The sequence below is a fragment of the Candidatus Aalborgicola defluviihabitans genome, assembly GCF_016705985.1.
GTDB classification, from domain to species: Bacteria; Pseudomonadota; Gammaproteobacteria; order Burkholderiales; family Burkholderiaceae_C; genus Allorhodoferax; species Allorhodoferax defluviihabitans.
In genome coordinates, this window is sequence record NZ_JADJKN010000006.1 from 458,153 (window position 1) to 543,724 (window position 85,572).

84 protein-coding genes and 5 pseudogenes (1 of these 89 running past the window's edge) are annotated in these 85,572 nt (G+C 57.9%); 45 read left to right on the forward strand and 44 right to left on the reverse strand.

Annotation, left to right across the window (positions count from 1 at the left end; genetic code table 11):
* The 18 genes from era to IPI80_RS09905 form a co-directional block, all read right to left on the reverse strand.
* On the reverse strand, positions 1 to 789 hold the 5' portion of the coding sequence (era, locus tag IPI80_RS09820; protein ID WP_413859738.1) for a GTPase Era. The gene continues 138 nt to the left of window position 1, outside the view; the window shows 789 of its 927 coding nt (coding positions 1-789); it begins with the start codon at positions 787 to 789; its stop codon lies off the left edge, out of view.
* A gap of 122 nt (positions 790 to 911) precedes the next feature.
* Positions 912 to 1,598 (reverse strand): ribonuclease III, encoded by a 687-nt coding sequence (rnc, locus tag IPI80_RS09825; protein WP_413859553.1) that lies wholly within the window; start codon positions 1,596 to 1,598, stop codon positions 912 to 914.
* A 1-nt stretch (position 1,599) separates the two neighbouring features.
* Complete coding sequence (locus IPI80_RS09830; RefSeq protein ID WP_413859555.1) at positions 1,600 to 1,956, reverse strand: DUF4845 domain-containing protein; 357 nt, start codon at positions 1,954 to 1,956, stop codon at positions 1,600 to 1,602.
* A 16-nt stretch (positions 1,957 to 1,972) separates the two neighbouring features.
* The gene (gene lepB, locus IPI80_RS09835) at positions 1,973 to 2,938 is read right to left on the reverse strand and encodes a signal peptidase I (RefSeq protein ID WP_413859557.1); all 966 of its coding nucleotides are present in this window, start codon (positions 2,936 to 2,938) and stop codon (positions 1,973 to 1,975) included.
* Positions 2,938 to 4,749: a translation elongation factor 4 gene (lepA, locus tag IPI80_RS09840; protein WP_413859559.1), complete on the reverse strand. Its 1,812-nt coding sequence runs from the start codon at positions 4,747 to 4,749 to the stop codon at positions 2,938 to 2,940. Before lepA ends, lepB begins: the two co-directional genes overlap by 1 nt.
* A gap of 485 nt (positions 4,750 to 5,234) precedes the next feature.
* Entirely contained in the window at positions 5,235 to 6,713 is a 1,479-nt protein-coding gene (locus IPI80_RS09845) for a DegQ family serine endoprotease (RefSeq protein ID WP_413859561.1), read from the reverse strand.
* Between the two features lie 71 nt (positions 6,714 to 6,784).
* The gene (locus IPI80_RS09850; RefSeq protein ID WP_413859563.1) at positions 6,785 to 7,789 is read right to left on the reverse strand and encodes a MucB/RseB C-terminal domain-containing protein; all 1,005 of its coding nucleotides are present in this window, start codon (positions 7,787 to 7,789) and stop codon (positions 6,785 to 6,787) included.
* Positions 7,789 to 8,418, reverse strand: coding sequence for a sigma-E factor negative regulatory protein (locus IPI80_RS09855; RefSeq protein ID WP_413859565.1), 630 nt, complete (start codon positions 8,416 to 8,418; stop codon positions 7,789 to 7,791). The genes IPI80_RS09850 and IPI80_RS09855 overlap by 1 nt, the downstream gene beginning before the upstream one ends.
* A gap of 9 nt (positions 8,419 to 8,427) precedes the next feature.
* Positions 8,428 to 9,051, reverse strand: a complete 624-nt coding sequence (rpoE, locus tag IPI80_RS09860; protein ID WP_413859567.1) for an RNA polymerase sigma factor RpoE — start codon at positions 9,049 to 9,051, stop codon at positions 8,428 to 8,430.
* Positions 9,048 to 9,521 (reverse strand): hypothetical protein, encoded by a 474-nt coding sequence (locus tag IPI80_RS09865; protein ID WP_413859569.1) that lies wholly within the window; start codon positions 9,519 to 9,521, stop codon positions 9,048 to 9,050. Before IPI80_RS09865 ends, rpoE begins: the two co-directional genes overlap by 4 nt.
* 26 nt (positions 9,522 to 9,547) lie before the next feature.
* Complete coding sequence (gene fabF, locus IPI80_RS09870; protein WP_413859571.1) at positions 9,548 to 10,792, reverse strand: beta-ketoacyl-ACP synthase II; 1,245 nt, start codon at positions 10,790 to 10,792, stop codon at positions 9,548 to 9,550.
* Positions 10,793 to 10,927: 135 nt separating this feature from the next.
* The gene (gene acpP / locus IPI80_RS09875; RefSeq protein ID WP_209396939.1) at positions 10,928 to 11,167 is read right to left on the reverse strand and encodes an acyl carrier protein; all 240 of its coding nucleotides are present in this window, start codon (positions 11,165 to 11,167) and stop codon (positions 10,928 to 10,930) included.
* A 104-nt stretch (positions 11,168 to 11,271) separates the two neighbouring features.
* Complete coding sequence (fabG, locus tag IPI80_RS09880; protein WP_413859574.1) at positions 11,272 to 12,018, reverse strand: 3-oxoacyl-ACP reductase FabG; 747 nt, start codon at positions 12,016 to 12,018, stop codon at positions 11,272 to 11,274.
* A complete protein-coding gene (gene fabD, locus IPI80_RS09885) occupies positions 12,015 to 12,965 on the reverse strand; it encodes an ACP S-malonyltransferase (protein WP_413859576.1) in 951 nt (316 codons plus the stop codon). Before fabD ends, fabG begins: the two co-directional genes overlap by 4 nt.
* Before the next feature lie 53 nt (positions 12,966 to 13,018).
* Positions 13,019 to 13,996 carry a beta-ketoacyl-ACP synthase III gene (locus tag IPI80_RS09890; protein ID WP_413859578.1) on the reverse strand — a complete coding sequence of 326 codons (978 nt, stop codon included), beginning with the start codon at positions 13,994 to 13,996 and terminating at the stop codon, positions 13,019 to 13,021.
* 13 nt (positions 13,997 to 14,009) lie between these two features.
* Positions 14,010 to 15,059, reverse strand: a complete 1,050-nt coding sequence (gene plsX / locus IPI80_RS09895; protein WP_413859580.1) for a phosphate acyltransferase PlsX — start codon at positions 15,057 to 15,059, stop codon at positions 14,010 to 14,012.
* Positions 15,060 to 15,170: 111 nt separating this feature from the next.
* Positions 15,171 to 15,353 carry a 50S ribosomal protein L32 gene (gene rpmF / locus IPI80_RS09900; RefSeq protein WP_105259923.1) on the reverse strand — a complete coding sequence of 61 codons (183 nt, stop codon included), beginning with the start codon at positions 15,351 to 15,353 and terminating at the stop codon, positions 15,171 to 15,173.
* Positions 15,354 to 15,466: 113 nt separating this feature from the next.
* A complete protein-coding gene (locus tag IPI80_RS09905; protein ID WP_413859583.1) occupies positions 15,467 to 16,006 on the reverse strand; it encodes a YceD family protein in 540 nt (179 codons plus the stop codon).
* Between the two features lie 25 nt (positions 16,007 to 16,031).
* Here IPI80_RS09905 and IPI80_RS09910 point away from each other — a divergent pair, with 25 nt between their 5' ends.
* Positions 16,032 to 16,634, forward strand: coding sequence for a Maf family nucleotide pyrophosphatase (locus IPI80_RS09910; protein WP_413859585.1), 603 nt, complete (start codon positions 16,032 to 16,034; stop codon positions 16,632 to 16,634).
* A complete protein-coding gene (locus IPI80_RS09915) occupies positions 16,631 to 17,413 on the forward strand; it encodes an SAM-dependent methyltransferase (RefSeq protein WP_413859587.1) in 783 nt (260 codons plus the stop codon). Before IPI80_RS09910 ends, IPI80_RS09915 begins: the two co-directional genes overlap by 4 nt.
* A gap of 18 nt (positions 17,414 to 17,431) precedes the next feature.
* Here the strand turns inward: IPI80_RS09915 and IPI80_RS09920 are convergent, their stop codons facing one another.
* The 4 genes from IPI80_RS09920 to IPI80_RS09935 are packed head-to-tail and all read right to left on the reverse strand — an operon-like array spanning position 17,432 to position 20,662.
* On the reverse strand, positions 17,432 to 18,466 hold the full coding sequence (locus IPI80_RS09920; protein WP_413859589.1) for a S49 family peptidase: 1,035 nt from the start codon (positions 18,464 to 18,466) through the stop codon (positions 17,432 to 17,434).
* 1 nt (position 18,467) lies between these two features.
* Positions 18,468 to 18,845, reverse strand: coding sequence for a Rieske (2Fe-2S) protein (locus IPI80_RS09925; RefSeq protein WP_413859591.1), 378 nt, complete (start codon positions 18,843 to 18,845; stop codon positions 18,468 to 18,470).
* 42 nt (positions 18,846 to 18,887) lie between these two features.
* Positions 18,888 to 19,568: an HAD family hydrolase gene (locus IPI80_RS09930; RefSeq protein WP_413859593.1), complete on the reverse strand. Its 681-nt coding sequence runs from the start codon at positions 19,566 to 19,568 to the stop codon at positions 18,888 to 18,890.
* Positions 19,569 to 19,603: 35 nt separating this feature from the next.
* Positions 19,604 to 20,662 (reverse strand): RluA family pseudouridine synthase, encoded by a 1,059-nt coding sequence (locus IPI80_RS09935; protein ID WP_413859595.1) that lies wholly within the window; start codon positions 20,660 to 20,662, stop codon positions 19,604 to 19,606.
* Between the two features lie 493 nt (positions 20,663 to 21,155).
* Here IPI80_RS09935 and IPI80_RS09940 point away from each other — a divergent pair, with 493 nt between their 5' ends.
* Entirely contained in the window at positions 21,156 to 24,170 is a 3,015-nt protein-coding gene (locus IPI80_RS09940) for an Rne/Rng family ribonuclease (RefSeq protein ID WP_413859597.1), read from the forward strand.
* Between the two features lie 382 nt (positions 24,171 to 24,552).
* On the opposite strand, the pseudogene IPI80_RS09945 reads toward IPI80_RS09940, so the two are convergent.
* From IPI80_RS09945 to hemC, 4 genes and pseudogenes are all read right to left on the reverse strand, one after another.
* A pseudogene (locus IPI80_RS09945) lies at positions 24,553 to 25,829 on the reverse strand (heme biosynthesis protein HemY).
* 2 nt (positions 25,830 to 25,831) lie between these two features.
* The gene (locus tag IPI80_RS09950) at positions 25,832 to 26,863 is read right to left on the reverse strand and encodes a uroporphyrinogen-III C-methyltransferase (protein WP_413859599.1); all 1,032 of its coding nucleotides are present in this window, start codon (positions 26,861 to 26,863) and stop codon (positions 25,832 to 25,834) included.
* Positions 26,860 to 27,663: a uroporphyrinogen-III synthase gene (locus IPI80_RS09955; RefSeq protein ID WP_413859601.1), complete on the reverse strand. Its 804-nt coding sequence runs from the start codon at positions 27,661 to 27,663 to the stop codon at positions 26,860 to 26,862. Before IPI80_RS09955 ends, IPI80_RS09950 begins: the two co-directional genes overlap by 4 nt.
* Positions 27,664 to 27,666: 3 nt before the next feature.
* Positions 27,667 to 28,593: a hydroxymethylbilane synthase gene (hemC, locus tag IPI80_RS09960; RefSeq protein WP_413859603.1), complete on the reverse strand. Its 927-nt coding sequence runs from the start codon at positions 28,591 to 28,593 to the stop codon at positions 27,667 to 27,669.
* 52 nt (positions 28,594 to 28,645) lie between these two features.
* On the opposite strand from hemC, the pseudogene ppc reads away from it, so the two are divergent.
* Positions 28,646 to 31,577, forward strand: a pseudogene (ppc, locus tag IPI80_RS09965) (phosphoenolpyruvate carboxylase).
* 207 nt (positions 31,578 to 31,784) lie between these two features.
* On the opposite strand, the gene IPI80_RS09970 reads toward ppc, so the two are convergent.
* The 3 genes from IPI80_RS09970 to IPI80_RS09980 form a co-directional block, all read right to left on the reverse strand.
* Positions 31,785 to 31,991 carry a dodecin family protein gene (locus IPI80_RS09970; protein WP_413859605.1) on the reverse strand — a complete coding sequence of 69 codons (207 nt, stop codon included), beginning with the start codon at positions 31,989 to 31,991 and terminating at the stop codon, positions 31,785 to 31,787.
* Between the two features lie 249 nt (positions 31,992 to 32,240).
* On the reverse strand, positions 32,241 to 33,008 hold the full coding sequence (locus IPI80_RS09975; protein WP_413859607.1) for a LytR/AlgR family response regulator transcription factor: 768 nt from the start codon (positions 33,006 to 33,008) through the stop codon (positions 32,241 to 32,243).
* Positions 33,005 to 34,057: a sensor histidine kinase gene (locus IPI80_RS09980; protein WP_413859609.1), complete on the reverse strand. Its 1,053-nt coding sequence runs from the start codon at positions 34,055 to 34,057 to the stop codon at positions 33,005 to 33,007. Before IPI80_RS09980 ends, IPI80_RS09975 begins: the two co-directional genes overlap by 4 nt.
* A gap of 38 nt (positions 34,058 to 34,095) precedes the next feature.
* Between IPI80_RS09980 and argH the strand changes: the two genes are divergently transcribed.
* From argH to IPI80_RS10035, 11 genes are read left to right on the forward strand one after another with little or no spacing between them, the layout of a single operon-like run.
* The gene (gene argH, locus IPI80_RS09985; RefSeq protein WP_413859611.1) at positions 34,096 to 35,553 is read left to right on the forward strand and encodes an argininosuccinate lyase; all 1,458 of its coding nucleotides are present in this window, start codon (positions 34,096 to 34,098) and stop codon (positions 35,551 to 35,553) included.
* 53 nt (positions 35,554 to 35,606) lie between these two features.
* Complete coding sequence (gene atpD, locus IPI80_RS09990) at positions 35,607 to 37,010, forward strand: F0F1 ATP synthase subunit beta (RefSeq protein ID WP_413859613.1); 1,404 nt, start codon at positions 35,607 to 35,609, stop codon at positions 37,008 to 37,010.
* A 1-nt stretch (position 37,011) separates the two neighbouring features.
* Positions 37,012 to 37,401, forward strand: a complete 390-nt coding sequence (locus tag IPI80_RS09995) for a F0F1 ATP synthase subunit epsilon (protein ID WP_413859615.1) — start codon at positions 37,012 to 37,014, stop codon at positions 37,399 to 37,401.
* Positions 37,394 to 37,735 carry an AtpZ/AtpI family protein gene (locus IPI80_RS10000; protein ID WP_413859617.1) on the forward strand — a complete coding sequence of 114 codons (342 nt, stop codon included), beginning with the start codon at positions 37,394 to 37,396 and terminating at the stop codon, positions 37,733 to 37,735. The genes IPI80_RS09995 and IPI80_RS10000 overlap by 8 nt, the downstream gene beginning before the upstream one ends.
* Positions 37,719 to 38,009, forward strand: a complete 291-nt coding sequence (locus tag IPI80_RS10005; protein WP_413859619.1) for an ATP synthase subunit I — start codon at positions 37,719 to 37,721, stop codon at positions 38,007 to 38,009. Before IPI80_RS10000 ends, IPI80_RS10005 begins: the two co-directional genes overlap by 17 nt.
* Complete coding sequence (locus tag IPI80_RS10010; protein WP_413859621.1) at positions 37,999 to 38,700, forward strand: F0F1 ATP synthase subunit A; 702 nt, start codon at positions 37,999 to 38,001, stop codon at positions 38,698 to 38,700. Before IPI80_RS10005 ends, IPI80_RS10010 begins: the two co-directional genes overlap by 11 nt.
* Positions 38,701 to 38,726: 26 nt before the next feature.
* Positions 38,727 to 39,017 (forward strand): F0F1 ATP synthase subunit C, encoded by a 291-nt coding sequence (locus tag IPI80_RS10015; RefSeq protein WP_413859623.1) that lies wholly within the window; start codon positions 38,727 to 38,729, stop codon positions 39,015 to 39,017.
* A gap of 2 nt (positions 39,018 to 39,019) precedes the next feature.
* On the forward strand, positions 39,020 to 39,760 hold the full coding sequence (locus IPI80_RS10020) for a F0F1 ATP synthase subunit delta (protein ID WP_413859625.1): 741 nt from the start codon (positions 39,020 to 39,022) through the stop codon (positions 39,758 to 39,760).
* Entirely contained in the window at positions 39,757 to 41,337 is a 1,581-nt protein-coding gene (locus IPI80_RS10025; protein WP_413859627.1) for an alternate F1F0 ATPase, F1 subunit alpha, read from the forward strand. Before IPI80_RS10020 ends, IPI80_RS10025 begins: the two co-directional genes overlap by 4 nt.
* Positions 41,334 to 42,248: a F0F1 ATP synthase subunit gamma gene (locus IPI80_RS10030; protein WP_413859629.1), complete on the forward strand. Its 915-nt coding sequence runs from the start codon at positions 41,334 to 41,336 to the stop codon at positions 42,246 to 42,248. Before IPI80_RS10025 ends, IPI80_RS10030 begins: the two co-directional genes overlap by 4 nt.
* Positions 42,245 to 43,126, forward strand: a complete 882-nt coding sequence (locus tag IPI80_RS10035) for an ADP-polyphosphate phosphotransferase (RefSeq protein ID WP_413859740.1) — start codon at positions 42,245 to 42,247, stop codon at positions 43,124 to 43,126. Before IPI80_RS10030 ends, IPI80_RS10035 begins: the two co-directional genes overlap by 4 nt.
* Positions 43,127 to 43,135: 9 nt before the next feature.
* Here IPI80_RS10035 and IPI80_RS10040 read toward each other — a convergent pair whose 3' ends face one another.
* Together IPI80_RS10040 and IPI80_RS10045 are read right to left on the reverse strand one after the other, a co-directional pair.
* Positions 43,136 to 44,200 carry an aldo/keto reductase gene (locus IPI80_RS10040; protein ID WP_413859631.1) on the reverse strand — a complete coding sequence of 355 codons (1,065 nt, stop codon included), beginning with the start codon at positions 44,198 to 44,200 and terminating at the stop codon, positions 43,136 to 43,138.
* 46 nt (positions 44,201 to 44,246) lie between these two features.
* On the reverse strand, positions 44,247 to 46,013 hold the full coding sequence (locus IPI80_RS10045; protein WP_413859742.1) for an acyl-CoA synthetase: 1,767 nt from the start codon (positions 46,011 to 46,013) through the stop codon (positions 44,247 to 44,249).
* An 80-nt stretch (positions 46,014 to 46,093) separates the two neighbouring features.
* Between IPI80_RS10045 and IPI80_RS10050 the strand changes: the two genes are divergently transcribed.
* The 15 genes from IPI80_RS10050 (at position 46,094) to IPI80_RS10120 (ending at position 61,590) form a co-directional block, all read left to right on the forward strand.
* On the forward strand, positions 46,094 to 46,996 hold the full coding sequence (locus tag IPI80_RS10050; protein ID WP_413859633.1) for an alpha/beta fold hydrolase: 903 nt from the start codon (positions 46,094 to 46,096) through the stop codon (positions 46,994 to 46,996).
* 75 nt (positions 46,997 to 47,071) lie between these two features.
* A protein-coding gene (prfB, locus tag IPI80_RS10055) for a peptide chain release factor 2 (RefSeq protein ID WP_413859635.1) occupies positions 47,072 to 48,176 on the forward strand; the annotation gives its coding sequence in 2 pieces (ribosomal slippage) (positions 47,072 to 47,152 and positions 47,154 to 48,176; 1,104 coding nt in all).
* Positions 48,177 to 48,178: 2 nt separating this feature from the next.
* Positions 48,179 to 50,875: an aminopeptidase N gene (gene pepN, locus IPI80_RS10060; RefSeq protein ID WP_413859637.1), complete on the forward strand. Its 2,697-nt coding sequence runs from the start codon at positions 48,179 to 48,181 to the stop codon at positions 50,873 to 50,875.
* Between the two features lie 102 nt (positions 50,876 to 50,977).
* On the forward strand, positions 50,978 to 51,988 hold the full coding sequence (locus IPI80_RS10065; RefSeq protein WP_413859639.1) for a class 1 fructose-bisphosphatase: 1,011 nt from the start codon (positions 50,978 to 50,980) through the stop codon (positions 51,986 to 51,988).
* Positions 51,989 to 52,240: 252 nt separating this feature from the next.
* The gene (locus IPI80_RS10070) at positions 52,241 to 53,008 is read left to right on the forward strand and encodes a tyrosine-type recombinase/integrase (protein ID WP_413859641.1); all 768 of its coding nucleotides are present in this window, start codon (positions 52,241 to 52,243) and stop codon (positions 53,006 to 53,008) included.
* Positions 53,005 to 53,361, forward strand: a complete 357-nt coding sequence (locus IPI80_RS10075; protein WP_413859643.1) for a site-specific integrase — start codon at positions 53,005 to 53,007, stop codon at positions 53,359 to 53,361. Before IPI80_RS10070 ends, IPI80_RS10075 begins: the two co-directional genes overlap by 4 nt.
* The gene (locus IPI80_RS10080; protein ID WP_413859645.1) at positions 53,345 to 54,280 is read left to right on the forward strand and encodes a hypothetical protein; all 936 of its coding nucleotides are present in this window, start codon (positions 53,345 to 53,347) and stop codon (positions 54,278 to 54,280) included. The genes IPI80_RS10075 and IPI80_RS10080 overlap by 17 nt, the downstream gene beginning before the upstream one ends.
* Before the next feature lie 8 nt (positions 54,281 to 54,288).
* Entirely contained in the window at positions 54,289 to 54,519 is a 231-nt protein-coding gene (locus IPI80_RS10085; protein WP_413859647.1) for a hypothetical protein, read from the forward strand.
* 175 nt (positions 54,520 to 54,694) lie between these two features.
* Positions 54,695 to 55,105 (forward strand): hypothetical protein, encoded by a 411-nt coding sequence (locus IPI80_RS10090; protein ID WP_413859649.1) that lies wholly within the window; start codon positions 54,695 to 54,697, stop codon positions 55,103 to 55,105.
* Between the two features lie 3 nt (positions 55,106 to 55,108).
* Positions 55,109 to 55,705, forward strand: coding sequence for a hypothetical protein (locus tag IPI80_RS10095; RefSeq protein ID WP_413859651.1), 597 nt, complete (start codon positions 55,109 to 55,111; stop codon positions 55,703 to 55,705).
* Between the two features lie 120 nt (positions 55,706 to 55,825).
* Positions 55,826 to 56,374, forward strand: coding sequence for a hypothetical protein (locus IPI80_RS10100; protein ID WP_413859653.1), 549 nt, complete (start codon positions 55,826 to 55,828; stop codon positions 56,372 to 56,374).
* 194 nt (positions 56,375 to 56,568) lie between these two features.
* Positions 56,569 to 58,887: a phage/plasmid primase, P4 family gene (locus IPI80_RS10105; protein ID WP_413859655.1), complete on the forward strand. Its 2,319-nt coding sequence runs from the start codon at positions 56,569 to 56,571 to the stop codon at positions 58,885 to 58,887.
* A gap of 270 nt (positions 58,888 to 59,157) precedes the next feature.
* Entirely contained in the window at positions 59,158 to 59,631 is a 474-nt protein-coding gene (locus IPI80_RS10110) for a hypothetical protein (protein WP_413859657.1), read from the forward strand.
* A 110-nt stretch (positions 59,632 to 59,741) separates the two neighbouring features.
* Positions 59,742 to 60,131: a tetratricopeptide repeat protein gene (locus IPI80_RS10115; protein WP_413859659.1), complete on the forward strand. Its 390-nt coding sequence runs from the start codon at positions 59,742 to 59,744 to the stop codon at positions 60,129 to 60,131.
* Between the two features lie 988 nt (positions 60,132 to 61,119).
* Positions 61,120 to 61,590 (forward strand): hypothetical protein, encoded by a 471-nt coding sequence (locus IPI80_RS10120; RefSeq protein ID WP_413859661.1) that lies wholly within the window; start codon positions 61,120 to 61,122, stop codon positions 61,588 to 61,590.
* Positions 61,591 to 62,079: 489 nt separating this feature from the next.
* Here IPI80_RS10120 and IPI80_RS10125 read toward each other — a convergent pair whose 3' ends face one another.
* The 11 genes and pseudogenes from IPI80_RS10125 to IPI80_RS10175 form a co-directional block, all read right to left on the reverse strand.
* Positions 62,080 to 62,604, reverse strand: a complete 525-nt coding sequence (locus IPI80_RS10125; protein ID WP_413859663.1) for a hypothetical protein — start codon at positions 62,602 to 62,604, stop codon at positions 62,080 to 62,082.
* 64 nt (positions 62,605 to 62,668) lie between these two features.
* Positions 62,669 to 63,052: a hypothetical protein gene (locus IPI80_RS10130; RefSeq protein WP_413859665.1), complete on the reverse strand. Its 384-nt coding sequence runs from the start codon at positions 63,050 to 63,052 to the stop codon at positions 62,669 to 62,671.
* A 27-nt stretch (positions 63,053 to 63,079) separates the two neighbouring features.
* Positions 63,080 to 66,198, reverse strand: a pseudogene (locus tag IPI80_RS10135) (efflux RND transporter permease subunit).
* A gap of 14 nt (positions 66,199 to 66,212) precedes the next feature.
* A complete protein-coding gene (locus tag IPI80_RS10140) occupies positions 66,213 to 67,334 on the reverse strand; it encodes an efflux RND transporter periplasmic adaptor subunit (RefSeq protein WP_413859667.1) in 1,122 nt (373 codons plus the stop codon).
* A complete protein-coding gene (locus tag IPI80_RS10145) occupies positions 67,331 to 67,891 on the reverse strand; it encodes a hypothetical protein (RefSeq protein ID WP_413859669.1) in 561 nt (186 codons plus the stop codon). The genes IPI80_RS10140 and IPI80_RS10145 overlap by 4 nt, the downstream gene beginning before the upstream one ends.
* Positions 67,892 to 67,935: 44 nt before the next feature.
* A complete protein-coding gene (locus IPI80_RS10150; protein WP_413859671.1) occupies positions 67,936 to 68,505 on the reverse strand; it encodes a TolC family protein in 570 nt (189 codons plus the stop codon).
* A 14-nt stretch (positions 68,506 to 68,519) separates the two neighbouring features.
* Positions 68,520 to 69,203, reverse strand: coding sequence for a TolC family protein (locus IPI80_RS10155; RefSeq protein ID WP_413859673.1), 684 nt, complete (start codon positions 69,201 to 69,203; stop codon positions 68,520 to 68,522).
* 125 nt (positions 69,204 to 69,328) lie between these two features.
* Positions 69,329 to 69,739: a cation efflux protein, CzcI family gene (gene czcI, locus IPI80_RS10160; RefSeq protein ID WP_413859675.1), complete on the reverse strand. Its 411-nt coding sequence runs from the start codon at positions 69,737 to 69,739 to the stop codon at positions 69,329 to 69,331.
* On the reverse strand, positions 69,736 to 70,482 hold the full coding sequence (locus IPI80_RS10165; RefSeq protein ID WP_413859677.1) for a transglutaminase-like domain-containing protein: 747 nt from the start codon (positions 70,480 to 70,482) through the stop codon (positions 69,736 to 69,738). The genes czcI and IPI80_RS10165 overlap by 4 nt, the downstream gene beginning before the upstream one ends.
* A gap of 4 nt (positions 70,483 to 70,486) precedes the next feature.
* Positions 70,487 to 71,977, reverse strand: a pseudogene (locus IPI80_RS10170) (heavy metal translocating P-type ATPase).
* A complete protein-coding gene (locus tag IPI80_RS10175) occupies positions 71,913 to 72,152 on the reverse strand; it encodes a hypothetical protein (RefSeq protein ID WP_413859679.1) in 240 nt (79 codons plus the stop codon). The pseudogene IPI80_RS10170 and the gene IPI80_RS10175 overlap by 65 nt, the downstream one beginning before the upstream one ends.
* Before the next feature lie 637 nt (positions 72,153 to 72,789).
* Between IPI80_RS10175 and cadR the strand changes: the two are divergent.
* The 10 genes and pseudogenes from cadR (at position 72,790) to IPI80_RS10225 (ending at position 80,069) form a co-directional block, all read left to right on the forward strand.
* A pseudogene (cadR, locus tag IPI80_RS10180) lies at positions 72,790 to 73,221 on the forward strand (Cd(II)/Pb(II)-responsive transcriptional regulator).
* A gap of 884 nt (positions 73,222 to 74,105) precedes the next feature.
* The gene (locus IPI80_RS10185; protein ID WP_413859681.1) at positions 74,106 to 74,327 is read left to right on the forward strand and encodes a hypothetical protein; all 222 of its coding nucleotides are present in this window, start codon (positions 74,106 to 74,108) and stop codon (positions 74,325 to 74,327) included.
* A gap of 51 nt (positions 74,328 to 74,378) precedes the next feature.
* Positions 74,379 to 74,678 (forward strand): BrnT family toxin, encoded by a 300-nt coding sequence (locus IPI80_RS10190; protein ID WP_413859683.1) that lies wholly within the window; start codon positions 74,379 to 74,381, stop codon positions 74,676 to 74,678.
* On the forward strand, positions 74,662 to 74,928 hold the full coding sequence (locus tag IPI80_RS10195) for a BrnA antitoxin family protein (protein ID WP_413859685.1): 267 nt from the start codon (positions 74,662 to 74,664) through the stop codon (positions 74,926 to 74,928). Before IPI80_RS10190 ends, IPI80_RS10195 begins: the two co-directional genes overlap by 17 nt.
* A 24-nt stretch (positions 74,929 to 74,952) precedes the next feature.
* A complete protein-coding gene (locus tag IPI80_RS10200; RefSeq protein WP_413859687.1) occupies positions 74,953 to 75,177 on the forward strand; it encodes a DUF2835 family protein in 225 nt (74 codons plus the stop codon).
* A gap of 467 nt (positions 75,178 to 75,644) precedes the next feature.
* Entirely contained in the window at positions 75,645 to 76,034 is a 390-nt protein-coding gene (locus IPI80_RS10205) for a helix-turn-helix transcriptional regulator (RefSeq protein WP_413859689.1), read from the forward strand.
* A 150-nt stretch (positions 76,035 to 76,184) separates the two neighbouring features.
* Positions 76,185 to 77,102, forward strand: a complete 918-nt coding sequence (locus tag IPI80_RS10210; RefSeq protein ID WP_413859691.1) for a site-specific integrase — start codon at positions 76,185 to 76,187, stop codon at positions 77,100 to 77,102.
* A 12-nt stretch (positions 77,103 to 77,114) separates the two neighbouring features.
* The gene (locus IPI80_RS10215; protein WP_413859693.1) at positions 77,115 to 77,651 is read left to right on the forward strand and encodes a hypothetical protein; all 537 of its coding nucleotides are present in this window, start codon (positions 77,115 to 77,117) and stop codon (positions 77,649 to 77,651) included.
* Complete coding sequence (locus IPI80_RS10220) at positions 77,648 to 79,261, forward strand: ATP-binding protein (RefSeq protein ID WP_413859695.1); 1,614 nt, start codon at positions 77,648 to 77,650, stop codon at positions 79,259 to 79,261. The genes IPI80_RS10215 and IPI80_RS10220 overlap by 4 nt, the downstream gene beginning before the upstream one ends.
* Before the next feature lie 88 nt (positions 79,262 to 79,349).
* Positions 79,350 to 80,069, forward strand: a complete 720-nt coding sequence (locus IPI80_RS10225; protein ID WP_413859697.1) for a DUF6946 family protein — start codon at positions 79,350 to 79,352, stop codon at positions 80,067 to 80,069.
* A gap of 221 nt (positions 80,070 to 80,290) precedes the next feature.
* Here the strand turns inward: IPI80_RS10225 and IPI80_RS10230 are convergent, their stop codons facing one another.
* Both IPI80_RS10230 and IPI80_RS10235 read right to left on the reverse strand, forming a co-directional pair.
* Positions 80,291 to 80,461 (reverse strand): hypothetical protein, encoded by a 171-nt coding sequence (locus IPI80_RS10230; RefSeq protein ID WP_413859699.1) that lies wholly within the window; start codon positions 80,459 to 80,461, stop codon positions 80,291 to 80,293.
* Entirely contained in the window at positions 80,427 to 81,563 is a 1,137-nt protein-coding gene (locus IPI80_RS10235; RefSeq protein WP_413859701.1) for a hypothetical protein, read from the reverse strand. Before IPI80_RS10235 ends, IPI80_RS10230 begins: the two co-directional genes overlap by 35 nt.
* A 283-nt stretch (positions 81,564 to 81,846) precedes the next feature.
* Between IPI80_RS10235 and IPI80_RS10240 the strand changes: the two genes are divergently transcribed.
* The 5 genes from IPI80_RS10240 to IPI80_RS10260 all read left to right on the forward strand — a co-directional run.
* Positions 81,847 to 82,212 carry an HNH endonuclease gene (locus tag IPI80_RS10240; protein ID WP_413859703.1) on the forward strand — a complete coding sequence of 122 codons (366 nt, stop codon included), beginning with the start codon at positions 81,847 to 81,849 and terminating at the stop codon, positions 82,210 to 82,212.
* 705 nt (positions 82,213 to 82,917) lie between these two features.
* Entirely contained in the window at positions 82,918 to 83,235 is a 318-nt protein-coding gene (locus IPI80_RS10245; RefSeq protein WP_413859705.1) for an ATP-binding protein, read from the forward strand.
* Between the two features lie 243 nt (positions 83,236 to 83,478).
* On the forward strand, positions 83,479 to 84,705 hold the full coding sequence (locus IPI80_RS10250; protein WP_413859707.1) for a hypothetical protein: 1,227 nt from the start codon (positions 83,479 to 83,481) through the stop codon (positions 84,703 to 84,705).
* Entirely contained in the window at positions 84,677 to 84,952 is a 276-nt protein-coding gene (locus IPI80_RS10255; protein ID WP_413859709.1) for a hypothetical protein, read from the forward strand. Before IPI80_RS10250 ends, IPI80_RS10255 begins: the two co-directional genes overlap by 29 nt.
* The coding region (locus tag IPI80_RS10260; RefSeq protein WP_413859711.1) for a hypothetical protein at positions 84,953 to 85,572 on the forward strand (620 nt) is incomplete at its 3' end.

Genomic DNA, 85,572 nt, shown 5'->3' on the forward strand with positions numbered 1-85,572 from the left:
GCGCTCGCCCTTGTCGCCAATCACCATGGCTTTGTGCGTGTCACGCTCGACCACAATGGTGGCGGCAATGCGCAGCAAGCGCTTCTGGCCTTTCTTTTGCGGCGGCTCTTCGGCAAAACTGTCGATGACCACGGTAGAGGTATAGGGCAACTCGTCACCCGTCAGGCGAAACAGTTTTTCGCGAACCAGTTCGCTGGCCAGGAATTTTTCGCTACGGTCAGTCAGTTCGTCTTCTGCATACCACCAGGCTTGCTCGGGCAGGTATTTTTCACAAATGCCCAGCAAACGCTCCACATCTTTGGCATTCGTGGCCGACATGGGCACAAACTCGGAAAAATTGTGCTTTTCCTGCATGGTTTGCAGCCAGGGAGCAATGTCACCCCGGCGGTGGATGTTGTCGAACTTGTTGGCAATCAGGAGCGTAGGAATATCCTTGCCCAGCAGGGACAGCACGCGCGCGTCCGCCGGCGTAAAACTCCCCGCCTCCACCACAAACAAAATCAAATCCACGTCCGCAACGGCGCCTTGCACCGTCTTGTTCAGCGACTTGTTCAGCGCGTTGGCGTGCAGGGTTTGGAAGCCCGGTGTATCCACAAACACAAACTGGGTGGTACCGCGCGTGTGCATGCCGGTGATGCGGTGGCGCGTGGTCTGCGCCTTGCGCGAGGTGATGCTGATTTTTTGACCTACCAGCGCGTTGAGCAGCGTCGATTTACCCACGTTGGGTTTACCCACAATGGCCACCAGACCGCACCGCTGTCCGTCCGCCTGCGCACCGGGTTGGGCCATTTTGGGCGTGCTTTTGAGCAGACCTTCGAGCATGCTGTCCAGATCGGGTTGTTGATCAATTTCAGTGCTAGCCCTCGGGGAATCTGCGTGAGGTGCTACTTTTTTTGTATTTTTTTTAGATGTCATTTGATATTTTTCGCCTTGATGGTTTGCAGCATCGCAGCGGCTGCGGCCTGTTCGCCGGAACGGCGCGAACCGCCAATACCACGCTCCGACAAGCGCAACGCGTCAATTTCACACTCCACATCGAAGCTTTGTTTGTGGGCTGCCCCAATGGTGCCCACCACTTTGTACGCCGGCAATCTCATTTTGCGCCCCTGCAGCCACTCTTGCAATTCGGTCTTGGCGTCTTTGCCAATGGCATCCATGTGGGGCGTAATCTCCACATCCTTAAACAGGCGCTGCACCAGGGCTTGTGCGGCCACAAAGCCGGCGTCCAGGTAGACCGCGCCAATGATGGCTTCCAGGGTGTCAGCCAGGATAGAGGGGCGGTTTTGCCCACCAGAGCGCACCTCACCCTCGCCCAAACGAATAACCTCGGGAAGACCCAGACCCACGGCAAGTTGGTGCAGGGTGTCTTGCTTGACCAGATTGGCCCGAACCCGGGACAAATCTCCCTCAGGCAGGGAGCCCAGCCGTGCGAACAACAAATCCGAAACCGCCAAATTGAGTACTGAATCGCCGAGAAACTCCAGGCGTTCGTAGTGGTCACTGGAAAAACTGCGATGGGTTAGCGCCTGCGTCAGCAACGCACCATTGGAAAATGCATGCTGCAGGCGTTCCTGCAACTCCACCAATCCAGCTGCCACGCTATTTGGAGCGACCGGCGTATTTCATCGTCAGCCAGGCCGGACCGGCAAGGTGGATTTCGCGCTGGTAGGCAAAACTGACAACAACCTTGTCACCTTCTTTGGTGATGACGAGGTCTTTTCCGGAAATCGAACTGATGGCATCGACCTCAGTGGCTTTGTCGAAAATCATCCTGACTTCAGGCACTGTGTTGCCATTCTGCGCCGCCTTGTCGGCTGCTTTAATAATCGTTTGATATTCCAGAAAAGTTGGAAATACCTGTGCCGCGATGATTCCGGTAATAGCAACTACCACCCCGACAAAGACCAAACCAAAGAAAGTAACGCCACGTTGCCTGGATTTGCGCTGAACTGCCATATATATCTACCCCTTTTTAGTCAAAAGATCCGATACGCTTGAGACTTCCAAAATTCATCCAGACAAAGAAGGCTTTGCCAACAATATTTTTCTCTGGTACGAAACCCCAATAACGCGAATCCAGTGAATTATCGCGGTTGTCGCCCATCATGAAATAGTGGCCCGCTGGAACCTTGCAGGTTACACCCTCCACAGAATAGGTACAACCATCTCGACCCACAAAATTGTCGGCTCCCGGAATAAAAGCAGGTCGTTCATCGTCATTGAGCAGTTTGTGCTTCTTGCCACCCAGCGTCTCTTCAAACTGCTTGAAGTAACGCATGGCGTCTTCGTCAAAAAACTCGGGTACGCTGGTGGTGACGACAGGCTCGCCATTGATGGTCAGCCGCTTGTTGAGGTAGGCCACGGTATCACCGGGTAGGCCGACAACGCGCTTGATGTAATCAAGGCTTGGCTTAGGCGGGAATCGAAAGACCATCACATCCCCGCGCTGGGGCGGTGTGCCTTCGGTGACTTTGGCATTGAGCACCGGCAGACGCAATCCGTAGGTGAATTTATTCACCAGAATCAAATCTCCTACCAACAGGGTAGGAATCATGGAGCCCGACGGAATCTTGAATGGTTCCACCACAAAAGAGCGCAGGAAAAACACAGAGATGATGACCGGGAACAGCCCGGCGGTCCAGTCCAGCCACCAGGGTTGCATGAGCAAACGGACTTTTGCATCAGTAATATCGCCATCCACTTGTTTAATACCCATTTTGTCCAGGTCTTCACGGCGCTTGGCGTCCGCTGTTTCCAGCGTCGCCACCGCCTGATGGCGTTGGGGCAGAAAGTAGAAGCGCTCGGCCACCCAATAAATGCCCGTTACCACCGTAGCCAAAAACAGCAGCAAGGCAAAGTTGCCCTCCACCATCCCAAAGTACCAGGACGCGGCATACAGGCCAAAAGCCGCCAGAATGGCCGAGGTAATTGCCTGCATCAATCTTCCACCTGCAAAATAGCGAGGAATGCCTCTTGTGGAACTTCCACTGAACCGATTTGTTTCATGCGTTTCTTGCCTGCTTTTTGTTTTTCGAGGAGTTTGCGTTTGCGCGAAATGTCGCCGCCGTAGCACTTGGCGAGCACGTTTTTTCGCAGTGCCTTGATTGTCTCACGTGCAATGATATTGGTCCCGATGGCGGCCTGGATGGCAACGTCGTACATCTGGCGCGAAATAATTTCGCGCATCTTGGCCACAACGGCGCGGCCACGGTACTGACTCTGGGTACGGTGCAGCATGATGGACAGTGCGTCCACCTTCTCGGTATTCAACAAAATATCAACTTTGACGACGTCGGCTGCGCGGTATTCCTTGAAGTCGTAATCCATCGACGCATAACCACGACTCACGCTCTTGAGCTTGTCAAAGAAGTCCAGCACGATTTCGGCCAGTGGCATCTCATAGGTCAAAACAACCTGGCGGCCCTTGTAGGCCATATTCAGTTGCACGCCACGCTTTTGGTTGGCCAAGGTCATGACCACGCCCACATATTCCTGCGGCATGTACAAGTGCATGGTCACGATGGGCTCGCGGATTTCGGCGGTCTTGCCGACATCGGGCATCTTGGAGGGGTTCTCCACCATGATGACTTCACCGTCGTTTTTCATCACTTGGTAGACCACGCTGGGCGCAGTGGTGATCAGGTCCTGATCGAACTCGCGCTCCAGGCGCTCCTGCACGATTTCCATGTGCAGCAGGCCAAGAAAGCCACATCGAAAGCCAAATCCCAGCGCTTGCGAAACTTCGGGTTCATAGTGAAGGGAGGCATCGTTGAGTTTGAGCTTTTCCAGCGCGTCACGCAGCGAGTCGTACTCGCTGGCTTCGGTCGGGTACAGTCCGGCAAATACTTGGGGCTGGATTTCTTTGAAACCGGGCAATGCCTCGGTCGCCGTAAAGGCCGCGCCACCTGTGCCGGGCTTGATCAGGGTAACCGTGTCGCCCACCTTGGCCGCCTGCAACTCCTTAATGCCGGCAATGATGTAACCCACCTCGCCCGCTTCCAGCGACTGGCGTGGCTGATTGGCGGGTGTGAACACACCCAGGCTGTCCGCGTTATAGGTAGCGCCAGAGGCCATCATCTTGATGCGCTCACCTTTACCCAGGCGACCATCGACTACGCGCACCAGCATCACTACACCAACATAGCTGTCAAACCAGCTGTCGATGATCATGGCGCGCAACGGTCCGTCCGGGTTGCCTTTGGGTGCGGGAATCTTGGCAACAACGGCTTCCAGAATGTCGTCGATGCCCAGCCCGGTCTTGGCGGAGCACTGAATGGCATCGGTGGCGTCAATGCCAATCACATCTTCAATTTCACTGCGCGCGTTGTCGGGGTCCGCATTGGGCAAGTCAATCTTGTTAAGTACCGGCAGTACTTCGACGCCCAGGTCCAGCGCGGTATAGCAGTTGGCAACCGTCTGCGCCTCGACACCTTGCGATGCATCAACCACCAGCAGTGCACCCTCGCATGCGGAGAGCGATCGACTCACTTCATACGAGAAGTCCACGTGTCCCGGTGTGTCGATAAGGTTGAGGTTGTAAACCTGCCCATCTTTAGCCTTGTATTGCAGTGCTGCGGTCTGCGCTTTGATGGTTATCCCACGCTCTTTCTCGATGTCCATCGAGTCCAAAACCTGTGCCTCCATCTCACGCGCTTCAAGCCCACCGCAACGCTGAATCAACCGATCCGCGAGTGTGGATTTACCGTGATCAATGTGCGCAATGATCGAAAAATTTCTGATGTGATTCATCAACGAAAACGTTTAAGTGGTTGAATTAAAAGAGACGGACAAGAAAAAAGGGCGCGTCGGATATTGACGCGCCCTGAACCAACAATCATTGGCAACTGCGATAGCTGGAACTTCATTGTAGGCAAAACGGTTCAAAAACAAAGCGAGAAAAATTGCACTCTGGCGTCGTTGCAACTCAGCAACAGTTATTTTATACACAGGTTATCAACATAATGTGGGATAAGCGTCTGCACAACTTGTGGGTGATCTGTGGATCAGCTGTGGGGGACTTGCGGTCATCCCATATGATGGATTTTTCTCAACCCATATGCCCATATTGGGCATTGCAGAACCCGTATTCTAACCAAATTTCCAAAAACGCCGGAAAGTTAGCGTGCGCCCACATTTTGATTCATCACGCCGTCCATAAATAAAATCTATGGACACAGAGCTTCAGACTCCCCAAAACCCGCTGGGTTTCAGGGTTGTCTTAGGAAAATACCGGTTCAGCGTGCGGGTTTGATGATGACGTATTGGGCCAGCTCGCCCCGGTGAATCAACACGAGTAGGGCCTTGGTTTTATCGTACTTTGACAGTGCAGACTCAAGCTCTTTGACGGACGCCACTTCGGTGTTGGCAAGCGCAACAATGATGTCACCTTCACGCAAACCGGCACGGGCTGCGGCATCCACAGCGCTCTCCACCCGTACGCCGCCCTTAATTTTAAGTTCCTTCTTTTGCGCATCGGTCAGGTCACTCACTGTGAGTCCTACTGTATGTCCGGCTGTGGATGGCTTGGATTTGTTCTCTTGCGTCGAGGTCTTGACCGCGGGCTTGTCCGATTCAATTTCGGCGATTGTTATGGTCAGGTCTTTGCTGGCGCCACGGCGGAAGACGGTCACCACGCTTTTGTTACCCGGCTTGGTACCGCCCACCATGCGAGGCAAATCGCTGGACTTGTCTATCGCCTTGCCATCAAAACGGGTGATGATGTCTCCGCCCTCGATACCGGCCTTCTCGGCGGGAGATCCGGCCTCTACTGCGCGCACCAAAGCGCCCGAAGGTTTACCCAGACCGATGGATTCCGCCAGGTCCTTGCTAACAGGTTCAATCGTTACACCAATACGTCCCCGCGATACACGACCAGAACTGCGCAATTGATCACTCACCCTAACCGCCTCGTCCATGGGAATTGCGAAGGAGATACCCATGAAGCCGCCCGAACGGGAGTAGATCTGGCTGTTGATGCCCACGACCTCGCCACGCATGTTGATGAGCGGGCCACCCGAATTGCCGGGATTGATTGCCACATCGGTCTGAATGAACGGGAGGTAGTCACCCGTGTCACGTTGCTTGGCGCTCACGATACCGGCCGTAACCGAGTTTTCCAAGCCAAAGGGAGAGCCGATGGCCATGACCCATTCACCCACGCGCAGCTTGCCCACATCGCCTACCTTGACGGCAGGCAGCCCGGTGGCTTCGATTTTGACTACGGCCACATCGCTGCGCTTGTCGGTGCCGATGATCTTGGCCTTGAACTCGCGCTTGTCGGTCAGGGTCACCAGTACTTCATCGGCACCATCCACCACATGGGCATTGGTCATGATGAAGCCATCGCTGGTGAGGACAAAACCGGAGCCCACACCACGCGGATGCTCTTCTTCCTGTTGCGGCTGAGGCCGATTCTGGCGAGGCGCCTGACGTGGCACGTTGGGCATGGGAATGCCAAAGCGCTTGAAAAACTCCTGCATATCTTCATCACCCGGCATGCCCTGCATGGATCGCGGGGTGGCTTTTTCCATGGTGCGGATATTGACTACCGAGGGACCCACCTGGTCAACCAGGTCGGTAAAGTCTGGTAGACCCCGCGTTGCGGAGGTCTGCGCATGGACCATCTGCAATGGCGACACCGCAACGAATGCAGTGGCGGCCATAGCGACGGCTACAAATAGATTGCGTACAGGCTTGATCATGAGAGCTGACATATTCCTTCTTCCATTGAGACAATTGGTACCGTCATTGAGTCCGTTTTTCGGACAGCGTTCCAAATAGGGACTTATTTTTTGCGTTCAAGGGCCAGAATAAAGGCCTGCAGGGTGCCCGGTGGTACTTCACCAACCGCGGTGGCCCACCATTCGTTGATGTGGCGCGTCAACGTATGGGTTGCGCCGCCCATATCGGTCACGCCTTCGCGCTGATGGCGTCGCGGATCAAACGCTTCGACAAACAAGGAAACCGTCGCCACACCATCCGAGAAAATCCATTGCATGGTGCTGGTGGTACTGCCAGCAGCACTATTGGGCACTGCAATGGGGCGCTGGTAACAGCCCATGGGCTTGAACCCAGCCACTTGTCTGTGCAAAGTCCACCCTTGCGCATCTGCACTGGTCTTTTGCAAGTCGGGCCTCAGCACCCGGTAGCCATCGGTATTGCCCATGCGGGACAGTTTGCCCACATTCACGGCGGCATCCAGCTGCAAATCGGAAAACGCGGCCTGTTCCAGGACCTTGCCATCCAAATCCAGGGTTTGCAGTTGGATGATGAGCCCGGTTCGCTTCTCGCTCCACACGCGGTATCCATAGCGCCACCGATCTACTGGCACGAGTTGGGCCACTTCGGCATCAAACCCCGCAATGCGCTCGCTACCCAGAATCTTGAGCTGGTAGTACTCGCCAATCGAGGAGTCACTGGATTGCAGCAAACTGGGAAACAACCCCAGGGACTCGCGCACCTCAGCCACCGCGATCCTGGACAACGGAAAAAATGTCACGACTTGATCGTTGCGCCGAAAAATGGCGCGTGGCGTACCACTCAGGGTTTCCACCCGTTCGAGTTGTTGCGCTCCATCGCACACATGCCAGATACGGGCGCTGGCCATCCCACCACTTGAGGACACCACAAAGGTACCGGTATAGACGCTCTGGCGCGCTGCGTGGTGAACCCGCATTAACCAGGCCTGCAAAGGGGTCTCAGTTGCCGTGACCGGCGTCACCTCACCGGCCTGCGCAGCACACAGGCCGCACACCAACACCAACAAAACGCATCGAACCCATCGCTGCATCACCGGGCGGTCCCGTCATAAGTGGCATTGCGCAGGAATCCAGCCGGCACCTGCAACGCGGAGTGCCCACCCAACTGCCGGTGTGCTGCCATTAGTTCGTCCAGACGCGGATCGCGCAGCATGGTCCCCGCAGTACTGTCTGCGGTAACCACCGGCAAATCCTGAGGCTCACTGTGAACGGCCGCCATTTGCGCATCTGCACGTTGACCCGTTTGTGTCCATAACTCCAGGCCAACAACCCCAACCAGCGCCATGCACGCTGCGGTTGCCAGCATTTTCCAACGAAACACGGAGGCATTGGCTGCTGGCCGTACCCCATCGATACCGCGCACAGGCCCAATCACCACGTCCTCAACCAAAGGTTCAATCTGTTGCCGCTGGGGCCGTTGCGGCTCTTGGACCAAACGAAGCTCAAGCTTGGCCAAAAAATTAAGATCGCGTCGACTGGGCACTAATTCGGAACTGCGCAGCACATCTCCAACAACCTGGTAGGTGTGCCAAGTCTGAATGGCCTGTGGATCCGTCAGCAAAGCTGTGAGCGCCTGCTCGCAGGCATCGCCCTGCAGATCGCCATCCGCCAAGGCGGAAATATTTTCCCAGGTGCCTATGATGGGTTTTATTTCATTCATATCGATATCTCACCAACGTTTTCCGGTCTGCTTGTCCAACAACGGTTTTACTTTTTCTGAAATAGCCTCACGTGCCCGGAAAATGCGCGAGCGCACGGTTCCAACTGGGCAATCCATGGCAGTGGCGATTTCGTCGTAGCTCAATCCCTCGATTTCCCTCAGCGTAATGGCCTGTTTCAGGTCCGCTGGCAGAGCATCCATCGCAGCATTGACGACCGCCACGATCTCCTTGGCTGCCAAGATGGATTCCGGCCCTTCATCGGTGGTTTGTTCGTTTTTCCGCCAGGAAGTTTCATCGTCGTCCACATTCGCCAAAAAACTCTCGGAAACAGTGGGGTCGTGCTTGAGTTCCAGCAAAAATTTCTTGGCGGTATTGACGGCAATCCGGTACAACCAGGTGTAGAACTGCGCATCCCCCCGAAATTGGTGCAGCGCGCGGTAGGCTCGTATAAATGTTTCCTGGGAAATGTCTTCGACCAGGTCAACATCGCGCACCATGCGGCCAATCAGGCGCTGGATGCGCCGTTGGTATTTCAGCACCAGCAGCCCGTAAGCGCGCTGGTCTCCAGCGACTGTGCGCTGTACCAGCACCAAATCGGTGTCCAGGGCAGAGGTTGGTAATTCCTGGCTCACGCGGAAACTCCCGTGTCGTGGAGCGTATCAACCGCGTCAACGCCTCGCTCTTGCCACCCGCAAACAATCGCCCTGCGCAGTGGTAGCCATTGCGTGGGCGTGTCAGGGCGTGGTTGTAGCCACAGCCAGATCGATCGTTGTCCATCTCTACGCAACACCACCACCATGACGTGTTGAAAATCCAACCGTAAGGACAGGTGGCATTCTTGCGCATCTATGAAGCCCGACCAGAGCCAGCGGTTCCCGTCCCAGCGCAACCGACCAACGGGTGAGCGCCACCAGACATACAAAGCGGCGGTGCTAGACGCAAGGGTCAAACCAAGAACGACAAAGGAGCGCCAGTCCAGCGTGGATTGATTCCAGACAATACCCAGCGATACGGCCAGGGCCAACACACTGCTCGCCACGATGCAACCCAGATGCCAGCGAGACCGGCCTACCGAAAAACTGACCGCAGGAGCCCGGTGCATGTCGTGTGACCGGAATCCCGCTGCGTTCAGACGCGCTTGAACACCAGGGAACCGTTGGTTCCACCAAAGCCAAAGTTATTCTTGACCGCTACATCAATGCGCATGTCGCGGGCTACATTGGCGCAGTAGTCCAGGTCGCACTCTGGATCCTGGTTGAAGATATTAATGGTCGGAGGACTCTTTTGGTGGTGCAATGCCAGAACGGTAAAGACCGATTCGATACCACCGGCACCACCAAGCAAATGCCCGGTCATGGACTTTGTAGAATTCACGACGATCTTCTTGGCATGGTCCCCCAACGCCGCCTTGATGGCGTTGCTCTCGTTCAGGTCACCCAAGGGGGTGGATGTACCGTGGGCATTGAGGTAGTCAACTTCATCGGTGTTGACACCTGCATTGCGTAACGCGCTCAGCATGGCGCGGCGGGGGCCGTCCATGTTTGGGGCTGTCATATGCCCAGCATCCGCACTCATGCCAAAGCCTGCCAGTTCGGCATAAATCTTGGCGCCCCGCGCAACGGCATGTTCGTATTCTTCGAGCACCACAACTCCTGCGCCTTCGCCCAGCACAAAGCCGTCGCGGTCTTTGTCCCAGGGGCGAGAAGCAGTGGTTGGGTCGTCATTGCGCGTGCTCAACGCCCGCATGGCGGCAAAACCGCCAATGCCCAGGGGTGAAACAGTAGCCTCGGAACCACCGGCGACCATAACGTCAGCATCGCCGTATTCAATCATGCGCCCAGCCTCACCAATGCAATGCAGACCGGTGGTACATGCAGTCACGATGGCAATATTGGGTCCTTTGAAGCCGAAGCGCATGGACACATGACCAGCCGTCATGTTGATGATGGTGGCCGGCACAAAAAACGGGGAAATGCGTCGCGCACCGCGGTTGGTGTACTCGGTGTGCATGTTCTCAATCAGGGGCAGGCCACCAATACCAGAGCCAATCACGCATCCAATGCGGGTAGCTTCTTCATCGCCCAAGGCGTCGCCTGTGGGCAAACCGGAATCGGCCACGGCCTGCGCGGCCGCTGCAATACCGTAATGGATGAAGGTATCCATGGTGCGTGCCTCTTTGGCACTCATATAGGTATCGAGATTGAAATTGCGAACTTCTCCGGCAATCTGGCAGGAAAAAGTCGATGCATCAAATCGACTGATCGTTCCTATGCCAGACTTGCCGGCGATGATGTTGGCCCATGCCTCGTCCACCGTGTTTCCAACGGGACTGACACAACCCAAACCAGTGACAACAACGCGACGACGAGACATAGCAATCAGTTTTCAACTTTGGTCAAAAAAAGCCGTTCAAAACGGCCATGGTTCAGACCGGCAGACCATGGGCTGTAAAGCCCGGTCTGCGACGGTCCGATCAACAACCGCGAGCGCGGCGCAGCTTTGGCCTAATCAGGCCTTCTTGTGGGTGCTGGCGTAATCAACCGCGTTTTGCACCGTGGTGATTTTTTCCGCGTCTTCATCAGGAATCTCGATCCCAAACTCGTCTTCCAGCGCCATCACCAATTCAACGGTGTCCAGAGAATCAGCGCCCAGATCGGCCACAAAGGCTTTTTCGTTGGTTACTTGAGACTCTTCCACACCGAGCTGCTCGGCAATAATTTTTTTGACGCGGACTTCGATATCACTCATGGCTTCCCTCTAAGGGTTGTAAAAGAATCCGTAATTTTACCCGGGCTTGGAGCTACAACTCTAACCGGGTCGCCGAACGGACACATCGGCTGAACTTGCAATTCTTACATGTACATGCCACCGTTGACATGCAGCTCCTGCCCGGTGACATAGCTGGCAGCGGGAGATGCCAAGTATGCAACAGCATGCGCGATGTCGCCAGGTTTGCCCAAATGGCCCAACGGAATCTGACCCAGCAATGCTTTCTGCTGGTCTTCGCCCAGGCTGGCGGTCATATCAGTTTCGATAAATCCGGGGGCAATACAGTTGACCGTGATGTTGCGCGAACCCAGCTCACGTGCCAGCGCACGGGTCATGCCTGCCACGCCGGCCTTGGCGGCGGCGTAATTGGCCTGTCCGGGGTTGCCCGAGGCGCCCACCACCGAAGTAATGTTGATGATCCGGCCGTAGCGTTGCTTCATCATGGTGCGCATCACAGCACGGCTCATGCGGAAAACACCCTTGAGGTTGGCCTCCATCACGGCATCCCATTCCTCGTCCTTCATCCGCATGGCCAGGTTGTCGCGGGTGATGCCGGCGTTGTTGACCAGCACCTGCAAGCCTCCGTACTCTTTGGCGATGGCATCGACCAGGGCTTCACCGGCTGCTGCCTGTGTAACGTCCAGTGTGCGCCCGCTACAGTCGGGATAGACCGCCAAAGCCTCGGTTATCTTGGCAGCACCCGCATCCGTGGTGGCTGTGCCAATCACTTTCAGGCCCTTGCGCGCCAACTCCAAGGCTATGGCGGCGCCAATGCCACGGGATGCACCCGTCACCAGGGCCACCTGGCCTTCAAATTTCACTTCGCTCATACCAATACACCTTTAACGTCTTGCAGTGTGGCCGGATCAAACAGGGCCAGGCCGGTCAGTTCCGGGTCAATGCGCTTGACCATACCAGCCAACACCTTGCCAGGACCACACTCCACCAGTGTATGGAGCCCACGCGCCTTGATTGCTTGCACGCACTCCACCCAGCGCACAGGACCAAATGCCTGGCGGTACAAGGCATCACGAATGCGACCGGGGTTGGTCTCCACCGCCACGTCTATATTGTTGATTAGAGGAATTTGCGGTGTGGCTAAGTCGATGCTGGCCAAACGCTCCTTGAGCTTCTCAGCAGCCGGTTGCATCAGGCGCGAATGGAACGGGGCGGACACTGGTAGTGGCAAGGCACGCTTGGCACCATTGGCCTTGAGCAACTCACAAGCCTTGTCCACGGCGGCCTTGCTACCAGCAATCACGGTTTGCGCCGGGTCATTGAAATTGACGGCTTCCACAATTTCAATGGAACCGGCACCAAACGATTGGGTTACTTCCAGGCAACCGGCCGCCACCTTGGCGGCGTCCATCCCCAAAATGGCGGCCATGGCCCCCACGCCGACCGGCACCGCTTCCTGCATAGCCTGGGCCCGCAACCGAACCAGTGGTGCGGCTTGCGCCAGCGTCAGCGAACCAGCGGCCACCAGTGCGGTGTACTCGCCCAGGGAATGGCCGGCCACTGCCGCAGGCGCCTGGCCCACTTCAGCCATCCAGACCCGGTAGGCTGCGACGCCCGCCACCAGCATGACGGGCTGGGTGTTGGTCGTCAGCGCCAGGGCTTCCTTGGGGCCTTCGTGAATCAGCTTGGCAACATCTTCGCCCAGCGCATCCGACGCCTCCTGCACGGTTTGCGCCACGACGGCATGGCCACCCCAAGCGTCCAGCATACCAACCGATTGCGAGCCCTGACCGGGAAATACAAAAGCAAACTGTTTCATAAATGACTTCTTATCAAATGAGTCGCTAGCCCTCGTCGATGCTACGTATGCAGCTACAACTTCAGGAGCACAGCACCCCAGGTAAAACCACCACCTACGCCTTCGAGTAGCAAGGTTTCACCCTTTTTGACCTGGCCACTGCGCACCGCACTGTCCAATGCGAGGGGAATCGACGCCGCCGAGGTATTGCCGTGCTCTCCCACGGTGACGACCACCTTGTCCATGGACAGCTTGAGCTTGCGTGCCGTGCTTTGCATGATGCGGATATTGGCTTGGTGGGGCACCAGCCAGTCAATATCGGCGTCAGTCAGGTTGGCCTTGTCCAACGTGGCACGGGCTGCACTTTCCAGCAGACCCACGGCCAGCTTGAATACCGCCTGGCCATCCATCTTGAGCAGGGGGTCTCCCAGAATGGCGCCGCCGGATACATGACCAGGTACGCACAAAATGCCAACGTGTTTACCGTCGGCGTGCAAATCGCTCGCCAGAATGCCGGGTTTGTCCGACGCTTCCAGGACAACGGCGCCGGCACCGTCGCCAAACAGCACGCAGGTGGTACGGTCCTTGAAATCCAGAATTCGTGAAAAAATCTCAGCACCCACCACCAGCGCGCATTGGGCAGCACCAGTCTGGATCAAGGCATCAGCTACCGTCAGCGCATAAATAAAACCGCTGCAAACAGCCTGCACGTCGAACGCTGCGCCACCATTGGCTCCCAATTTGTTCTGGAGGATGCAGGCGGTGGACGGAAACACCATATCTGGCGTGGAAGTGGCCACGATGATGAGGTCCACATCCTTGGCACTACGCCCGGCCGCTTGGAGCGCGTTCTTGGCCGCTTCTAGCGCCAGATCACTACTGAACTGGCCGTCAATCGCGAAATGCCGGGCATGAATACCGGTACGCGCCACGATCCATTCGTCAGAGGTTTCAACACCCTGGGCAGCCAGCTCCGCGACCAAATCCGCATTGGTCAGTCTGCGTGGTGGCAAGTAGCTGCCGGTACCTGTAATTCGTGAATATCGTTTCATTGTGGGTTTGTTGTCACCCGTTCAGGCTATTGCACACTTGCGGCACATTTGCAGCATTGGCCAGCAGCGGGGCTGCGTGGGCAATACGAGCCTGGACACGGTCAGCTAAGTTGTTTCGGGCTGCATCATACGCCCGGTTTAGTGCGTAGCCAAAACCCAGCTCGTCGGCCGATCCATGGCTCTTGAACACCAAGCCTCGCAATCCCAGCAGGGCCGCGCCGTTGTACCGACGGTGATCCACACGCCTCTTCAACGCATTTAGAACGGAGTAAGCAGCAATAGCCGCCATTTTGGTGAAGATATTGCGAACAAACTCGGCTTTCAGGAAGCCTAGGATCATCGCAGCCAAGCCTTCGCTGGTTTTCAAAGCAACATTGCCAACGAAACCATCGCACACCACCAGGTCCACCGTTCCCTTGAAAATATCGTTGCCTTCGACATTTCCAAAAAAATTCAGATCACCAGAATTGGCAGCAGAACGCAGCAGATCGCCTGCTTTTTTGATGGTTTCGTTGCCTTTTATGACTTCTTCACCAATATTGAGCAAACCAACCGAAGGGGATTCGATATCACTTAGAACCGACACCAAGGCCGACCCCATGACCGCAAACTGCAATAAATGCTCGGCCGTGCAATCCACATTGGCGCCCAGATCCAGCACGGTGGTGGCGCCACCCGTGGCATTGGGGATCTGACCTGCAATGGCGGGACGTTCAATGCCATCCAGAGTTTTCAACAGGTAACGGGAAATGGCCATCAATGCGCCCGTGTTCCCGGCTGACACCGCTGCCTGGGCATTGCCATCTTTGACCTGTTGAATGGCAATGCGCATGGACGAATCCTTCTTGCGGCGCAAGGCAACCTCCAGTGGATCTTCCATGGTCACCACCTCGCTGGCCGTCGTAATCCGGGCGCGGGGATGGGAAAACCCAACTAACGCTTCGGGCAGGCCAACCAATATCAAGGAGGCCTCGGGGTGCTGGTCCAGAAATTTCTTGCAGGCAGGCAGTGTGACCTGGGGGCCATGATCGCCTCCCATGCAGTCAACGGCAATTGTGATCATGGGACAGGCACCCAAAAAGAGAAGGTTATCAGACAACGGCGCAGGGCCAAAAACAACAAAAGCCCGGAGCTACAGGTCCTGTAGCGACGGGCTTTGCGGGTAAAACCGTTTTCAGGCTTCGGACTTGGTCTTGAGCACCTTGCGGCCACGGTAGAAACCGGTGGGGCTAATGTGGTGACGCAGGTGGGTTTCGCCGGTGGTGGATTCCACGGCAATGCCAGGCACAACCAAGGCATTGTGCGAGCGGTGCATACCGCGCTTGGAAGGAGACTTTTTGTTTTGTTGAACGGCCATGATCGGCTCCTGAGCAATGGTGCTGCACAGGCTGCAACACGTTAAGGTTGGTAAAAACGCGCCATATTCCACACGCGAAGCCTTTGATTATAGCCCAAAGCGGCTGCGTCGGTCTAGGGCTTGTTCCTCAGCTGCTGCAATACCGCAAACGGATTGGGCTTTTTATCCTCAGGCTCAACAAAATCAGCATCAACGGCCTGCAGCTTGACAGGCTGCGGGCAAACATCGTGCTTGGGAACCACCGGCAAAGCCATTAACAACTCGTCCTCCAACAATTCCAACAAATCGAAATCGCGGGTCAGCACCAGCACGTCTTCGTCCGCCTCCTCATCTTCCGCCTCGGCCTGTTCTTCAGTGGCGACAAAGCGGAATTCCCGCGCCACCCGCACCGGCACATTCACCGGCCCCAGGCAGCGCTGACAAATTTGCGGCAACGCTACTTCAGCCTCCAGTACCAGCCAGACCTGCTCGGCCTGGCCGCCATCGGATCGCAACTCGCCTAGGGCAGTGAATCGAACCGGCCCCGGTGCAGCGCCCTGGGCCTCTTCCTGAAGACGCTTGAATTTGACCAAATCTTCACTGCCCGATAGACGGCCCCGGTCGTGGGCAAACACTTGGAGGTTCAGGTGGTGGGCGTCGTAGTCGTGCTTCATGCGCGCAGTGTAAGAGAATCAGGCCATGCCAGACACTTCCAACCGAAAACTCATTCTCGGCTCTACGTCCGTCTACCGACGTGAATTGCTGGGACGACTAAACATCCCTTTTACCGTCGAGTCCCCGGACGTGGACGAAACACCATTGCCCGGGGAGGCCCCGGCCGCCTTAGCGTGCCGCTTGGCGTTGGCAAAAGCGCAGGCGGTGGCCGAGCGCTTTCCCGACTGCGTGGTGATTGGCTCGGACCAGGTTGCAGACCTGGACGGCCAGGCACTGGGCAAACCTGGCACGCACGAACGTGCCGTTGCCCAGTTGCGCCAGATGCGCGGCAAGACCGTAGTGTTTCAAACCGCGGTGGCAGTGGTGTGCAAAAACGGCAGTTTTTGCCAGCAAGCCCTGGCACCGGTGCGGGTTACTTTTCGTGCGCTGGATGACGCGGAAATCGAAACCTATCTGCGCCTGGAGCAGCCCTACGACTGTGCTGGCAGCGCCAAAAGCGAAGGCCTGGGCATTGGCTTGCTGCAATCAATTGAAAACGACGACCCTACCGCGCTAGTCGGTCTGCCCCTGATTCGCACCAGCCAGATGCTGCGCGCAGCGGGCATTCAATTGCTGGGCTCCACATGAACATGCCAGAAAATATGACCAAGAAGCCCGGCACCCTGTACCTGGTACCCGCACCATTGGACTTTGGCTGCGACAGCCAGGCACCTTTGGAGCGCGTCATGCCGCAAGCCACGCTGGAAGTGGCCGCCAGTTTGTCTCACTGGGTCTGCGAAAACGCCAAATCCACCCGCGCCTACCTCAAACGCATCCATGCAACGCACCCGCTGTGCGTGCCGCTGCAGGCTATGCAGCTGCAGGAGCTGCCACATGCGGTTCACAAAAAAGGGGATCACCAGGGGCAGTTTGACGCCCGGCCGCTTCTGCAGGCAGCCCTGCAAGGTGAACACATCGGCCTGGTGAGCGAGGCCGGCATGCCAGCCATTGCCGATCCTGGTTCATCTGTGGTTCGCGCGGCGCATGACTTGGGTTTACCGGTGGTGCCGTTGGTGGGACCGATCTCGCTGTTATTGGCCCTGGCGGCCAGTGGGCTCAATGGCCAGAATTTTGCCTTTGTGGGTTACCTGCCCAGCACACCGGCCGAGCGCAACCAGCGCATCCGCGAGCTGGAATCATTGGCCCTGAAGACGGGGCAAACTCAACTCTTCATTGAAACGCCCTACCGCAATACGGCCCTGCTGGATGCCCTGATGCAGACACTACAGCACAACACCCGGCTGGCGACGGCCAGTGGATTGACTCTGGATACCGCCACCTGCCACAGCGACATGGCCAAAAACTGGAAACAGTGTGGCTGGACGCTCGCCAACTCCACGCCGGCGGTGTTTGCCATCGGTCGCTAACGCCCATCCCGCGTCTCTTCAGCGCAGCGTGGGCAAGATGCGCAAGGCGCGCACACCGCCCTCACCAATGGACGCGCCAAAGCGTTTGGCCAGACGCTCGGCCAGGTTGTCTTTGCGGGTGTAATCCACCAAATCTTCGGCTTTGACCACTTCACGCGCCACATAGTCCAGATTGCCCAGTTGATCAGCCAACCCCCGGTCGATAGCCTGCTGACCGGTCCAGAACAACCCGCTGAAGGTCTCGGGTGTTTCCTTGAGGCGATCGCCCCGGCCCTTCTTCACCACGTCGATGAACTGTTGGTGAATCTGGTCCAACATGGCCTGTGCAAACACGCGCTGCTTTTCGGTTTGTGGACTGAACGGGTCCATGAAACCCTTGTTTTCGCCTGCCGTCATGAGCCGGCGCTCGACCCCGAGCTTGTCCATCAGGCCGGTGAAGCCAAAGCCGTCCATCAGCACGCCAATGCTGCCCACCACACTGGCCTTGTCGACAAAAATCTTGTCGGCACCCACGGCAATGTAATAGGCCGCCGAGGCGCAGGTCTCCTCCACCACGGCGTAAACCGGCTTGTTGTAAAGGGCCTTGAGACGGTAAATTTCGTCGTTGATGATGCCGGCCTGCACCGGGCTGCCGCCCGGGGAATTGATCAGCAACACCACGCCCTGGGCGCCCTTGTCCTCGAAGGCGCCGCGCATGGCCGACACGATCAGCTCGGCGCTGGCACCCGAACCGGAGGCAATTTCACCCTCGATCTTGACCAGCGCGGTATGCGGGGCAGACGTATCGGCCGTGCTCGCGCCGCGGTCCCAGCCCATCCACACCAGGCCAACCAGGAAAAGCAGCCAACCCAGGCGAATACCGTTGCGCCAGCGCCGCGCCTGGCGCTGCTCGGTGATGGCGGCCATTGTCAGCTTTTCCAGCATGGCGCGCTCCCAGCCTGGTGGTTGGGCAGTAGATGCTTCATTTTTGATAGCGCTCTGCTTAGATCCTGAGAGGGCTTGCGGCGAATTAGTTTCAAAGCCTTGGTTGCCGGGAAAAATCGGATCGGTCATATCAGAACTCTATGGGTTGCAGGTTTGCGCCAGTATGCCAGTGCACGACGCTGTCTTCTTCACTCATGGCAATTTTGATCAGGCCGCCACGGCACGGGCCACCGCGGCATTCGCCAGTCTGGGGGCGGTAAATTGCGCCATGGGTGGCACACATCAGGTACTGGCCCGTGCTGTCAAAGAATCGGTTGGCCTGGTAGTCCATTTCCATGGGCACGTGGGCACATTGGTTGAGGTAGCCGTAAACCGTACCGCCAAAGCGAATGGCAAAGCCACGCATGGTGCGCCCACAATACACCACGTCAAAAGGCACAGCTTCGCCACTGTCCACCAGATCAGCGGAATTGCACAACGGGATGGCTGTCGTCTCGATCGGGTTCATGCTGGTGTTGCCTCAATGGATATTTCGCTGGCTATTACGCTCTCAGGCGTTGGTGGCAAACCAGGCGTGCAACTCAGCCACCGAGCAAGCCACAAAGCGGGGGCCCAGCGCGGTAAAAGTCTGGGGTTCGTGTGCGCCGTAACTCACAGCCACACTGTGGCAGCCGGCGTTGAGCGCCATCTGCAGGTCGTGCGTGGTGTCTCCCACCATGAGCACGCGCTCGGGTGGCACGCCGAACTCCTGCATCAGCTCGCGAAGCATCAAGGGATCTGGCTTGCCTGCGGTTTCATCCGCCGTGCGCGAACCATCGAACAGGCCCTGCAACTCTACAGTGCGCAAGGCTTCGTTCAACCCTCGCCGGCTCTTGCCTGTCGCAACCGCCAGCAAATAATTGCGCGCCTTCAAATTTGCCATCAGGGGCAACACGCCTTCGAACAGGCTGATATCGTTCTGGTGTGCGGAATAATGGTATTTGTAGCGCATACCCAACTCGGGGTACTTCTCAGGGGGTACGTCAGGCGCGGCATGGGCCAGGGCCTGCATCAACCCCAGGCCAATCACGTAGGCAGCGGCCTTGTCCGTGGGCATCCGCCCGCCGACGTCCACCACTGCCAGCTGGATACATCGGGTGATGATGGCGGTGGAATCGAACAGGGTTCCATCCCAGTCGAAGGCAATCAAGTCGTATTGCCGCGAAGGCGTGGCCGGACGGGAAGCGGGCATTTTTAACAATAGAAGTTCTACAAAGTCTCAAAGCCTCAGACTGCTTGCGGCAGCACCTGAGTCAAAAAATGTGTCAGCTCGACGGGCAGTTCCGCCTTTAACTCCAGCACGTTGCCGGTTACCGGGTGCTTGCATTGCAACCGCCATGCGTGCAAAAACATGCGTTTGAGCGTAAAGGGTGTACCAACACGGGCCAAGGCCTTGTTGCACTCAAAGTCACCATATTTATCGTCCCCGGCAATAGGCATTCCTTCACTTGCCAGGTGGACACGAATTTGGTGGGTGCGCCCGGTTTTGATGGTAACTTCCAGCAACGAGTAACCTCGCCCGCCGTTGGGGGAAGCTGACGCCTCGGTGGCCGCCGGCCCACTTTGGGCCCTCATTTTGACCAGGGTCAGGGACGGCATACCATCGGGATCGTCCTTGGTTACCACCTTGACCCGGCGCTCGCCGTCAGGCAACAGGTATTTGTGCAACGGCTTGTCCAGCACCTTCTTGTTGGCCGGCCACTGGCCCAATACCAGCGCCAAGTAGGTCTTGCCGGTTTCGCGTTCGCGGAACTGGTCTTGCAGGTTTTTCAAGGCACTGCGCTTCTTGGCCACCAGCAAAATACCACTGGTTTCGCGGTCCAATCGGTGCACCAGTTCCAGAAATTTGGCTGCCGGGCGTGCCATGCGCAACTGCTCGATCACGCCAAAGCTCACGCCCGATCCACCATGTACCGCCACACCGGCCGGCTTGTTGATGGCCAGCAAACTGTCGTCTTCAAACAGAATTGCGAATTCCCGCGCCGGCGCATGGCTGGCTACCTGCTCGGCCATGGCCTGAGCCTTTTCAGTGGCCCGTTCGGACACCCGCACCGGCGGCAGGCGCACGACATCACCACCATTCAGGCGTGTTTCTGCCGAGGCACGCCCTTTGTTGACCCGCACTTCACCGCTGCGGATGATGCGGTAAACGTGGGTCTTGGGCACACCCTTGAGGTGGCGCATCAGAAAATTGTCCAGCCGCTGGCCAGCCGCATCGTCGTCGATAGTCAGTGATTTGACCTGATGCAACGGAACATGGGGATTGCCCCCTATAATGTGTTTCACTAGCGATGCGCTGTAAGTGGTTGATTTGTCTGGAGTTTAGTCCACAGTCCCAAGCAGACGCGCTGGAAGGTCGATGCCGCCGGGTTTTCCAGCTGACAAATCACACGCCAAATGCCTGTGATGGTCGTTGGACAATCCGGTAAAGACTACGAATTGAAACACTGATACGGAATACCCACAGCCCGCAGGCCCAACGCCCGCGAGCGGAATGAAACGAGATGTTTGTGCTGTTGTGCCTGATGAACCTTTGCCTGCGGGGCGTTTTCGCCCCGTTGTTTGGCATGATTCGGCCGTTAGCCCCCGTCAAACGGGCGAAGTTTGCTCTGCAATGTATAGCAATTTCGCAAACCCATCCCCTCGTCCCCATCCACGCGCCTACGCTTCGACGCATCATTTGAGTCGAAGTTCTCCGGCAATTCCACCGCGTTTCTAGTCGTCAGTTCAGGTATCAACGCCCGCTTTGGGCATGTACTACTGATGAAGGATGCAATCCATGAAACGGATGCTGATCAACGCCACGCAGGCTGAAGAACGCCGCCTGGCCATTGTCGACGGACAAAAACTCCTCGACTACGAAATCGAAATTGAAGGGCGCGAACAGCGCAAGGGCAACATCTACAAGGCCGTCGTTACCCGCGTGGAGCCGTCGCTGGAAGCCTGCTTCGTCGACTACGGTGAAGATCGCCACGGTTTCCTGCCGTTCAAGGAAATTTCCCGGATGTACTTCAAGGAGGGCGTTTCGGCTTCCCAAGCACGCATCCAGGATGCCATCCGCGAAGGCCAGGAACTGCTGGTCCAGGTCGAAAAAGAAGAACGTGGCAACAAGGGCGCAGCGCTGACCACCTTTGTGTCGCTGGCCGGCCGCTATGTGGTCTTGATGCCCAACAACCCACGGGGTGGTGGTGTGTCGCGCCGAATCGAAGGTGAAGACCGCGCCGAACTCAAAGAAAACATGGACCAGTTGGAATACCCCAACGGCATGTCCATCATTGCACGCACGGCCGGCATCGGCCGTAGCGCCCCAGAACTGCAGTGGGATCTGAACTACCTCTTGAAGCTCTGGTCCGCCATTGACGGCGCAGCCAAGGGCGGCAAGGGCGCCTACCTGATTTACCAAGAGTCTTCTCTGGTGATCCGCGCCATCCGTGACTACTTCAACCACGACATCGGCGACATCCTGATCGATACCGACGACGTGTACGAACAGGCCCAACAGTTCATGGCCCACGTCATGCCCGAGCACGCTGCCCGCGTGAAGCGCTACCGTGACGACGCCCCGCTGTTCAGCCGCTTCCAGATCGAACACCAGATCGAATCCGCCTACGCACGTACCGTGCAACTGCCTTCGGGCGGCGCCATCGTGATTGACCACACCGAAGTATTGGTATCGGTAGATGTGAACTCGGCCCGCGCCATCAAGGGCGGTGACATCGAGGAAACCGCCACCCGCACCAACCTGGAAGCAGCTGACGAAGTGGCCCGCCAGATGCGCCTGCGCGATTTGGGTGGACTGATCGTGATCGACTTTATCGACATGGAAGAGTCACGCAACCGCCGCGAAGTAGAAAGCCGCCTGCGCGACGCACTGCGCCAAGACCGCGCCCGCGTGCAGTTCGGCACCATCAGCAAATTCGGCCTGATGGAAATGAGCCGCCAGCGCCTGCGCCCTGCTCTCTCCGAAGGTGCATCCATCCCCTGCCCGCGCTGCGGTGGCGCTGGCCACATCCGTGACACGGAAAGCTCTGCGCTTCAAATCCTGCGAATCATCCAGGAAGAGTCCCTGAAAGACAGCACAGCATCTGTGATGTGCCAGGTTCCGGTCGATGTGGCTTCATTCCTGCTGAACGAGAAGCGATCGGAAGTCGCCAAAATTGAGCTCAAACAACGCATCAACGTGCTGCTGGTGCCCAACAAGACGCTGGAAACACCCAACTACAAGCTGGAACGCCTGAAACACGACGATCCACGTCTGGACAACATCGAAGCCAGCTACAAGTTGGCCGACGAGATTGAAGACCCCACCAGCGTGACGCGCCGCTCACAGGAACCCACCAACAAGCAAACGCCCATCATCAAGGGCGTATTGCCAGACGCACCTGCACCGATTGCCGCACCACGTCCAACCCCTGTTGCTACCCAACAGTCGGGCCACGGCAAACATGGCGCAGCGCCAAGTCACCACGCCAAACCTGCGGTACCGGCTGAAACGGGTTTCTTCGCCTGGCTCAAGCGCCTGTTTGGCGCCGAGGCGCCCGCAGCGGTTCACACTGTGGCAACGCCCACCGCCAAGCCAACCGAAGGCCGCGATGGGCGCTCTAACCGTGATGCCAACCGTAAACCCGGCGAAGGTCGTGGCGAGGGTCGCAACGAACCCCGTGGCGAAGGTCGGGGCCCACGCGGTGAAGGCCGTAACGAGGGACGCAGCCGCGGTGGCCGCAATGGTCGTGGCGGTGAGCGCCAGGGCGGAGCCCAACGCGAGCGCCTGGACTCAGAAGGCAAACCGATGAACGCGGACTTCAGCCTGCAGGCAGGCGGCTCGAATGGCGAAACCAATCGTCAGGAGCAACGCCCGGAACGGGCTCCCCGCAATGAGCGTGGTGATCGTACTGAGCGCGGCGAACGGGGCAACCGAAATGCTGGCCGTGGCGGCGAACGCAACGAAGGCGGTGAACGCGGCGAGCCGCGTGCCGAAGGCCGCACCGATACCGCAACCGGTAGCGAAGACACCTCTGACAATCGCAATAACGGCAACAATCCGGCACGCGAACCGCGCGAAGGTCGCGGTGAAGGCCGCAGTCGCGGAGGTCGTGGCGAAGGCCGCAATGGACGTGGCCCGCGCCCCGAAGGTGAAAACCGGGATGTCAACAGTGATGGCCGACAGCCCCAGTTGGGTTTTGCCGATACTGAACCGACAGCCAATGGCGCACCTGAAGACCAACCAGTGGTTATGGACGGAAACGACCAAGCACCCGTTACTGTAGGTACTGAGAACGGGGAGCCACGTGAAAAGCGTCAACGTGACCGTTATGGCCGCGAGCGCGGTCCACGCAGTGATCGTAGCGATCGCGAGGAACGCCCGGATCTGCGCATTCCTGCCGAAGGCGTACTGGTATCAAACGCCGTGGAACGTGCCGAGTCGACGCCTGTCGCCCAGTTGAACGTCGCCCCCGCAACGCCAATGGCACCGGCCGTGACAGCCACAGTGTCAGTTGTTGCACCTGCTGCGGCTGCACCGGCAGCCGGCAACATGCCCAAGGTCACGCCATACTCGCTGCCCACCGATACTCTGCTGGGTGTGGCGCAGGAGTCCGGCCTGCAATGGGTTAATTCGGATACGGCCAAAGTGCAAGCCGCGCAAGCTGCCATCGCGGCCGAGCCCAAGCCCATCCATGTGCCTCGCGAGCGTCCGGCCGCCGTGTCGCTGGACACAGGACCGCTGGTGTTGGTGGAAACCAAGCGCGATCTGCGTAATATGACCTTGCCTTTTGAGCAGCCTCCCGCGGCTTAAAGGCACTAGCAGCCATTCATGTGGCGGCTATCAATCCAAAGGGGCCTGCGGGCCCCTTTTCCATGGGTGGCACGGGCGGATCAGAACAAATCGACGGCACCCACCTGGATGGTGTCGCCAAACAACCTACGACGCACCAGATCGTCATGGCTGTAAACCTAGTTACGGTCCTTGTTTCGAGGTCACTTTAGTCCAGCGACTTGTACGTGTTGCGAAAAAATCCCCCTGTGCGCAACCACTTCCAAATGCCTTCCAGTTAAAAGTGCACGCGGATCGGAGGTAGTTCCTGCAAACGGCGCAGGCGATTGCGTTAATCGGTAAACTTGATGATATGTTCGGTGAATTTCGGCATGGCAACTTATGGCCCCGAATACGGGTCAAGTCACTTTTTTGCGGCTTCACGGTAAGCCTCTGCGGCAGCTTGTGCATCCTGTCGTTGTTCGGCCAACTGCGCCAACGCGAGCCAAGTGTCGCGTCGCAATTCAGACTCTTGCAAAATAGCCAGCGACTGCTTGAGCAATTGCTGAGCCTTGCCCCACAGACGCAGACGCATGCAAACCACGCCGGCCAAGTACTGCAGCGCCGCATTGCGCGGGTTGCTCAGTTGTGCGGTTTCGATCCGGGTCAGCCAGGACGTATCCAACTCACCCCCGGTGGCGGCAAATCCACGCTCCAGCACCCGCGCCAAGCGCACGCGCTGTGACAGCGATAGATTGTCATAATTTTGTACCATGCTGTCCCACACCGGCAATACCCATTGGCGCGACAGCGCTACATCACCACCGTGGGCAAGGAGTCGCTCGCTCGCCTCGAACGCGACCTCTGGGATGCGCTGCTCAGCGGTGTCCAATGCGTCCCAGGCACGTTGAATCTGCACGCCGTCGTGTGAATCGCGAATCAGCTCAATGGCAAGTCCTCGGGTAATGCTCTTGCCCGCAGCCTCGGAAAAAGCCCTGTGCTTGGTCAGCAAGCGTGCCGTCTCCAACGCACTCTGTAACTGCCCGGCCAAACGCGCCGCACGAAAGCGCATGCGCAAAGCCACGGTGCGGCGTGCCGCACCGTGGGGTAACTGATCCAGCCACTGCAGGGCGCCAGGGGCATCCTGATCGTCCAGCGCCCAACGTGCACCCCGCAACTGCACGCCTTCACGGGCTTCCTGCGCATCGCGGCTGGAGGACTCTTGCAAGGCTTTTGAAAATGCTCGTCGCGCACACTGCGGTCCTGCAAGGCATGCGCGCTTTCGGCCGCCAGCAAATGCGACAACGTGCGCAGGCGCGCGCCATTGCCCAGTCGCTCACCCCGACGTTTCACCGATTCCTCCAGTGACAACACCAGCTCAGCTGACTTGCGCGCACGAATAAAGCGCCCCGACACCAGATGCGATAACGACTCCAGCAATGCCATATGTAACGCACGTTCACTCTGCAACAAACGCCATTGGCGAGCTTGATGGGGAATGCTCATCAAGGCCGCCAGAGCCCGCATAGCCAAGTGCAGCACCACAAAGCTGCCAGTCAACAAGAGCAGGAACAGGTTGAGCGACAGGTCAACCCGGTGCGGTGGCCAGAACAGCGTCACGCTGGCGTGGTTGTTACCCGCAAACAGCGCGCTTGCCACCGCAATCGCAAACAAGGCCATCAGCCACAATGCAACGCGCATGGTCAGCGTCCCGCTGCTGCTGTGGCCAAAGCCGCCAAGGTGTCGTCTACCCTGGGCAGCTCCAGTGCCTTCAACTGGCCACGCAACTGCTGCAGCATGGCACTAGCCGCCTGGGTTTTTCGGGAAGAAGCATCAAAATACCGCCCCAAAGACACCGATGCGGCACCCAGGTCAGAGCGTACGGAGTCAATCTGGCGCGACAGCAAGCCCAGTCGCGCGTTGAGCAATTTGAGCTTGAGGTTTTCGCGCAGGAAGAACGACTGCTCGGGCGACAGCAGCGCAGCATCCGGATCTTCAATACGGCTCACGCGCACCAGACTACGCAATTCGGTACCCACGAGTTGCGCCATGCGCACCCACCAGTTGGTAACGGTTTCCTCAGACTTGCGTTTGAGCGTGTCGCTGCCGCCGCTGCGCGCGAGCGGCACTGCATTGGCAATCGGCAACTCATCGGCCAGCGACACCAACTCGTCAAGCTTGACCAGCAGTGAGGGCGTGTCAGCCATGGCGGTGGACTTGATACGTGCCATGTCACGGCCAATGGCCCGCTGCACTGGTGTAAGGCGCGGTTGTGCCGCGCGGTTGATCCGCAATTCTGCCGTCTTGAGAGCCGCCAACAGGGGCTCCACGCTACCGGTCAATTGGGACTGCTGCTGTGCCAATCGCACGGCGGATTCGATGTCCACCAACAGGTTTTCGTCCCGCGAGTGGGACAGGCTTTGCATCAGTTCTTCAAGTTGCGTACGCTGTAAGGAGACTTCACTGACCCGGGCTTCTGTCACGGCCTGTTTGGCCGCAGTTTCCATCGCCAACTCCTGTGCCCGGCGTGCGGTGACTCGCGCCTCGGTGGCCTGGGCGCCGGCATCCGCGCTCTGCCGCGCCAACTGTTCCTGGATTCCACTGAGTTTTTGCCACAAAAGACCGCAGCCGACCAGCGCCACCACCGCCAAGACGGCGGCTGCGAGCGGCAGACGCGGCACTTGTGGAGCGTGCGGTGTCTCTGGTGCCACGATCACACTGGGCTCAGGTTTCATTGCTGCGATTCTATCGACGCCATCAGTGCCGCCAGGGTTGGGCGTGACTCACACACCACACCAAACCCGGCTGCGCGGGCCGCTTGCGCAATGCGACCATGGGTGACCACCGCCTTGGCCAGGGCCCAGGACTGACCAGGGCAGGACGCTGCCAGATTGGAAATAGCCTCGGAACTGCTGAACAGCCAGACCGAGCCATCGGCCGCAGCTGCCTGCGCCAGCTGACGCTCAGGTTCGCCCAAGTCGGGCTGCCGGCGCTGGTAGGAAACTACAAACTCCACTTCACCACCGGCGCGACGCACCTGCTCGGCAAACCAGTCACGCCCAGCACCATCGGCGGCAACGCCACTGGTAGCCTCGGCCTTGCCGGCACCCCGCACAATCAGCAACCGAAATCCCGGCACCACTCGGTGGCCCACCACAGCCCACAAGGCTTCCGAATCAAACTGATCCGCATCGCGGTCAGGCATGTCAATGTGGTCCGGTTCAACACCGTTCCGCTTCAGTGCCGAAAAACTGCCTGGTCCGATGACAAATACTCTAATTTTGATAGCGCCTTGTGCATCCAGCACGGGGGCTACAGCCGGTTTATATGCAAAAAAATGGTCTACGGCATTACCGCTAACAAACATCACTGCATCAAAACTGTCCAGTCGCTGCCACGCCGCCTGCACAGCCTCGGGGCGGGGCGCAGGCAGCACGCCGATCAACGGGAGTGCGACTGCATCAAAGCCAGCCTCTACCAGGGCATCCACCCATTTCCGGGCCTCTTGTTTGGGACGGGTGACGAGAACACGCATGGATCAGTCCTTTGTACCAGTCTGCTGACCGACCTTGATCTGCAGTTGCTGCGCCACCTGCTCACCCAGCAGGGTGGCTGCAGCGGAATCGGCGACCGGTCCCTGGGCGTGTGCATGCGCCAAGGGTTGCACACCTTCAGGATCGCCCCAGGTGGCGCGGATGCTGAGCACATCCCCCGCCAGCGTGGCATAAGCCGCCAGCGGCATGGAGCAACTACCACCCATCACGCGACTGACTGCCCGTTCAGCCGACACCGCCAGCAAGGTGGGCGTATGCACAAGGGATTGCAGCGCCTGGATGACGTCGGCGCGGCTGGAGCGCACTTCAATGCCCAGCGCGCCTTGCCCGGCGGCGGGCAGCATCTGTTCGGGATCAAACACTGCACGAATGCGCGCGCCCAGCCCCAACCGCTTCAAACCAGCAGCCGCCAGCACAATGCCGTCGTAATGACCGTCGTCGAGCTTCTTCAACCGGGTGTCGAGGTTGCCACGCAGAGGCTCGACCTTCAAATCGGGGCGCAGTGCGCGCAGTAGCGCGACGCGACGCAAACTGGAAGTGCCCACCACCGCGCCTTGGGGCAGCGCATCGACACTGGCGAAGCGGCTGGAGACCCAGGCGTCGCGCGGGTCTTCACGCTCCATGACGCAGGCCAGGCTGAAACCTTCTGGCAACTCCATGGGCACGTCTTTCAACGAGTGCACCGCCAGATCGGCCTGGCCGAGTTCCAGCGCCACTTCCAGTTCCTTCACAAACAGACCCTTGCCACCCACCTTGCTGAGTGAGCGGTCCAGTATCTGGTCTCCCTTGGTGGTCATACCCAGCAAATGGACGGTGTGGCCTTGTTGTTGAAGCAGTGCCTTGACATGCTCGGCCTGCCACATGGCCAGGCGACTTTCGCGCGTGGCGATGGTAAAAGTGTGTGCAACCATGGGTTGTGCGTCGTAACCTGTTTGTAATCAATCGCGAATGGTCAATGCTAGCATGGGCATCATGAAAAATGCATCCGCTCCCAGTACCGCCAAACGCAGCAAGGACAACGAACGCCCACTGGTGGAAGACATCCGCCTGCTGGGCCGGATTCTGGGTGATGAGATCCGCGACCAGGACGGTGTCGCTGCTTTTGATCTGATCGAAAAGATCCGCACCCTGTCGGTGGCGTTTCGTCGCGATGCCGACCAAGAGGCGGACAAGGCGCTCAAAAAATTGCTCAAGGGGCTGTCGGGCGACCAGACGGTCAGCGTCATCCGTGCTTTCACCTATTTTTCGCACCTGGCCAACCTGGCCGAAGACCGCCACCATATCCGTCGCCGCGCCCTGCACGAGCGCGCTGGCGACACGCAGGAAGGCAGCATTGAGGTAGCGATGTCGCGCCTGCGTTGGGCCGGCATTGCGACCAAGGCCATTGCGGCTACTCTGGCGCAGAGCTATGTCTCGCCCGTGCTGACTGCCCACCCCACCGAGGTGCAACGCAAGAGCATTCTGGATGCCGAGCGCGACATCGCCCAGTTGCTGACCGCTCGCGACGAGATCAGGATGCGCGCCGCTTACTTTGACAACAAAAAGGATGCGTTTACCGCCCGCGAACTGGCCGCCAACGAAGCCCAGATGCGTGCCCGCGTAACCCAGTTGTGGCAAACCCGCCTGCTGCGCCTCAACAAGCTTACCGTAGTCGACGAGATCGAGAACGCACTGAGCTATTACGAATCCACTTTCCTGCGGGAGATTCCCAAGCTCTACGCCAACCTGGAGCAACTGCTAAGCAACCAGCCGGTGTACAGTTTTTTGCGCATGGGCCAGTGGATTGGTGGCGACCGCGATGGCAACCCCAACGTCAGCGCCCAGACCCTGGAATATGCGCTGCGCCGCCAAGCCGAAGTGGCGCTGCGCCACTACCTGACCGAGGTGCATTTTTTGGGTGGCGAACTGTCGGTTTCGGCTCTGCTGACCGAATGCACGCCCGAGATGCAAGCCCTGGCCGAAAGCTCGCCAGACCGCAACGTGCACCGCATGGACGAGCCCTACCGACGGGCCCTGACCGGTGTTTACGCGCGCCTGGCCGCCACCCTGCTTGAGCTAACTGGAACCGAGGCCGCCCGCCACGCCGTAGCCCCACAAAATCCCTACCGCACTGCTCAGGAATTTTCTGCCGAATTGCGCACCATTGAGGCCTCACTACACACCAACCACGGCGCGGTACTGGTGACTCAGCGGCTGCGCCCGCTGATCCGCGCAGTGGAAGTATTTGGCTTTCATTTGGCCACGGTGGACCTGCGCCAAAGCTCGGACAAACATGAGGAAGTGGTGGCCGAACTACTGGCCACTGCGCGCATCGAGGCCAACTACAGCGCCCTGGACGAAGCCGCCAAGCGCACCCTGTTGCTGGGCCTGCTGAACGATGCCCGTTCCCTGCAGGTCCATGGCGCGGCCTATTCAGCCCACACGCAGAGCGAAATCGCCATTTTTGCCATGGCCAAGGTCATGCGCGAGCGCTTTGGGTATGAGGCGATTCGCCACTACATCATCAGCCACACTGAGACAGTGAGCGACCTGCTGGAAGTGCTGCTGCTGCAAAAGGAAGTGGGTCTGATGCGCGGCGTGCTCAGCGACAAAGCCCGGCAACCCGCCGCCGGGCCGTCCCAAGGCGGGTTCGCCCCCGGGAAGGGCCGCCCCCCCGGGGGGCAGCGACCCGCGCAGCGGTGGAGCGTGGGGGCCAGTTTGCGACCTGATCGTAGTGCCGCTGTTTGAAACCATTGAAGACCTGCGCAATGCCGCGCCCATCATGCGCGATTTCTATGCTTTGCCCGGCTTGGCTGCACTGGTGCAGCACAGCGGTGGCGAGCAGGACATCATGCTGGGCTACTCCGACAGCAACAAGGACGGCGGCATCTTCACCAGCAACTGGGAGTTGTACCGTGCCGAAATTGCGCTGGTGGAACTGTTCGATGAACTGGCCCGTTCACACAAGATCCGGTTGCGCTTGTTCCATGGTCGTGGCGGCACGGTGGGACGCGGCGGCGGCCCCAGTTACGAGGCCATCCTGGCCCAACCCCCCGGCACGGTGCGCGGCCAAATCCGCCTGACCGAACAGGGTGAGGTGATTGGCTCCAAATATGCCAACCCGGAAATTGGCCGCCGCAACCTGGAAACCCTGGTGGCGGCCACCCTGGAGGCAACTCTGCTGCAACCTACCAAGTCCGCCACCGAAGCATTTTTGGAGGCGGCCGCCGAACTCTCCAGCAGCAGCATGGCCGCCTACCGCGCCCTGGTGTACGAGACCCCTGGCTTCACCGAATACTTCTTCAGTTCCACCCCGATTCGCGAAATTGCCGAACTCAACATTGGTTCTCGCCCCGCTTCACGCACGGCCAGCCATCGCATCGAAGACCTGCGCGCCATTCCCTGGGGGTTTAGCTGGGGGCAGTGCCGCTTGACTCTGCCCGGCTGGTATGGTTTTGGTTCGGCGGTACAGGCCTTTACCAAAGTTGGCACGGCGCAGCAGCAGAAGGAGCGCATCGCTCTGCTACAAAAGATGTACCGCCAATGGCCGTTCTTCAAGACCCTGCTGTCCAACATGGACATGGTCATGGCCAAGAGCGATCTGGCCCTAGCCTCGCGCTATTCCGAACTGGTGGCCGACACCCGTTTGCGCAAGAAGGTCTTCACCACCATCGAAGCCGAATGGCATGCTACCGCGCAGGCACTGGCCACCATCACCGGTGAGAAAAACCGCCTTGCCAACAACGCGGCCCTGCAACGCTCTATCCGCCACCGCTTCCCCTATATCGACCCATTGCACCACTTGCAGGTGGAACTGATTCGGCGCTACCGCTCAGGCCACGCCGACGAGCGCGAACAGCACGGCATCCACATCTCTATCAACGGCATTGCAGCGGGGTTGCGCAATACGGGTTGATGAAAATACGGCCTCTAGCACTCGTCGGATATACGTAATACGCTATTATTTTTATAGTGTCTTGAGTTTTTCACGCTTTGGCCCCCAGGACTGGAGGAACGGCTATCCGTTCTTTGGCCTACGCATCAAGTCAGGTATTCGCATTGCCAGGCGGCGCAACCGCCCTGCACAGATGGCAGCCCCTTATGTAAACCGGGGGCCAGACCGCTATTCACCGCCAATCACGAATGTGACTTGCATGTTGACGCGATAGGTGGTGATGCGACCGTCCTCGACAGTGATTTTTTGTTCCTTGATCCATGCGCCGCGCACGTTGGCGACGGTGTCGCATGCGCGAGCAATACCTTCTTTGATGGCATCGTCGAAACTGGTTTTACTCGTGGCGCTGACTTCAATAACTTTGGCGACGCTCATGGGGAGACTCCTTAATGGGGTGAATTGAACGGGTTGGGTGCTAGATGAGACATGCCATTCTGGCTCCGCGTTCCCGTTTGGAGTGTCCATTGTTGTCGTGACGCTGGAGTTGGTCTGTGCGCCACCATACCGAAGGCGACAAACATTTTCATCACCCTCGGGCATCCAAATTCAACCTGCCATGGCTTCCCACGGGTGAACCCCAGGTTAGGCGCCAACGGGGCCGCTGACCTTGATCACTTGCTCCAGCTACCGCGCAACCAACTCCCGCACCGCAGCCAACTGCCGCCGTGAAACCGCCAGCAACTCATCCACGCCGTTCAGGCGTACAGCCCAACCTTCGCCCTCTACTGCATCGAAGTGTTTTTCCAGCGTGCGCACGGCACGCCGGGCGATAAGGGCATTGCGGTGGATGCGGACAAAGTCATGGCGGTATTTTTCTTCCAGCTCGCCCAGCGATCCGTCCAGGATATAACTGCGGCTGGGAGTGCGCACCGTGATGTATTTCAACTCGGCCTTGAAATACAGCACTTGCTGCAATGGCACCCGTTCGGTACGACCACGCTCCTGGATGATGAGCACGTCCTCTTGAGCGGAATGAGCCTCCAGCCCTCGTCGAAATTGGACTATACGCTCCACTTTTTGTAGCGCTGCCTGCAAGCGCTCCAGCCGCACAGGCTTGGTCAGGTAGTCCACCGCCTCCAGTTCAAACGCTTCTACAGCGTGCTCGGCATGCGCCGTGACAAAGACCAGCGCGGGCGGTTGCGCCAGGGCTTGCAGGGAGCGCGCCAACTTCAAGCCATCGGCGCCAGGCATGTGGATGTCGATGAACGCCACGTCCACTGCGTGGTGCTGCATCTGGGCCATGGCTTGCACCGCGTTAGCAGCCTCACCCACCCATTGCACAGCGGGTGCCGCGCAGTCACCCAGCAGGGTGCGCATGCGGGCACGGGCCAGCGCCTCGTCATCGATTACCAGGGCCTTGAGGACTCCGGCAGCTGCGGTGTTCGCCGTCACAGCGGCACCTCGATGCGTACCTGGTACACACCATCTTTGAGGCCAGCGCGAAACTGACTCTGCACATCGTGCAGCAGCGCCAGGCGTTCGCGCACATTGCGCAAGGCCAGTCCCTGGCCGTGCGCGCCCTGCCCGTTGGGCACGGTATTGGTTACCTTGATCAGCACAATGGACCCCCTGCGTTGGGTGGAGATACGCACATCGGCGCCGAGCGGACTGGGTTCCACGCCATGGCACACGGCATTTTCCACCAAAGGCTGCAATAGCAGGGGGGGCAGTATGGCATCGTCTGCGGCAGGGTCCAGATCCCACTCCAGGCGCAGGCGGTCGCCAAAGCGCACCTGCTCAATGGCCAGATACGCTTTGGCCAATTCAATTTCCTGGGCCAGCCGCACGGGCTCGTCCGAATCCTTGAGCGCCTGGCGAAATAGATCACTCAAATCCTCCAGCAGGGCCTCAGCCTTGGCAGGCTCCGCCCGTACCAAGGCAATCGCGCTATTGAGGGTGTTGAATAGAAAGTGGGGGCGTATGCGTGACTGCAGCTCGGCCAGCCGGGCCGATGTGTGGGCTGGCATTTGCCCCTTGCTGCGCATGACCAGCGCCGCCACCAGCAACCCGGCCACCAACATACCACTGAACGCGCTGGCAACCCAGGGCAACGACACCAGAAGCCCCGACCAAGCCAGCATCCCGCAACCATACAGCCCCGACACGGCGCCCAATGCCACCGCTGCGGTGTATTGCAGTTCTGGTTTAAGGCGCGCCAGCAGACGTTTGGACAAACAGGTCAGTAGCAGCCATACCACGGTGGCTGGCAAGGCTCCACCGGTAACCAGAGCCAGGCGAATGACCCAATCCACCGCATCACGTGCACCAAACCCCACCGCCACACCGGCGCAGACCTCCACAAACAACACAGCGCGCAGCACTACCCCAATCTGGCAGGCATCAAACACCAGACGGGGCTCGGGCGGCGCGGTATCCACAGGGTGCGTGGCAGGCGCAGCTTCCAGCTCCTGGAACGCCGATAATATTTGGGTGTCTTTCATGAACCCGGATTTTGACTCCAAACCCTGCGCTGCACCCCATGTCACAAAACCAACTCGATAAAAAATCCCAGGCGTGGTCCGCGCTGTTTTCCGAACCCATGAGCGATTTGGTCAAACGCTACACCTCCAGCGTGTTTTTTGACAAGCGCATGTGGCAGGCCGACATCACCGGCAGCCTGGCCCACGCCGAGATGCTGGCAGCCCAAGGCATCATCAGTGCCGAAGACCACGCATCCATCCAGCGCGGCATGGCGCAGATCACCGCCGACATTGAAAGCGGCAACTTCGAGTGGAAGCTGGACCTGGAAGACGTGCACCTCAACATCGAGGCCCGCCTGACCCAGTTGGTGGGCGACGCTGGCAAGCGCCTGCATACCGGCCGCAGCCGCAACGACCAGGTTGCCACCGATGTCCGCCTGTGGCTGCGCAGCGAGATTGATCTGATTGGCGAGCTGCTGATCGACTTGCAAAAATCTTTGCTGGATGTGGCCGAGAAGAATGTGGATGTCATCCTGCCCGGCTTTACCCACCTGCAAGTGGCACAGCCGGTGAGCTTTGGCCACCACATGCTGGCCTATGTGGAAATGTTCAGCCGTGATGCAGAACGCATGCTCGAAGTGCGCTGCCGCACCAACCGCCTGCCGCTGGGTGCTGCCGCCCTGGCCGGCACCAGCTACCCGCTGGACCGCGAACGCGTGGCCCGCACGCTGGGCATGGTCGATGCCGCTGGCAACCCACAGGTCTGCCAAAACAGCCTGGACGCGGTGAGTGACCGTGATTTCGCCATTGAATTCACCGCTGCGGCCACACTCACCATGGTGCACATCAGCCGCATGAGCGAAGAGCTGATTTTGTGGATGAGCCAAAACTTTGGCTTTATCAAAATAGCCGACCGTTTCACCACCGGCAGCTCCATCATGCCGCAGAAGAAAAACCCCGATGTGCCCGAGCTGGCGCGCGGCAAAACCGGCCGCGTGGTCGGCCACCTAATGGGCCTGATCACCCTGATGAAGGGCCAACCGCTGGCCTACAACAAAGACAACCAGGAAGACAAAGAGCCGCTGTTCGACACCGTGGACACTTTGAAGGACACCTTGCGCATCTTCAGCGAAATGGTCGGCGGCCAGGTGAATGTGGCTACCGGCCAGAAGGAAGGCGGCATCACCGTCAACCCGATTCCCATGGAACAAGCGGCGCTGCGCGGCTACGCCACCGCCACCGACCTGGCCGACTACCTGGTCAAGAAGGGCCTGCCTTTCCGTGATGCACACGAGATAGTGGCCCATGCCGTCAAAGCCGCCACAAGCCACCAGGTCGATTTGTCTGAATTGCCGCTGGCAGTGTTGCAAGAGTTCAGCCCCGGCATTGAAAAGGATGTGTACGAATGTTTGAGCCTGCGCGGCTCACTCAACGCCCGTAACACGTTGGGCGGTACGGCCCCGGTGCAGGTGAAGGCGCAGGTGGCGCGACATCGGGTGCGGTTGACTCCAACGTAACGTTTGTGCAAAGTTGCTGGCCTAGTCCGGCCATCGGGTATACGCTTGATACCATGCAAAATATGGGTATTGTCCAGTCCGTGCGTGGCAGCGTCGTCGATGCACGATTCGAATCCGATTTACCCTCCATCCGCAACATACTGCATGCCGATGATGGCCGCGTGGTCCTGGAGGTCGTAGCCCAGCGGGATGCGCACCATGTCCGTGCTATTGCACTAACCTCAACCCAGGGTCTTGCGCGCGGTGCAGCGGTCCAGGACAGCGGCGCACCTTTGAAGGTGCCAGTCGGCAAGACCATCCTGTCGCGCATGTTCGACGTATTTGGCAATGCCATTGACCGCTTGCCGGCACCCGACGCGGTTCAGTGGCGCTCAGTGCACCGGGCTCCGCCGGCGCTGGTGAGTCGCTCCACCAAATCCGAGATTTTCGAGACCGGCATCAAGGTTATCGACGTGCTCATGCCCCTGGAGCGGGGTGGCAAAGCCGGTCTGTTTGGCGGCGCGGGGGTCGGCAAGACGGTTTTGCTGACCGAGATGATTCACAACATGGTGGGGCATCAGGAGGGCGTCAGCATCTTCTGCGGCATTGGCGAGCGCTGCCGTGAAGGTCAAGAGTTGTACAGCGACATGAAGACCGCTGGAGTTTTGCCCAACATGGTGATGGTCTTTGGCCAGATGAATGAGCCCGCCGGGAGCCGCTTTCGCGTGGGCCACGCAGCATTGACCATGGCTGAGTATTTTCGGGATGATGAGCACCGCGATGTCTTGCTGCTGATCGACAACATCTTTCGATTCATTCAGGCCGGCTCCGAAGTGTCGGGGCTGATGGGGCAAATGCCATCGCGCCTAGGTTACCAGCCCACCATGGGAACCGAATTGGCGGGCCTGGAAGAGCGCATTGCCAACACCGACACTGGCGCCATCACCTCCATTCAAGCGGTCTATGTCCCGGCTGACGATTTCACCGATCCAGCGGCAGTGCACACCTTCTCGCACCTTTCGGCGTCGATTGTGCTGTCGCGCAAGCGGGCCAGTGAGGGTCTGTACCCAGCCATTGACCCGCTGCAATCGAACTCCAAAATGGCGACACCCGGCATTGTCGGCGAACGGCACTATGCGTTGGCGCAGGAGATTCGCGGCACACTGGCCCAATACGCGCAGCTAAAGGACATCATCGCCATGCTGGGGTTAGAGCAACTATCCTCCGGTGACCGCAACGTAGTTGCCCGCGCCCGTCGTCTGGAGCGCTTTCTCACCCAGCCGTTCTTCACCACCGAGCAGTTCACCGGCATGCCGGGCAAGCTCGTTAGCCTGAAAGATGCGCTGGACGGATGTGAGCGCATCCTGCGTGACGAGTTCAAAGACTACCCCGAGAGCGCGCTCTACATGATCGGCGCGGTTGATGAGGCCAAGGCCAAATTGCCGGCGTCAAAGGAGCAAGACCATGCAGTGCAATAGCATGCACCTCAAAATCCTTCTGCCTTCGCACATCTTCGCCGACAAAACCGGCGTCAAGCGCATCGTGGCGGAAACGCGAGAGGGATCGTTCGGCCTGCTGCCGAACCGCCTCGATTGTGTTGCCGCGATTACTGCCGGGATCCTGGTCTATGAGACACCGTCCGAAGGAGAGGTCTACGTCGCCCTGGATGAGGGGGTGTTGGTCAAGACCGGAGCGAATGTGTCTATCTCCGTACGCAGGGCCATGGGCGGCGCCAATCTCTCACAGTTGCGCCAGGCGGTTGAGCAGGAATTTAGTCAGCTCAATGCGCAAGAGAAAGAGGTTCGTTCGGTCATGGCCAAGCTGGAAACTGGCTTTCTGCGCCAATTTGCGAGTTTCCAGCATGATTGATCGGGCCAATAAACCAGAAAAAACGTCGCTCGACATGGCCGGGCAAGTTGGTGCCAAGGCCGCTCGCAAGTTGCAGGCGCAGCGCAACCCGACACCAGGCGTCTGGTTTGGCCTGGGGCTGATGGGTGTGATCGGCTGGTCGGTGGTCGTACCCACCTTGTTGGGTGCTGCGCTGGGTCTGTGGCTGGACCGGCACTATCCCGGTGGGCACTCATGGACGCTGGCGCTGATGGCCGCCGGGCTGGTGCTGGGCTGTTTCAACGCGTGGGTTTGGGTTACCAAGGAAGATGCCGCCATGGGCTACGACCGGGAAAATCATGATGACCGGCCCTGACGCACTGTCCCTGTTGTTGGCATGGTTCGCTGGCAGCGCGCTGGGGGCGTTCTTCTTTGGCGGACTCTGGTGGACCGTGCGCAAGGGCCTTGCCGCCCCCAATCCGGCCTTGTGGATTTTGCCCAGCGCGTTACTGCGTACCGCAGTGACCCTGGCCGGCTTCTATTGGGCCACAGGCGCAGATTGGCAGCGTCTGCTGGCATGCCTTGTTGGCTTCGTGATGGCCCGCCAGATCACCATGCGCCTGACACGGGAGCCCTCCCATGCACCTTAGCCCCGACCAGATGATCTTTTGGCAACTCGGCTTCATCAAACTCAACGCCACCATTGCCTTTACCTGGGGCCTGATGCTGCTGCTGGTCGTAGGCTCCATGCTCATCACCCGCAAACTCTCCACTGAGCTGACCCGCTCGCGTTGGCAGAACCTGCTGGAAATCATTGTCACCGGCATCGAGTCGCAAATTGTAGAGGTCGGCATACACGAACCACGCAAAGCCATAGGCTTTTTGGGCACGCTCTTCCTGTTCGTCGCAAGTGCCAGCCTGTGCACCATCATTCCCGGCTACGAGCCGCCCACCGGATCACTGTCGACCACAGCGGCGCTGGCCCTGTGCGTGTTGGTGGCTGTACCGATGTTCGGCATTGCGGACCAGGGGCTGGGCGGTTACCTGGAGTCTTATTTGGAGCCCACTGTGCTTATGCTCCCGTTTAACATCATCAGTGAAATGTCGCGCACCCTGGCGCTGGCGGTGCGGCTGTTTGGCAACATGATGAGCGGGGCCATGATCATCGCCATCCTGCTCACCATCACGCCCTTTGTTTTTCCGATTGTCATGACGGTGCTGGGCCTACTGACCGGAATGGTGCAAGCCTACATCTTCAGCATATTGGCGGCCGTCTATATCGCGGCAGCCCAGCACGTTCGCAAGCCCGATCCGGAGCCACAGCAAACGGCCAAAACCTGAACAACCAAACCTTCAAAGGACTCTCTATGGACAGCATGACCATCATCGCAGTGGCATCCATCGTCATTGCCGGACTCACCACCGGCTTCGGCTGCATGGGGCCCGCGTTCGCCGAGGGGCGCGCGGTTGCGACCGCCCTCACCGCGCTGGCGCAGCAGCCTGACGCCTCTGCAACCATTACGCGCACCCTGTTCGTCGGTCTGGCGATGATCGAATCCACTGCGATCTACTGTTTTGTGGTCTCGATGATCCTGATTTTTGCCAATCCATTCTGGAACCACGCGGCCGCAGCGGTTGCCGCAGTTGCCGCAAAGTAGCCATGCTCATTGACTGGTTCACGGTCGGCGCGCAAACGCTGAACTTTCTCATCCTGGTATGGCTAATGAAGCGCTACCTCTACAAGCCGGTGCTCGATGCGATTGATGCGCGGGAAAAGCGCATCGCATCGGAACTGGCCGACGCCGCCCAAAAGCAGGCGCAAGCCGACAGTGAGCGCGATACCTTCAAGCAGAAAAATGCTGATTTTGACCAGCAACGCGAGGCCCTTGCGCGCAAGGCCAGCGCTGAAGTGGACGCCGAACGCAAACGTCTGCTCACTGACGCGCGCACGGCAGCCGACGCCGTGCAGGCCAAGCGGCATGAGGCCCTGGAGAGCGAACTGCAAACACTGCAGCAGGACATCGCCCGGCGCAGCCAGGAAGAAGTGTTTGCCATCGCGCGCAAGGTCCTGACCGATCTGGCCGGCACCACCCTCGAAGACCGCATAACCGAGGTGTTTGCCCAGCGCCTGGGTTCCATGGATGCACACGCCAAGAGCGAACTGTCCAAGGCCCTACAGGCATCGCCCGGCACGGTACGGGTGCGCAGTGCGTTCGAGTTGACGCCTGCCCAGCAGGCGGCATTGGGGCAAGCAATGGACGCTGCCATGGGGGCCAAGCTGCCCATCCGGTTCGAGACGACCCCCGATGTGATTGGCGGCATCGAGCTCAGCGCCAACGGCTGGAAAATTGCCTGGAATATTTCTGATTTTCTGGCGTCGCTGCAGCAAAAGGCTTCATGAACAGTCCCTCGTCCGATCTGCAAACCGTACTGGACCGCAGCTTCGCAGACCTGCGCCAGCGGCGCGAAGCATTCTCGGCGCAGCTGGCCCCGCGCGAGACTGGCACCATCACCCAGGTATCAACCGGTATCGCCATGGTCAGCGGTCTGCCTGGCGTGGGCTACGACGAACTGATTGCGTTTCCTGGCGGCGTGTTCGGCATTGCCTTCAACGTGGACGAACTCGAAGTGGGTGTGGTTTTGCTGGGCGAATACTGGCATCTGCGGGCGGGCGACGAAGTGCAACGCACCGGGCGAGTCATGGATGTGGGAGTGGGCGACGGTACGCTGGGCCGGGTAATGGACCCACTGGGGCGCCCACTGGACGGCCAGGGCCCCATCGTCACAAAACAACGTTTACCCATTGAGCGCCCCGCCGCCCCCATCATGGACCGCGCACCGGTGAGTGTGCCGCTGCAAACCGGGTTAAAGGTTGTTGACGCACTCATCCCGGTCGGCCGGGGCCAGCGGGAATTGATTCTGGGGGACCGCCAGACCGGCAAGACCACAATCGCGATCGACACCATCCTCAACCAGCAGGGCAAGGACGTGCTGTGTGTTTACTGTGCCATTGGCCAGCGCGCAGCGGCCGTGGCGAAAACGATTGCGATCCTGCAAGAAAAAGGGGCAATGGCGTACACAGTCGTCATGGTGACCGAAGGCAACGATCCGCCCGGACTGGCCTACATTGCGCCCTACGCCGCGACCAGCATGGCCGAGCACTATATGCACGCCGGGCGCGACGTTCTGATCGTTTACGACGATCTCACCCACCACGCACGCGCCTACCGCGAACTGTCCCTGCTGCTGCGCCGCCCGCCGGGGCGTGAGGCCTTTCCCGGTGATATTTTTTACATCCACTCGCGCTTGCTGGAGCGCTCCACGCACCTCAGCGAGGAACGGGGTGGTGGCTCGCTCACCGCCCTGCCCATCATCGAGACCGAGGCGCAGAACATGTCGGCCTATATACCGACCAACCTGATTTCCATCACCGACGGGCAGATCTACCTCTCGCCGTCGCTGTTCGAACTCGGCGCTCTGCCAGCGGTCGATGTAGGAAAGTCGGTCTCCCGTGTAGGTGGCAAGGCTCAGCGCGCGGCCTACCGGGCCGTATCGGGTGACCTCAAACTGGCGTATTCCCAGTTCGAAGAGTTGGAGACCTTTGCGCGCTTTGGCGCCCGTCTGGACGCAAACACCACCCAGACCATCGAGCATGGCCGGCGCATCCGCGCGTGCCTGAAACAGGCCGAATCGTCGCCAGTCTCCGAGGTCGCGCAGATCGCCGTGTTGATGGCACTGACCGCAAAATTGTTTGATACCGTGCCGCTGGAGCGCATGACCGATGCCGAACGCGCAGTGCGTGAGGCCGCCGCACAGATACCCACAGACGTCTGTGGGCGCTTTGATACCGCCAAAAAGCTCAGCGACGAGGACCAAGCGCTGATTATCGGAATTGCCCGCACCGCGCTGGCCCCTTTTCAGCCTGAAGCCGCGACTGCACCGGACAGTGCGGTCGCAGCACCCGTGGAGAAACCATGAGCGGCACCATCGCGGAACTGCGTCGAAAAATCGACAGCGCCGGTGAACTGCAATCGGTGGTGCGCACCATGAAGGCGATGGCAGCCTCCAGCATTGGTCAGTACGAACGTGCTGTGCAGGCGTTGGAGGACTACTACCGCACGGTACAGCTGGCTTTGTCCGCTGGCTTTCGTCAAATGCCCACGCCACTGCAGGATTCGGGCGCACAGCGTGGCGACCGAGGCAAGATCGTCGCATTGGTATTCGGCTCCGATCAAGGCCTGGTGGGCCAATTCAACGAGACATTGGTCGAATTCACCGTCACAACGCTCAATGCCATGCCGGAAGACAAAACCATCTGGACCATTGGCGAGCGCATCCAGTCCCGCCTGGCCGAAACCCCACTGCCATTGGACCAGCGCTTTGCCCTGCCCATTTCCATCGATGCCATTACCGCGTTGGTCGGGCAAGTGCTACTTGCGTTGGAGGCCGCGCGTGAGGTGGGCGGTGTTGCGCAGGTTTTCCTGTTTCACAATGCTCCCACGGCCGGGTCGGTGTACACACCCACAGTGCAGCGTTTGCTGCCGCTGGATGAGGCTTGGCAACACGACCTTGTCGCGCTCCCGTGGCCTACCCGCAACTTGCCCGAGGTGTTGCAACTGGGCGAATCCGCGCTGTTGGCTTTCGTGCGCGAATACCTGTTTGTTTCGCTGTTTCGCACCTGCGCGCAGTCGCTGGCCAGCGAGAACGCCAGCAGGCTCGCGGCGATGCAACGCGCAGAGAAGAACATCGATGAACTGATGGACGACCTGAACCGGTCATTCCACCGGCTGCGCCAAAACGGTATCGACGAAGAATTATTCGACCTCATTTCCGGCTTCGAGGCACTTGCTCCAAACAAACCAACACCAAAGGAAATACCATGCGTTTGAAAATCAAAACCGACGAGTTTCGGGTCAAGCAAGGCGACCGGGTCAATCTTGCGAAATGGCCAACCGTTGCAAAGCCAATCTACAAAACCAAGGCCGCGTACCGTGATCTCCTTGACGCCCAGGTTGATGAGCTGAGCGCGCTCCAGGAAATTCTCTACGCCTCAGATCGCTATTCGGTGCTGCTGGTCTTTCAGGCCATGGATGCCGCAGGCAAAGACGGCGCCATCAAACACGTCATGTCGGGCATTAACCCGCAGGGATGCCAGGTGTTCAGCTTCAAACATCCCAGCGCTGAAGACCTTGACCATGATTTCCTGTGGCGCACCACCCAGTGCCTGCCGGAGCGGGGGCGTATTGGCATCTTCAACCGCTCCTACTATGAAGAGGTGCTGATCGTGCGGGTGCACCCCGAGATTCTGCAGGCAGAACGCTTGCCATTGGACGCGGTTGACACCAAGACTCTCTGGGAAGATCGGTACCGGTCCATCGTGGGTCTTGAAGACCACTTGCATCGCAACGGAACGCGGATCGTTAAATTCTTCCTGCACCTGTCAAAAGAAGAACAGCGCAAGCGGTTTTTGGACCGCATCGACGAACCCAAAAAGAACTGGAAGTTCAGTTCAGCCGACATAGAGGAGCGTAAATGCTGGAACGCCTATATGCAGGCCTACGAGTCCTGCTTGAGCGCGACCAGCACCAAAACGGCACCCTGGTATGTGGTTCCGGCGGACAACAAGGAAAACGCCAGACTCATCATTTCCGAGATTGTTCTGGATACCTTCAAGGCTCTGAACATGGACTACCCAGAAACCACGCCTGCGCGCGAACAGGAATTGAAGCTGATTCGTAAGCAGCTGAAGCAGGAAGCCGCGGGTTAGCCGTTTGCGTCAGCAAGCCGGGTCGCGCATCTCCGCCCGAATCGCGTCAATCGCCGCCAGTGTCTCGGGCGTGAGCGTGGTTCCATAGGCGTTGATGTCGTCTTCCAGTTGCGCCAGCGTGGTCACGCCGATGATGGTGCTGGCCACCTGCCACTTGGTGTAGCAAAACGCCAGCGCCATTTGTGTGGGGGTCATGCCGTTGTCTCGCGCCAGCGCGTTGTAGCGTAGCGATGCTGCGACTGATTCCTTGCGGCCCCAGCGCTGCTTGCGCACCGACTCGTACTTGCCAATGCGCGCATCCTTGGGCGTAGCCGGCCCGTCGATGCCGCTCTCATCGTACTTGCCAGTCAACAGGCCGAAGGCCAGTGGCGAATAAGCCAGCAGCGATACGCCCAGGCGGTGCATGGTCTCGTCCAGACCGTTCTCTAGCGCGCGGCTGATCAAGCTGTAAACGTTCTGTACCGTGGCCACGCGCGGCAGGCCGTGCTGTTCGGCCAGGCGCACAAACTCATGCACGCCATAGGGCGTCTCGTTGGACAGGCCCACGGCACGCACCTTGCCGGCCTTGACCAGCTGGCCCAGGGCGGCCAGCTGGTCGTGGATGCTGGTCACTGGTTTGTCGTGGGCGGGGTTGTAGTACATGGCACCAAACATGGGCACTGCGCGGGTGGGCCAGTGGAGCTGGTAGAGGTCAATCACATCGGTTTTGAGGCGCTGCAGGCTGCCATCGCAGGCGGCGATGATGTCAGCGCCGGTCAGGTCACCCGTGCCACCACGAATCCACGGCATGCCGCGCGCAGGGCCAGCTACCTTGGTGGCAATCACCAGCTTCTGGCGCAAGCCGGGGCGCGCGGCCAGCCAGTTGCCCATGATTTTCTCGGTAGCGTTGAAGGTCTCGGCCCGCGGCGGCACGGCATACATCTCGGCCGTGTCCAGAAAATTGATACCGCGCTCGACAGCGCGGTCCATGATGGCGTGGGCAGTGGGTTCATCCACCTGTTCGCCAAAGGTCATGGTGCCCAGGCAGATGGGGGTGACGTGCAGGTCGCTTTGACCGAGTTGGACGGTTTTCATGGCCCGCAGTGTAGCCAGCCCGGCGCACCTTCACCGTAGCAGGGGCTTATTTCCTGCTGGCAGCCTCCTGGGCACGATCTTCCTCCTGCAGACGCAACACGCGGCGCTGCACTTTGCCGGTGGTGGTCATGGGCAGGGCGTCCAGAAATTCGATCTCCTTGGGGTACTCGTAAGGTGCCAGACGGTCTTTCACATGCTCCTGCAGTTCCACCGAGAGCTTGGCATGTAATTCGGCTGTAGCCCTTGCATCCCCTGCACAGGCAGCTATGAAATCAGAAGCAATCACCACATAAGCCTTCACCAGTGCGCCGCGCTGGGCATCGGGCTTGGGCACCACGGCGGCGTTGACCACTGCAGGGTGCTTGACCAGGCAGTTCTCGATTTCGCCGGGGCCAATGCGGTAACCGGCGGACTTGAACATGTCGTCGCTGCGCCCCAGGTACCAAAGGTAGCCATCGGCATCGCGAATGGCCTGGTCGCCGGTGCGGCACCAGTCGCCGGTGTACTTGGCAAGGGTAGCGGCGTTGTTCTTCCAGTAGCCCAAAAAGACGATGGGGTCACTGTCACCATGCACGTCATAGCGGTTGAGCGCCACGTCGCCCGGCACACCCACTGGGCATTCGTTGCCATCATCGTCAATCACCCGCACCTGGTGGCCGGGGTAGGCCATGCCCATGCTGCCGGGCGTGGACGGATACAGCGTGTTGCAGTTGCCGACGATGTAATTGATCTCGGTCTGCCCAAACATCTCATTGGGTTTGACGCCCAACTGTTGTTCGCAATAGTCAAACACGGCGTCGCCCACCGCCTCGCCCGCACTCATGATGGCCTGTAACTGCAACGTAAACTGCTGGCGCACCGTGCGCCGTGGCGTGCCGGAAAAGGCCTTCATCATGGCTTTGAGCGCGGTGGGGAAGAGGAAAGTGTGGGTGACGCCGCAGTCGCCCATCAGTTCCAGCGCCGTCTGCGGGCTGAAACGCCCGTTGTATGCCACGATGGGGCGACCAAAGTACAGGGTAGGGAGCAGTGCATCCATCAGCCCGCCGGTCCAGGCCCAGTCTGCGGGTGACCAAAACACGGCCTGTGACCCCGAGGCGGTGTCATTGGGGTCGAAGCCAAACCAGTTCTGGCTGGCTACAAAGCCCGGCAGGTTACCAATAAGCGCGCGCTGCGCCAGCAAGGCACCTTTGGGATTACCCGTGGTACCGCTGGTGTAGATCAGGATGGCGGGCTCGTCCGCGCGGGTGTTGACGGCCAAGAAGGTGGTTGGAAACTGCGCCAGGGTGTCGTCCCACTCGCAATCAGCCTGGCTTTGCACGCCATCTGCGGTGCCCACGCCCACCACGGTGCGCAGGTGCACGCAGTGCTTGCGTGCCAGGTGCAGGTCATGCTGGGCCTGGCCATCGGCAATGGCGACTACGGCTTCGCTGTCTTGTAAGCGGTATTCCAGAGCGTCGGGACCAAATAGCAGTGACAAGGGCATGGCCACCGCACCCATTTGCAACACAGCCATATAGGCCACGGCCGTCTCAAAGCATTGCGGCATAACGATGGCCACGCGGTCGCCACGCTCTACGCCCAGGGCTTGCAGGGCGTTGGACAGGCGGTTGGCCTGCTCCTGCAATTGTGCATAAGTGAAGAAAGTGCCTTCAGCCCTCGTCGAATAAGCGTGGATAGCTATATTTTTGCTAGCATCCGGTTGCGCTGCCCAGCGTGTGCAACACACCTGGGCGATGTTGAAGTACTCAGGTACCGCCCAGGTAAAGGCCTGGTGCAGGTGGGTATAGGCTTCTGGCGCGCCACCCAACGCCATCGGGCTGCCTCGGGCCGACGCTGGGGAGATGTCGCTATCTTGACTGGCTTGCATGGGGGTGTCTTCGTATCATTGGAAGAATGTACCAAGTCAAACGCATTTCCCGTAGCGAGTTTGTCCCTATACGCAACCTCAAATACCATGTTCAGATATGGGGAAAACCCGCACCCGACAAGGTGCCGCTGGTCATGGTGCACGGCTGGATGGACGTAGCAGCCAGCTACCAGTTTGTGGTGGATGCGTTTGCGCAAGACCACTACATCATCGCCCCCGACTGGCGAGGCTACGGCCAAACCGAGTCCGGCCCGGTAGACAACTACTGGTTTCCCGACTACATGGCCGATCTGGATTTTCTGCTGGACCACTACGCCCCCGAGCAGGCTGTCAATCTGGTAGGGCACAGCCTGGGCGGCAACGTGGTCATGCTCTACGCCGGCGTGCGCCCCGAGCGCATTCGCCGTCTGGTCAACCTGGAGGGCTTTGGCATGCCTGCCACTACTCCGGAGATGGCCGCCAAACGCTACGCAACCTGGATGGACGAGCTCAAAAAGCAGCACCGTGGCGAGATGGCTCTCAAAGCCTACGACACCGTGGGCGGCGTGGCCCGGCGTTTGATGAAGACCAACCCACGCCTGACACAGGACAAGGCCGATTGGCTGGCGCGCCACTGGGCCCGCGAAAACCCGCATGGCCAGTGGGAAATCATGGGTCAACCGGCGCACAAAGTCATCAGCGCCCACCTCTACCAAGTGGAAGAAGTGCTGGCGCTGTACCGGCGCCTGACCATGCCGGTACTGGCGGTGGAAGCGTCCGACAACAGTCTGGACCTGTGGTGGAAAGGCAAGTTCACGCTGGAGCAGTATCACGAGCGCATTCAGAACGTGTCCCAGCTGGAGATTGGCCACATCCCTGACGCCGGCCACATGATGCACCACGACCAGCCCGAGCTGCTGGCGGCTTTGATAGAGCGGTTCATCGACTAAAACTGTCCAAGCCCAAACGGGAAGGCGTGAGAAAATACGCGGTTATTGCAAACAAACAGACCTCAGGACAGCACCATGGACATCGAACGCATCAACCTCATCGGCACCACTCTTTCGGACCTGAGCGCGCGCACGCAAGAGTTACGGGGGTATCTTTGACTACGATGCCAAAGCCGAACGCCTGCGCACCGTCAACGCCTCGCTAGAAGACCCCACGGTCTGGAACGACCCCAAGAAGGCCCAAGAGCTGGGCAAAGAAAAGAAACTGCTCGACGGCGTGGTCGTCACGCTGGATAGCCTGCAAAGCGAGCTGGCGGATAACGCCGAATTGTTCGAGATGAGCAAGGAAGACGGTGATGAAGCCGGTCTGATGACGATTGAGGATGAGACCGAAAAGCTCGCCTCCATCATCAAAGACCTCGAATTCCGCCGGATGTTCAACAACCCCGCCGACCCTCTGCCCTGCTTTCTGGACATCCAGGCCGGCGCCGGCGGCACCGAGGCCTGCGACTGGGCCAGCATGCTGCTGCGCCAGTACCTGAAGTACGCCGAGCGCAAGGGCTTCAAGACCACCATTGAAGACGAGACCGCAGGCGACACCGCCGGCATCAAGGGCGCCACCATCAAGATCGAGGGCGAATACGCCTTTGGGCTGTTGCGCACCGAGACTGGCGTGCACCGTCTGGTGCGCAAAAGTCCATTCGACTCGTCCGGTGGACGCCATACGTCGTTTGCGTCCGTGTTCGTCTACCCCGAGATTGATGATTCGATCGAGATCGACATCAATCCCAGCGACGTACGCACCGACACCTTCCGCGCCAGCGGTGCGGGTGGTCAGCACATCAACAAAACCGACTCGGCCGTGCGCCTGACGCACATCCCGACCGGCATCGTGGTGCAGTGCCAGGACGGGCGCAGCCAGCACAGCAACCGCGACGTGGCGTGGAAGCGTCTGCGCAGCCGTCTGTACGATTTTGAGCTGCGCAAGCAGCAGGAAGCCCAGCAAAAGCTGGAGGACACCAAGACCGATGTGGGCTGGGGCCACCAAATCCGCAGCTACGTGCTGGACAACAGCCGCATCAAAGACCTGCGCACCAATGTCGAAGTCTCTGCCACCCAAAAAGTACTGGATGGCGACCTGGATGTATTTATTGAAGCTTCACTGAAGCAAGGAGTTTGACGATGACCCGAGAAGGCCACGCCACCGTGATCAACCGCGCCGACTACAGCGCCCCCGCATTCTGGATCGATACCGTCGACCTGAGCTTTGATCTGGACCCGGTAAAAACCCGTGTTTTGAACCGCATGACCTTGCGCCGCAACCCCGACGTAGCGGCACAGTCTTTGAAACTCGACGGCGAAGAGTTAAACTTGGCACGCGTGCTGGTCAACGGCCAGGGCACCTCGTTCAAACTCGAAGGCAACAAGCTGGTGTTGGAAAACCTTCCCGAAGGTACCGAGCCGTTTCAGCTGGAAATCTTCACTACCTGCGCACCGGTCAAAAACACCTCTCTCTCCGGCCTGTACGTGAGCCAGGATTCGTTCTTTACCCAGTGCGAGGCCGAGGGCTTTCGGCGCATCACCTACTTTCTGGACCGCCCGGATGTCATGGCCATGTACACCGTGACCTTGCGGGCGGACAAAACCAAGTACCCCGTGCTGTTGTCCAACGGCAACCTGGTGGACAGCGGCACGCTGGATGACGGACGCCACTTTGCCAAGTGGGTCGATCCGCACAAAAAGCCTTCGTATTTATTTGCGCTGGTGGCAGGCCAGTTGGTGGCGCGCGAGCAGCGCATCACCAGCCGCGCCGGCCAAGACCACCTGTTGCAGGTGTTTGTACGCCCGGGCGATCTGGACAAAACCGAACACGCCATGAACTCCTTGATGGCCAGCGTGGCCTGGGATGAAGCCCGCTTTGGTCTGCCACTGGACCTCGAACGCTTCATGATTGTGGCAACCAGTGACTTCAACATGGGCGCCATGGAGAACAAGGGCCTGAACATCTTCAACACCAAGTACGTGCTGGCCAACCAGGCCACCGCAACGGATGTGGACTACGCCAATATTGAAAGTGTGGTCGGCCACGAATACTTCCACAACTGGACTGGCAACCGCATCACCTGCCGCGACTGGTTCCAGCTGAGTCTGAAAGAAGGCCTGACCGTATTCCGTGACCAGGAATTCAGCCAGGACATGTGCGACGGCGTCTCGGCCCGCGCGGTGAAGCGCATTGAAGACGTGCGCGTGCTGCGCACCGTCCAGTTCCCAGAGGACGCCGGTCCCATGTCCCACCCGGTGCGGCCCGACAGCTACATCGAGATCAACAACTTCTATACCGTCACCATTTATGAAAAGGGTGCGGAAGTGGTGCGCATGATGCAAACATTGGTCGGGCGCGACGGGTTTGCCAAGGGCATGAAGCTCTACTTCGAGCGCTTTGACGGCCAAGCCGTCACCTGCGACGACTTTGCCCAAAGCATGGCCGACGCCAACCCCGAATCCAGCCTGTCGCAGTTATTGCCCCAATTCAAGCTCTGGTACAGCCAGGCCGGCACGCCGCACCTGGGTGCCAGTGGCTATTTTGATGCAGCCGCACAAACCTACACTTTGCAATTCAAGCAAACCTGCGCGCCCGCAGCCGGTCTGGCCGACAAGCAACCGTTTGTCATCCCCGTGCTTTTGGGTCTGGTGGGCTCTGGCAGCGGCGCCGCCCTACCTCTGACGGTGCAGGGCAGTGTCGACGCAGCAGCGGCCAACCACCTGTTTGTGATGACCGGCGATACTGCCGCGATCACTTTCACCGGCGTGCAAGAAGCGCCCGTGCCTTCCATCTTGCGTGGCTTCTCCGCGCCAGTGGTGCTGGACTTTGACTACAGTGACGCGCAACTGCTGACCCTGCTGGCCTCTGACCCCGATCCGTTCAACCGCTGGGAAGCCGGCCAGCGTCTGGCGCTGCGAAACGCTATTACTTCGATAGCTACTTACGTAGATTCGACGAGGGCTAGCGCCCTAAATAATGCCTATGTGCAAGCCATGCGCAGCGTCTTGCGTCACCCCACGCTGGATGCGGCCTTCAAGGAACTGGTGCTGACCCTGCCAAGCGAGACCTACATCGCCGAGCAACTGGATGTGGTGGACCCGCAGCGCATCCACGCGGTGCGCGAGGCCATGCGTTTGCAACTGGCGGTAGAGCTGCAGGCCGACTGGCAGTGGGCGTTCGAAACCCACCAAGACAACGGCGCCTACCGCCCTGACGCGACATCTGCCGGGCGCCGTGCACTGGTAGGCATGGCACTGGCCAACCTGTGCCTGGCGGCCACCCAGACGGGTGATGCCGTGTGGCCGGGCAAAGCGTTGCAGCGCTTCAAGGTGGCCACCAACATGACCGATCGCATCAGCGCCCTGCAAGCGCTGGTCACCAGCGGTCACGCCCTGGCGGCTCCGGCTTTGGCCAAGTTCCATGCGCTCTTCAAGAACGAAGAGCTGGTACTGGACAAATGGTTTGCCCTGCAAGCCGGCGCACCCGACCGCAATGGTCTGGTATTGCCTGCCGTGCGCCAGCTGATGGCCCACCCCGACTTCAACATCCGTAACCCCAACCGTGCCCGCAGCCTGATCTTCAGCTACTGCAGTGGCAACCCGGGCGGTTTCCACCGCCCCGATGCTGCCGGCTACGTTTACTGGAGCGAGCGCGTGTTGGAACTCGACAGCATCAACCCCCAGGTCGCCGCCCGTCTGGCCCGCGCCCTGGACCGTTGGAAACGCCTGGTCGAGCCGTACCGCAGCGCGGCCTGCGAAGCCCTCAAGCGGGTCGCCGCCAAGACCGACCTGAGCAACGACGTGCGCGAGGTGGTAGACCGCGCACTAGCAGATTAAAAAAAGAGCCCCCACGCATTTCACTACGTGTAATACGCTGCCCCTCAAAGGGGCCTGGGTCGCCTTGGGGCGGCCCGGCGGCAACCCAATCAAAGGAAAACTATGGCTCCCAAAATCTCCCTCACCCGCTACCTGGTCGAAGAACAGCGGATTGGCGGCTGCATCCCCGCACAACTGCGCCTGCTGCTGGAAGTAGTGGCGCGTGCCTGCAAAAGCATCAGCCTGGCCGTCAACAAGGGCGACCTGGGTGATGTGATGGGCACTGCCGACAGTGAGAACGTGCAGGGCGAAATTCAGAAAAAGCTCGACATCATCGCCAACGAAGTATTAATCGAGGCCAACGAATGGGGCGGCCACCTTGCGGGCATGGCCAGCGAGGAAATGGAAGGCATTTACGTGGTGCCCAACCGTTATCCCCAGGGTGAATATCTGCTGATGTTTGACCCGCTGGACGGCTCCAGCAACATTGACGTCAACGTGAGCATCGGCACCATCTTCAGCGTGCTGCGCATGCCCGAAGATGATCGCGGTGTGGATGAAGGCGATTTCCTGCAGCCAGGCAACCAGCAGGTGGCCGCCGGCTACTGCGTCTATGGTCCACAAACCACGCTGGTGCTGACCGTGGGCGACGGCGTGGCCATGTTCACGCTGGACCGCGAGCAAGGCTCGTTTGTACTAACCCGGAAACACGTGAAAATTCCAGAAGACACCAAGGAATTTGCCATCAACATGAGCAACATGCGCCACTGGGATGCACCCATCAAGCGCTATGTGGACGAATGCCTGGCCGGCAAAGACGGCCCGCGTGGCAAAGATTTCAACATGCGCTGGATTGCCAGCATGGTGGCTGATGTGCACCGTATTCTGACCCGTGGTGGCGTGTTTCTGTACCCCTGGGACAAGCGCGAACCTGAAAAGCCCGGCAAGCTGCGCTTAATGTATGAAGCCAACCCCATGGGCTGGATCGTGGAGCAGGCCGGTGGTGCCGCCACCAATTGCCGCCAGCGCATCCTGGATATCCAGCCCGGCAAGTTGCACGAGCGCGTCAGCGTGGTGCTGGGCTCCAAAAACGAGGTAGACCGCATCACCCGCTATCACACCGAAAGCCAATAGTGACCGGGATATAATTTATGGCTTACCAGCCGGTGTAGCTCAGTCGGTAGAGCAGCTCATTCGTAATGAACTTGCTGCCTATCAAAAATAGCTTTTCAAATCAAAGCGTTAGCCAATCCCCTTGGCGAACAATTCAGCTCATGGCACACTTGTGGCACAGTGGCAATGACAATCCCAGAGTGTCGTCGTTTCGGTGCTGGTTAGTCCAGTTCCCTGGCGTCTCCGTGGCAGCAGTAGCTCTGTGGAGGGCTTATGGCAAGTATTCGTGAGCGCGTAGACAAGGATGGCGTCAAGACCTTCCATGTCCAAATTCGTATCCGAGGCTTTCCGCCGCAGACCAAGACCTTTACCAAGAAGACCATCGCCAAACAGTGGGCTGAGCAAGTCGAACTGGAAATAAGGACTGGTCGCTACTTGCCAACTGCAATGGCTCAAAAGCGGCTGGCGCAAGACCTCATTCAGAGGTACCGCACTTCGATCCTCCCCTACAAAAAAGAGAAGCAGCGGAAAGACTCTGCCCGACATCTCGACTGGTGGGAAAATCGATTGGGCCGGTATGGCGTTCTCGAACTGACATCGGATTTGATCGGGCGCTGCCGCGATGAGTTGCTTGTCACTCCCACCCGAACAGGAGCCATGCCTGCACCGGCAAGCGTTGTTAAACGCATGTCCGTTTTTTCTCACGTTTTGGCGGTAGCAGTGAAGGAGTGGCAGTGGCTGCCAGAATCACCAATGTCACGGGTCGCGAAGCCAAAGGTCAAGAACAACCGCGTTCGATTTCTGAGTGAAGTTGAACTTGCCTCGCTGTTAACGGCGACAGCAGCATCGGAAAGCCCCGAGCTTCACACAATTGTTGCAGTGGCTATAGCGACGGGCATGCGATACGGTGAAATCATGAACCTACATTGGTCCGACGTTTCGTTTCAGCAGAGCGACAGTGCGGCCTTTGTAGTGTTAAGGGAAACCAAAATGGCACTCAACGCGGCGTTCCGATTTCAGCATTTGCGCTTGAGCAGGTGAAGACGTGGAGAACTCGGGCTATGACGGGTGACGAAATGCCAAATCCAGAATCATTGCTCTTCCCAAGCTCAAAAGACACCAGCCGCCCAACGTCAATTCGGACTGCCTGGAGAACTGCGCTTCGCAAGAGCAAAATTCAAAAATTCCGCTTTCATGACCTCCGGCATACGGCGGCAAGCTATTTGGCAATGTCTGGCGCTACGGCATCAGACATATCAGAGATTCTTGGGCACAAAGACCTCCAGATGGTCAAACGCTACGCGCACCTAAGCAAAGAACACATCACTGGTGTATTGACCAGAATGAACGATGCCCATCTCCCCGCAGCCAAAGAAAATGACCCCAGTAAATGACGATCTAGATCGTCTCAGCCTTCCAGTGCACTCGGGTCAAAGCCCATTTGCCCTCAACGCACCAGAAGTACTTTTTCGCGCGGACGATTGGGCATGGCAGTTTTTGCGACTGAATGACGATTACAAAAAAGAGTTTCTCGCGCAAAAGGGCCTTGAAAAACGTCCTACAGCACGCTGGATGCCCACCGAAAGCGAGCCGCTCACTCCATCTGAAGAGTATTGCCGGAAAGAATTTGGTCTAAGCACTTGGCTTGACCCGGAGCTAACAGCGTTACCGAGCATAGGCGACGGAAATTCGTGGTTTTTCCCGATCAGAGCAGTTTTGGATTGGCCAAACGAGCCTTCGTTGAAACCAACACTGGCATTGCGCTACGGATATGCAGGGATTCGGAATGCCTTGAGGCACGGTGAATTTCTTCAAGTAAGCGTCAACATGCACATACCGGTTCAACGCAGATTACGAAGCCATCCCATTGGCTTTTTGGTGAACTGTTCAGTACCTCCCGACGCGCAATTGCGAACCATTGCGCTTCTTTGTCAGGAGCACAGATTTCTGGACGACGAAAACCTTCGTGCGGGCGGAATCAGCGAGATAAAGAGCAAGGGGCGAAAACGAACTTGGGCCGTCAAACAAGATTCGACGAACGAGATCACAGACTTTCCGCAAGCATGCCTTTGGCGGACGACATCCGAGTCACATCATGTCAATTGCCAACCTGCTGAGATTTGGAGGGGTGTGACAATCGATATCCATCGACCAATTCAACGGCAACTTGACAAGGCGTCGGAAACCTTAAGAAAACTGGCTCGGGGTGCTAACACGAATGCGTCGCGGCCTAGTGGATGGCCGGGGTCATACAAGCTGGAAATTCAGGCCAAGGGGAAATTGATCCCAAACCTACCGACGGTCACTATTTGAAGGCTCTTGTGGTCATCAAAGAACTGAACTCTTTCGGCTACAGCGCGGCTGAGATTGATGTATTACTCCCGAAGAAACCCACGCCCATCGGCAAAGCAAAAACAGAAGTAGACGCCGAACATGCCTATGAATTCTGGCTTGATGGACGTGTCAAGCGTATCGAGCGCTTGTTGCTTCAGGCGGACGATGTTGTAAAGGAAGGCTATCGCTGGCTAGTCAACGCTGAAAAGCCTAAGTAATACTGCACCTATCACAAATCAACCCCTTTGGCAAACACGCCAAAGGGGTTTTTTTTCGAGCCATCGATCTAAAAAAACGAAAGTTGGCGGCTTTGTCGGGCCCGGGACAAGTGCGGATGATCCCATCAGATCTGCAGATCGAACGCTTTTCCCTCAACCATCCTGGAGTGCCTCTATGAACCTTAAAACACCACGCCGCGACCGATCAGCGGGCAACTTATCGCCAGTTTTCAACGCCGTTAAGGATCTGCTCGATCAGCTATCGCATCTCGTCGAATCACAGCCTGATATTGCGATTGCAACAGAACATCAACCAGTCACTGCAACCAAAGACCCGCAACCGTCACCACTTGCGACTGTGAATCAGGCTGCGCCGATCATGAATCGGACCCCAAGCGCCATTCGCCACATGATCTTCCAAGCCGAGGCCGGCGCGTTGCTAAGCGATCCAGCAATAGACAAAGGATTTCTGGCATGCATCGTTCGCCCGCCACGCACCCGCCGCGTATTTCTTCATCGCGAACGCTTGTTGGCTTTGGTCGAATCCTGGGCGTCCACACAAAAAACGAATCAAGCGAAGGAGTAAATCATGGCATATGTAGCTACACAGCACCGCAAGTGTTCACACGAATACCTTCGCAAGAATGCCCGCGCGGTAATTGATCTCGTCAATGCCACGGCCCCTTACTGGGACCGGGTAACGCGACAACCGAACTACTGGGAATTAACTGGTCCCGATGGCATCCCATATGAAATCGCCATCCGCCCCGAAACAGAAGGCCAATGGGGCTATTGGGACGTCCTGATTGATGAGTACAACGACGGATCGATTCACCTCTGGGTGTCGAGCGGTGTCATTGGAAACATGCGGCGCTCACTTTCAGTCGCTCCATGGGTAATTGATGCGTTCGCGTGCAGCTCGACCGTGGCGACATACCAATTGATTGCGCAACTCGCCTTCGGACAACTGCCCGTCAGTGTCGCAGCCAGCCTCTGCAAGCTCTCGACTGCCAATATTGGATCGGAGCTCTATGGCAAGGGTTCCACCCTTTCGCACCTGCTCCGCTCATCGGTCACCAAAGCAAAGTTCCGACCGGAATCCACATTGATTGATCCACGAGGAATGCTCGCTTGGATGCTGCTAACCAACCAAGAGAAGGCGGAGCCCGTTGTTGCCGTGGAGTGAGGCTAGGCGGTTCGCACATTAGGCAATGACAACGCAACCTCAACCCATACGTGCGCTCGCAGCCGTAAGCGTTGAGAACCTCACACCGCCTGTCAAGGCAACTGCAAAAAGGAAACTATCGTGAAAAATGAGCAAGCAATCTTTATATACGCAACGGAATATCACAGACCGCTGTCTTATTTTGACAGTCCCCAGTGCGAGCGCCCCGCGCTGATTTGGATCGATGCAAAGAGAGTGGAAGCAATTCTGACCCTCATGACAAACGGGCCGTCTGACGAAATCATAGAGGTGCCTGAGAAGAAATGTTGGGCTACATGGAGCAAGAAGCACAAGAGCTGGATCTTCTGGGAAAACTTGTGGACCGCACATAGTCTAGACATTTGTGCGGTCGAAATTAGCATGACTCCGGTCAAAGGTCGTTCGGGTAAATTCAAATTCAAGTGCAATATTCCTTATATTGAAACCCCAGTGACAACAATGCCACTCACTTCGGCAAAGCTGCTTTCGCTGGCCCACCTTGCCACCCAATCGGCTAAGGACGTCATTGTCACTCCTTCGGGCAACACCCTGTTCGACGATTCAGACGACTTCCAGCGCACCATGCTCAAAGCAGTCGGGCAACCCGAATCTCGCGCAATGGGTCCGCGCTGGCCCGACGGCTCTTTTTAACGCTGGGGCGAGGCAGCGATTCGGGCCGATGCCACGCCCTTCCCTCTTCCCGCTCAAAAAAATCATATGTAAGCAAGTGGCCGTTTGAGCCATTTTCATATTGTTTTACTTTTTCAAAACAGTGAAAAAAATGAACAAATGAAAGCAGCTCAAACGGCTCACCCAGCGACTTTTTAATCTTTAGGAACCTCACCATGTCAACACTGAAACCGTCGTCAGCCTACGACACAACACTAAAGCAGGCTAAGACTATTTGTACTGCCATACACGGGAAGCACGGCTTTGGCATCACGTACATGCGACGTGACCCTAAGTCAATGACCATAACCAAGGTGCAAGATCACTACGGCACCTTCGAGGGTCATGAGCCAAAATTGCACGAACTTGGAGCCTCAGGTTGGGAACCGTACCTAATGGTCGCCGTTACCACGGGTGCAGGCCACTCAAATGCCCTTATCACCAACAGTTGGGCAGTCGCTTTGGACTTTGACGACGGCTTGCCTGAGCTGTTGGAGTCAAATGAGCTAATTCGCCCTACGTTCGTTATACAAACCTCACCGACCCGCTTCCACGCGGTGTGGGTATTCGATGAAAACTGTACCCCTGACCAAATGCGCTTCTTGGCCGATGTGATGGCAGACCGGCTTGAAGCGGACCCAGCTTTTGCCAAGTGCAGTCAGATGGTCCGGCTGCCTGGGTTTATCAACCGTAAGAACAATCACAAGATCAAGGTGTATGGCAATGCGGGTCCGACGCACTCGTATGACCGTTTGTGTGAAGCCTTCGACGCACCACTGGTGGTAAATCAACAGCGCAAGGCCTACCCACGGTTAAATGATCAACTGGCCATACCGAAGAACCACGCCAATACCGCCCAGGAAATGTTTACTGATGCCCAAAATGCCATAGGGTACCTCGCTGATTGGGCCGAAAACTATGACACTTGGCTCAAGGTGGGTATGGGACTGGTGGCCTTAGGTGCTCCGGGTCTTGAGTTGTTTCACCGTTTTTCCAAGCAGTCTGCCAAGTATGACGCAGGGGCCGTGGATGCCAAGTGGGAAACCTTGATCAAGAATGCTGGAACCAAGTCTTCTTTGAAGCCCTTGTTTGCCGCTGCACAGAAAGCGGGTTGGAAGAACCCAGGCTTTCGCAAGGAAAAGCCTGAGTTCCAAGGTATGCCGACAGACCGCGAGATGGGTGCCCGATGCGCGGTGCGGATGCAGGACGAATTCGCGGTCATACAACTGCACGGGGGGGCGAAGCCTGAGATTCAGTTTCTCAAGCTGGAAAATGGCGCGTATCGCGCGCTCAATCCCATTGAGCGGCGGGCGGAGGCGGAAAAGCACTGCCATGCTGTTATCGCCGAGATGGGAAAGACCGATGACTCTGATTGGAAGAAAGAGTTGCGTCGCCGGATCGGCACGAATCGCGGGATGGACGGGGCTTGTGAGCATATTGCTGAAAAGCTCTTCCAACTTCAGAGAGGAAATGAGGTCAAGTCCTATCCGTATCTGCCGGTCGCCAATGGCGTTCTGAATATGCTGACCCGTGAATTGGTGCCGTCGCGTTACAAGCCGCTGCCCACCAAGATCTCCTCAGTAAGCTATGACCCACGTGCCACCGCGCCACGGTTTAGCCGTGTGTTGGATGAGATCTTTGAGTTCAATGAGCCAATGAAGCGGTTTATGTTGCGACTGTTCGGCTATTTCATGCTGGGTCGGCCCATCGAGAAGATATTTGTTATTTGGTATGGGCCTAGTGCCAACAACGGCAAGTCCAAACTGATCAATGTCTTGAAGGGGATATTTGGGCCGTACTTCACCATGTTGCCCACGGCAGCACTAATGTTGAAGTCACACACGTCTGACGGCGCCAACCCAAGCATCGCGCAACTCGGCGGCAAACGACTGGCAGCAGTATCTGAACCTACCGATAAGCAGGTCTTGGACGTGAGCCTGATCAAGCAACTGACGGGCGACCGCCACATCAATGTCCGCGACAACTATGGTGCGCCAGTGGATATGGAAATCGAGGCAGCATTTCTCATGTCCACCAACGCCATGCCACGGGTGCGTGAAGATGACGAAGGCTTTTGGAACCGCGCCCTCGTGGTGCCCTTCAACCGCTCGTTCTCCAAGGAAGAAGAGGATCGTGAGCTTGATGAGAAGTTGGCAAAGGAGTATCCGGGAATCTTGAACATGATGCTGGAAGGTCTGCAGGACTATTTAGTGAACGGCCTGAACCCGCCAGATCAGGTTGGACGGGCGACAAAAGGCCAGCGCGTTGGAGCCGACCCATTTGCCGCGTTCTTTGCGGATAGTCTGATGAGGTCTGCCACCACCACGACAAAACTGAAGGACATTCATGCCACGTATTTGACATGGCAGAAGCAGAGCCAGCGGTTCCGTCAGCTCAGCAAAACGGAGCTCAGTGAGCGCCTTGAGTCGGAATTCAAGAAGCGAACAGTGAGCCATTTACCCGTTTTTGACGGTGTTGCCCTTCAAGTAGGGTAATCAGCGGGTACTGAAAGAAGCAGCGGCGGGCTTGCGCGGCTCAATGGGCTCCATTCGCTCACCGCTACCGCTACCGCTGCCATAGACGGTTGTTTAGGTTTGAAGGTCGGCCAGCACTGCACGGCGCAACATGATTGAACGTGTTGCCAAGCTTGCTTTTCTTGACCTTGACTTGCTAGATCTGGTCCCCCGGCGTCAGTGGCAGGGTTTGCTGTAAAGCCCTCGTACGTCCACAGCGACGTATTGACCCTTAACTTATTGGAGTACGAAATGACATTTGCTTCTGAGATCGAAAATCGTTTGCACAGGTTCGGCCTGAAAGTCATCGCTAAGCATGAGCTGGACTACTGTTATCAATTCCGCCTAGTGTGCGGAGCCATCATCAACGCCTACGGAACTGGAAAGGTCGTGGTGCAAGGCAAGCTGGACCCGCGCGGCAAGGTTGAATTTGTAGCGCGACTGCTGAAGGCGCTGCCAAGCAACACTAAGTTTCCACCGAGCATGGTGCCGGAAAATGCAACCAATTCGTCGGTGCGTGGAGCTGACCGCCACTTTGTGGACAGTGAAAACCGTTGGAACGCGCCGGACGGAGAGCAGTGCATCGCCGAGGAACCTTCCCACTTCAGTCAATCACGAGCGCTCAAGGTTGTTCCAAACCTGGTGTTGGACGAACGTGGCGAGTATGTACCAGATGAATGGCGGCAGGCTCGTGATGACATGAAGGACCCCCACGAGCGCTGGTAGTTGCTTTGAATTGCCTTCCGTGGCTTTGATCAGCAGCAATGCGGTAGGCATCCTGCCACGGCCCCCGGCTACCGCATCAACAACCCTTGTAAACCGAACTGGAGAATGACATGACAACTGTCGAATTTGAACAAAAGCCGCCGCTTGAGCCTGATACCGGGAAATTAGCGGCACCACCCCTGCCAGAACACAACCACTTGGACGCTGCGTATTGCCACTTCACGGCGGAGGACATTGACCAGCTCCGCAGCAACGCGGAGCAGGGCAACAGTGACGCCATGGTCACGCTCGGGTATTGCTACGCCAATGGTGCGGGTGTACCGCCGAACTTGGCAGAATCAGTGTGGTGGTATCGCAGTGCGGCCCGCCAAGGCAGCATCGCCGCAATGATTTGTCTCAGTGCTTGCTGTAGAGACGGAATCGGCACCAGAAAGGACACCCGTGAATCGATGCGTTGGGTGCGCCGTGCCTTGAAGAAAAATGAAGCGGCTCTCAAATAATACAGGTTGGGAGGGGGCAGCAGAAACGGGTGCCCACTGACCACTTACCGGCAGGTACGACTAGAGGCTTACAACGGCTGCAAATGGCATTGCTCAGGGTGGCTGGTCATTCACGCCCCTGACAACACCGCACTTGCGACGGCGACGGTACGGTTCCAAGACGTTGACTCGACTCTACCCTATACAGCACGAGCCACCCGTTTTCCAGGCGCTTGAATCGAGCGGCGAATCGGTGAAAAACTTGAATTGGCAATCGCCAAATGCGCGGGAGCCGACACAATTTCACGGTATTCAATGGCTATTCATTTGTTGGAGGCAGACTATGCAGAAACTGACACGATGGGGACACTCAACAGGCATCAGAATTCCCATGCACATTTTGAAAAGCATGAAGCTGGGCGTTGGCGATTTTGTGAACGTGCGACTGATGGATTCAGGCGACATTCGGGTACGCTCCGCGAAAGCACGACAGCAAGCTGACCAGCTACCGGCAGCGAGTCACACCCCGCCTTCGCACACCGAACCGGAAAAATGGTAATCGGCCAACGCCTGCAAGGCATGCGACCAGACACACCTACAGCACGCGGGTCGCACCGGTATCCCGGGTCAGGATATACGTCACAGACTAGCCCGATACATCGTGTCACGCGTCCGGAGCCGATAACGGCATTCAATTTCAAATTTAGGACAACAACTGGAGGTGGAATATGTCAAAGTCAGTCAAACTGCAATGGTTGGGGCGTAACGTCGGCCTCCCAATTCCAGGCGATACTGCCCGCCAAGTCGGACTCAAGCCAGGTTCCTTCGTTCGAATCATTGTCCTGCCAGGTGAACTGCGCATTCGACCGGTTGCGATGCCGTGCATTGACGATTTAGCCCCCGATGAGGACACGCCCGATTCTGAACGCCGCGAGGCTACGGGATTGTTGATGCGGCGGTAGCAAGTGCTTATCGACAGCCCCCTAGGCCACCGCCCCGGACGATTTGCTTGACAGATACACTGATTCAAACCACCGTCAAGCTCCCCGAAGTACCGCACTTTATGAACCAAGACCTCGCTAGGAAGATGCAAGCAATCGCAAATCATGTAGGCGACCTAAATTCCCACGGAAAGGTCAAGGCGCAGACCGCGAATGAAAACGGATACGCAAAAATTGTATCCATCAACAGTGGCACCCGAGTGTGGATTCATCACACCCGCGACGACAAGTTGATTTTCGACCTTATGGTTACTCGCGCTGGGGGCCTCAAGTATCCTGAAATCACTAAGCGCGCAGAGGGTACATTTGATAGGTTCGCAAGAGATGCGGGCTACGAGGTGTTGAATCGGCCTTGGCAGCATTCCCTCTCCAAGAATGACGTTCGAAAGCAATGGTATTTCGAAGTCACCAACGACACCTCTGAAAATATTTGTGCACTTGTCGAGAAGGTGAAGCTGGCCTTCCGCCCCCCAAAATAGGACTTTTCCTCTTCGATCTTTACGCGGTTCCGAAAGCGTTGCGGGGGTTCAGCATCGGCCCAAAGTCCCAATTCGTTCGAAATTGATGCGTCTTCCGCCTCTGAGTAGGTTTGGCGATTTGCTGCAGATTGTTCGTGCTGGAACCTGTAACGCAAGTCCACCAACCTGAACCTGCGCCTAACTGGCATCGTGCCCAAGCCCTTGACGAACTCCTAAGGACACACACCCGACATCCACCCCAATGAACTGGTCGCTCTAAAGCAGTCGTAGGCTTCGACAGACGACGGTCAGCTTTGTGGCACCGATTTCCTCAAACCCGACTTCGGCCGTTGGCCAGGTGCCGACGTTCAGAACAATCGCTCTACAACAGTGAGCGAATTGAAACTGGAGTTAGTGGCACCTTTCCTGGGATCAGGTTGCCCTCAAAACATCTTCGTGGATCAAAGAGGCTGCATTGCAGGTGTGAACTTATGAACTGAAATTACGGCTTCACAACATCGATTTGTCTTTGATCAGTCGAGAACGCATGGCCTTCCGTTTAACTTGATCCTCAGAATCATCTGACCATGCGTGAGAACTACCCCAAGGCCAGTCGGTACCGGCAATGCCCAACAGACGAACTTCTCCTGCGACTCCAGAAATCTTTCGTTCAAACGATCTCCCGTCGACTTTGAAGGCTATCTGATGCACTCCTGCCTTAACTCTTAGGCGAATCATAGAGTCTGGAACGGTTTCCATCGGAGCACCGCTATTGAATGAGATCTCCACTGGATGGTGCCCATCGCCCCAGTAGCGAACAACATAGATGGTGAGGGCATCAGGCACTGACGCAAACTGCTTGGCTTCAGCATCACGTTGAAGGCTCGGTGCGAAGTCCTTTGTACAGACGGCACGTATGCCACGGTCAGTGTGACAGTATGGCTTTTCGGCCAGCTGATCAACTGGTGTGGCACAGCCAAGCAGAGCAAAGATGCATGCCAGGGCAGCGACACTTCTAAAGTTCATTCTTGCCATTTTTTTCTTTCTGCGAGTTACAAACACGTTGGGCACAAGCTGGGCGCGGGCGCCCAGCAATGACTTACTTCAGTACAAACCGTGCCGTAGACGACTTGCCAGTCGCCAACACAACGACCACAACCTTGGTGCCTGCCACCACTTTGAAGCTGCCCTTGGCTTCCAGCTTGTCGCCAGCGGGTTTGAGTTCCACCTCCTGCTTGTCGGTACCGGAAAGCAAAGTCAGCTTGGCTGTGACCTTGCTAACGTCCACGGCCTTCCCATGGTCACGTAGATGCAATTGCAGAGAATCGGGCCTGGCCACCAGTTCGTAGTCCATGTCTTTGACCTCGACCACGAGGCCACCATGCAGCGGTTTGTGCTCATGTCCATGGGCATGGTTGTCGGCAGCGAAAGCTGCGCCCGTGGTCGCTAAGGCCAAGGCGGCTATGAGTTGAGGGAATTTCATATGTGTTCCTTTCAGGGGGTTAAAAAATCAGAAGGCTTCCGCATTGCGGTCGTCCAACAAGCGTTCAGCGTCCTTTCGGCCAAACAGCCAGAACAGGACTGGCGTCAAATAGGTATCGAGCAGCGTGGAGCTGATCAAGCCCGAGAAGATCACTACCGCAACGGGGTGCAATATCTCGGTGCCTGGGCGCTCAGCCTCAAACAACAGCGGTGCCAGCGCAAAGGCGGTCACCAGAGCGGTCATCAGCACCGGGCTCAACCGTTCCAGCGAGCCACGCACGATCATCTTGTGGTCAAACTCTTCACCCTCGATTCGCATCAGGTTGATGTAGTGGCTGACCTTCAAAATGCCATTGCGCACCGAGATGCCAGCCAGCGTGATAAAGCCCACCAGTGCCGCCACCGACAGCGGCTGGCCCGATAGCCACAGGCCCAGCACCGCACCCACCAGCGCCAGCGGAATATTCACCATGATCAGCGCCGACAAGGTGACTGATTGGTATCGGCTGTACAGCACCACAAACATAAGCACCAAAGACACGATGGACAACAACCCCACCAGTTTGGACGCCTCTTCCTGCGCCTGAAACTGCCCACCCAGTGTGATGAAGTAGCCCTCGGGCAGCTTGGACTCCGCCACTACCTTGCGGATGTCTTCCACAATCTCGGAAAGCGCACGGCCCTGCGCATTGGCCGACAGCACGATGCGGCGTTTGCCATCATCACGGCTGATCTGGTTGGGGCCATCACCGTCTTCAATCGTCGCCACTTTGGATAGTGGCACGGCCCCATTGGGGGTTTGCAGCAGGATGTTACCCAGGCCTTCCACCGAACGGGCCGACTCCGGCAGGCGCACCACCAGCGCGAAGCGGCGCGAACCCTCCACAATCTGGGTCACTTTTTCGCCTTCCACCAGGCTTTGCAGCGTGGCCAGAATCTGCGGTGTGGGTACGCCGTATTGCGCGGCTGCGGCGTAGTCCACCCTTACCTTGATCTGCGGTGCCAGCACCTGCTTTTCGATCTCCAGGTCGGCAATGCCGGGCACCGCCGCCAACTTGGATTGCAGCAGATCGGCCTGTCCACGCAGTGTGTCCAGATCGTCACCAAAAATCTTGATTGCAGTCTGCGAGCGCACGCCCGACAACATGTGGTCTATGCGGTGCGAGATGGGTTGCCCGATACCAATAGACGCCGGCAGGTTGACCAGGCGCGCACGGATATCGGCCGAAATCTCGTCCATGGATCGGGTCAGCTCGGACGCGGGTTTCAGCCCCACGTCCAGTTCGCTGACGTGCACTCCCTCGGCGTGTTCGTCCAGCTCGGCCCGGCCGCTGCGCCGCCCGACGTGGGTGACCTCAGGCACTTGTTTGACCAACTTCTCCGCCTGCTGTGCCAAGGCCGACGATTCGGCCAGAGTGACGCCAGGGTTCAGCCGCAGACCCACCAACAGCGTGCCCTCGTTAAACGGCGGCAAAAAGGTCTTCGCAAAAAAAGGCACGGCCACCGCCGCCAGCAAAACGGCCAAACCGGCTGCCACCAGTGCGGGCTTCGGGGCATTCAGCACCCGCTGCAGGCTGCTCCGGTAGCCACGTTTGAGCCAGGCCAGCAGTTTGGTGTCGCCATGGTTGAGCGAACGCATGCGCGGCAACAGGTAGTAGGCCAGCACCGGCGTGACCGTGACAGACACCACCAGTGAGGCCAGTGTGGACACGATGAAGGCAATGCCCAACGGCACAAACAGCCGCCCTTCCATACCGGGCAGCGCAAACAGCGGCAGAAACACCAACACGATGATGATGGTGGCATACAGAATGGCAGAGCGCACCTCCATCGTCGCGCTAGCCACCAGCTCGTGTGGATTCATCCGGTGGTCGTGGTGGCGCTCGCGGTCCACCTTCAGGCGGCGCATCACGTTCTCCACACCCACCACCGCATCGTCCACCAGACCACCTATCGCAATGGCCAGGCCGCCCAGCGTCATGGTGTTGATGGACAAACCGAAATATTGGAACACCAGCGCCGTCATGAAGATGGACACCGGAATCGCCGTCAGCGCAATGATGGTCGGACGCAGGGTGCCCAAAAAGAAGAACAGGATTACCGCGACAAAGATCGATGCACCTATCAGCTTGCCTTGCAGCGTGGTGATGGACGCCTCGATAAAACTGGCCTGGCGGAAAGTCACTTTGGGCTCGTCCATGCCTGCGGGCAAGGAGCGTTTCATATCTGCCAAAGCCGATTCGATGGAGCGGGTCAACGCAATGGTGTCTGCCGTGGGTTGCTTCTGGATGCCCAAAATCACCGCCGGTTTGCCTTCAAAACCCGCGTCTCCGCGCTTCAGGGCGGGCGCAAATGCCACCTCACCAATCTGGCGCAGCAGAATGGGTTGGCCGTTCTTGGTCGTCAAGGCCAGGTTTTTCAGGTCGTCCAGTCGCGAGGTGCGGCCCAGATTGCGGATCAGGTATTCGCGGCCATTGAGCTCCAAAAACCGCCCGAGGTGTTGGACGAGAAACCTTTGAGCGCACCTTCCAGCTGGTCATGGGTGATGCCCAGCTCGGCCATACGTGAGGTGTTGGGCTGCACCTGAAACTGGCGCACCTCGCCGCCAATCGGAATGACCTGCGCCACACCGGGCACGGCCATCAGCCGGGGCCGCAAGACCCAGTCGGCATATTCGCGCACCTGCATGGGAGAAATTTTCCCGGTGTCGATGGGGATCGCAATCTGCATGATCTCGCCCATGATGGAGCTGATGGGTCCCATACGCGGGACCACACCGGCGGGCAGCCCTTCTTCCATGGCAGACAGGCGCTCGGACACCATCTGGCGGGCGCGAAAGATCTCCGTGCTCCAGTCAAAAGTGACGTAGATGAAGGACAGACCGGCACTGGAGACCGAGCGCACACTCTCCACGCCCGGCAGGCCATTCATGGTCGTTTCCAGCGGGAAGGTCAGGAGTTGTTCCACCTCTTCGGCCGCCATGCCTCCTGCCTCGGTCATGATGGTGACCGTGGGTTTGTTGAGATCGGGGAACACATCCACCGGTGTGCGCGACAGCGTGAACGCGCCGTAGGCCATCAACACCAGGCTGGCAATGATGACCAGCAGCCGGTTGGACAGGCTGTTTTCGAGAAGCCACTTGAACATGCGTGTGACTCCTTTTAGCGAATTTGGTTGATCAAGCTGGCCCCTTGCGTGGCAATACGGTCGCCAGCCTTCAGGCCCGACGTCACCGCAAACGAGGCACCATCCAGAATCTCGATCGTGACCGTGCGCGGCTCAAACCGCTCTGCTGCGGTCTTGACCCACACCACGGCCTGGTTGGCCGGGTTTTTGAGCAACGCCTGTGCGGGCACCCGTATGCCTTTGACACGTGTAGCCGTTTGCACATAGACATTGACCGGCTGGCCCACGGCCAGTTTGGACAAGGCTTGCCCTTCGGCCTGGAACAGCATGGGTAAGGCCTGCTCGCGCAAACTGCGCGCCGCGCCGATAAAACGCAAGGCCACGGTATCCGCACCCAGGGCCAGGGTGGCACCCGCCACGTCGCTCACCACCGCTGCGTCATAGGCAAGCGCCTCTATGCGCAGGCGGGTTGGGTCCACCACCTCAAACAACAGTTCGCGGGCATCGACCACCTGGCCGGCCACCGCGTTGCTGGACGCAATGACGCCCGAGACGGGTGCGACCAAGGCATCGCGGTTGTTCAGGCCGCCACCCACTGCGACCACCCGCTCACTCAGGCTGCTGAGTTCGCTTTGTGCCGCTTCAATGTCTTTGCGTGGCACCGTGTCCGACAGCTCCTGCAGGCGGGCCAGGCGTTTCTCGGCCAGAGCCCTGGCGGCGCGCAGCTCGGCCAGCACGCTGGCCTGGTTGGAGCGCTCAATGGCACCGCTGGATGGGACCACATAGGCCAGCACATCGCCCTTCTTGACGACCTGACCTACGCTGGGAAAACCACGCGCGCCCGCTTCCAGGCGCCCTGCCATCAGGGCCTGAACCTTGCCCCCTGCGTTGGGGTCCATCACCACTTTGCCGGCCAGTTCCAGCGAACGGGGTAGCTCAGCGTCGGTGAGCACCAGTGTGCGAACGCCAATCTGGCGTTGGGCTGGTTTGGGTAAAAACACGCTGCCATCGGGCAGGCGTTTGGGGCCGTCCCCGCTGACGGCGGGTGCGGCGTCACCGTGGTCATGGCCTTCACCCGCCCATGCGACGGGCGCTAAGGTCAACACCAGGGCACTCAACATTTGGCAAGCAGCCAGCATCAAAAAACGGGGCTTCATGCTGCACCTCCCAAACGCGTGTTGCGCTGAGCACCGAGGCGACGCACGGCAAAAGCCAGCAGTGCCAGGGTCAACAGTCCGCCAAGCGCCCATGCGCTGTAGGTCTTCCACGTTGCGCCATGCGCGGCGTCTGCGTGGGTGTCGGCATGGACGTCCAGATCACCAGCCAGCAGGTCGGTCACAGCGCCTGCAACTACGGTCGCGGTCACACTGATCTCTCCGGGCTGCAGTTCTGCGGCCAATGTGGCCTCGAACTCACCCTCTCCGTGGGGTTGAACTGACAGTTTGGTGCCGCCCAGTTCAAGCTCCAGCTTGGCATCCTTGACCGGGCTGTTGTCAGCGGCGTGGTCCAGGTACAGCGTGATGTATTTGCCGTTCACCACACCCACCAACTCAAATGCCTCGGTCGTGGCGGTAAAGCGGGGTTTGGTCGGACCGCCCGCAGCGGCAGGTGCTTCGCCATGGTCGTGGCCGTCACCGGCCCAACCGCACAGGGCTACGGTGGTCAAGATCACCGCGAGGAAAAATGGCTTACGCCAGGTTAGGAATTTCGTCATGTTGTTTCTTTAAATGAGTGGTTTGTGCAGAGGCTGGGCCGGGCTTATTCCGGCAACAGCCCCAGGGTTTGGCGCAGAGCGGACTGGGCAGCCGCCAGGTCTATGCCGGCACGGGCGGCCTGGCGTTCGGCGTCCATGGCTTCGCGCTCCATTCGCAGGCGGGTGGGCAGATCGGTCTCGCCCATCTGGAAAGATTTTTGGAAAAACACGCGTGACTCGCGGGCCAACAGCGCACGCCGTTGGGCCGCGGCTAGCTGAGTCTGGGCGGACACCAGTCCAACGCGGGCAGTTTCTACCTCTCCTAGCAGCCGTTCGCTCTCCAGCCGCACTTGCGCCTGGGCTTCCATCGCATCTGCCTGGGCGCTGGCACGTTTGGCCTGGTTGCGGCTGCTGGAGCCCAGTGGGAAGCGAATGCCCAGCGTGATGCTGTGCTGGTAAGCCTCATCCAGTTGCCCTCGGTCGCGGCTGGTGGCCAGCATCAACTCGGGGTTGGCGCGGGTCTGCACATGGGCCAGCTCGGCGGAGCGTTGGGCCACGTCTGCACTGTCCTGCAGCTCGGCAACTGCCGGGTGGGCAGCCAGCAGCGTGGCACTATCCGCAGGCAAAACAGGCATCGGCTCTGCACCGATTACGCCAGCACACGCCCACCCTGGGCCAGCAGCAGGGACTTGTGGCACCTGACCAGACAGTGCACGCAAGCGCTGGGCAGTAGTCGCCAACGCACCTGTGGCCTCCGCCAGGGCCACCTCGCCGAAGCCATTGCGCCATCCGCCTGGTGCTGGTCGGCACGCGCCAAGTCGCCCGCTTGCACACGTTTGCCGACATCCTTCGCCAGTTGTTGCGCGTGGCCGAACAGTTCACCGGCGAGTACATGGTCGATGCGAGCCCGCTGCCAGGCCCAATAAGCCTCGCGCACGTGTGCCGCTGTGCGCAACTGCGCCGCCCGTACGCGGCTGTTCGCAGCGCGTGCCTGGGCATCGGCCACCGCGCCGGTGCGCGTGCGTTCGCCCGGCAACCACAGCGGAATGCTGATCCCGGCCACTGTTTCATCCCGCCCCAGGTTCTGGTTCAGGCGATCGGTCTTGGCGGATAACTCCAGCGCAACCGGCTCTGCGGTCCAACGGGTGGCGGCCTGCTGCTGCGCCGCCGCTGCTTCCTGGCGCATCTGTTGTGACAGAGTTTCAGGTTGGCGCTGCCATGCGGCTTCAAAGGCTTGCTTGAGCGTGGTGGGTGCCGGGTCAGCGGCAGCGCCGCTGGCAGCCAGGGCCAGCATCACGCAAGGCAACCAAATAACTTGATTTTTTCGGAACATCCGATTCTCCAAAAATGAAAAACATTTGGGGGAATCGGCGAGGTGCAATCAACAAGAACCGCTACACGATCACGCAGGCATTGCGCAGTGCGCAGTAAAGGTCAGGGAAAAGCCAGCCTCGCCGATCAGGCGAGGTCAGTCCAGTTCGGGCGTTCCGGCAGGGAGGCGGGGTGGGAGGACAGGCGCAGCGCGGGTGCACCGTGCGCATCTGATGACAGGCTAATCGTCAAGAAGGGGGTCGACTGCAGCATGGCCGTGCAGCAGCCAGCGTGACAAGCACTACAGTCTGTATCAGACGACCCAAAGGCCTTGGAGTTGTCGCTGTCCGTGGGTTCGGCATCGGCTTGGTGCTGGTGCTCGTGGTGCCCAACGTGCTGAGTCGTTGCCTCAGTTTCATGCTCGCAATAACTCGCCACTGCAGCCCAACTGAGCTGCATCGGCAAGAAGACTACGAGGAAGATGAGGAACCAGCGGCGCATTGCGGCGAGAGTGTAGCAGCCCTTCATCATTAACCCTCTCGGGTTTGTGCCATTCATAGTTTTTCACGAATGTGTGCCACGTTACGGTTCATCGCGTGCCGAATGACGTACGCATAAAGCGAACGTTTGACCCCGCTCAGGTTGACGCCATGCTGCGCATAGAAGTCGTCCGGAGAATCAAACAGTCCGAAGTCGTGGTTGATGCCATCCTTCTGGATAAACGTGTCTTGGCCAACCCAATCCACCGGCGGGCATTGCAGATTGGGGGTCGCTGCACCATACCCGCAAAACGACCCCTGATGTCCCGCAAATCGCCGTTGCAGCGCCTGCAGGTAAGGGCGGTCCAGAATGAAACCCTCAAGGCGAATCCACTGGCCAGCGCTCCAGACCTCTACCCAGCTGTGGATGATGCTGCGCGGCGCGAGTTGGTAGGCGATCCCAGTGATCGCCCTTTTGCAGCGCGCCTTGTCAATCGTGAATCCATGAAAGCGGCAGGCCACACCAACTGCCCGCAGTAGTGCCATCAACAGTGTGCCCTTGGTGTTGCATTGACCAATGCCGTCGGCTAGCACCGTGGAGGCAGGCAAATCATCCGATGCGTTGTAGCCAAAGGCGATGTCATCGCGCACAAAGTTGTAGACCGCGCCAATGCGTTCGTACTCGCCAAGTTGCATCCAGCCGTGCCTCGCGACCTGGTCCTGGATCGCGGGATGGCCGTAGTCGAGGAGTGATGTCGCTTGTCGCCAATTGGCAAGCTGGTCGTCGGATGGCGGTGTGGTGGGTGCTTGAAGAATGTCCATGGGCCTACTCCGATGTCTTCACACGCAGCAGCCGAAGCCCATTGCCAACCACCAGCAGGCTGGCCCCCATATCGGCAAACACCGCCATCCACATGGTGCCCAGGCCCAGCAGCGTCAGCACCAGAAACACGGCCTTGATGCCCAGCGCCAGCACGATGTTTTGCAGCAGCACCGCATGGGTGCGGCGTGACAGGCGCACAAAGCGCGGCAGCTTGCGCAGGTCGTCGTCCATCAGCGCCACGTCGGCGGTTTCAATCGCGGTGCCGGTGCCGGCTGCGCCCATCGCAAAGCCGATGTCGGAGCGTGCCAGGGCCGGTGCGTCGTTGATGCCGTCGCCCACCATGCCGACTGCGCCGCCCTCTCCCATCTTGGCTTCGATCGCCTTGAGCTTGTCATCGGGCAACAGGTCGCCACGGCTTCGTCGATGCCCACCTGCGCTGCAATGGCCGCCGCCGTGGGCGTTGTCTCCGGTCAGCATCAAGGTCTGGATGCCCAGTGCGTGCAGCTCGGCAATGGCCTGACGGCTGCTGTCCTTGACCGTGTCGGCCACGGCAAACACGCCTGCACCTGCTGCTCGTCGGTCAGCAGGATCACGGTCTTGCCCTGTCCTCCAGCGCGGACAACTGCGCTTCCAGCGCGTCGAGCAGCGCCCCTGTTCGTGGATCAGGCGGTGGTTGCCCAGGTGGTACAGCTTGCCGTCAATGCGGCCCTTGGTGCCGCGCCCGGCCAGCGCCTCAAAGTCCTGTACCTCACGCAGTGCAACACCATCCGCTTGTGCGGCTTGGGCCACGGCACGCGATACGGGGTGGTCGGAGCGGCTGGCCAGGCTGGCGGCCAGGCTGCGCACCTGCGCGGCATCGCCACCGTTCAACACAGCGAAATCCGTCTGCACCGGCTTGCCATGGGTGATGGTGCCGGTCTTGTCCAGCGCCAGCCATTTCAGCTTGCGGCCTTCTTCCAGATAGACGCCGCCCTTGATCAGAATGCCTTGACGCGCGGCGGCGGCCAGCCCGCTGACGATGGTCACCGGTGTGGAGATCACCAACGCGCAGGGGCAGGCGATGACCAGCAGCACCAGCGCCTTGTAGACCCAGTCAAACCACGCCGCGCCCAGCAGCAACGGCGGCAGGATGGCGACGGCCAACGCGATGGCAAAGACCACTGGCGTATAGACCTTGGCAAACTGGTCCACAAAACGCTGGGTGGGCGCCCGACGCCCTGCGCCTCCTCCACCGCATGGATGATGCGCGCCAGCGTGCTGTCGCTCGCGGCCGCAGTGACCACGTACTCAAACGAGCCCCGCTTCGTTAATGGTTCCGGCAAACACGGCATCGCCCTCGACTTTTTCCACCGGCAGGCTTTCGCCGGTGATCGGGGCCTGGTTGATGCTGGAGCGTCCGCTGGCGATGCTGCCATCCAACGCAATGCGCTCACCGGGCTTGACGCGCACCCTGGGCAGCCGCGACCAGCTTGGCATCCACTTGCCAGCTGCCATCAGCCTGCAAGACCGTGGCACGCTCGGGTGTCAATTGCATCAAGCCCTGGATCGCGTTGCGCGCGCGGTCCAGCGACTTGGCTTCGATCAGTTCGGCAATGGTGAACAGCACCATCACCATGGCCGCCTCGGGCCACTGGCCCAGCAGCAGCGCACCGGTCACGGCGATGCTCATCAGCGCATTGATGTTCAGATTGCCGTTCCGAATGGCGATCCAGCCCTTTTCTGGCGGTCGGCCGCACGGCCAGCACCGCGGCCAGTGCCAAGCGGCGGCCACCACGTGGGAAACCCGCCCAATGCACGCCTTCAGAACCAATGGCCGCCACCCCGGCCAGCGCCAGCGGCCACCACGGCTTGGCGGGCTCGGCGGGCGTCGTCGGCGCTGTGCGCCGCCGACGACTTCCGGCGTGAAGCCCAGCGAGACGGATGGCGTCCAGAATCGGCTTCATCGCCTGGGGTTCATGCGTGACGGTGAGCACACGCTGCATGAGATTGAACTCCATGCCGTCCACACCGGCCATGCCGCCCAGCTTTTTGCGCAACAACGCCTCTTCGGTGGGGCAATCCATCTGCAGGATGCGGATGGGGGGTCTTGCTCCCGGCACTGGCCAACGCCTCTTTGACGGCGCCAGGGACGGGCACCCCTGTCACAGTGCCCACTGCAACACGCGTTCTGCAGGGGAACCATCGGGTGTGTTGTCTGGCCAGGGCATGTCTGTTGATCGTGTGCGGTCATAAGGGCTTTGTTTTAAATTCCCCCTATTACACAACCTGAAGTTACTATAGAGTCAAGAACTATTTTGGAATCTGTCATGAAAATTGGTGAATTGGCCCAGGTCGCTCAAACCACTGTCGAAACTGTGCGCTACTACGAATAGGAAGGACTGCTTCCGGAGACCGCGCGCACCGCAGGCAACTTCCGGGTCTACGGCCCGGCCCATCAAGAGCGCTTGCGCTTTATCCGCAACTGCCGAGCCTTGGACATGAGCCACGAAGAAATCCAAACCCTGTTGGGTCTGGCAGATCAGCCCGCCGAGGGTTGTGGCGCCATCAATGCCGTGTTCGATCAGCACATGGCCCACGTCGATGAGCGCATCCGGGAACTGAGCACCTGAAAGAGCAATTGGCCACGCTGCGCCAACGCTGCCAGACCGAAAAGGGCGGTAGATGCCTGTGGCATTTTGCAGGGCCTGGCCGCCATGCCAGCCCATACCAAGCCAGAACGTCACACCCACCTGGGTTGAGTCACGATAAGGAGACGTTCGGCGGGAGGCACTTTCCCTCATTTGGAATTGAACAGCTGCGCCAGTTGGCGGCCGATGAGCTAATCAGGGCGCCGTAAGTGGCAGCTTTGTCGATTTCTTCAGGACGGCATTGGGCACGGAAGCGAAGTTCACTTGCGACTTCTAACTGGCGATACGATTGGCTGCCAGAAAGCTGTCATTGGCCAGCACCCGCCCCCCGAAGCAGGTCCACGATTTGCCCCATTGCGGTGTTTCAATTTTGAACAACTGCACAAGAGAAAAGCGGCTGGCTCTTTAAAGACATTGCGGAGAGCCAAATTTCCAGACAACGGTCGGTCAAATTGGCTTATTCAGTGCTCAAACGTCAATGCTCAGCGGCGCCAGCACGGCGACCGCAGCAGCTAAAGTTAGGCGCAAGACGCCGTAAAGCTGTTAGTTGGTAATTCGGCTAAATGTTCCACGCCATGTGCCCTGCGCCGTCGTCCCGGTCGCGTTCATTGTTCCATCCAGCTAATGCGGTGGTCGAGACGAGAACCACCAATACAGACACAAAAAGGGACCGGGGAAAATCCCTCGAAATCATTACCTGCAGCCTTTGCTTGACGGCGTTCAACATGATGCTTTTTGAGTCAGAAAGGCACGCGCGGTAGTGGCGATGACGCCCTGCGCAGTAGCGGCAATATCTCCAGACGTGCGGCGTACCACGCCAACCGGAAATGGCCACTGCGCGCACCGGCGAATGGCGGGCAAGGCGGCCATCGGCAGGACTGGTTTGCGAGCAGGTCGCGTGTTGGAAGCTTGCATAGCTGACATCCCCTTTTTTGTCTTTTGGTCAGCAATCTTACTAGACAAGCTGGGTTTATGTACAGTATCATTCAATCACCATGATTACTGAAGAAGTCTACTTTTGGCGTATCCAATGGGCGGGCACCTGGATGTTTACCCGCACGCGCATATCCGAGAGAACGATCCGGCAGGAGCACCCGGAGGCAATACGCATTGAGGATTCCAAGCAATTGATGCTGACCCCTGAGACGCCACAGGAGCGGGTTCAGGCGGCGGCGAGAACACGCAATGGCAGCCCCGATGTGGTTTACCGAATGTGAGGGATGAAATGGTCGTTATTCAAATTTTGTATATGGTGATAATATACATTCATGATTGACCTGAGCAAGATTATTGGGTTCAACTGGGACGACGGCAATGCCCGCAAGAACGAGAAGCACGGCGTCTCCACGGCTGAGGCTGAGCAGGTGTTTTTCAACGTGCCTTTGCTGCTGTTGGACGATGCCAGTCACAGTCAGAAGGAACCTAGGCTTCATGCTTTGGGCAAGACCGATGAAGGGCGAATGTTGCACATCACGTTCACCCTGCGCCAGGCGGGCCAATTGATCCGTGTGATTTCCGCCAGGGACATGCACCGAAAGGAGCGAGCCATTTATGAACAAGCAGACTAAAGCCATTCCGAAGTTCGCCAACGAAACGCAAGAGCGTGCGTACTGGGAATCGCATGATTCGACCGAACACCTTGACTGGTCAAAAGCCAAGAAGGTGACGCTGCCGAACTTGAAGCCCACGACCAAGACGATTTCACTGCGGTTGCCACAGCACCTGCTGGACTCGATAAAGGTAGCCGCAAATGCCCGTGACGTGCCCTACCAGTCCCTCATCAAGGTCTGGTTGCAGGAAAAGCTGCACAGCCACTGATGCTTTGATCGGCAGACCAGTGGCATGAAACGATTTGAATTTCATCTCAATATTTCTGCACAGCGGTATCTGAACTACTACCGTGGCACGGTCAGACAGGTAGTTGTTCAATGCATTGACGGAGCGACAGTGCAGTTCCCGGCATCGTTCCTGACCCAATTCGTTGCCGTCAACGGAATTCACGGAGACTTTGTGCTCACGTGCGACGAGAATTTCAAGGGGTCAGAACTCCACCGACGGCAGTCCTGATCGACCATTCCGTGGTCGCTGATTGACCGTTTTCTCGAAACCAAACCACTGGCACCGCATTGGATGGGATTCGCCACCCGTGGCCGACAAGTAAGTGCTCTACACAGTAGTCACCGGAACTCAACACCGGGCGGCGGTCTGGGCTCGCTACCTCCATTGCATGCGAGCGCGGTGACTCGGCGGTTGACCGACGTAGAGGATTTACGCGGTGCTATCCACCATTGCCATTTGGGCAAACCAGAAAACCAGGATAAGACGTCGCACAGCACCAAAGTATTTCATTTTTGACAGGCCAAAATGGTCCACGTAAACTGAGCGCACGGCGCATCACGCGCCGTGCCGCGCCAGCATCAAGCGCCAGAAACCACTGAAATCAGCGAAAGCCATGACCTCACAGTCATGGCTTTTTGCATTTCTGGACGCTTGTTTCCTACTGGTGCGGCTCAACCCACCATGGAGCACACCCAATGAGCCAAGTCCGCAACCGCAATCAAGCGACCTCAACCCCAAACATTCCAACGACCAAGGAACCGCCAAGTGATCCGGAGAACACCATTCCGCAGCTCGTCAGGATGACCGATATTTGCAGAATGCTGGCGCTGCAAAAGTCGAAGATCTACGAGCTGGTGGCCACCGGAAAATTTGCACGACCACTGAAACTCGGAACTAGTCGCCGAGCAGCGGCACGTTGGCTACTCAGTGACGTGACGCAATACGTTAAAACGCTGACCGATTCCCGCCCGCCGTCTGCCCCGTCCACCAGCGACTCGTTGACGATGGGTCAGACCGCCTCAAAACATGGGCCATTGCAAACGGTCAGCAAACCCCAACTCGTGCGCTCACCAAGACGCCTCTGACAAAGGGTCACAGTCAGGACCGACCATCCGGCCTGACAACACCAGCGGCAACTTCGCCGCATTTTTCAATACCGCAAAGCTTCGAAAAACTGCACTTTTCGTATGCCAGTTTGCGTGGCTTTTGACGACATTTCACCGAAAGAACACACCATGAATCCGAATCGAAAGATCGGTCAGGCTCTAGCTTTGACCGAAGAAGACTATGTCGCCGCCGCCAAGGCAGTTTCAACCCGAGCCGAATACGCCAAAGACATTCGGTATTACCTGGCTGCCGGGGGCACTATTCCGGCCACGGTCGATCAAGTGGTCACTTTCATCACAACCATGGCAACCTCCCTCGCCGTGGCTACCATCGAAAAGCGACTGGTCAGCCTGCACGTCGAACATTTGGAGCGCGGTCACAAGTCGCCCGTTCATGACCCGCGCATCAAGCAACTGATGAAAGGTGTGCGCCGTAGCCTGGGTGTTGGTCAAAGGCAGGTAACCGCCATTGAAAAAAACACGCTGATTGACATGTGGTCTGCCGCCGCCAAGGGACGACCAGCGCAGGCGGCACGCACCATGGCGCTTCTGGCCATTGGCTGGGCTGGTGCTTTTCGCAGAAGTGAACTGGTGTCACTCACTTGGGCTGATGTGTCCTGGCTGGAAAGCGGTATTGAAATCACTTTGAAGTCCAGCAAGGTCGATCAAACCGGCGTAGGTTTCGTAAAGTTCATTCCGGTTGCCTTTGGTGATCGCTGCCCTGTAAAGGCACTGAAACACTGGCAGGAGGTGTGTGGCAATGAATCCGGCTACATCTTTATGCCGGTAAACCGGCACGACCAGATCGCCAACAAACCACTGACCGCGCATGCCGTGGCGCAGATTGTCAAGCGGATCATTGTGCTGACAGGTCGTGACCCCGATTCGTACTCGGGTCACAGCTTACGGGCCGGCTTTGCCACAGCAGGAACCTTGGCAGGTATCCCAAGCTACCAGCTCATGCAACAAACCGGGCACCGCAGTGAGGCGACCTTGCAGAAGTACGTCCGCATTGGAAAACGGCGGCAGATTCCGTCATTGTTGTGAAAGGGGCCTGCCATGAACATCAAATTCATTCTTGCTGGGGTTGTCCTCCGTGTGCAGCAGATTTCCCGGGCAGTTGGTTTCACTGGTCCGTCGCATAGTCAGGCCAACGCCAAACCGTCTTCCCCAGCGGGTGGCATGTCCGAGACTCGCGCACACTTTGGCAAAGCGGGCTTGCATTGCGATATGGGTTCTGATTCGGTGATTGCTACGCCGAAAAGACGGCGGCAAACCTTGATCGCACCAAAGATCGAGTCGCTGCCACTGGAACAACGGCGTTGGCTTACTGTCAAGGAAACCTCTGCTCGTTTCCCATGCTTTTCAGAAAAGTCATTGCGACATCTGATTGCTCAAGCAGAGGCCTACGCGAAATACCCGAAAGCGGGTTTGCGATCCAACGGGATGATCGACTGCATCGTCCGACCAGCAGGGCAACGCAAGATCGTCATTGACGCGACAAAGTTTGAATCGTGGCTCGCGTCTGGTGCTGTTGCCCCGAGAAATGCTGTACCCGCCAAAGGATTCCAGCAGTCGGTGGAGCGCCCATCATGAACGAAACTCGACAAGTGCAGGTGCCGCACAGCTATTTTCAGAAGGCGAAATCTGAATATTCCGACTGGCGCTGGGCAATGATCCGCGAATTCATTCAAAACGCCTACGACGCGCAGGCCACCACCATCGACTTCAGGTTGACCATCAATGCCGCTGGCCGGATTGAACTCCACGTTGATGATGATGGCATCGGCATGGACCGTGACACTTTGGAAAACGTGCTGCTCTGTATGGGCGGTTCCAGAAAGCCAGCGGGATCAATTGGCGGTTTTGGCATAGCCAAGGCCATTTTGTTCTTTGCACACCATGCCTACACGATACAGACCCGAGACTTGACAGTTCAAGGCAGTGGCAGTGAATTCCGTTTGCAGATCGATGGTGGACGTATTGACGGCAGCAGAATGACGGTCGATTTGGCTGATGAAGCTTTGATGCTGGATTCATGGCACAAACGGATCAGAACCTATGTCCGAGCCTGCTTCATGGAATATGCCACTGGTCGCCCGGTGACGATTCTCCTTGACGGCCAGGAACTGCCTCAAAACAACGAAACCGTCTATAACTTCTACGTGCAAACCCCGCTGGGTCCCATGTGGTACGACGAAATTGCGGGCAGTAGCCGGTCCGAATTTGTGGTGTCAGTGGCGGGTTTACCCATGTTCACCGAGACCTTTTACTCCAGTGCCAACCAGAGTGCGTTGAGTGGCGGGCTTGAACTTGACGCGGGCAGCACGGTATTGACGGCCAATCGTGACGGGTTCAGTTCTGCTGTGCGTGAACAGTTTTCCAAAGTGGTGAGTGGGCTGGTGCAAAACCAGAGTGCCGTTCGTTATGGTCAGGCGCTGGACCTGTCAATAAACTTTGAAGCTGGCGTGGACGCGGCGCGGATCATTCCAAACAGTATTGACGCTGGCGGCGATACCAGTGGAAGGCCGACAACACCTCTGCTCATGGTGTGCACGGAAGCTGTCGAACCTGAGTCAGTTGCAGGCTACGCTGCGGCGCTCAGGCGCATTACTCATGACCGTTACCCGGCAAACTTTCATCTAAAAGTCGAATCGCTTTCCTTACGACGGTCAGCCGGGAGCCAGGCCTACCTCACCGCACCGGCCTTGGTCGCTGAATTGAACAAGCAACGCAACGCCAAGTTGGCCCATAGTTGGCGTATTGCGCTGATTACCATCCTTTGTTGCGATTGGGCAATTACGAACGGTGTGGCGCTATTCGATGGATTCGGACTGCCCGTTGATTGGAACAACTTTCACGGCAGAGTTACCGACTTGCAGGCGTTTCATGGTGGGCGACGTGTGGATGCCGGGTTCTGTTTTGTTGACAACGCCCAAGGGCTTTGCGCTGTTTCAGTCGCGGACGGTAAGCCACACCGTGTTTTTGTCAACCCGATGCTGTTGACCACTGAGACTGGGTTCCGGCACGGAGACACACTGGATTTGGCGTTCCATGAAGTTGCCCACCTTTGGGAACAGCATCACGGTGAATCGTTTTGCATTGTGGAGGCGAAATTGCGCCAGAGCGTGCGGCGCTGGATGTCTGAGCGAGAGCTTTTGAATCGCATTGGTAGGAGCACTGCCCCCCTCCAGCAAGGCGAATAGTCCTGTTGTTCGTCACCATCCAGTTGCGGTCTATCGAAGTGAAAGCCCCACGAAACGGGGTACGATGTATCAACTGACCTGAGCAAACATGAGCCATCTCTTCTTACCTTCTCAGGGACCCTGCGACTGGCGCAGACTGTTAGGCGACCCCGAAAAACACTGGGTGCGTGGTAAATCAGCTTTTGAATGCGCAGTTTCATGGGAGCAAGCACGGGCCTCTGATCGCGGCCTGCCGCCAGGCATAGCCCAAGCCCTTGACTCCAACGAATTGTCCAGAAATGCAAGCCTGCTTGTGGGAATTCCAGAGCACAAGGTCCAGATCGAAGGTGGGGGGCACGCATCTCAAAATGACGTTTGGACCTTGTTGAGATTGCCAACTGGCACCGCCTCCATGGCTGTCGAGGCCAAATCCGGCGAGCCTTTTGATAAGTTTGTGGACGAATGGCTGCGGGACGCCCCGATCAATAGCAGGAAGCCGCAGCGGCTGGCATCATTAAAGAACACGCTTGGAATTTCGCAGGCCAACTTGGAGGGCATTCGCTATCAATTGCTGCATCGAACGGCGTCACCGCTTCTGGAAGCGCGAAGGTTTAACGCATCAATCGCAGTCATGATCGTGCAAAGTTTTGGTGGCAAGGCAGATGAGGCGAGCTTTAATGAATTCTCCAGGTTCTGCACCCTGATGGAAGTGGATTTGGTTCGCAATGCGGTGGCGCGAAGCAAACGCAAGACAGACTTGCCACTGCTCATTGGTTGGGTAGATTGCGTTCCAGCGACCGACAGACAGGTCGCTGACGCAAGTGTGTAGGCTTGTAGGTACTGGCAGTCACGGACAGTATTTTCCAATCCAGGTATGAGCCTGAGCAGCTCTGCAACTGGTAACTGCTGCCGGTTGACTTGATTTGGTTAAAACTGGAAGTTTAAGGTGTCCGGGTTTGGGGCCTAAATTTCTTCATTGCAGGCCCCTGCCAGGCCGCCGGAGGCCCCCCCCCCCGGCGCGCGTGTTTTTTTATCCTCCGTTGAGTCAACTCAGGTCTGGTTTTTACACCCTGATTTGTTGAACAACTCAAACAATTCGGCCTTGGCCTTTTGCATCTCCTGGGCGGCCTGCAAGTCGCTCTTTCCCTTGGCCTTGAGCACAAGTTCTTCGAGGGTTGTTGCGCTTTTAAAAACCACCAAATCGGTTTTGTTGAGCAGCACCAAACACTCTAGAGGTGTCTTGACATCCTGCTTTTTGTAGACCTTTTTGATCTTGCCTTTGTCGCTGACAACCTCGATTGCAAAGAGGCAGGGGCGATGCAAATTGAGCCACTCGTTGAACACTTCCTGGTAGAACACGTTGATGGGCTTGGCGTACTTTTGGGGGATGTGGCTGTAGCCCATATGCTTGCGCACGACGCTGGCATTCTTGCTCTCCGCCAGGGCGTTGTCGTTGCTGTTGCGCGAACGTGACTTGGTCTGTTCGATGCGCAGTTTCTCCAGCATCTTTGCCACTTTGTGATTGATGTACTCCGGAGCCGTTGTCCGAGTGGAAGCCGTCGATTTGAAATGGGAACTGCGCAATCACCATCTCCAGCACCGGCAGCAAAAAGGCCTCGCTGATGCCCTGCACGCAGGCCTGCACCTGCCACTGGCTCACCGCATCCACACAGGTGATGTGGTAGACCCCCTTGATGCCATCCAGGTCGCCTTGGTGCACGCTGTCAATGCGTACCCAGCCAGCACGCCCATTGGGCCTTGGTGCCTTGCGTACACCAATGGGATTGCACACGGCGTGGGTCTTGGTAAAGCTGGTGCGCAATGCCCGATAGCCCGCACTTTTGCGCAAGTTGTACAGGTGCGATGCCGATAGCTTTGACAAGCGCTCGTAGCGCTGGTCGCCATAGACAACAAAGGCGCGCTGCAGCAGGTGCACGATGGCAGGTCCACAGACATCTTCGTTGGCCCGATCCATCTGGGCCAGCAGTCCGACGTCAGCGGCGCTGTACTTGCGGGCAAAGGGGATTGAAGGCGCACCGTAGCGCTTTGCCAAGGGCACAGGAGCCAGCCGATTGGCCTCCCAACGTCCGACCAGCCGGGTGAGCTGGGCGCGACTGTAGCCGCTGGTGCGCCTCAGGTACGCCAGCACCACCCCACGCTCACCTTTGCCGCGCCCAGGGTACTCAAAACGCTTGAGTACGCGGCTGATGTGTTCGTAGCGCTGGCTATCGTTGTTGCCAGGCGTTCCCGTAAAGCTGATCTCCAGTGTTGCGTCCAAAAACTCCTGCAGTTGCGCAATGGTGCGCAGCTTGGCTTCGTCCATGTTGATCACCATTCTTGGATGATCAAGCCCCGGGTTCAATTGCCAACTCGCTGCTTCAGGCTCATTTCTGGTTGGAAATACGCCCGGCGTTCAGGCTCACACCTCATTGGACAAGGCTCGGACTTGCGAAATTCCAGCAAGTTCCTTAGAATTCAGAGGCTCGGGAATCGCGACCCCCGACCGCATTGGACTTAGCCCATGCACCGCCGATACGTTGAACGACGGCGCCCGCCATACGTGCACACGTCAACGGGGATTTGCTTGTTAAACCAAGTGAGTTCCCATGAACCCAAAAACACTTCGAAAACTCCGCCACCAGGCGTTCTTTCGCCAAAATTGCCGCTGCTTCTACTGCACGCTCCCCATCTGGGAAGTTGACCCGACCGAATTCACGGCTCGATACGGCATTAGCCTGCGAAAGGCCAAGCATCTGCAGTGCACGGCGGAACACTTGATCGCCCAGCAGGATGGTGGCGATGACACGGCACAAAACATCGCGGCTGCGTGTGTATGGTGCAACCGAATGCGCCATTGGAAGCGACAAGACAAGGCACCGAGCCCAGCACAATACAAGAAACGTGTATCTCAACTGATCTGCAAACTACGATGGCATCCTGCCGTTGGTCTCTACCAAAGAGATCTCAACTGAAGCTGCGCGGTCTATGGCCAGCATGGTTACTTCGCAGGACCAGCTTGCCTTGTTTTCCCCGGCCTCTGGTATCGATCTATAACCAAAACGATGTTGCCGGGAGTTGAGTGCAACTTGCCCCCGACCGGCATCAGTCAATGCTAGCTGTCGTCAAAACGAGTTATCACTAGTCAGCTAGTTCGGTCGCCGCCTGGTTTATGGTGAATATTTCGCAAATCCAATTTGGCCAATGACCTTTAGCAGTAGCGTTCGGCTGCAACGGCATTTTTAGTGACTGACATGGTCAGATTGTTCTTACCACCAAGGGCACGAGTTACTTCTTCCCAAGAACAAAGTGGCAATTCAAAGAAGAAGTGTCAATAGGCGTAATCTCGATGCAGATAAGCCACACCTGACCACCGGCGCAATTTGATCAAACCGGCTTCGTCGCCCAGACAGCTTCCCACACAAACTACTGCCTCAAAGTCGAGAACCATTTATGACTTATTTCAAGAGCTGACGCCCTTTGGAGGCGGGTGTACAGGTGCTGCGGTCCGGACCGGTCTGGGCAAACAAATTCGGGTGTAATAGGACCATTGTTTTGGAAGTTACAAGAATCTCTATGAATGAAACAAAGCAAATAAGAGTGGCTCTTCGAGCAAATAGCCACGTGCTACGCCTACTTGGGGAGGAACTGATCGGGGGCGATGGGCTTGCGATTTTGAATTGGTCAAGAACAGTTATGACGCCGATGCTAAATCTGTTTCGGTAACCATTGACTTGAACAAAGCAATTCAAACCGTTGCGGTTCAAGATGATGATGGTATGACGCTGGAAGATCTTCAGTCAAAATGGTTGGTACTTGCTACTGACTCCAAGCGCGGACAAGCGCAACGTTTTCGATCACCGCATTTCCACCGCCTCCCATTGGGTGAGAAGGGGGTCGGAAGGGTTGCCGCCTTCAAGTTGGGTAGGCAGCTTACATTGGTAACGAAAAAACGCGGCGCCAAAGAATGCCGTTTGCATATCAACTGGACGATTTGATTTGGCCAAGGCGCCTACTTGGATCAGTTGAGTGTGCAAGTGGAGGAGCGTGATGTCCCGAGTGTTTTTCTTGGCGATCAAACAGGTACGCAGATTGAAATCAGTGGTCTTTACAGAGAACGCTGGCTCCCGGGCGATCTTCGCAAGCTCAATCGATTGGTGACCTCTCTGGCAGTCCGTTTTCTACAAACGACAGCTTCTCTGTTTTGCTTTCGGTTCTGGTAGGGAGAAAGACTTGCAGGGATGTTTGGTTCAGATGATTTCAAAGATCAAGCAGTTTGGGAGTTTTCGTTTCGAATAGATGACGGTGGATTCTCTTGGGACTACAAGTTCAAACCGCCTTTGTGGAAGTCTGTAGTTGGTCGAACACTTTCCAAAAACAACGATGTGTTGTTGTTGGATGCCAGTCATGATGAGCCAACGGATGGCAGGGAGGAGACCAGTGCAGTATTTCAGTCCCGGTTTTTGGAAGGCATCGGGCCTATAAAGGGAGTCATTTACGGATATCACCAGGGGCCGGAAGTATTGAAGGCAACGGGGAATCAAACGCAGTTGAAGAATTGGTTAAGAGATCAAACGGGTGTTCGGGTGTATCGGGATAACGTTCGCGTTTTCAATTACGGTGAACCCTCCGACGACTGGTTGGGCTTGAATGTTCGGCGAATCAACCGACCGGGGGACCGCTTCGGCACGAATTCTCTTGTCGCTGCTATTAGCTTGGACCTGGAAAGTAGCTATTTGCTAAAGGAAAAAACTAACCGGGAGGGATTTGATGGTGGAGGCGCATTTCCTCGATTCGTAAAACTAGTCTTAAGTGCTTTTGAAAGATTTGAGCACGTGGCAATTGATGATCGAAAGGCGCTGGATGACGTCATTCGCGGCAAAGGTACGGCAGTAGCTCCCGTTAGATTTTTGGATGCTATGGACTCACTCAAGGCTGGAGTCAAGAGTAAGAACATACCAAAAGCTTTTCAACGGGAAATTGATGCGATTGAAAGGGAATACACCGAACTTCGTGATGTGATGGTTAGTGCGGGTACAGCGGGATTGAATCTGGCTGTAATTTTTCATGAGATCGAACGGGAGGTTGACGCCCTTGCCGCTGCCGTAGAGCGGAAACTGGATGAGCAATCCATAAAGAAACAAATCGAGCAAATTCATTACATGCTCCATGGGTTCGCGCCGCTGTTGCGGAAAAATCCGGCAAAAAGCATCTTCTGCTCAGAAGTCATTGAGCAAGCGACAAGAGTTCGTAAGTCCCGCTTCGCCTTTCACAGCGTTGTCTTCTCAGCCCCCGTTTTGACCAAGGAGGAGCCTGACTTCAAGATAAAAGCGGCTCCAAACTTGTTGGTCGGTGCAATTGGTAATCTGCTCGATAACGCCATGTATTGGACAAAGGTTCGGCAAGAGTTGGATGCCAGCAATGGGTCTCGGGCCATACGTGTTTTTGACTCAGCACAGGGAAGATGATGGTTCAAGTCTGATTGCTGTAATTGACAACGGCCAGGGTTTTCAGAACGCACTTGGCAAGGCGCGAACCGCATTCTTCTCTGAGCGACCGAATGGCATGGGGCTCGGGCTCTACTTTGCCAGCATGGTGACTGAGCAGATGGGCGGCATATTGACGTTGTGCAACGCTGAAGAATTGCGAGAAGAACTTGATGTACCAGTGGCGCTTGACGGTGCTGCTGTTGTTATGCGATTTGGGGGGAAATAAATGGAATTGATAGCGCCAGTTAGAGTCGTTGTGATCGACGATAACGCAGAGCATTTATTCGCCATCGCGAACGCACTTTCCGTATCGGGTATTCCGTGCGTTTGGCATTTGTACGATAACGAAAGCCATTCTTTGCTGCCAAAGCCGCCAGAACAGGGGTATGAAGGAATTCGGCTAATCATCTCAGATCTGAACATACGCAATTTCCCTGGCACAAATCCGGACCCAAAGGTATTGGGTGCGACGCTCATTGAAGATGTACTAACTCATATATTGCCACCTACGACAATCCCTTACGGGCTAGTTTTGTGGAGTAGTGTGACCGACGTTGTTGATGATGTTTGCACCTACATTCGCCAGAGAATCAACCATGAATCATTGGGCGAGAACGGCAGGCGACCAACCCCACTAAGTATTCAACTGATGAAGAAGGGTGAGTTCATTTCAGATGTCATATCTGAAAAGCCCAGTATTCGTGACCTGATTACAGCCGCAGTGGCTGGTATTGATAAGGTCCAAATCGAGATAACAAAAGCACTTGACAACCACCAGTTACGACTCGTTTGCGCGTGGGAGACACGCGCCTCTCAAGCAGCGACTTCAACGATAAATACCATATT

What these genes read in the sequence shown, in the direction of transcription:
- IPI80_RS09865 (WP_413859569.1), bottom strand. Translation starts at nt 9,521, where the DNA reads ATGCACCGGGCTCCTGCGGTCAGTTTTTCGGTAGGCCGGTCTCGCTGG.
- IPI80_RS10175 (WP_413859679.1), bottom strand. Translation starts at nt 72,152, where the DNA reads ATGAGCATCGCCGTGACCGGTGCGCTGCTGCTGGGCCAGTGGCCCGAG.
- IPI80_RS10215 (WP_413859693.1), top strand. Translation starts at nt 77,115, where the DNA reads ATGAACATCAAATTCATTCTTGCTGGGGTTGTCCTCCGTGTGCAGCAG.
- lepA (WP_413859559.1), bottom strand. Translation starts at nt 4,749, where the DNA reads ATGAATCACATCAGAAATTTTTCGATCATTGCGCACATTGATCACGGT.
- IPI80_RS10025 (WP_413859627.1), top strand. Translation starts at nt 39,757, where the DNA reads ATGAACAGTCCCTCGTCCGATCTGCAAACCGTACTGGACCGCAGCTTC.
- IPI80_RS09950 (WP_413859599.1), bottom strand. Translation starts at nt 26,863, where the DNA reads ATGAAACCTGAGCCCAGTGTGATCGTGGCACCAGAGACACCGCACGCT.
- argH (WP_413859611.1), top strand. Translation starts at nt 34,096, where the DNA reads ATGTCACAAAACCAACTCGATAAAAAATCCCAGGCGTGGTCCGCGCTG.
- IPI80_RS10010 (WP_413859621.1), top strand. Translation starts at nt 37,999, where the DNA reads ATGCACCTTAGCCCCGACCAGATGATCTTTTGGCAACTCGGCTTCATC.
- fabD (WP_413859576.1), bottom strand. Translation starts at nt 12,965, where the DNA reads ATGAAACAGTTTGCTTTTGTATTTCCCGGTCAGGGCTCGCAATCGGTT.
- IPI80_RS10005 (WP_413859619.1), top strand. Translation starts at nt 37,719, where the DNA reads ATGATGACCGGCCCTGACGCACTGTCCCTGTTGTTGGCATGGTTCGCT.
- IPI80_RS09925 (WP_413859591.1), bottom strand. Translation starts at nt 18,845, where the DNA reads ATGAACCCGATCGAGACGACAGCCATCCCGTTGTGCAATTCCGCTGAT.
- IPI80_RS09930 (WP_413859593.1), bottom strand. Translation starts at nt 19,568, where the DNA reads ATGCCCGCTTCCCGTCCGGCCACGCCTTCGCGGCAATACGACTTGATT.
- czcI (WP_413859675.1), bottom strand. Translation starts at nt 69,739, where the DNA reads ATGAATGGCACAAACCCGAGAGGGTTAATGATGAAGGGCTGCTACACT.
- IPI80_RS09855 (WP_413859565.1), bottom strand. Translation starts at nt 8,418, where the DNA reads ATGAATGAAATAAAACCCATCATAGGCACCTGGGAAAATATTTCCGCC.
- IPI80_RS09970 (WP_413859605.1), bottom strand. Translation starts at nt 31,991, where the DNA reads ATGAGCGTCGCCAAAGTTATTGAAGTCAGCGCCACGAGTAAAACCAGT.
- IPI80_RS10030 (WP_413859629.1), top strand. Translation starts at nt 41,334, where the DNA reads ATGAGCGGCACCATCGCGGAACTGCGTCGAAAAATCGACAGCGCCGGT.
- IPI80_RS09995 (WP_413859615.1), top strand. Translation starts at nt 37,012, where the DNA reads ATGCACCTCAAAATCCTTCTGCCTTCGCACATCTTCGCCGACAAAACC.
- IPI80_RS10140 (WP_413859667.1), bottom strand. Translation starts at nt 67,334, where the DNA reads ATGAAGCCCCGTTTTTTGATGCTGGCTGCTTGCCAAATGTTGAGTGCC.
- IPI80_RS09955 (WP_413859601.1), bottom strand. Translation starts at nt 27,663, where the DNA reads ATGCGTGTTCTCGTCACCCGTCCCAAACAAGAGGCCCGGAAATGGGTG.
- IPI80_RS10185 (WP_413859681.1), top strand. Translation starts at nt 74,106, where the DNA reads ATGATTACTGAAGAAGTCTACTTTTGGCGTATCCAATGGGCGGGCACC.
- IPI80_RS10235 (WP_413859701.1), bottom strand. Translation starts at nt 81,563, where the DNA reads ATGGACGAAGCCAAGCTGCGCACCATTGCGCAACTGCAGGAGTTTTTG.
- IPI80_RS10240 (WP_413859703.1), top strand. Translation starts at nt 81,847, where the DNA reads ATGAACCCAAAAACACTTCGAAAACTCCGCCACCAGGCGTTCTTTCGC.
- IPI80_RS10125 (WP_413859663.1), bottom strand. Translation starts at nt 62,604, where the DNA reads ATGGCAAGAATGAACTTTAGAAGTGTCGCTGCCCTGGCATGCATCTTT.
- IPI80_RS10045 (WP_413859742.1), bottom strand. Translation starts at nt 46,013, where the DNA reads ATGGCGTTGGGTGGCGCGCCAGAAGCCTATACCCACCTGCACCAGGCC.
- IPI80_RS10050 (WP_413859633.1), top strand. Translation starts at nt 46,094, where the DNA reads ATGTACCAAGTCAAACGCATTTCCCGTAGCGAGTTTGTCCCTATACGC.
- plsX (WP_413859580.1), bottom strand. Translation starts at nt 15,059, where the DNA reads ATGATCACAATTGCCGTTGACTGCATGGGAGGCGATCATGGCCCCCAG.
- IPI80_RS10000 (WP_413859617.1), top strand. Translation starts at nt 37,394, where the DNA reads ATGATTGATCGGGCCAATAAACCAGAAAAAACGTCGCTCGACATGGCC.
- pepN (WP_413859637.1), top strand. Translation starts at nt 48,179, where the DNA reads ATGACCCGAGAAGGCCACGCCACCGTGATCAACCGCGCCGACTACAGC.
- IPI80_RS10015 (WP_413859623.1), top strand. Translation starts at nt 38,727, where the DNA reads ATGGACAGCATGACCATCATCGCAGTGGCATCCATCGTCATTGCCGGA.
- IPI80_RS10190 (WP_413859683.1), top strand. Translation starts at nt 74,379, where the DNA reads ATGATTGACCTGAGCAAGATTATTGGGTTCAACTGGGACGACGGCAAT.
- IPI80_RS09830 (WP_413859555.1), bottom strand. Translation starts at nt 1,956, where the DNA reads ATGGCAGTTCAGCGCAAATCCAGGCAACGTGGCGTTACTTTCTTTGGT.
- IPI80_RS09890 (WP_413859578.1), bottom strand. Translation starts at nt 13,996, where the DNA reads ATGAAACGATATTCACGAATTACAGGTACCGGCAGCTACTTGCCACCA.
- IPI80_RS10250 (WP_413859707.1), top strand. Translation starts at nt 83,479, where the DNA reads ATGTTTGGTTCAGATGATTTCAAAGATCAAGCAGTTTGGGAGTTTTCG.
- IPI80_RS10145 (WP_413859669.1), bottom strand. Translation starts at nt 67,891, where the DNA reads ATGACGAAATTCCTAACCTGGCGTAAGCCATTTTTCCTCGCGGTGATC.
- IPI80_RS10130 (WP_413859665.1), bottom strand. Translation starts at nt 63,052, where the DNA reads ATGAAATTCCCTCAACTCATAGCCGCCTTGGCCTTAGCGACCACGGGC.
- IPI80_RS10110 (WP_413859657.1), top strand. Translation starts at nt 59,158, where the DNA reads ATGACATTTGCTTCTGAGATCGAAAATCGTTTGCACAGGTTCGGCCTG.
- IPI80_RS10105 (WP_413859655.1), top strand. Translation starts at nt 56,569, where the DNA reads ATGTCAACACTGAAACCGTCGTCAGCCTACGACACAACACTAAAGCAG.
- IPI80_RS10220 (WP_413859695.1), top strand. Translation starts at nt 77,648, where the DNA reads ATGAACGAAACTCGACAAGTGCAGGTGCCGCACAGCTATTTTCAGAAG.
- IPI80_RS10115 (WP_413859659.1), top strand. Translation starts at nt 59,742, where the DNA reads ATGACAACTGTCGAATTTGAACAAAAGCCGCCGCTTGAGCCTGATACC.
- IPI80_RS10195 (WP_413859685.1), top strand. Translation starts at nt 74,662, where the DNA reads ATGAACAAGCAGACTAAAGCCATTCCGAAGTTCGCCAACGAAACGCAA.
- IPI80_RS10095 (WP_413859651.1), top strand. Translation starts at nt 55,109, where the DNA reads ATGGCATATGTAGCTACACAGCACCGCAAGTGTTCACACGAATACCTT.
- IPI80_RS10040 (WP_413859631.1), bottom strand. Translation starts at nt 44,200, where the DNA reads ATGAAAACCGTCCAACTCGGTCAAAGCGACCTGCACGTCACCCCCATC.
- hemC (WP_413859603.1), bottom strand. Translation starts at nt 28,593, where the DNA reads ATGGTTGCACACACTTTTACCATCGCCACGCGCGAAAGTCGCCTGGCC.
- IPI80_RS09940 (WP_413859597.1), top strand. Translation starts at nt 21,156, where the DNA reads ATGAAACGGATGCTGATCAACGCCACGCAGGCTGAAGAACGCCGCCTG.
- IPI80_RS09980 (WP_413859609.1), bottom strand. Translation starts at nt 34,057, where the DNA reads ATGAAAGACACCCAAATATTATCGGCGTTCCAGGAGCTGGAAGCTGCG.
- IPI80_RS10070 (WP_413859641.1), top strand. Translation starts at nt 52,241, where the DNA reads ATGGCAAGTATTCGTGAGCGCGTAGACAAGGATGGCGTCAAGACCTTC.
- IPI80_RS10210 (WP_413859691.1), top strand. Translation starts at nt 76,185, where the DNA reads ATGAATCCGAATCGAAAGATCGGTCAGGCTCTAGCTTTGACCGAAGAA.
- fabF (WP_413859571.1), bottom strand. Translation starts at nt 10,792, where the DNA reads ATGTCTCGTCGTCGCGTTGTTGTCACTGGTTTGGGTTGTGTCAGTCCC.
- IPI80_RS10200 (WP_413859687.1), top strand. Translation starts at nt 74,953, where the DNA reads ATGAAACGATTTGAATTTCATCTCAATATTTCTGCACAGCGGTATCTG.
- IPI80_RS09905 (WP_413859583.1), bottom strand. Translation starts at nt 16,006, where the DNA reads ATGAAGCACGACTACGACGCCCACCACCTGAACCTCCAAGTGTTTGCC.
- IPI80_RS10205 (WP_413859689.1), top strand. Translation starts at nt 75,645, where the DNA reads ATGAGCCAAGTCCGCAACCGCAATCAAGCGACCTCAACCCCAAACATT.
- IPI80_RS10225 (WP_413859697.1), top strand. Translation starts at nt 79,350, where the DNA reads ATGAGCCATCTCTTCTTACCTTCTCAGGGACCCTGCGACTGGCGCAGA.
- IPI80_RS09920 (WP_413859589.1), bottom strand. Translation starts at nt 18,466, where the DNA reads ATGACCGATCCGATTTTTCCCGGCAACCAAGGCTTTGAAACTAATTCG.
- IPI80_RS09910 (WP_413859585.1), top strand. Translation starts at nt 16,032, where the DNA reads ATGCCAGACACTTCCAACCGAAAACTCATTCTCGGCTCTACGTCCGTC.
- IPI80_RS10065 (WP_413859639.1), top strand. Translation starts at nt 50,978, where the DNA reads ATGGCTCCCAAAATCTCCCTCACCCGCTACCTGGTCGAAGAACAGCGG.
- acpP (WP_209396939.1), bottom strand. Translation starts at nt 11,167, where the DNA reads ATGAGTGATATCGAAGTCCGCGTCAAAAAAATTATTGCCGAGCAGCTC.
- fabG (WP_413859574.1), bottom strand. Translation starts at nt 12,018, where the DNA reads ATGAGCGAAGTGAAATTTGAAGGCCAGGTGGCCCTGGTGACGGGTGCA.
- IPI80_RS10155 (WP_413859673.1), bottom strand. Translation starts at nt 69,203, where the DNA reads ATGTTCCGAAAAAATCAAGTTATTTGGTTGCCTTGCGTGATGCTGGCC.
- lepB (WP_413859557.1), bottom strand. Translation starts at nt 2,938, where the DNA reads ATGCAGGCAATTACCTCGGCCATTCTGGCGGCTTTTGGCCTGTATGCC.
- IPI80_RS09915 (WP_413859587.1), top strand. Translation starts at nt 16,631, where the DNA reads ATGAACATGCCAGAAAATATGACCAAGAAGCCCGGCACCCTGTACCTG.
- IPI80_RS10090 (WP_413859649.1), top strand. Translation starts at nt 54,695, where the DNA reads ATGAACCTTAAAACACCACGCCGCGACCGATCAGCGGGCAACTTATCG.
- IPI80_RS10080 (WP_413859645.1), top strand. Translation starts at nt 53,345, where the DNA reads ATGACCCCAGTAAATGACGATCTAGATCGTCTCAGCCTTCCAGTGCAC.
- atpD (WP_413859613.1), top strand. Translation starts at nt 35,607, where the DNA reads ATGCAAAATATGGGTATTGTCCAGTCCGTGCGTGGCAGCGTCGTCGAT.
- IPI80_RS09845 (WP_413859561.1), bottom strand. Translation starts at nt 6,713, where the DNA reads ATGTCAGCTCTCATGATCAAGCCTGTACGCAATCTATTTGTAGCCGTC.
- IPI80_RS09850 (WP_413859563.1), bottom strand. Translation starts at nt 7,789, where the DNA reads ATGCAGCGATGGGTTCGATGCGTTTTGTTGGTGTTGGTGTGCGGCCTG.
- IPI80_RS10165 (WP_413859677.1), bottom strand. Translation starts at nt 70,482, where the DNA reads ATGGACATTCTTCAAGCACCCACCACACCGCCATCCGACGACCAGCTT.
- IPI80_RS10150 (WP_413859671.1), bottom strand. Translation starts at nt 68,505, where the DNA reads ATGCCTGTTTTGCCTGCGGATAGTGCCACGCTGCTGGCTGCCCACCCG.
- rpmF (WP_105259923.1), bottom strand. Translation starts at nt 15,353, where the DNA reads ATGGCCGTTCAACAAAACAAAAAGTCTCCTTCCAAGCGCGGTATGCAC.
- IPI80_RS10020 (WP_413859625.1), top strand. Translation starts at nt 39,020, where the DNA reads ATGCTCATTGACTGGTTCACGGTCGGCGCGCAAACGCTGAACTTTCTC.